120 protein-coding genes, 2 tRNA genes and 2 pseudogenes are annotated in these 108,623 nt (G+C 69.7%); 72 read left to right on the top strand and 52 right to left on the bottom strand.

The window, feature by feature from the left end; all coding sequences use genetic code 11:
- The first annotated feature begins 45 nt into the window (after positions 1-45).
- The 4 genes from AB0J69_RS21750 to AB0J69_RS21735 all read left to right on the top strand — a co-directional run bounded on the left by AB0J69_RS21750 (position 46) and on the right by AB0J69_RS21735 (position 5,838).
- On the top strand, positions 46-2,925 hold the full coding sequence (locus tag AB0J69_RS21750) for an ATP-binding protein (RefSeq protein ID WP_364119820.1): 2,880 nt from the start codon (positions 46-48) through the stop codon (positions 2,923-2,925).
- Positions 2,926-2,986: 61 nt separating this feature from the next.
- A complete protein-coding gene (locus AB0J69_RS21745) occupies positions 2,987-4,216 on the top strand; it encodes a MurT ligase domain-containing protein (RefSeq protein WP_364119817.1) in 1,230 nt (409 codons plus the stop codon).
- Positions 4,206-4,919, top strand: a complete 714-nt coding sequence (locus tag AB0J69_RS21740; protein ID WP_364119814.1) for a glutamine amidotransferase — start codon at positions 4,206-4,208, stop codon at positions 4,917-4,919. The genes AB0J69_RS21745 and AB0J69_RS21740 overlap by 11 nt, the downstream gene beginning before the upstream one ends.
- 121 nt (positions 4,920-5,040) lie before the next feature.
- Positions 5,041-5,838, top strand: a complete 798-nt coding sequence (locus AB0J69_RS21735; RefSeq protein WP_364119811.1) for a metalloregulator ArsR/SmtB family transcription factor — start codon at positions 5,041-5,043, stop codon at positions 5,836-5,838.
- Between the two features lie 33 nt (positions 5,839-5,871).
- On the opposite strand, the gene AB0J69_RS21730 is transcribed toward AB0J69_RS21735, so the two are convergent.
- Positions 5,872-6,234 (bottom strand): DsrE family protein, encoded by a 363-nt coding sequence (locus tag AB0J69_RS21730; protein WP_364119808.1) that lies wholly within the window; start codon positions 6,232-6,234, stop codon positions 5,872-5,874.
- A 43-nt stretch (positions 6,235-6,277) separates the two neighbouring features.
- Between AB0J69_RS21730 and AB0J69_RS21725 the strand changes: the two genes are divergently transcribed.
- From AB0J69_RS21725 to AB0J69_RS21710, 4 genes are all read left to right on the top strand, one after another.
- Positions 6,278-6,766, top strand: a complete 489-nt coding sequence (locus AB0J69_RS21725; protein ID WP_347701491.1) for an FABP family protein — start codon at positions 6,278-6,280, stop codon at positions 6,764-6,766.
- Between the two features lie 6 nt (positions 6,767-6,772).
- Positions 6,773-7,069 (top strand): DUF2470 domain-containing protein, encoded by a 297-nt coding sequence (locus AB0J69_RS21720; protein ID WP_364119805.1) that lies wholly within the window; start codon positions 6,773-6,775, stop codon positions 7,067-7,069.
- Positions 7,070-7,420: 351 nt separating this feature from the next.
- The gene (locus AB0J69_RS21715) at positions 7,421-7,834 is read left to right on the top strand and encodes a Fur family transcriptional regulator (protein ID WP_364119802.1); all 414 of its coding nucleotides are present in this window, start codon (positions 7,421-7,423) and stop codon (positions 7,832-7,834) included.
- Positions 7,835-7,959: 125 nt separating this feature from the next.
- The gene (locus tag AB0J69_RS21710) at positions 7,960-8,898 is read left to right on the top strand and encodes a folate-binding protein (RefSeq protein WP_364119800.1); all 939 of its coding nucleotides are present in this window, start codon (positions 7,960-7,962) and stop codon (positions 8,896-8,898) included.
- A 70-nt stretch (positions 8,899-8,968) separates the two neighbouring features.
- Here the strand turns inward: AB0J69_RS21710 and dtd are convergent, their stop codons facing one another.
- On the bottom strand, positions 8,969-9,394 hold the full coding sequence (gene dtd / locus AB0J69_RS21705; protein ID WP_364119797.1) for a D-aminoacyl-tRNA deacylase: 426 nt from the start codon (positions 9,392-9,394) through the stop codon (positions 8,969-8,971).
- Between the two features lie 60 nt (positions 9,395-9,454).
- On the opposite strand from dtd, the gene AB0J69_RS21700 reads away from it, so the two are divergent.
- The gene (locus AB0J69_RS21700; protein ID WP_364119794.1) at positions 9,455-10,363 is read left to right on the top strand and encodes an asparaginase; all 909 of its coding nucleotides are present in this window, start codon (positions 9,455-9,457) and stop codon (positions 10,361-10,363) included.
- Here the strand turns inward: AB0J69_RS21700 and AB0J69_RS21695 are convergent.
- Together AB0J69_RS21695 and AB0J69_RS21690 are read right to left on the bottom strand one after the other, a co-directional pair.
- The gene (locus AB0J69_RS21695) at positions 10,360-11,970 is read right to left on the bottom strand and encodes a DUF2207 domain-containing protein (protein ID WP_364119791.1); all 1,611 of its coding nucleotides are present in this window, start codon (positions 11,968-11,970) and stop codon (positions 10,360-10,362) included. The two genes, AB0J69_RS21700 and AB0J69_RS21695, sit on opposite strands and share 4 nt — an antisense overlap.
- Positions 11,971-11,998: 28 nt before the next feature.
- Complete coding sequence (locus AB0J69_RS21690; protein ID WP_364119788.1) at positions 11,999-13,078, bottom strand: FAD-dependent monooxygenase; 1,080 nt, start codon at positions 13,076-13,078, stop codon at positions 11,999-12,001.
- Between the two features lie 114 nt (positions 13,079-13,192).
- Here AB0J69_RS21690 and AB0J69_RS21685 point away from each other — a divergent pair, with 114 nt between their 5' ends.
- Positions 13,193-14,107, top strand: a complete 915-nt coding sequence (locus AB0J69_RS21685) for a TetR/AcrR family transcriptional regulator C-terminal domain-containing protein (RefSeq protein WP_364119785.1) — start codon at positions 13,193-13,195, stop codon at positions 14,105-14,107.
- A gap of 463 nt (positions 14,108-14,570) precedes the next feature.
- On the opposite strand, the gene AB0J69_RS21680 is transcribed toward AB0J69_RS21685, so the two are convergent.
- Positions 14,571-15,305 carry an alanyl-tRNA editing protein gene (locus AB0J69_RS21680; protein WP_364119782.1) on the bottom strand — a complete coding sequence of 245 codons (735 nt, stop codon included), beginning with the start codon at positions 15,303-15,305 and terminating at the stop codon, positions 14,571-14,573.
- A 27-nt stretch (positions 15,306-15,332) separates the two neighbouring features.
- Between AB0J69_RS21680 and AB0J69_RS21675 the strand changes: the two genes are divergently transcribed.
- Positions 15,333-15,986 (top strand): SGNH/GDSL hydrolase family protein, encoded by a 654-nt coding sequence (locus tag AB0J69_RS21675; RefSeq protein WP_364119780.1) that lies wholly within the window; start codon positions 15,333-15,335, stop codon positions 15,984-15,986.
- Position 15,987: 1 nt separating this feature from the next.
- On the opposite strand, the gene AB0J69_RS21670 is transcribed toward AB0J69_RS21675, so the two are convergent.
- The 5 genes from AB0J69_RS21670 to AB0J69_RS21650 all read right to left on the bottom strand — a co-directional run bounded on the left by AB0J69_RS21670 (position 15,988) and on the right by AB0J69_RS21650 (position 18,705).
- Complete coding sequence (locus tag AB0J69_RS21670; protein WP_364119777.1) at positions 15,988-16,353, bottom strand: DUF2516 family protein; 366 nt, start codon at positions 16,351-16,353, stop codon at positions 15,988-15,990.
- Between the two features lie 121 nt (positions 16,354-16,474).
- A complete protein-coding gene (locus AB0J69_RS21665; RefSeq protein ID WP_364119774.1) occupies positions 16,475-16,891 on the bottom strand; it encodes a hypothetical protein in 417 nt (138 codons plus the stop codon).
- Positions 16,892-16,894: 3 nt separating this feature from the next.
- Positions 16,895-17,386, bottom strand: a complete 492-nt coding sequence (locus AB0J69_RS21660; RefSeq protein ID WP_364119771.1) for a helix-turn-helix transcriptional regulator — start codon at positions 17,384-17,386, stop codon at positions 16,895-16,897.
- Positions 17,387-17,446: 60 nt separating this feature from the next.
- Positions 17,447-18,352, bottom strand: a complete 906-nt coding sequence (locus AB0J69_RS21655) for a M56 family metallopeptidase (RefSeq protein WP_364119768.1) — start codon at positions 18,350-18,352, stop codon at positions 17,447-17,449.
- On the bottom strand, positions 18,349-18,705 hold the full coding sequence (locus tag AB0J69_RS21650) for a BlaI/MecI/CopY family transcriptional regulator (RefSeq protein ID WP_364119766.1): 357 nt from the start codon (positions 18,703-18,705) through the stop codon (positions 18,349-18,351). The genes AB0J69_RS21655 and AB0J69_RS21650 overlap by 4 nt, the downstream gene beginning before the upstream one ends.
- Positions 18,706-18,815: 110 nt before the next feature.
- On the opposite strand from AB0J69_RS21650, the gene AB0J69_RS21645 reads away from it, so the two are divergent.
- The gene (locus AB0J69_RS21645) at positions 18,816-19,319 is read left to right on the top strand and encodes an O-acetyl-ADP-ribose deacetylase (protein WP_364119763.1); all 504 of its coding nucleotides are present in this window, start codon (positions 18,816-18,818) and stop codon (positions 19,317-19,319) included.
- Between the two features lie 67 nt (positions 19,320-19,386).
- Here AB0J69_RS21645 and AB0J69_RS21640 read toward each other — a convergent pair whose 3' ends face one another.
- From AB0J69_RS21640 to AB0J69_RS21630, 3 genes are all read right to left on the bottom strand, one after another.
- On the bottom strand, positions 19,387-22,131 hold the full coding sequence (locus AB0J69_RS21640; RefSeq protein ID WP_364119760.1) for an AbfB domain-containing protein: 2,745 nt from the start codon (positions 22,129-22,131) through the stop codon (positions 19,387-19,389).
- Between the two features lie 138 nt (positions 22,132-22,269).
- Positions 22,270-23,061, bottom strand: a complete 792-nt coding sequence (locus AB0J69_RS21635) for a class I SAM-dependent methyltransferase (RefSeq protein WP_364119757.1) — start codon at positions 23,059-23,061, stop codon at positions 22,270-22,272.
- Positions 23,054-23,797 (bottom strand): SDR family NAD(P)-dependent oxidoreductase, encoded by a 744-nt coding sequence (locus AB0J69_RS21630; protein ID WP_364119754.1) that lies wholly within the window; start codon positions 23,795-23,797, stop codon positions 23,054-23,056. Before AB0J69_RS21630 ends, AB0J69_RS21635 begins: the two co-directional genes overlap by 8 nt.
- Before the next feature lie 152 nt (positions 23,798-23,949).
- On the opposite strand from AB0J69_RS21630, the gene mshA reads away from it, so the two are divergent.
- Genes mshA through AB0J69_RS21615 form a run of 3 tightly spaced genes read left to right on the top strand, consistent with a single transcriptional unit; the run spans position 23,950 to position 26,483 of the window.
- Entirely contained in the window at positions 23,950-25,191 is a 1,242-nt protein-coding gene (mshA, locus tag AB0J69_RS21625; protein WP_364120007.1) for a D-inositol-3-phosphate glycosyltransferase, read from the top strand.
- A 36-nt stretch (positions 25,192-25,227) separates the two neighbouring features.
- Positions 25,228-25,707 carry a YbjN domain-containing protein gene (locus AB0J69_RS21620; protein WP_364119751.1) on the top strand — a complete coding sequence of 160 codons (480 nt, stop codon included), beginning with the start codon at positions 25,228-25,230 and terminating at the stop codon, positions 25,705-25,707.
- Positions 25,708-25,739: 32 nt separating this feature from the next.
- Positions 25,740-26,483 carry a phosphoglyceromutase gene (locus AB0J69_RS21615; RefSeq protein ID WP_364119748.1) on the top strand — a complete coding sequence of 248 codons (744 nt, stop codon included), beginning with the start codon at positions 25,740-25,742 and terminating at the stop codon, positions 26,481-26,483.
- A 219-nt stretch (positions 26,484-26,702) separates the two neighbouring features.
- On the opposite strand, the gene AB0J69_RS21610 is transcribed toward AB0J69_RS21615, so the two are convergent.
- Both AB0J69_RS21610 and AB0J69_RS21605 read right to left on the bottom strand, forming a co-directional pair.
- Positions 26,703-26,981 carry a hypothetical protein gene (locus AB0J69_RS21610; RefSeq protein ID WP_364119747.1) on the bottom strand — a complete coding sequence of 93 codons (279 nt, stop codon included), beginning with the start codon at positions 26,979-26,981 and terminating at the stop codon, positions 26,703-26,705.
- Between the two features lie 112 nt (positions 26,982-27,093).
- On the bottom strand, positions 27,094-28,284 hold the full coding sequence (locus AB0J69_RS21605) for an epoxide hydrolase family protein (RefSeq protein WP_364119746.1): 1,191 nt from the start codon (positions 28,282-28,284) through the stop codon (positions 27,094-27,096).
- A gap of 62 nt (positions 28,285-28,346) precedes the next feature.
- Between AB0J69_RS21605 and AB0J69_RS21600 the strand changes: the two genes are divergently transcribed.
- On the top strand, positions 28,347-29,309 hold the full coding sequence (locus tag AB0J69_RS21600) for a YafY family protein (protein ID WP_364119745.1): 963 nt from the start codon (positions 28,347-28,349) through the stop codon (positions 29,307-29,309).
- 245 nt (positions 29,310-29,554) lie between these two features.
- Here AB0J69_RS21600 and phoU read toward each other — a convergent pair whose 3' ends face one another.
- Positions 29,555-30,199: a phosphate signaling complex protein PhoU gene (gene phoU, locus AB0J69_RS21595; RefSeq protein WP_364119742.1), complete on the bottom strand. Its 645-nt coding sequence runs from the start codon at positions 30,197-30,199 to the stop codon at positions 29,555-29,557.
- Between the two features lie 133 nt (positions 30,200-30,332).
- Here phoU and AB0J69_RS21590 point away from each other — a divergent pair, with 133 nt between their 5' ends.
- Both AB0J69_RS21590 and AB0J69_RS21585 read left to right on the top strand, forming a co-directional pair.
- Positions 30,333-31,505 (top strand): ATP-binding protein, encoded by a 1,173-nt coding sequence (locus AB0J69_RS21590; protein WP_364120005.1) that lies wholly within the window; start codon positions 30,333-30,335, stop codon positions 31,503-31,505.
- 67 nt (positions 31,506-31,572) lie between these two features.
- Positions 31,573-32,265 (top strand): response regulator transcription factor, encoded by a 693-nt coding sequence (locus AB0J69_RS21585; RefSeq protein ID WP_364119739.1) that lies wholly within the window; start codon positions 31,573-31,575, stop codon positions 32,263-32,265.
- 56 nt (positions 32,266-32,321) lie between these two features.
- Here the strand turns inward: AB0J69_RS21585 and AB0J69_RS21580 are convergent, their stop codons facing one another.
- Positions 32,322-32,975, bottom strand: a complete 654-nt coding sequence (locus tag AB0J69_RS21580) for a copper chaperone PCu(A)C (RefSeq protein ID WP_364119736.1) — start codon at positions 32,973-32,975, stop codon at positions 32,322-32,324.
- A gap of 179 nt (positions 32,976-33,154) precedes the next feature.
- Here AB0J69_RS21580 and AB0J69_RS21575 point away from each other — a divergent pair, with 179 nt between their 5' ends.
- From AB0J69_RS21575 to AB0J69_RS21560, 4 genes are all read left to right on the top strand, one after another.
- Positions 33,155-33,637, top strand: a complete 483-nt coding sequence (locus AB0J69_RS21575; protein ID WP_043624891.1) for a CarD family transcriptional regulator — start codon at positions 33,155-33,157, stop codon at positions 33,635-33,637.
- Positions 33,638-33,654: 17 nt separating this feature from the next.
- The gene (gene ispF / locus AB0J69_RS21570) at positions 33,655-34,125 is read left to right on the top strand and encodes a 2-C-methyl-D-erythritol 2,4-cyclodiphosphate synthase (protein ID WP_364119733.1); all 471 of its coding nucleotides are present in this window, start codon (positions 33,655-33,657) and stop codon (positions 34,123-34,125) included.
- A gap of 179 nt (positions 34,126-34,304) precedes the next feature.
- Positions 34,305-34,592: a GlsB/YeaQ/YmgE family stress response membrane protein gene (locus AB0J69_RS21565; RefSeq protein WP_364119730.1), complete on the top strand. Its 288-nt coding sequence runs from the start codon at positions 34,305-34,307 to the stop codon at positions 34,590-34,592.
- A 97-nt stretch (positions 34,593-34,689) separates the two neighbouring features.
- Positions 34,690-34,959, top strand: a complete 270-nt coding sequence (locus AB0J69_RS21560) for a GlsB/YeaQ/YmgE family stress response membrane protein (RefSeq protein WP_364119728.1) — start codon at positions 34,690-34,692, stop codon at positions 34,957-34,959.
- Positions 34,960-35,043: 84 nt separating this feature from the next.
- Here AB0J69_RS21560 and AB0J69_RS21555 read toward each other — a convergent pair whose 3' ends face one another.
- On the bottom strand, positions 35,044-36,096 hold the full coding sequence (locus AB0J69_RS21555) for a DUF2637 domain-containing protein (RefSeq protein ID WP_364119727.1): 1,053 nt from the start codon (positions 36,094-36,096) through the stop codon (positions 35,044-35,046).
- Positions 36,097-36,152: 56 nt separating this feature from the next.
- Between AB0J69_RS21555 and AB0J69_RS21550 the strand changes: the two genes are divergently transcribed.
- Complete coding sequence (locus AB0J69_RS21550; protein ID WP_364119725.1) at positions 36,153-36,539, top strand: PPOX class F420-dependent oxidoreductase; 387 nt, start codon at positions 36,153-36,155, stop codon at positions 36,537-36,539.
- A gap of 42 nt (positions 36,540-36,581) precedes the next feature.
- A complete protein-coding gene (gene cysS / locus AB0J69_RS21545) occupies positions 36,582-37,973 on the top strand; it encodes a cysteine--tRNA ligase (RefSeq protein WP_364119723.1) in 1,392 nt (463 codons plus the stop codon).
- Here cysS and AB0J69_RS21540 read toward each other — a convergent pair.
- Both AB0J69_RS21540 and AB0J69_RS21535 read right to left on the bottom strand, forming a co-directional pair.
- Positions 37,970-39,166: a hypothetical protein gene (locus AB0J69_RS21540; RefSeq protein WP_364119720.1), complete on the bottom strand. Its 1,197-nt coding sequence runs from the start codon at positions 39,164-39,166 to the stop codon at positions 37,970-37,972. The two genes, cysS and AB0J69_RS21540, sit on opposite strands and share 4 nt — an antisense overlap.
- Positions 39,163-39,663 (bottom strand): SigE family RNA polymerase sigma factor, encoded by a 501-nt coding sequence (locus AB0J69_RS21535; RefSeq protein WP_364119717.1) that lies wholly within the window; start codon positions 39,661-39,663, stop codon positions 39,163-39,165. Before AB0J69_RS21535 ends, AB0J69_RS21540 begins: the two co-directional genes overlap by 4 nt.
- Before the next feature lie 296 nt (positions 39,664-39,959).
- On the opposite strand from AB0J69_RS21535, the gene rlmB reads away from it, so the two are divergent.
- The gene (gene rlmB, locus AB0J69_RS21530) at positions 39,960-40,922 is read left to right on the top strand and encodes a 23S rRNA (guanosine(2251)-2'-O)-methyltransferase RlmB (protein ID WP_364119714.1); all 963 of its coding nucleotides are present in this window, start codon (positions 39,960-39,962) and stop codon (positions 40,920-40,922) included.
- A 20-nt stretch (positions 40,923-40,942) separates the two neighbouring features.
- A tRNA-Thr gene (locus tag AB0J69_RS21525) sits at positions 40,943-41,015 on the top strand.
- Between the two features lie 77 nt (positions 41,016-41,092).
- Here AB0J69_RS21525 and AB0J69_RS21520 read toward each other — a convergent pair.
- The 8 genes from AB0J69_RS21520 to AB0J69_RS21485 all read right to left on the bottom strand — a co-directional run bounded on the left by AB0J69_RS21520 (position 41,093) and on the right by AB0J69_RS21485 (position 47,411).
- Positions 41,093-42,343, bottom strand: coding sequence for a site-specific integrase (locus AB0J69_RS21520; RefSeq protein ID WP_364119712.1), 1,251 nt, complete (start codon positions 42,341-42,343; stop codon positions 41,093-41,095).
- Complete coding sequence (locus AB0J69_RS21515; RefSeq protein ID WP_364119709.1) at positions 42,343-42,525, bottom strand: helix-turn-helix domain-containing protein; 183 nt, start codon at positions 42,523-42,525, stop codon at positions 42,343-42,345. Before AB0J69_RS21515 ends, AB0J69_RS21520 begins: the two co-directional genes overlap by 1 nt.
- Positions 42,515-43,885 (bottom strand): replication initiator, encoded by a 1,371-nt coding sequence (locus AB0J69_RS21510; RefSeq protein ID WP_364119706.1) that lies wholly within the window; start codon positions 43,883-43,885, stop codon positions 42,515-42,517. Before AB0J69_RS21510 ends, AB0J69_RS21515 begins: the two co-directional genes overlap by 11 nt.
- A gap of 321 nt (positions 43,886-44,206) precedes the next feature.
- Positions 44,207-44,374 carry a hypothetical protein gene (locus tag AB0J69_RS21505; RefSeq protein ID WP_364119703.1) on the bottom strand — a complete coding sequence of 56 codons (168 nt, stop codon included), beginning with the start codon at positions 44,372-44,374 and terminating at the stop codon, positions 44,207-44,209.
- A gap of 112 nt (positions 44,375-44,486) precedes the next feature.
- On the bottom strand, positions 44,487-44,873 hold the full coding sequence (locus AB0J69_RS21500) for a hypothetical protein (protein WP_364119701.1): 387 nt from the start codon (positions 44,871-44,873) through the stop codon (positions 44,487-44,489).
- Positions 44,870-45,529, bottom strand: coding sequence for a DUF2637 domain-containing protein (locus AB0J69_RS21495; protein ID WP_364119698.1), 660 nt, complete (start codon positions 45,527-45,529; stop codon positions 44,870-44,872). Before AB0J69_RS21495 ends, AB0J69_RS21500 begins: the two co-directional genes overlap by 4 nt.
- 85 nt (positions 45,530-45,614) lie before the next feature.
- The gene (locus tag AB0J69_RS21490) at positions 45,615-46,985 is read right to left on the bottom strand and encodes an FtsK/SpoIIIE domain-containing protein (RefSeq protein ID WP_364119695.1); all 1,371 of its coding nucleotides are present in this window, start codon (positions 46,983-46,985) and stop codon (positions 45,615-45,617) included.
- 96 nt (positions 46,986-47,081) lie between these two features.
- Positions 47,082-47,411 (bottom strand): hypothetical protein, encoded by a 330-nt coding sequence (locus AB0J69_RS21485; protein ID WP_357779667.1) that lies wholly within the window; start codon positions 47,409-47,411, stop codon positions 47,082-47,084.
- A gap of 150 nt (positions 47,412-47,561) precedes the next feature.
- Between AB0J69_RS21485 and AB0J69_RS21480 the strand changes: the two genes are divergently transcribed.
- Together AB0J69_RS21480 and AB0J69_RS21475 are read left to right on the top strand one after the other, a co-directional pair.
- Positions 47,562-48,347, top strand: coding sequence for a GntR family transcriptional regulator (locus tag AB0J69_RS21480; RefSeq protein ID WP_364119692.1), 786 nt, complete (start codon positions 47,562-47,564; stop codon positions 48,345-48,347).
- A 9-nt stretch (positions 48,348-48,356) separates the two neighbouring features.
- Complete coding sequence (locus AB0J69_RS21475) at positions 48,357-49,013, top strand: 2'-5' RNA ligase family protein (protein ID WP_364119689.1); 657 nt, start codon at positions 48,357-48,359, stop codon at positions 49,011-49,013.
- 523 nt (positions 49,014-49,536) lie between these two features.
- Here AB0J69_RS21475 and AB0J69_RS21470 read toward each other — a convergent pair.
- The 3 genes and pseudogenes from AB0J69_RS21470 to AB0J69_RS21460 form a co-directional block, all read right to left on the bottom strand.
- Positions 49,537-50,412, bottom strand: coding sequence for a hypothetical protein (locus tag AB0J69_RS21470; RefSeq protein ID WP_364119686.1), 876 nt, complete (start codon positions 50,410-50,412; stop codon positions 49,537-49,539).
- 452 nt (positions 50,413-50,864) lie between these two features.
- The gene (locus AB0J69_RS21465; RefSeq protein ID WP_364120011.1) at positions 50,865-51,095 is read right to left on the bottom strand and encodes a hypothetical protein; all 231 of its coding nucleotides are present in this window, start codon (positions 51,093-51,095) and stop codon (positions 50,865-50,867) included.
- Positions 51,096-51,105: 10 nt separating this feature from the next.
- Positions 51,106-51,438, bottom strand: a pseudogene (locus AB0J69_RS21460) (hypothetical protein); the annotation flags it as partial.
- 511 nt (positions 51,439-51,949) lie between these two features.
- Here AB0J69_RS21460 and AB0J69_RS21455 point away from each other — a divergent pair.
- Positions 51,950-52,474: a hypothetical protein gene (locus AB0J69_RS21455; protein ID WP_364119684.1), complete on the top strand. Its 525-nt coding sequence runs from the start codon at positions 51,950-51,952 to the stop codon at positions 52,472-52,474.
- Here AB0J69_RS21455 and AB0J69_RS21450 read toward each other — a convergent pair.
- On the bottom strand, positions 52,468-52,833 hold the full coding sequence (locus AB0J69_RS21450) for a hypothetical protein (RefSeq protein WP_364119681.1): 366 nt from the start codon (positions 52,831-52,833) through the stop codon (positions 52,468-52,470). The two genes, AB0J69_RS21455 and AB0J69_RS21450, sit on opposite strands and share 7 nt — an antisense overlap.
- A gap of 321 nt (positions 52,834-53,154) precedes the next feature.
- Between AB0J69_RS21450 and AB0J69_RS21445 the strand changes: the two genes are divergently transcribed.
- Positions 53,155-53,271, top strand: coding sequence for an Imm8 family immunity protein (locus tag AB0J69_RS21445; RefSeq protein WP_364119678.1), 117 nt, complete (start codon positions 53,155-53,157; stop codon positions 53,269-53,271).
- A gap of 358 nt (positions 53,272-53,629) precedes the next feature.
- The gene (locus tag AB0J69_RS21440) at positions 53,630-54,652 is read left to right on the top strand and encodes an aldo/keto reductase (protein WP_364119676.1); all 1,023 of its coding nucleotides are present in this window, start codon (positions 53,630-53,632) and stop codon (positions 54,650-54,652) included.
- Positions 54,653-54,982: 330 nt separating this feature from the next.
- Here AB0J69_RS21440 and AB0J69_RS21435 read toward each other — a convergent pair whose 3' ends face one another.
- Positions 54,983-55,369, bottom strand: a complete 387-nt coding sequence (locus AB0J69_RS21435; RefSeq protein ID WP_364119674.1) for a helix-turn-helix domain-containing protein — start codon at positions 55,367-55,369, stop codon at positions 54,983-54,985.
- Positions 55,370-55,513: 144 nt separating this feature from the next.
- Between AB0J69_RS21435 and AB0J69_RS21430 the strand changes: the two genes are divergently transcribed.
- Positions 55,514-56,476: an NADP-dependent oxidoreductase gene (locus AB0J69_RS21430; protein ID WP_364119671.1), complete on the top strand. Its 963-nt coding sequence runs from the start codon at positions 55,514-55,516 to the stop codon at positions 56,474-56,476.
- Positions 56,477-56,526: 50 nt separating this feature from the next.
- Here AB0J69_RS21430 and AB0J69_RS21425 read toward each other — a convergent pair whose 3' ends face one another.
- Positions 56,527-57,282, bottom strand: coding sequence for a hypothetical protein (locus AB0J69_RS21425; protein ID WP_364119668.1), 756 nt, complete (start codon positions 57,280-57,282; stop codon positions 56,527-56,529).
- A 160-nt stretch (positions 57,283-57,442) separates the two neighbouring features.
- Between AB0J69_RS21425 and AB0J69_RS21420 the strand changes: the two genes are divergently transcribed.
- Entirely contained in the window at positions 57,443-58,474 is a 1,032-nt protein-coding gene (locus tag AB0J69_RS21420) for a DUF418 domain-containing protein (RefSeq protein ID WP_364119665.1), read from the top strand.
- On the opposite strand, the gene AB0J69_RS21415 is transcribed toward AB0J69_RS21420, so the two are convergent.
- Together AB0J69_RS21415 and AB0J69_RS21410 are read right to left on the bottom strand one after the other, a co-directional pair.
- On the bottom strand, positions 58,471-58,743 hold the full coding sequence (locus AB0J69_RS21415; protein ID WP_364119662.1) for a hypothetical protein: 273 nt from the start codon (positions 58,741-58,743) through the stop codon (positions 58,471-58,473). The two genes, AB0J69_RS21420 and AB0J69_RS21415, sit on opposite strands and share 4 nt — an antisense overlap.
- A 55-nt stretch (positions 58,744-58,798) precedes the next feature.
- Entirely contained in the window at positions 58,799-59,554 is a 756-nt protein-coding gene (locus tag AB0J69_RS21410) for a class I SAM-dependent methyltransferase (RefSeq protein ID WP_364119659.1), read from the bottom strand.
- Positions 59,555-59,626: 72 nt separating this feature from the next.
- On the opposite strand from AB0J69_RS21410, the gene AB0J69_RS21405 reads away from it, so the two are divergent.
- Together AB0J69_RS21405 and AB0J69_RS21400 are read left to right on the top strand one after the other, a co-directional pair.
- Positions 59,627-60,196, top strand: coding sequence for a CGNR zinc finger domain-containing protein (locus tag AB0J69_RS21405; RefSeq protein ID WP_364119656.1), 570 nt, complete (start codon positions 59,627-59,629; stop codon positions 60,194-60,196).
- A gap of 123 nt (positions 60,197-60,319) precedes the next feature.
- Positions 60,320-60,817, top strand: coding sequence for a CHRD domain-containing protein (locus tag AB0J69_RS21400; RefSeq protein WP_364119653.1), 498 nt, complete (start codon positions 60,320-60,322; stop codon positions 60,815-60,817).
- Positions 60,818-61,265: 448 nt separating this feature from the next.
- On the opposite strand, the pseudogene AB0J69_RS21395 reads toward AB0J69_RS21400, so the two are convergent.
- Together AB0J69_RS21395 and AB0J69_RS21390 are read right to left on the bottom strand one after the other, a co-directional pair.
- Positions 61,266-61,403: pseudogene (locus AB0J69_RS21395) on the bottom strand (ClpX C4-type zinc finger protein); the annotation flags it as partial.
- Positions 61,404-61,421: 18 nt separating this feature from the next.
- Positions 61,422-61,781: a hypothetical protein gene (locus AB0J69_RS21390; RefSeq protein WP_364119650.1), complete on the bottom strand. Its 360-nt coding sequence runs from the start codon at positions 61,779-61,781 to the stop codon at positions 61,422-61,424.
- A gap of 290 nt (positions 61,782-62,071) precedes the next feature.
- On the opposite strand from AB0J69_RS21390, the gene AB0J69_RS21385 reads away from it, so the two are divergent.
- From AB0J69_RS21385 to AB0J69_RS21350, 8 genes are all read left to right on the top strand, one after another.
- Positions 62,072-63,919, top strand: a complete 1,848-nt coding sequence (locus AB0J69_RS21385; RefSeq protein WP_364119648.1) for a glycosyltransferase family 2 protein — start codon at positions 62,072-62,074, stop codon at positions 63,917-63,919.
- Positions 63,920-63,993: 74 nt separating this feature from the next.
- A complete protein-coding gene (locus tag AB0J69_RS21380; protein ID WP_364119645.1) occupies positions 63,994-64,995 on the top strand; it encodes an energy-coupling factor ABC transporter permease in 1,002 nt (333 codons plus the stop codon).
- Positions 64,996-64,998: 3 nt separating this feature from the next.
- Positions 64,999-65,754 carry a cobalt ECF transporter T component CbiQ gene (cbiQ, locus tag AB0J69_RS21375; protein WP_364119642.1) on the top strand — a complete coding sequence of 252 codons (756 nt, stop codon included), beginning with the start codon at positions 64,999-65,001 and terminating at the stop codon, positions 65,752-65,754.
- Entirely contained in the window at positions 65,751-66,485 is a 735-nt protein-coding gene (locus tag AB0J69_RS21370) for an ABC transporter ATP-binding protein (RefSeq protein ID WP_364119639.1), read from the top strand. The genes cbiQ and AB0J69_RS21370 overlap by 4 nt, the downstream gene beginning before the upstream one ends.
- A 180-nt stretch (positions 66,486-66,665) precedes the next feature.
- Positions 66,666-67,004: an STAS domain-containing protein gene (locus tag AB0J69_RS21365; protein WP_043624827.1), complete on the top strand. Its 339-nt coding sequence runs from the start codon at positions 66,666-66,668 to the stop codon at positions 67,002-67,004.
- A gap of 48 nt (positions 67,005-67,052) precedes the next feature.
- On the top strand, positions 67,053-67,826 hold the full coding sequence (locus AB0J69_RS21360; RefSeq protein WP_364119636.1) for an SDR family NAD(P)-dependent oxidoreductase: 774 nt from the start codon (positions 67,053-67,055) through the stop codon (positions 67,824-67,826).
- 6 nt (positions 67,827-67,832) lie between these two features.
- Entirely contained in the window at positions 67,833-68,609 is a 777-nt protein-coding gene (locus AB0J69_RS21355) for a crotonase/enoyl-CoA hydratase family protein (RefSeq protein ID WP_364119633.1), read from the top strand.
- A 108-nt stretch (positions 68,610-68,717) separates the two neighbouring features.
- A complete protein-coding gene (locus tag AB0J69_RS21350) occupies positions 68,718-69,356 on the top strand; it encodes a rhomboid family intramembrane serine protease (RefSeq protein WP_364119630.1) in 639 nt (212 codons plus the stop codon).
- Between the two features lie 56 nt (positions 69,357-69,412).
- On the opposite strand, the gene AB0J69_RS21345 is transcribed toward AB0J69_RS21350, so the two are convergent.
- Positions 69,413-69,994 (bottom strand): TIGR00645 family protein, encoded by a 582-nt coding sequence (locus AB0J69_RS21345; protein WP_364119627.1) that lies wholly within the window; start codon positions 69,992-69,994, stop codon positions 69,413-69,415.
- Between the two features lie 36 nt (positions 69,995-70,030).
- Between AB0J69_RS21345 and AB0J69_RS21340 the strand changes: the two genes are divergently transcribed.
- Positions 70,031-70,399, top strand: coding sequence for a BlaI/MecI/CopY family transcriptional regulator (locus AB0J69_RS21340; protein ID WP_364119624.1), 369 nt, complete (start codon positions 70,031-70,033; stop codon positions 70,397-70,399).
- Here the strand turns inward: AB0J69_RS21340 and serC are convergent.
- Complete coding sequence (gene serC / locus AB0J69_RS21335) at positions 70,396-71,505, bottom strand: phosphoserine transaminase (RefSeq protein WP_364119621.1); 1,110 nt, start codon at positions 71,503-71,505, stop codon at positions 70,396-70,398. The genes AB0J69_RS21340 and serC overlap by 4 nt on opposite strands.
- A 179-nt stretch (positions 71,506-71,684) precedes the next feature.
- Here serC and AB0J69_RS21330 point away from each other — a divergent pair, with 179 nt between their 5' ends.
- Complete coding sequence (locus AB0J69_RS21330) at positions 71,685-72,557, top strand: LuxR C-terminal-related transcriptional regulator (protein WP_364119618.1); 873 nt, start codon at positions 71,685-71,687, stop codon at positions 72,555-72,557.
- On the opposite strand, the gene AB0J69_RS21325 is transcribed toward AB0J69_RS21330, so the two are convergent.
- Together AB0J69_RS21325 and AB0J69_RS21320 are read right to left on the bottom strand one after the other, a co-directional pair.
- On the bottom strand, positions 72,517-74,085 hold the full coding sequence (locus AB0J69_RS21325) for a heme peroxidase family protein (RefSeq protein WP_364119615.1): 1,569 nt from the start codon (positions 74,083-74,085) through the stop codon (positions 72,517-72,519). The genes AB0J69_RS21330 and AB0J69_RS21325 overlap by 41 nt on opposite strands.
- Positions 74,086-74,301: 216 nt before the next feature.
- Positions 74,302-75,408: a citrate synthase 2 gene (locus AB0J69_RS21320; protein ID WP_364119612.1), complete on the bottom strand. Its 1,107-nt coding sequence runs from the start codon at positions 75,406-75,408 to the stop codon at positions 74,302-74,304.
- Positions 75,409-75,587: 179 nt separating this feature from the next.
- Here AB0J69_RS21320 and pdxH point away from each other — a divergent pair, with 179 nt between their 5' ends.
- Together pdxH and AB0J69_RS21310 are read left to right on the top strand one after the other, a co-directional pair.
- Entirely contained in the window at positions 75,588-76,241 is a 654-nt protein-coding gene (pdxH, locus tag AB0J69_RS21315; RefSeq protein WP_364119609.1) for a pyridoxamine 5'-phosphate oxidase, read from the top strand.
- A 10-nt stretch (positions 76,242-76,251) separates the two neighbouring features.
- Positions 76,252-77,487: an MFS transporter gene (locus AB0J69_RS21310; protein ID WP_364119606.1), complete on the top strand. Its 1,236-nt coding sequence runs from the start codon at positions 76,252-76,254 to the stop codon at positions 77,485-77,487.
- Here the strand turns inward: AB0J69_RS21310 and AB0J69_RS21305 are convergent.
- Complete coding sequence (locus tag AB0J69_RS21305) at positions 77,484-78,101, bottom strand: UdgX family uracil-DNA binding protein (protein WP_364119603.1); 618 nt, start codon at positions 78,099-78,101, stop codon at positions 77,484-77,486. The two genes, AB0J69_RS21310 and AB0J69_RS21305, sit on opposite strands and share 4 nt — an antisense overlap.
- 100 nt (positions 78,102-78,201) lie before the next feature.
- Between AB0J69_RS21305 and AB0J69_RS21300 the strand changes: the two genes are divergently transcribed.
- The 3 genes from AB0J69_RS21300 to AB0J69_RS21290 all read left to right on the top strand — a co-directional run bounded on the left by AB0J69_RS21300 (position 78,202) and on the right by AB0J69_RS21290 (position 82,036).
- Entirely contained in the window at positions 78,202-78,906 is a 705-nt protein-coding gene (locus AB0J69_RS21300; RefSeq protein ID WP_364119601.1) for a metal-dependent transcriptional regulator, read from the top strand.
- A gap of 123 nt (positions 78,907-79,029) precedes the next feature.
- Positions 79,030-81,252: a SpoIIE family protein phosphatase gene (locus AB0J69_RS21295; RefSeq protein WP_364119598.1), complete on the top strand. Its 2,223-nt coding sequence runs from the start codon at positions 79,030-79,032 to the stop codon at positions 81,250-81,252.
- Positions 81,253-81,268: 16 nt separating this feature from the next.
- A complete protein-coding gene (locus AB0J69_RS21290; RefSeq protein WP_364119595.1) occupies positions 81,269-82,036 on the top strand; it encodes an alpha/beta fold hydrolase in 768 nt (255 codons plus the stop codon).
- Here AB0J69_RS21290 and AB0J69_RS21285 read toward each other — a convergent pair whose 3' ends face one another.
- Both AB0J69_RS21285 and AB0J69_RS21280 read right to left on the bottom strand, forming a co-directional pair.
- On the bottom strand, positions 82,037-82,198 hold the full coding sequence (locus AB0J69_RS21285; protein WP_364119592.1) for a hypothetical protein: 162 nt from the start codon (positions 82,196-82,198) through the stop codon (positions 82,037-82,039).
- Positions 82,199-82,243: 45 nt separating this feature from the next.
- Positions 82,244-83,389 (bottom strand): acyl-CoA dehydrogenase family protein, encoded by a 1,146-nt coding sequence (locus tag AB0J69_RS21280; protein ID WP_364119590.1) that lies wholly within the window; start codon positions 83,387-83,389, stop codon positions 82,244-82,246.
- A gap of 184 nt (positions 83,390-83,573) precedes the next feature.
- On the opposite strand from AB0J69_RS21280, the gene AB0J69_RS21275 reads away from it, so the two are divergent.
- From AB0J69_RS21275 to AB0J69_RS21245, 7 genes are all read left to right on the top strand, one after another.
- Positions 83,574-84,929, top strand: coding sequence for a hypothetical protein (locus AB0J69_RS21275; RefSeq protein ID WP_364119587.1), 1,356 nt, complete (start codon positions 83,574-83,576; stop codon positions 84,927-84,929).
- Positions 84,929-85,711, top strand: a complete 783-nt coding sequence (locus AB0J69_RS21270; RefSeq protein ID WP_364119584.1) for a class F sortase — start codon at positions 84,929-84,931, stop codon at positions 85,709-85,711. Before AB0J69_RS21275 ends, AB0J69_RS21270 begins: the two co-directional genes overlap by 1 nt.
- A gap of 523 nt (positions 85,712-86,234) precedes the next feature.
- Positions 86,235-87,134 (top strand): hypothetical protein, encoded by a 900-nt coding sequence (locus AB0J69_RS21265; protein WP_364119582.1) that lies wholly within the window; start codon positions 86,235-86,237, stop codon positions 87,132-87,134.
- A 5-nt stretch (positions 87,135-87,139) separates the two neighbouring features.
- Entirely contained in the window at positions 87,140-87,913 is a 774-nt protein-coding gene (locus AB0J69_RS21260) for a class F sortase (RefSeq protein ID WP_364119579.1), read from the top strand.
- 23 nt (positions 87,914-87,936) lie between these two features.
- Entirely contained in the window at positions 87,937-88,590 is a 654-nt protein-coding gene (locus AB0J69_RS21255) for a hypothetical protein (RefSeq protein ID WP_364119576.1), read from the top strand.
- Positions 88,591-88,662: 72 nt separating this feature from the next.
- On the top strand, positions 88,663-89,808 hold the full coding sequence (locus AB0J69_RS21250) for an acetyl-CoA C-acetyltransferase (RefSeq protein ID WP_364119573.1): 1,146 nt from the start codon (positions 88,663-88,665) through the stop codon (positions 89,806-89,808).
- Between the two features lie 409 nt (positions 89,809-90,217).
- Positions 90,218-90,352, top strand: coding sequence for a hypothetical protein (locus AB0J69_RS21245; protein WP_364119570.1), 135 nt, complete (start codon positions 90,218-90,220; stop codon positions 90,350-90,352).
- Here AB0J69_RS21245 and AB0J69_RS21240 read toward each other — a convergent pair.
- The 4 genes from AB0J69_RS21240 to AB0J69_RS21225 form a co-directional block, all read right to left on the bottom strand.
- A complete protein-coding gene (locus tag AB0J69_RS21240; RefSeq protein WP_364119567.1) occupies positions 90,349-90,933 on the bottom strand; it encodes a TetR family transcriptional regulator in 585 nt (194 codons plus the stop codon). The two genes, AB0J69_RS21245 and AB0J69_RS21240, sit on opposite strands and share 4 nt — an antisense overlap.
- Positions 90,930-91,361, bottom strand: coding sequence for a hypothetical protein (locus tag AB0J69_RS21235; protein WP_364119564.1), 432 nt, complete (start codon positions 91,359-91,361; stop codon positions 90,930-90,932). The genes AB0J69_RS21240 and AB0J69_RS21235 overlap by 4 nt, the downstream gene beginning before the upstream one ends.
- An 11-nt stretch (positions 91,362-91,372) precedes the next feature.
- Complete coding sequence (locus AB0J69_RS21230) at positions 91,373-92,785, bottom strand: serine hydrolase domain-containing protein (protein ID WP_364119561.1); 1,413 nt, start codon at positions 92,783-92,785, stop codon at positions 91,373-91,375.
- 69 nt (positions 92,786-92,854) lie between these two features.
- Positions 92,855-93,316 carry an Lrp/AsnC family transcriptional regulator gene (locus tag AB0J69_RS21225; protein WP_364119559.1) on the bottom strand — a complete coding sequence of 154 codons (462 nt, stop codon included), beginning with the start codon at positions 93,314-93,316 and terminating at the stop codon, positions 92,855-92,857.
- Between the two features lie 95 nt (positions 93,317-93,411).
- On the opposite strand from AB0J69_RS21225, the gene AB0J69_RS21220 reads away from it, so the two are divergent.
- The 5 genes from AB0J69_RS21220 to AB0J69_RS21200 all read left to right on the top strand — a co-directional run bounded on the left by AB0J69_RS21220 (position 93,412) and on the right by AB0J69_RS21200 (position 99,874).
- The gene (locus AB0J69_RS21220; RefSeq protein ID WP_364119556.1) at positions 93,412-94,623 is read left to right on the top strand and encodes an amino acid permease; all 1,212 of its coding nucleotides are present in this window, start codon (positions 93,412-93,414) and stop codon (positions 94,621-94,623) included.
- A gap of 68 nt (positions 94,624-94,691) precedes the next feature.
- Complete coding sequence (locus tag AB0J69_RS21215) at positions 94,692-96,563, top strand: acyl-CoA dehydrogenase family protein (protein ID WP_364119554.1); 1,872 nt, start codon at positions 94,692-94,694, stop codon at positions 96,561-96,563.
- A 204-nt stretch (positions 96,564-96,767) separates the two neighbouring features.
- Entirely contained in the window at positions 96,768-98,039 is a 1,272-nt protein-coding gene (locus AB0J69_RS21210; protein ID WP_364119551.1) for an extracellular solute-binding protein, read from the top strand.
- 60 nt (positions 98,040-98,099) lie between these two features.
- The gene (locus AB0J69_RS21205) at positions 98,100-98,984 is read left to right on the top strand and encodes a sugar ABC transporter permease (protein WP_364119548.1); all 885 of its coding nucleotides are present in this window, start codon (positions 98,100-98,102) and stop codon (positions 98,982-98,984) included.
- Positions 98,984-99,874 carry a carbohydrate ABC transporter permease gene (locus AB0J69_RS21200; protein WP_364119545.1) on the top strand — a complete coding sequence of 297 codons (891 nt, stop codon included), beginning with the start codon at positions 98,984-98,986 and terminating at the stop codon, positions 99,872-99,874. Before AB0J69_RS21205 ends, AB0J69_RS21200 begins: the two co-directional genes overlap by 1 nt.
- A 45-nt stretch (positions 99,875-99,919) precedes the next feature.
- On the opposite strand, the gene AB0J69_RS21195 is transcribed toward AB0J69_RS21200, so the two are convergent.
- On the bottom strand, positions 99,920-100,660 hold the full coding sequence (locus tag AB0J69_RS21195; protein WP_364119542.1) for a methyltransferase domain-containing protein: 741 nt from the start codon (positions 100,658-100,660) through the stop codon (positions 99,920-99,922).
- A gap of 125 nt (positions 100,661-100,785) precedes the next feature.
- Here AB0J69_RS21195 and AB0J69_RS21190 point away from each other — a divergent pair, with 125 nt between their 5' ends.
- On the top strand, positions 100,786-101,325 hold the full coding sequence (locus tag AB0J69_RS21190) for an RNA polymerase sigma factor (RefSeq protein ID WP_364119539.1): 540 nt from the start codon (positions 100,786-100,788) through the stop codon (positions 101,323-101,325).
- A complete protein-coding gene (locus tag AB0J69_RS21185) occupies positions 101,312-102,172 on the top strand; it encodes a hypothetical protein (RefSeq protein ID WP_364119536.1) in 861 nt (286 codons plus the stop codon). The genes AB0J69_RS21190 and AB0J69_RS21185 overlap by 14 nt, the downstream gene beginning before the upstream one ends.
- On the opposite strand, the gene AB0J69_RS21180 is transcribed toward AB0J69_RS21185, so the two are convergent.
- On the bottom strand, positions 102,161-103,183 hold the full coding sequence (locus tag AB0J69_RS21180) for an adenosine deaminase (RefSeq protein WP_364119533.1): 1,023 nt from the start codon (positions 103,181-103,183) through the stop codon (positions 102,161-102,163). The genes AB0J69_RS21185 and AB0J69_RS21180 overlap by 12 nt on opposite strands.
- Before the next feature lie 233 nt (positions 103,184-103,416).
- On the opposite strand from AB0J69_RS21180, the gene AB0J69_RS21175 reads away from it, so the two are divergent.
- Together AB0J69_RS21175 and AB0J69_RS21170 are read left to right on the top strand one after the other, a co-directional pair.
- Positions 103,417-103,995 carry a hypothetical protein gene (locus AB0J69_RS21175; protein ID WP_364119530.1) on the top strand — a complete coding sequence of 193 codons (579 nt, stop codon included), beginning with the start codon at positions 103,417-103,419 and terminating at the stop codon, positions 103,993-103,995.
- Between the two features lie 43 nt (positions 103,996-104,038).
- Positions 104,039-104,533, top strand: coding sequence for a hypothetical protein (locus tag AB0J69_RS21170; RefSeq protein ID WP_364119527.1), 495 nt, complete (start codon positions 104,039-104,041; stop codon positions 104,531-104,533).
- Between the two features lie 15 nt (positions 104,534-104,548).
- Here the strand turns inward: AB0J69_RS21170 and AB0J69_RS21165 are convergent, their stop codons facing one another.
- Positions 104,549-105,757 carry a pyridoxal phosphate-dependent aminotransferase gene (locus tag AB0J69_RS21165; RefSeq protein ID WP_364119524.1) on the bottom strand — a complete coding sequence of 403 codons (1,209 nt, stop codon included), beginning with the start codon at positions 105,755-105,757 and terminating at the stop codon, positions 104,549-104,551.
- A gap of 168 nt (positions 105,758-105,925) precedes the next feature.
- On the opposite strand from AB0J69_RS21165, the gene AB0J69_RS21160 reads away from it, so the two are divergent.
- From AB0J69_RS21160 to AB0J69_RS21135, 6 genes are all read left to right on the top strand, one after another.
- Positions 105,926-105,998: transfer RNA gene (locus AB0J69_RS21160), tRNA-Trp, on the top strand.
- Between the two features lie 77 nt (positions 105,999-106,075).
- Positions 106,076-106,321, top strand: a complete 246-nt coding sequence (gene secE, locus AB0J69_RS21155; protein WP_364119522.1) for a preprotein translocase subunit SecE — start codon at positions 106,076-106,078, stop codon at positions 106,319-106,321.
- A 65-nt stretch (positions 106,322-106,386) separates the two neighbouring features.
- Positions 106,387-107,151 (top strand): transcription termination/antitermination protein NusG, encoded by a 765-nt coding sequence (gene nusG / locus AB0J69_RS21150; protein ID WP_364119519.1) that lies wholly within the window; start codon positions 106,387-106,389, stop codon positions 107,149-107,151.
- 120 nt (positions 107,152-107,271) lie between these two features.
- Positions 107,272-107,703 carry a 50S ribosomal protein L11 gene (rplK, locus tag AB0J69_RS21145; protein ID WP_138719455.1) on the top strand — a complete coding sequence of 144 codons (432 nt, stop codon included), beginning with the start codon at positions 107,272-107,274 and terminating at the stop codon, positions 107,701-107,703.
- A gap of 67 nt (positions 107,704-107,770) precedes the next feature.
- The gene (gene rplA, locus AB0J69_RS21140) at positions 107,771-108,490 is read left to right on the top strand and encodes a 50S ribosomal protein L1 (protein ID WP_364119517.1); all 720 of its coding nucleotides are present in this window, start codon (positions 107,771-107,773) and stop codon (positions 108,488-108,490) included.
- Positions 108,491-108,532: 42 nt separating this feature from the next.
- Positions 108,533-108,623, top strand: a 91-nt coding sequence (locus AB0J69_RS21135; RefSeq protein WP_364120002.1) for an SMR family transporter, incomplete at its 3' end; no start/stop codon positions are given.

Raw genomic sequence — 108,623 nt, 5'->3', positions numbered from 1 at the left:
GCAGCACCCTCGCGAAGCTCGTCGGCGGAATGGGATTTCGTCACTGTGCTTCCCGCGGTGCTGTCGGCGGCGCAGCGCGATCGTCCGTTCGTCATCGGCTGGCTGTCGCGCGGCTCCGGGGCGCCGCTGGAGCTCATCACCAACGCCGGGCCGCTCTCGCCGCCGCGCCAGCCGCGCCGGTCGACCGACATGCCCGACCATCCGAGCGGGCCGCAGCCGTTGCTGTTCCCCGGTGGCGCGCGGGGGGTGCAGCTCGACGAGGAGTATCTGGCCGACCTGGCGGACCTGGTGTGGACGCCGTGCCCGGGCCGGCAGGCGCCGCCGCTGGGGAGCAAGGGGCGCGAGTTCGACCCGGACGAGCTGCGGCGGCCAACGTTGTTCGAGTCGACGCTGATGACGCTCATGTCGCGGCCGTTCGCGTGGCTCGTCGTCGCCGAGCCGACCGACCTGCTGGACGCCGAGGTGGCGCACCTGCGTACGCAGCTCAACGTGCTGCGGCAGTACGGCGACGCCTCCGAGCGCTCCCGCTTCGACGCAGAGCGCGCCGAGCGCCGCATGCAGGAGCTGGACGCCTTCCGCGAGGCGGGGCTCTGGAACGTACGCGTGCTGGCCGGTGGCGCCACGGCCGAGGAGCTGCGGCAGATCGCACCCGTGCTCGTCGGGTCCGTCGAGATGAGCCACCACCCGTACCGGCTGCGCAGCTCGCACGGCGCCGTCTACGCCCTGTCGGAGGCCCTGGCCATCACCATGCAGGACCCGGCCGACGGCGCCGCCGCGCCGTTCGCCGCCACCGCGGGGGCGCTGGCCGCGCTGGCCGGGCTGCCCCGGCGGGAGGTGCCCGGCGTGCGCGTGCTCGACTCGGGCTTCTTCGACGTGACCGCGGAGTCCGACGAGGTGGCCGACGGGGGCGAGCTGGAGCTCGGCGAGATCCTCGACGGGCAGGACCGGGGCGTCGGCACCTTCCGGGTGCCGCTGGCCACGCTCAACCGGCACGCGTTCGTCACGGGGGCGACCGGCTCGGGCAAGTCCCAGACGGTACGCCACCTGCTGGAGCAGCTCAGCCGGGCGCGCATCCCGTGGCTGGCCATCGAGCCGGCCAAGTCCGAGTACGCCGCCATGGCCGGCCGCATCGAGGACCCCGTCACCGTGATCAACCCGTCGGCGCCCGACGGCGTGCCGTTCAGCGTCAACCCCCTCGAACCCGAGCCCGGCTACCCCGTCCAGGCCCACATCGACATGGTGCGGGCGCTGTTCATGGCCGCGTTCGACGCCGAGGAGCCGTTCCCGCAGATCATGTCGCTGGCCCTGCAGCGCGTCTACGAGGCCACCGGCTGGGACGTGGTCACCGGCGGCGCCGTGCCCGGCTCGAACGTCCCGCCCAGCATCCCCACCCTCGAACAGCTCCAGCAGCACGCCATGGACGTCATCCAGGAGATCGGCTACGGCCGCGAGGTCCAGGCGGACGTCGAGGGCTTCATCTCGCTGCGGCTGCGCTCGCTGCGCGTCGGCTCGGCGGGCCGCTTCTTCGAGGGCGGCCACCCCGCCGACATCGGCGGCCTGCTGGAGCGCGACGTCGTCCTGGCCATCGAGGACGTGGCCAACGACGAGGACAAGGCGTTCCTCATGGGCACGCTGATCATCCGGATCGTCGAGCACCTGCGCATGCGGGCCAGGAAGGAGCGCTCCGCCGGGCTGCGCCACGTCATCGTGATCGAGGAGGCGCACCGCCTCCTGCGCGACCGGGGGCACGGCCGGGCCTCCACCCACGCGGTGGAGCTGCTGGCCGGGCTGCTCGCCGAGATCAGGGCGTACGGCGAGGGCATCGTGGTGGCCGAGCAGATCCCCACCAAGCTCGTCTCCGACGTGGTGAAGAACACGGCGCTGAAGGTCGTGCACCGGCTGCCCGCCGAGGACGACAGGAAGCTCGTCGGCGCCGCCATGAACCTGAGCGACGAGCAGTCCCGCCACGTGGTCTCGCTCCAGCCGGGCTCGGCCGCCGTGTTCGCCGACGGCATGGACCGGCCGCTGCGGGTCCGCGTACCGCTGGGGGAGTCCAGGGAGAAGGTGCTGCCCGGCCCGCCGCCGCCCATCCGTGGCCGCCGGTCGGCGGCGTGCGGCAAGCAGTGCCGCACCGGGCAGGCGTGCACCCTGGTGGAGCTGCGCGAGGCGGACGTGCTGGCCGGTGCGCCGGACTGGGCGTGGCTGCGTATCTGGTGCGACACGGTGGTGCTGGCCTTCGTCAGCAACCGGCCGCTGCCCGGCGTGCCGCGCGCACTGTCGGCCGCCTGGTCCGACCTGCCGGCGCGGCGCAGGGAGTGCCTGCTCGCCACGCTCATCGAGCGCTCGGTGCAGCGGCGCGCCTGGTCGCTGCGCAGCTGGTTCGACCCGGCGCTGCTCACGGAGAAGGCGGCCGAGACCGCCACGCGGCTGCTCTCGGCGGTCGACAGCGGCGGCGAGCGGCCGGGGGCGTCGTGGGTCATCCCGCAGGTGCGCTGGCTGCACGAGGTGGACCGGCTCTTCCCGTACGGGCAGCCGGCCCCGAACCTGCGCAGCCCCGCGCCGCCCATGGAGTACGCCCTGTTCCGCCAGCCGAACGGCAACGGCGCGGGCGACCTCGTACACACCGAGCTGCTCGGCCACCGGGCCAAGGCGCTGCGCCACCACCCGCTGTCGATGGAGGTCGACCACAACCGGGCGCTGGCCTGGCGGGTGATCCTCGGGGACGACGAGAACGAGAGCGTGCAGCGGGACATCGTGACGGTGGCGATCGGCGTCGAGTCGTCGGCCCGGATCAGGCACGTGGGCCAGACGATGGGGGCCGGGTGGCTGGAGGGCGTGCTGTCGTGGCCGCGCCGCTTCGTGCTCCCCTTCGAGCACGGCGGCGCCCCGGAGATCGCCTTCGCCGAGCCGGCGGCCGCTCCGTGACGGGCCGCGTTTTCGCGAGCGTCACCTGAGTATGGGCCAATGCCGACTAGGATCCATGCACATGACCCAGCTTCCTCTGCGGGCCCAACTCGCCAGCGCTCTGGGACGCAGTGCCGCAACGCTGTCCAGGATGACCGGGCGGGGTGACGGCTCGGTGATCGGCGGGCGGGTCGGCCTGCTGCTAGAGCCGGACCTCCTGCGCAAGCTGGCCCGCGATCGCAAGCTGGCCCTCGTCAGTGCGACCAACGGCAAGACCACCACGACCAGGCTGATCACCTCGGCGCTGCTGGAGCTCGGCGAGGTGGCCACCAACGCCTTCGGCGCCAACATGCCCGCCGGCCACGTCTCGGCGCTCTCCCAGCACAAGGCCGCCCCCTACGGCGTGCTGGAGGTGGACGAGAAATACCTGCCGGAGGTGCTCGACACGACCGGCGCGGGCGTCGTCTGCCTGATGAACCTCAGCCGCGACCAGATGGACCGCGCGGCCGAGATCTGGCTGCTGGCCCAGAAGTGGCGCAGGGCCCTGTCCGGCAAGCCCACGCATGTCATCGCCAACTGCGACGACCCCCTCGTCACCTGGGGCGCCTCCACGGCCGCCAAGGTCACCTGGGTCGCCGGCGGGCAGCGGTGGAAGGAAGACTCCTGGTGCTGCCCCGAGTGCGGCGGCCCGCTCGACCGCAAGGACGCCGACTGGGCGTGCCGGGAGTGCACGTTCCACCGGCCCGAGCCGCAGTGGGCGGTCGACGACGACGCGGCCGTCGACCCGCGTGGGCAGCGGTGGCTGCTCGACATCCAGCTTCCCGGCCAGGCCAACCGCTCCAACGCGGTGATGGCGCTGGCGGTGGCGGAGGCGTTCGGGGTGCCGGTGGAGCGGGCGCTGCCCCGGCTGCGCGAGGTCACCTCGGTGGCGGGCCGTTACACCACCGTCGAGCGTGACGGCCGGCACGCCCGGCTGCTGCTGGCGAAGAACCCGGCGGGCTGGCTGGAGGCGTTCGACGTCGCCGACCCGCAGTTCCCGATCATCCTCTCGGTCAACGCGCAGGGCCCCGACGGCCGCGACACCTCGTGGCTGTGGGACGTCGACTACCGCATCCTGCGCGGGCGCCCCGTCTTCGTCACCGGTGAGCGCCGCCTCGACCTGGCGCTCCGGCTCGACGTGGCGGACGTGCCGTTCACCCTGTGCGGCACGTTCACGGAGGCGCTGGCCATGCAGCCGCCCGGCCGGGTCGACGTGATCGCCAACTACACCGCCTTCCAGCAGATCCGATCGGAGTTCGGTCGTGCCGTCTGACAGCGCCCTGCGCATCGTCTGGATCTACCCTGACCTGCTGAGCACCTACGGTGACCAGGGCAACGTCCTCGTCCTGGAGCAGCGCGCGCAGCGCCGGGGGATCGAGACGGAGACCATCTACGTACGCTCGGCCGACCCGGTCCCCGAGACCGGCGACATCTACCTGATCGGCGGCGGCGAGGACCGGCCGCAGATCCTGGCCGCCGAGCGCCTGCGCAGGGACGGCGGACTGCACCGCGCCATCGCCCGCGGGGCGGCCATGCTCGCGGTGTGCGCCGGATACCAGATCATGGGCAGCACGTTCGGCGGCGAGGAGGGCCAGCCGGTCGACGGCATCGGCCTGCTCGACATCGCCAGCTCGCGCGGCCCCGCGCGAGCGGTCGGCGAGCTGGTGGCCGAGGTGGACGCCGCGCTCAACCTGCCCACGCTGACCGGCTTCGAGAACCACATGGGCGTCACCCACCTCGGGCCCGGCGTCAGGCCGCTGTCGAAGACGATCACGGGCGTGGGCAACGGCGACGGCTTCGAGGGCTGCTACGCCGGCCACGTGGTGGGCACCTACCTCCACGGGCCCGCCCTGGCGCGCAACCCGGCGCTGGCCGACCTGCTGCTGTCCTGGCGCGCCGGGGAGCTGGCGCCGCTCGACGACTCCCGCTACGAGGCCCTGCGCCAGGAACGCCTGGCGACCGTGCTGCAACACTGACCGTCACCTCCGGTCGGCCGCGACGAGACACTCCGCCGTCGCGGCGGGTTTGACATGCAGCCGTCTGGCTGCCTACTGTACAAACAGGCAGCCAACCGGCTGCATATTGGGATGGCGGTACATGGACGAGGTGTTCAAGGCGCTGGCGGACCCCAGTCGCCGCAGGCTGCTCGACAGCCTCAACGCCCGCAACGGGCAGACCCTGCGCGAGCTGTGCGCCGGGCTGGACATGGCCCGGCAGTCGGTCAGCAAGCACCTGGCCGTGCTGGAGGAGGCCAACCTGGTGACCACCGTGCGGAGCGGGCGCGAGAAGCTGCACTACCTCAACGCCGTCCCGATCAACGCCATCGCCGAGCGCTGGATCAACCAGTACGACCGCCACCGCACCGGCGCCCTGGCCGACCTGAAGACGGCATTGGAGGAGCACCTCATGGACCAGCCGAACAACGACTTCGTCTACACCACCTACATCCGCACCACCCCCGAGCGCCTCTGGCAGGCGCTGACCGACCCCGCCTGGACCAAGCGCTACTGGGGGGTCGAGCTGGAGTCCGACTGGAAGGTGGGCTCCGCGGTGACCTGGAAGCAGCTGGGCGTCACGATGGCGGACCCCGAGCAGGTGGTGCTCGTGTCCGAGCCGCACCGCCGCCTGGCCTACTCGTGGCACACCTTCACGCCGGAGTTCGGCGAGTCCGTCGGCTGGGGCGCGGAGCAGCTCGCCGAGGCGGCGGCGGAGCCCAGGTCCACCGTGACCTTCGAGATCGAGCAGGCCGGGCAGATGGTCAAACTGACCGTCGTGCACAGCGGGTTCGAGCCGGACAGCGCCGTGCGCAAGGCGGTCAGCGAGGGCTGGCCCGAGCTCCTGTCCAGCCTGAAGACGCTGCTGGAGACCGGCGAGGCGCCGGTCACGGCGGCGTAGGACGAGAAAGGCGCGTGACCCGCCGGGCCGAGGTCAGTAGACCAGGGCCTGGGCGCCTTCGGCGACCGCTTCCTCGACGAACGCCGGCGCGCCCGCGATGCGGATCCCGTCGATGAGATCGTCCACGGTGATGTTCCTGCGGGCCGCGCACTGGGTGCAGAGCGTCACCCGGCCCGCGGCCAGCACGGCGTCGAGCAGGTCGGTGAGCGGCGCGGCGTGCGGCAGGCTGAACTCCTTTGCCCGCCCCGGGAGCGCGAACCACGAGGACTCGCCGGTCAGCCAGAGGGAGACGGATACGCCGCTCGCGAGTGCGGCGGCCGCGACCGTGAACGCCTGGTTGCAGCGCTCGGGGGCGTCGGCCCCCGCCGTAACCTTGATCACCAGTGATCGTGCCATGCTCGCCACCCTAACGCTCCCGGCGCCACTACTCTTGAGGACCATGGAAGAACCTGAGGTGCACCCCGACCTGGAGCCGATCGCGTTCCTGCTGGGGCGGTGGGAAGGCGCCGGCGTGGGCGGCTACCCGACGATCGAGAGCTTCAACTTCGGCCAGGAGATCGAGTTCGGGCACAACGGCAAGCCGTTCCTGACCTACGTGAGCCGCACGTGGCTGCTCGACGAGGCCGGCAACCGGGTCAGGCCGCTGGCGACGGAGTCGGGCTACTGGCGTCCCCAGCCGGACCGGCAGGTCGAGGTCGTGCTCTCCCACCCCACGGGGATCGTCGAGATCTACATCGGCGAGGTCGTCTTCCACAAGATCGAGCTGCGTACGGACGTGGTGGCGCGCACCGCCTCGGCCAAGGAGTACACCGCGGGCCACCGCCTCTACGGCCTGGTCAACGGCAACCTCATGTGGGCCTACGAGATGGCGGCCGTCGGGCACCCGCTGACCGACCATATGTCGGCGGAGCTGAAGAAGGTAGCTTGAGCCGTTATGAGCACGCCTTTCACCGCTGACGCCATCGAGGCGATCAAGCGCCACATGAACGACGACCACTCCGAGGACGCGCTGATCATCGTGCGCGGGCTCGGCGGGCGGCCGGAGGCGAAGACCGCCGTGACGACCGACGTCGACGCCGAGGCGATCACGTTCACGATCGACGGCGGGGAGCGGGTGCGAGTGCCCTGGGGCGAGACGATCACCGAGCGGGCGCAGGTGCGCAAGGCCGTGGTGATGCTCTATCGCGAGGCGTGCGGGAAACTCGGCCTGCCGATCCGCGGCGAACACTGAGAGACGGCGAACACCGGGAAATTGAAGAGGGCCCCGGGCATCACTCCGCCCGCGGCGCGGGCGGGCCGGATGGACCATGGTCGGGATGCACATCCCGCCCTCCGGCTGCCAGGGGCCCCGGTGGTTGCCTCGTTCTCGCTCAACGGCACGAGACAACAGTCCGCGACGTCAGCGGACAACCACCTCGCTAGCCCGACTATGACTAACCATTATTCGGACCACCTCCTTTCCGCGTACCCAAGAAGCTATGCGCTTCTCCGCGAAACGGGCAAGTGAATATCAGCGAGCGGTCCGCCGGCCGCGTTCCGCGGTCCGCCCCGGCCCCGGGGACACCTCGCCTAGACTCAGGGCATGACGGAGACGCAGTGGCATGAGGAACTCCGCGCCAAGGGCTACCGGGTCACCCCGCAGCGCCAGCTCGTCCTGGAGGCGGTCAAGGCGCTGGAGCACGCCACCCCCGAGGAGATCTGCGTCAAGGTCCGCGAGACGGCCCGAGGGGTGAACATCTCGACCGTCTACCGGACGCTGGAGCTGCTCGAAGAGCTCGGCATGGTCACCCACACCCACCTCGGGCACGGGGCGCCGACCTACCACCTGGCCGCCGAGGCCGACCACGTGCACCTGGTGTGCCGGGGCTGCGACGAGGTGTTCGAGGTGCGGCCGGAGCTGGCCGAAGGGCTGGTGCGAGGGCTCGACGAGGAGCTGGGGTTCGTCGCCGACGTCCACCACCTCACCGTCTTCGGCCGGTGTCGCGACTGCCGCTAGTCCCGTCCCCCGCACGTACGACTTGAGCGCGGGCTCACCCTGCGGACCGCAGGGCCGGTGACCGCGTCCTTCGCGGGGTGGGAGCGGGTGCGGAGAGCCGGGCGGGTGCGGATAGCCTGGATGGCATGCGTAGCCCTCTGCTCGACCTCCCCGGCGCGGTCCAGGCGGACGCCCCGGACTCCGACGTAGCCGCGCACTATGGCGACCTGTTCGCCGAGCAGCGCGCGCTGGCCAAGGGAGAGGCGGTCGTCGATCGAAGCAACCGCGAGGTGGTCCGCATCTCCGGCGCGGACCGGCTGAAATGGCTCAACGACCTCACCTCGCAGAAGCTCGACACGCTGCAACCGGGCGGGTGGACCCAGACGCTCGACCTCGACCTCCAGGGCCGCGTGCAGCACCACCTGACGCTGGTCGACGACGGCGAGAGCGTGCTGGCCCACGTCGAGCCGGGCACCGCGCAGAGCCTGATCGACTATCTCGACCGCATGCGGTTCATGATGCGCGTGGAGGTGTCTCGCGTCGACGAGCTGGCCGTGCTCTCCACGGCCACGGAGGACTTCCTGGTGCCGCGCGCCGAGCTGGCCGAGCACCTGGGCAGGCCCCTGGCGGGGCTGTGGGCGTACGAAGCGCTGCGGATCGAGGCGCACCACCCCCGGCTCGGCTTCGAGACCGACCACAAGACGATCCCCCACGAGGTGGGCTGGATCGGCGCGGCCGTGCACCTCAGCAAGGGGTGCTACCGCGGGCAGGAGACGGTGGCCCGGGTGCACAACCTGGGGCATCCGCCGCGCCGCCTGGTGTTCCTGCACCTCGACGGCAGCGTGGACACGCTTCCCGTGCACGGCGATCCGGTGATCTTCGAGAGCCAGGAGGTCGGGGTGGTCGGCTCGGCGGCCCGGCACCACGAGCTCGGGCCGATCGCGCTGGCCGTGATCAAGCGTACGGTGCCGGTGGACGCGCCGCTGCTGGCCGGCGGGGTGGCCGCCGCGCAGGAGGTCGTCGTGCCCCCGGACGCCGGCCGCAACGTCAGCATCGACCCGTCGCTGCGCCGCCGCATCCGCTAGCGAAGCCGCCGCGTCCGTCGGCGAAGCCGCCCGCGTCCGTCAGGTGACACCGCGGCGACCGGTCACGCCGTCACACGTCCAGGACGAGCGTGATCGGGCCGTCGTTGACCAGCGACACCTTCATGTCGGCGCCGAAGACGCCCGTCTCGACGTGCGCCCCCAGGGCCCGCAGCTCCGCCACCACGGCCTCCACCAGCGGCTCGGCGACCGGGCCGGGGGCCGCCGCCTGCCAGGTGGGCCGGCGGCCCTTGCGCGCGTCGCCGTACAGGGTGAACTGGCTGATCACCAGGAGCGGCGCCGACACGTCGGAGCAGGACTTCTCGCCGTGCAGGATCCGCAGCCCCCACAGCTTCGCGGCCAGCTTGGCGGCCTCGGCGCGCGTGTCCGTGTGCGTGACCCCCACCAGGACCAGCAGGCCGGGCTCGGTGACGGCCCCGACCGTACGCCCCTCGACCTCGACCGACGCGGAACTGACTCTCTGTACGACTGCTCGCATGGGATCCCATTCTGGACCAGGTGAAACCGTCCATACACTCGTGTCGAAAGGGGATGTGAAATGTCGATGATTGTGGAAGTTGTCCGATCCGGGTTCGTGGAGTCCACGCATCAGGCTCGCCTGCTGACCGTGGACGCGGAGGGACGCCCGGTGGAGGCCAGGGGGGCGGTGCACGTCCCGGCCTCCCCACGGTCGTCGATGAAGCCGCTGCAGGCGCTCGGCATGCTGCGGGCCGGTTTGCGGCTGGAGGACGAGCTGCTCGCGCTGGCATGCGCCTCGCACTCCGGCGAGCCCTTCCACGTGGACGGTGTGCGGAAGATCCTGGCGGGCGCGGGGCTGGAGGAGTCGGCGCTGCTGTGCCCCGAGGACTACCCGTTCGACCGTTCGGTGACCGAGCGCGGGCGCGTGTACATGAACTGCTCCGGCAAGCACGCCGCCATGCTGGCCACCTGCGTGCTGAACGACTGGCCGCTGACCACGTACCTGGAGCCCGCGCACCCGCTCCAGCGCGCGATCCGCGAAACGGTGGAGGAGCTGACCGGGGAGCGGGTCGCCGCCTCCGGCGTGGACGGGTGCGGGGCTCCGCTGTTCTTCGTGTCCATGCTGGGGGTGACCAAGGCGTTCCGGGCGTTCCCGATGTCGTCGGAGGACTCGTACGAGCGCAAGATCTTCGACGCCATGCGCGCCCATCCCGAGTGGACCTCCGGCACCGACCGGCCCGAGGCCAAGCTCATGCGGGCGCTGCCGGGCCTGATGCTGAAGGCCGGAGCGGACGGGTTCGACGCTTTCGTGTTCGAGGACGGCCGCGCGGGCACCGTCAAGGTCGAGGACGGCTCCGCGCGCGCCCGCGTGCCCGTCACCGTGGCCGGGCTGCGCTCGCTGGGCCTGGACGCGCCCGAGCTGGCCGAGCTGGGCGCCCCCGCGGTGCTGGGCGGCGGGCGGCCCGTCGGCGAGCTGAGGATCCGCTAGAGGGTACGGAACTGGCGGGTGGCGGAGATGGCGCCGGAGGTCGTCGTGGTGAACGTACGCATCGACCCGGCGAACTTGGACAGGTCCCACTCCGCCGGCCCGTGATACCAGTACAGGTTGTCGGACTGGTGGCCGTTGCCCGTGACCGAGGCCACCACCCGCGACCAGTGCTCGACCCCGTCGAAGATCACGGCGTAGGGCAGGTAGCGGGAGAACAGCTCCACCCGGTGCTGCTCGGGCACGTCGCCCAGCTCCCCGGAGAACAGGTACTGGCGGAAGCCCATCGTGTGCGCCATCGCCGCCGAGCCCTTGGCGGTCTTGGCCGGCATGTACTGGCCGCCGACGGCCAGCGCGCCGCCCGCGATGACCACGGCCAGGCCGAGCAGCCCGTACGTGGTGAACCAGGCCAGCGCCACCGTGGCCAGCAGGCCCACGCCGATGAGCACCACGCCGATCGTGGTCCACCTGGTGCGCTCGGTGTCGGGCCGGCGGGCGAACCAGCCTTGCCTGACCACGTCGGCGTACAGCGCGTCGCGCACCTTGCCCAGGTGGGCCGCGAACGAGCCGGAGAGCTGGGACAGCAGCACCGCGTCCCGGCCGTCGAAGATGGCGTCGTAGAGGGCGTGCTCGTACGGCAGGAGCGCGTTGACGGGGGCGTTCGGCAGCCTGACGAGCATCCAGTCGGGGGCGTCGTACGTCTGCCGCGACTGCTCGTCGATCCGCAGGTAGCCGCGGACCGCGAGGTCCACGATGGTGGCGGTCACGTCGACCACGTCGGCCTGCTCGTCCACCAGCGTGCCGATCTGGCCCGGCCGCACCCCGTCGGGCGGGGCGAAGTGCCCGTTCTGCACCGGGTCCACCGCGCCGCTCTCGTGGCCGACGACCCTGGCGTCGCGGCCGCGCGTCCAGTAGAGCAGGGCGACCCCGCCGAGCAGCAGCACCAGCAGGCCGGCCAGGGCGCCGCCGGTGACGGTGTCGAGGGTGAACGCGGCGGCCAGGGAGAAGCGCTTCTCCAGGATGGGCTTGCCGCCGCTGGAGCCCTTCGGGTATCCGACGACCACGGTCAGGGCCTGGCCGGGGGCGATGTTCTCCTGCTCGAAGTCGGCCTGCGTGGCCGAGTGGTCCATGGAGGCCGAGGTGCAGCCGATGGCCGAGGTGAGCTCGCCGGCGAAGCAGGACAGGTTCTGCACCTGCCCCGGGCCCTCCACCTTGACCGTGGCCTTGGCCACCTGCTGGTTCCAGCCGTTCACCGCGAACCAGCGCAGCTCCTCGACGCCGCCCGAGGTCGTCACCGCGCCCTTGACGTCGTACTCGACGGTCTGGCCCGTCACGGTGAGCACGTCGCCCGCGAGGGTGCCGCCCTTGACGTTCGCGATCTGGTAGACGCGGTCGGTGGTGTCGTCGTGGCGCGTCCGGGTGATGAACGTCCGCTTGAGCTCTCCCGACGCCCCGCTGATCTTCTCGACCACGTGCAGGGTGCCGTCCTTGCCGAGGGTCATCGTCACCTCGTCGGTGATCCCGGCCTCCGCTGCCAGGGCGGCGGGGGCGGCGGTCAACGTCAGAGCGGTGGCCCCCAGGGCGGCCATCGTGAGCCTGATACCCGTCATGGCGGCAAATCGTAGCGGTTCGTACCTGTCAGTCCAGCGTGATGCTGTTCGCCGCCCGCTCCACGCTCTCCGGGGAGGCGCCCTGGCCCGGGTTCTCGTGGGCCAGCGCCTGGTTGGCGGCGACGAACGGGCGCATGCGCTCCTCGTACCGCTCGAAGGCCGCCGCCGGGTCCCTGTCGAGCTCCTCCGCCAGCACGTACGCCCCCACCATGGCCAGGCTCGTGCCCTGGCCCGACATCGGCGAGGCGCAGTAGCCCGCGTCGCCGACCAGCGCGACCCGCCCCTTCGTCCAGTGCTCCATCCTGACCTGGGCCATGGCGTCGAAATAGAAGTCGTCGGACTTCCACATCGCCTCCAGCAGCCGCGGCGCCTCATAGAGCACGGAGCAGCGCTCCTCGACGAGCCGCTTCTGCTGGTCGATGTCGCGATGGTCGTAGTCGATCACGCCGGACCTGAAGCCCAGGTTGACCCGCATCTCGCCGGCGTCGCGGTCGCTGAACAGCGCCCCGCCCGCCTCGCCCTCGTTGAACCAGGTCTGCCAGTGGTCCAGGCCGAGGAAGTTGTCGGCGGTGAAGATGGAGACGTACGTGCCGAGGTGGTGCAGGAACCGCGACTCCGGGCCGAAGGCCAGCCTGCGCACGTTGGAGTGCAGGCCGTCGGCGCCGATGACGTAGTCGTAGCGGCCCTGCCGCCCGCTCTCGAACGTGACCTCCCCGTCCTCGCCCAGGGTGGCGATCGAGTCGCCGTAGAGGTAGCGGGCGCCGCCGGAGGCGCGGACGAGGATGGCGTTCAGGTCGTCGCGCATGATCTCGACGTCCGGGCTGTCGAACCGCCCGCCGCTGATCGTCGCCTCCTCGTCGCGCATGAGCTCGTTGCCCGCGGTGTCCACCATGGACATGCCCCGCATGGTCGTCCGCAGCGCCCTGACCTCCTCCAGGATCCCCATCCGCGCCGCCACGGTCAGCGCGACGCCCCTGATGTCGATGGCCTGACCGCCCCTGCGGGGAGCCGGCGCCCGCTCGACCACCGTGACGTCGTGCCCGTTCCGCCCCAGCCAGTACGCCAGCACCGGACCGCCGACGCTCGCTCCGGAGACGAGAACCTTCATGATGTGCCCCTTGCCTGTTGACGTTGTACGCAAAATTGAATGTACGTAGTACATACAGCGGGTAGCAAGGGTATAGTGGGAGGATCTGTACTAGTACAGGAGGTTCGGATCCGGATGGACGGCACCCCGCCCCACGCCCGCATCGTCGCCGACATCAAGCGGCGCGTCGCCGACGGCAAGCTCCGACCCGGCGAACGGGTGCCCTCGACGCGGCAGCTCGCCAGGGACTGGAACGTCGCCCTGGCCACCGCCGCCAAGGCCCTCACGCTGCTGGCGCGGGAGGGCGTCGTGGTCGCCGAGCCCCGCGTGGGCACCGTCGTGGCCGAGGTCCGCGGCGCGAAGCCCAGGCCCGCGACCTCGGGCCATGACCTGACCCGCGCGCGCATCGTGCGCGCGGCCATCGAGATCGCCGACGCGGAGGGGTTGGCGGAGCTGACCATGCGCGGGCTGGCGGGCCGGCTCGGCGTGGCCACCATGTCCCTCTACCGGCACGTGGGCGGCAAGGACGACCTGGTCATGCTGATGGTGGAGGCGGTGATCGACGAGTTCGCGCTGCCGCCGGAGCCGCCGGAGGGCTGGCGGGCCAGGCTGGAGACGTCCGCCCGCCTGCAGTGGGCCGCCTACCGCGCCCACCCGTGGATGGCGCGGCTCGCCTCGATCACCCGGCCGCTGCCCTCGCCGTCACTGCTCAAGCACACCGAGTGGGTCATGCGGGCGCTGGAGGGCACCGGGCTCGACCCCGTGACCAAGATGCACGTGCACACCCTGCTCTACAGCTACGTGCAGGGCATCGCCGCCAACCTCGAGCTGGAGCAGCGGGCCCAGGCCGCCACCGGGATCACCGCCGACGAATGGATGAAGGGGCAGGAGGACGTCATGCGCCAGATCGCCGGGTCCCGCGACTATCCCGCCTTCGCCACGCTCATCGGGGAACTGGGCGACGACTTCGACCTCGACCTGGACCGCCTCTTCGAGTTCGGCCTGAGCCCCCTCCTCGACGGCCTCACCACCGTCATCGACCCCCACTGAGGCCTCAAGGGGCACGCGCCGCCCCTCCGGGACGCAGTCCGCCCGCCGTCCGCGCGGGCTCGCCGCGCTCCCCCTCAAGGGACGCCCGCCGCCTTCAGCGCCGCTCCGGGAGCGCGCTGAGACCCGCCAGGCCTCCGACCCCCTCCAGCGGACGCGGGCCGCCGCCACGAGCACTCCTCCGCCCCTCGGCCCTCGCCGGAAGCGCGGCAGGGACATCCCGCCCCCTGCCTCCCTCGAAGGGACCTCAGCCGGTCTCCCTCCAAGGTGCCTCAGCCGGGAGTGCGGCGGGAGACCTCCCGTGCCGGCCTTCCCCCGTAGGGGCCTCAGCCGGGAGTGCGGTGGGAGACCTCCCGTGCCGGCCTTCCCCCGTAGGGGCCTCAGCCGGGAGTGCGGTGGCGCCTGTCCCCTCTTCTCTTCCCCCAAGGGACCTCAGCCGGAGTGCGGTGGGAAAGGCCCGGCCGGGCTAGTCGGAGATCTGGATGCGCAGGCGCCGGAAACCGCGCCCCTTGCTCTCGATCTTGGCGACCTTGATGTGCCCGATCTGCTTCGTGGAGGCCACGTGCGTGCCCCCGTCCGCCTGGGTGTCCAGGCCGACGATGTCGACGATCCGCACGTCCTGCACGGTCTCCGGCACCAGGTTCGTGGCCGTGCGGATGATGTCGGGGATCGCGAACGCATCGGCCCGGGGCAGCACCCGCACGTCGATGCGCCGGTCGGCGACGATCTCGGCGTTGCAGGCGTCCTCCACGGCCTCCTTGAACCCGGCCGGCACCTCGGGCAGGTTGAAGTCCATGCGCGCACTGAGCTCGTCCATGTTGCCGCCCGTGACCAGGCAGCCGTAGTCCCTGAACACCACGCCGCACAACACGTGCAGGCCGGAGTGCGTACGCATGAGGGCCGAGCGCCGCGCGTCGGCCACCGCGCCCGTCACCACGGTGCCCACCGGCGGGATCGGGTCGCCTTCGGCCGGGATCAGGTAGAGATCGTCACCTTTGCGCACCCCCGCGATGCGGGTCTCCACACCCTGCCAGATCAGAACCCCGTGATCCGCCGGCTGGCCGCCCCCGCCCGGATAGAATGCCGACCTGCTCAGCACGATCCCCTCAGGCGTGGCATCGAGGACGACGGCCTCGAAGTCACGTAGATTCTGGTCCGACAGTTCCAGTCGCTGCGTGCGCCCGTGGAGGTCGTAGGTCATATCGGCAGCCTAGTGCCCGAGGTGGTCATGCGTGACCTGACGCGAGTCGCCCTGGTCATGACGATGCTGGTCGTGCCGGCGTGCAGCGGTGCGGAGGTTCCGCCCGCCCCGCCGCGCCCGGCCGCGAAGCCGAAGCCGGCGGCGCCGGTGATGATGTTCCTGGGTGACAGCTTCACCGTCGGCTCCGGGCCGGTGCCGCGGTGGCAGTCGTACGCGTCCCAGGCAGCCCGTCTCCTGGGCCGCCAGCCGATCATCGCGGGCGCGGGTGGCACGGGTTTCTGCAACGCCGGCCGGGCGGGGCGTACGTTCGAGCGCTCCTTCGAGGTGGAGCTGGCCTGGCGGCCGGCCCCCGACCTGCTGGTCATCTCGGGCGGCCACAACGACCGGCGCTGGAGGCCCGCCCACGTGCGCCGCGCCGCCGCGAACCTGCTGGCCGAGGTGCGCTCGCGCTGGCCGGGCACGAGGACCGTCATGGTCGGCCCGATCTGGCTGGAGGACGCGCCGCGAAAGGCGTACGCGGTGCGCGACGCCCTGGCGCGGGCGGCCAAGGCCGGCGGCGTGCCGTTCCTCGACCCCATGCGCAGGCGCTGGCCGCCGGAGGCGATCCTGCCCGACGGCGTGCATCCCACGCTCGCCGGGCACGAGAGCATCGCCGCCTGGCTGGCGGCCGAGCTGGGGTGACCTACCAGGGGCCGTAAGGCCCGCTGTTGCCCCGGCCGCCCATGCCCTTGACGGCGGGCTTCACGTCGACGATGTAGATGGTGGCCGCGATGACCGCCGCGATCGAGAACAGGCCGAGGCCGATGCCGATGAACTGGACGCCGCCGACGAGCATGAAGGCGTTGAGATAGCTCCACGCCCCGGCGCCGGAGAACAGCGTGGCCAGCCCCAGGATGAGCAGCCACAGGTTCTTCTGCAGCTTGCCCGCCGAGATGAACGCGTTGGCCGGCACCCGGAGCGCGTGCACGAGCGCGTAGATCGACATGCCCAAGATGGCTACGGCGAGCACCAGGAAGAGGAGGTTGAAGACCCCGTTGATCATACTCATGTTGTCGTCTCCGCCCAACGCCGCGATCCAAACGGCTTCAGCCTAATAGGCACCCCCGACATGCGGGCACCCCTGAACGGAAAGGCCCGCCTCCCGATGGGAGACGGGCCTCTGTCGAGGATCAGGCCTTGGCCCGGGGCGTGCGGGTCTTCTTGACGGGCTGGACGGGCTCGGCGACGGGCGGCTCGGCGGCCTCCGACACCTCTTCGAGCTCGAGCGCGGCCTCGCCGCTGGCCTTGCTGACGACCTTGCGGCCGCGCGTGGCGAAGTCCTCGTAGACCTCGGTGGCCTTGTGGGTGAGCTGGTCGGCGTACTCGCGGGCCTTCTCCGGGAACTCCCTGGCGATGCCCTCGGCCTTGTCGGCGTATTCGCGGGCCTTCACCGGCAGATCCTTGGCGAGGTCGTAGCGGCGCGACTGCAGCCTCTGCAGCTGCTCGGGCAACTCACGCAGTTTCTCGACCGCGTAGTCGCCGGCACCGGCCACGGCGTAGAACGGCTTGGACTCGGTGAGCTTCTTGACCTCGGTGGCGAGCGTCATGGGTTAACCTTCCTTGGTTTCCTGGGTGACGTTGCCGTTGCGTGAGGTCGCCGCAAAGGGCTCAAGAGCGGCGAGAAACTCCTCGGGCAGCGGCTCGTCGTCCGAATCGGAGTCGTGCCGGGGACGAGCGTTCTGGGAGGTCTGCTCGTCTTCGGCACGCTTCTCCTTGCGGAACGACTCATAAATGTCGATCAGCACTTGGCGTTGCCGTTCGCTGAGATGCGTGTCGGCTCTGATCGTGGTGATCACGTCGCTGGGCGGGTCGCGGTCCTCGATGAGGCCCGCCTGCACGTAGAGCGCCTGCGAGGAGATGCGCAGACCTTTGGCGATCTGGTTGAGGATCTCCGCGCTCGGCTTGCGCAGGCCGCGCTCGATCTGGCTCAGGTAGGGGTTGGAGACCCCGGCCGCCGCGGCGAGCTGGCGCAGCGAGATCTTCGCCTGCTGCCGCTGGTCGCGGATGTATTCACCGATCGAGCCGACTTTGGGTAGTGCCATATCTGTAGTCTGCCCCGTGGTGCTTGCAATTGCAAACGGGGTGGTTAACTGCAGCAAGCGTTAGAGCTGGAAAACCCACAGACATGGGGCAGCGGTGACCAAAGTCACAGACAGTGCGATGAATCCGTAACGCACCGACGCGGCCAGCTCGGGACCGGGCTTGATCAGGCGATCGACCCTGGCCATGACGTTGTGGGCGTGCACGCCGAGCATGCCGTGCGGGGTCGGCATGGCGCCCGCCGTACCGAACCTGAGCAGCGCCGTGGCCAGCCGGCGCGGCGAGCAGTAGCGGCGGGCCCGGTCGTCGGCGGCCATCTCGATCAGCAGCTCCACCTGGGCCTGCGCATCGGCCACCACCTTGGACCAGGGCAGCGCCCGGCGCAGCGCGGCGAAGGGCAGCAGCACCAGGTCGTGGCGCTCGCGTACGTGGGCGGCCTCGTGCGCCAGCACGGCCGCCAGCTCGTCCTCCGACAGCAGCTTGAGCGCGCCCTCGCTGACCACGACCTGCGAGCGCAGCCCCGGCACGCAGTAGGCGGCGGCGCTGGGGTGGGCCAGCACCCGTACGCCCGGCACGCCCGGGTCGTCGTGGGAGATCAGCGCGAGCAGCATGCGGTGCCGGCGGCGGGCCCGCAGCGCCTGCACGCCCGCGGTGAGCAGCACCGCGATCAGCACGGCCAGCGCGGTGAGACCCGCGATCAGGGCCAGCACGTGCAGCGGGTCCCACGCCTGCGCCGGGGTCTCGCCGTGCGCGAACGCGATCAGCCCGGGCAGCACCCCCACCCCGTACGGCTGCACGGCGTAGGCGAGCATCGCGCCCGTGGTGGCCAGGCCCCAGGACACGCCGAGGGACTGCCAGAGAATGATGGCCAGCCGGGGGGCGCGTGAGGTCCACCCGGCTCTGGTGAAACGCCAGGAGCCAACCGCGCACGCCGTGGCGAGCGCTGCCAGCGCCGCTGCCGTGATCACTCTTCCTCCAGCTCCGTAAGGGCTCTGCGCAGGATCTCCGCCTCCGTGCCCGACACGGCCTGGGCGAAGCGGGTCAGGGCGGCCGAGCGGTCGCCCGTCAGGTCCAAGGCTTCCAGCATAAGCTCGGCGATGTATGCGTCGCGGCTTTCCGCCGGCTGATACCTCCACGCGCGACCGTCGCGGGTGCGCTCGAGGAAGCCCTTACGGGTGAGGCGGTCGAGAACGGTCATGACCGTGGTGGGGGCGAGGTCGCGGTCGGCTATCAGCCGGCCGACCTCGCGGGCGGTCAGCGCGCTGCTCTCCGCCCAGAGGATGTCCATGATGCTGCGCTCAAGCTCGCCAAGACCCTTCACGCCCTTCAGGGTAGCTCTACAACGTGTCGAGCTGGCATCCGGGTTCGCCGATTTCGTGTCCGCGGGCGTGGCGGGCCGGGTCCGGCAAGGGCCGTGGCAGGCTCGGTGAGATGAAGCTCACGCTGGTCCGAGGGGACATCACCGAGCAGCGGGTGGACGCGGTCGTCAACGCCGCCAACTCCTCCCTCATGGGTGGCGGTGGCGTCGACGGCGCCATCCACCGCCGCGGTGGCCCCGAGATCCTGGAGGAGTGCCGGAAGCTGCGCGCCTCCCGCTACGGCAAGGGCCTGCCGACCGGTCAGGCCGTGGCCACCACGGCCGGGCGGCTGCCCGCCCGGTGGGTCATCCACACGGTGGGGCCGGTCCACTCCAGGTCGGAGGACCGCTCCGCGCTGCTGGCCTCCTGCTATCGGGAGTCGTTGCGGGTGGCCGACTCGCTGGGCGCCACGTCGGTGGCCTTTCCCGCGATCTCGACCGGCATCTTCGGCTGGCCCATGGACGACGCCGCCGTGATCGCCCTGGAGACGGTGCGGCAGGCGGACACGACGGTGGAGGACATCCGGTTCGTGCTGTTCGACGAGGACGCTTACGCCGTCTTCGAGGCGCGCCTCTGACGAGGCGCGCCGTCGAGGACGGGGTCAGGGCGCGCCTCTGAGGGGGAGGCGCGCCTCGGGGCGGGGGTCAGGGGGTCCAGGGCGGCGCGACGGCCCAGGTCACGTCCTGGTCATAGCTCGCGGAGGCGTCGAAGGCGTGCGAGCCGCCCGGCACCGCGATGTGGACCGCCTCGGCGTAGTGGCGGACGGCGTGGTTCGAGATGTTGGACGAGGCCAGCGTGACCCCGGTGCCCCCGGCCCTGGGCGGCTGGGCGCAGAACGTGGCGTCCTGGTCGAACAGGGCGGTCCCGTCGCGGGCGTCCTTGCGTACCCGGAAGTCGGCGTGCCGCAGGTAGTGGCCGGGGAAGTTGCGCGACTCGAAGGAGTAGCAGCTCCCGTCGGCCAGCCCCCGCCGCACGTAGAACGTGGCGTCCGCCTTGAGCGCGGCCGGACTGGCCGCCGTCACCACGTCGGTACGCGCCAGCGAGTCCTGGTGCCGCAGGTACCGGTCGGTGAAGCCCGGCGTGGTCACGCGCAGCGACTGGGCCGCCCCCACGGTCAGGTTCGCACCGCTGCGCCACCACGGAGCGGAGGGCAGCCAGGTGACGTCGGCGGCGAACGAGGTGGCGGTGTCCCAGGCGTTCGGGCCGCCGCTGCGCGCCACGTAGACGGCGTCGGCGTGGTGGCGCAGGAAGTGGCCCGGCAGGTTGAGCGACTCCAGCGACACGCCGGTCCCCGCCTGCGCCGCTCGGGCGCAGAACGTGGCGTCCTGGTCGTACAGGGCGGTCCCGTCGCGGGCGTCCTTGCGTACCCGGAAGTCGGCGTGCCGCAGGTAGTGGCCGGGGAAGTTGCGTGACTCGAAGGAGAAGCACGTGCCGTCGGCCAGCCCCGGGCGCACCCAGAACGTGGCGTCCTGCCGGAGCCCGTCCGCACTCGCGGCGTTCACCACGTCCGTGCGGGCCAGGCCGTCCTGGTGGCGCAGGAAGCGGTCGGTGTGGCCGGCGGTGGTGACGCGGAGCGAGACGAGGCCGCCCGCCGCCAGGCCGGTGGCGGACTGGATCACGGAGCGGTTCACGGCCCGTACGCGCTCGGCGTTCATCTTGAGCACCCGCCGGTCGTACGTCCACAGGCCGTTGACCTCGTTCTCGACGTCCGTGGGCTGGGTGTAGATGGAGGCCGACAGGCCGTTGTTCACGATCAGCGGCTTGAGCTGCTCGTTGACCGAGACGTACCGGTTGGTCAGGGCCGTGGCGTCGGCGGTCATCTCGTACGCGAAGCCGGTGCCCGGCCACTGGTGCCCGGGGCTGAGCAGGCCGAGGCCGCCGAACTCGCCGAGCACGGCCACCCTGGTCGCGCTGGGCCGCTGGGGCGAGCCGGGGCCGACGTAGATGTGGTCGTCCACCACGTCGCCGTTGCCGCCGTCGAAGCCGCAGCAGTTGGAGCCGGAGTTGTTGTTCACCAGGCGGCTCGGGTCCCAGCTCTTGACCAGGTCGGCGATGCGGGCCGGGTCGTACTCGCCCCAGCCCTCGTTGAACGGCACCCACTGCACGATCGAGGTGATCCCGCGCAGGTGGTCCACCATGCGGCGCAGCTCGCTCTCGAAGTTGGCGCGGTCGGCGGTCGAGGGGGCGGCGCCGGTGCGCATCGAGGGCATGTCCTGCCAGACCAGCAGGCCCAGCCGGTCGGCCCAGTAGTACCAGCGGGCGGGCTCGATCTTGACGTGCTTGCGCACGGTGTTGAAGCCGAGCGCCTTCTGCTGCTCCAGGTCGAAGCGCAGGGCGGCGTCGGTGGGGGCGGTGGAGATGCCGTCGGGCCAGTAGCCCTGGTCGAGCGTGCCCATCTGGAAGACGAACCGGCCGTTCAGCGTCGGGCGCAGGACACCGCCGACGACGGCCTTGCCCACCGACCTCATCCCGAAATATCCGGTCACGACGTCGCCGCCGCCGGTGCCGGTCAGCGTGACCCTGAGGTCGTACAGGAAGGGGTCGTCGGGCGTCCACAGCCGGGCGTTCGGCACCGGCACCCGCAGGTGCGCCCCGATCGCGCCGGTCGCCGTGCCGACGACGCTCCCGCCCGTCATGACCTCGGCCCGCACCTGCCGGCCGGACGCCCCGGCCGCCTGCACGACGAGGTCGAGCTGCCCGGCGGCCACGTCGGGCGTGGTGTCCAGGCGGGTGATGCTCGCGGCGTCGACCGGCTCCATCCACACGGTCTGCCAGATGCCGGAGTGGGCGGTGTAGAAGATCCCGCCGGGCGCGCGGCGCTGCTTGCCGATGGGCGCGCCGGTGGCGTCCACGGGGGCGTACACGCCGACGATGAGCTCGTTCGAGCCGGAGCGCAGGGCTCCGGTGATGTCGAGGCTGAACGGGTCGTACCCGCCGGTGTGGGTGCCGACCGAGGTGCCGTTCACCCACACCCGGGTCTCCCAGCTCACCGCGCCGAAGTTGAGCCGCACCCGGCGGCCCGACCAGCTGCCCGGCACGGTGAACGTCCTGCGGTACCACATGCGGTCCTCGTGCCGCTGGACGCGCGACAGGCCCGACTCGATCGGGTACGGCACCAGCACCTGCTCGGCGAGGTTCTGGCCGACGGGCGGGGTGGTGATGGAGCCGGTCCCGGCGAACTGCCACAGGCCGTTGAGGTTCTGCCATTCGGAGCGTACGAGCTGGGGCCGCGGATACTCCGGCAACGCGTTGTCCGGGGTCACCTCGGCGGTCCATGGGGTGGTGAGCGGGGGCGCGGCCAGCGCCTCCTGCACGGGTAAGGCGACGACTGCTCCTGAGAGGACCAGCACCGCGGTGAGGCGGCGGGCCCAGCCTGAGAATCTGCTCATCTCGGCTCCTTGACGAGGACCGGTGCTGACTCCCCCCGACAGGTTGCGACCGAACTTGAACGAGTTAGACCGCACCGTGACCATATACCGGAGATCACGTGTGCGAAATAGACCATTTGCCGGAGATCCGCGGCCGACTTACCGGGGAGCCACGGCCGACCACGGGAGCGTCAGCTCGCCCAGCCGCCACCGGGCGTCGCCCCCCAGCGGCGGGCCGGACGGCACGGGCCAGGACCCGGACAGGACGTGGATCGCGGCCAGCCACCGCTGCCGTCGCCCATGAGCCCCGTACGGGGCGCTGACCGCCCAGGCCCGGTCGAAGTCCCTCAGGAACGCATGAATCCGCTCACCCGGCACGTTCCGGTGGATGAGCGTCTTCGGCAGCCGGTCCGCCAGGTCCGAAGGCCGCTCGTAGGCATCGAACCGGGCGGAGAACGTGACCGTCCGGGGCCCGTCGGGCGAGAGCCCCACCCAGACCGCCCGCCGCCCGTTCTCGGACGACGTGCCCTCGACCAGGACACCGCCCGGGGCCAGACGGCCCCTGAGCGCGTCCCAGTAGCGCCACGCCTCGTCCTCCCCGTACTGCCGCAGCACGTTGAAGGCCCGCACCAGCGTCGGCGGGCGCGGGACCGGCAACTCGAAGCCGCCCAGCCGGAAGCTCAACCCCTCCCGCTCGTACGGCTTCGCCACCGCCACCCTGGCCGGGTCGATCTCGATCCCCACCACCTCGACGCCCGGGGCCACCCGGCGCAACCGGGTGAACAGCTCCAGCGTGGTGGTGTGCGAGGCGCCGTACCCGAGATCCACCACGAGGGGCCGGCCGGCCGAGCGCAGCAGCGGGCCGTGCACGGCCGCGATCCAGCGATCGCAGCGCCGCAGCCGGTTGTGCCCGGTCGTGCCCCGCGTGATCGTCCCGACCGGCTTAGCCACTTACGCGGTGCACCTTGTGCTGCGCGGCCTGGGCACGGGGGCGGATGACCAGCCGGTCGACGTTCACGTGGGCCGGGCGGGTCACGCACCAGGCGATCGCGTCGGCCACGTCGTCGGCGGTCAGCGGCCCCGGCACGCCGTCGTACACGCGGGCCGCGGCCGCCTCGTCGCCCCGGAACCGATTGACCGCGAACCCCTCTGTCTGCACCATCCCGGGCGCGATCTCGACGATCCGCACCGGCTGCCCGACCAGCTCCAGGCGGAGCGTCTCGGCCATCGTGCGCTGGGCGTGCTTGGCCGCGACGTAGCCGCCCCCGCCCTCGTACGCGCCCAGCGCCGCCGTCGACGTGAGCATCACCAGCACCCCGTCGCCCGACTCGACGAGTTTGGGGACCAGCGCCTGGGTCATGCGAAGGGACCCGAGCACATTCGTGTCGTACATCCGCTGCCAGTCATCCAGCCGCCCCTCCGCCACCGAATCCAGCCCGAGCGCGCCTCCCGCGTTGTTCACCAGCACGTCACAGCGCTCCAGCGCGGCGGCCAGCGCGTCCACCGACTCCTGAGAGGTCACATCCAACGTCACCGGCCTGATCGAGGGCACCTCCGCGGCCAGCTTCTCCAGGCGGTCGCGGCGCCGGGCGCCCGCCACCACGTCATAACCCTCGGCGGCGAGCCGACGCGCGGTCGCCTCCCCGATCCCGCTGCTCGCACCGGTCACCACAGCCGTTTTCCGCATGCCCTCATCCTGCCAGGAGGTGATTGGGGCGGCCCTGTACCCCCTCTTGTGACTGTCTGTCGGGAATGTCGAAAAAATCTGCATGGTTATAACCCGCTTGGAGGTGGTGTCGAGTGAGGCGACGACGGGTCAGCCGGGTCGCGACCATCAGCATGCACACATCGCCGCTGGACCAGCCCGGAACGGGCGACGCCGGCGGCATGAACGTGTACATCGTCGAGTCCGCCAAGCGGCTGGCTCAGCTCGGTGTGGAGGTGGAGATCTTCACCCGGGCCACCGCCCGTGACCTGCCACCCGTGGCCGAACTGGCCCCAGGGGTCCTCGTACGCCATCTCACCGCGGGCCCGTACGAGGAGATGGACCGCGGCGACCTCCCCGGCCAGCTGTGCGCGTTCCTGTCGGAGGTGCTGCGCACGGAGGCGATGTACGACCCTGGCCGTTACGACGTCATCCACTCCCACTACTGGCTGTCCGGCCAGGTCGGCTGGCTGGCCAAGGAACGCTGGGGCGTGCCCCTCGTCCACACCATGCACACCATGGCCAAGGTCAAGAACCTGCTGCTCGCCGAGGGCGACAAGCCGGAGCCCCAGGCCCGCGTGGTCGGCGAGGAACAGGTCGTCAACATCGCCGACCGCCTCGTCGCCAACACCGCCGACGAGGCTCGCGAGCTCATCGACCTGTACGGCGCCCCCGAGCAACGCGTCGCGGTCGTGAACCCCGGCGTCAACCTCAACCTCTTCCAGCCGGCTTCTCAGGGCGCCGCCCGGCACCGCCTCGGTCTCCCGCAGGACGCGCACGTCCTGCTCTTCGTCGGCCGCATCCAGCCGCTCAAGGCCCCGGACGTGCTGCTCCGCGCCGCCTCCAGGATGCTCATCGACGAGCCATCCCTGCGCGAGCGCCTGGTGGTCGCGTGCGTGGGCGGACCCTCGGGCAACGGCCTGGCCAGGCCCTCCCTCCTCACCGACCTGGCCGGCGAGCTGGGCATCTCCGACGTCGTCCGGCTCGTCCCCCCGGCTCCCCAGGAGGAACTGGCCGACTGGTACCGGGCCGCCTCGATCACGGTCGTCCCCTCGTACAGCGAGTCGTTCGGCCTGGTGGCGCTGGAGTCGCAGGCCTGCGGCACGCCGGTGGCGGCCGCGGCGGTCGGCGGGCTGCGCACGGCCGTCCGCGACGGGGTCTCGGGCCTGCTCGTCAACAGCCACGACCCGGCCGAGTGGGCGCAGGCGCTGTGCCGCTTCATCAAGGCGCCGCTCTGGCGCGACCAGCTCTCGGAGGGCGCCCGCGCGCACGCCGCCGCGTTCGGCTGGCAGGCCACGGCCTCGCGACTGGTGGAGGTGTACGCCGGCGCCGTCGCGAATCTGCACAAGGTCCCCGTGGCCGTACCGACCTTCTGACCGTACTTTGTTCTGGGGGCTTCTATTGTGGACGGCATGCGCGATGTCGTCGAAGCCGCGCTCAAGGCCGCGGACGTCACCTACGACGAGCCGCGGCCCGGAGCGTTCCTGGCCAAACTCCCCGGACAGCACAAGCTCGCCACCATGACCTGGCTGATCGTGGGGGAGCGGGTGCTGCACGTCGAGGCGTTCTTCTGCCGCCAGCCCGACGAGAACCACGCCGAGTTCTACCGCTGGCTGCTGGGCAAGAACGGCTCGATGTACGGGGTGCACTTCTCGCTCGACCCGGTGGGCGACGTCTACCTGGTCGGCCGGATACCGCTCACGGCCGTCACGGGGGAAGAGGTGGACCGGCTGCTCGGGTGCGTGCTGACGTACTCGGACGACTGGTTCGACCGGGCGCTGGAGCTGGGCTTCGCCTCCTCGATCAGGCGTGAATGGGAGTGGCGGGCCAAGCGCGGCGAGTCCCTGGCGAACCTCCAGGCCTTCGCCCGCTTCGCCGACCCGGACAGGTGAGCCCCGCGTGGCCCGGCCATAGGATTGGCCGCATGGCGACTTTGGTGCTGCTTAGGCACGGCGAGAGTGACTGGAACGCGAAGGGCCTGTTCACCGGTTGGGTGGACGTGAGCCTCTCCGCCAAGGGCGAGGACGAGGCCCGCCGCGGCGGCAAGCTCCTCCAGGAAGCCGGACTGCGCCCGGACGTCCTCCACACCAGCCTCTTGACCAGGGCCATCCAGACGGCTCAGCTGGCGCTGGCGGAGGCCGACCTGCTCTGGCTCCCGGTGAAGCGCAGCTGGCGCCTCAACGAGCGCCACTACGGCGCCCTGCAGGGCAAGAACAAGGCGCAGACCAGGGAGGAGTTCGGCGAGGAGCAGTTCATGCTGTGGCGCCGCTCCTACGACGTGCCCCCGCCCCCCATCGCGGACGACGACGAATACTCCCAGGCCGGTGACCGCCGCTACGCCCTCCTCCCCTCGGAGCTCATGCCCCGCACGGAGTGCCTGAAGGACGTGGTCGACCGCATGCTCCCGTACTGGTACGACGAGATCGTCCCCGACCTGGCAGCCGGCCGCACGGTCCTGGTGGCGGCCCACGGCAACTCCCTGCGGGCCCTGGTGAAGCACCTGGACGGGATCAGCGACGAGGAGATCGCGGGGCTGAACATCCCTACGGGGATCCCGCTGGTGTACGAGCTCGACGCGGACTACCGGCCGACGGTCCGCGGCGGCCGGTACCTGGACCCGGAGGCCGCCAAGTCCGCCATCGAGGCCGTCGCCAACCAGGGCCGCTGACCACCCGGGGGGCCTCCCGGCCCCGGCCGCGCGGCTTCAGGGAACCGGCACTTCCCCAACCGCGACGAGCGACCGCGGGGCCGATCATCGCGCAGCCGCTTGAGCTGGGCGAAGGCTTCCCTTCGCCCAGCCCGGTAACCGGTCTGCCCGCAGACGATGCTAGGCCCGCCACGAAGGGCTTCTCGCAAGTTCAGCGATTGCGGGGCCGCTATGCACCGGTTAATTCTTGGTTGGCGGCCAGATTTCCCATTGCGGAGGCGGGTCGCTCTCTGCGGTGAACCGCTTGGCTCTGTCCACGCAATCGGGGCAGACCGGCTCATCGGCGGATCTGGCCACGGATTCGGGCGTGGCCGGACGTAGGGTGCCGAAGAACGTGATCCCCGGCGGGAGGCCGGTCTCGCGATCGATCAGGAAGGTCATGACCTCCTTGGGGTCGTAGCTGAAGGTGCGCTTGCACGCATAGCACCGGCCCGTCGTCCTCGCGTCATCGTCCGCCATCAGCCCTCCCGGCAGTCACCGTACAGCTCCAGCATCGCCCATCCCCGATCGATGCCCAAGACGCCGGACACCGTCGCCCGCCAGTCGCCCGTCAGCCCGCCCGCCGCCAGGTTCACCGCGCGACGCGGAAGAACTCGCGCAGGTCGCCGACGAGCAGGTCGGGTGCCTCCATCGCCGGGAAGTGGCCACCCCGGTCGAACTCCGACCAGTGCTCGACGGTGTTCGCCGGGTCGGCGAGGGCACGGATCGTCAGATCCGCCGCGAACACCGCGATCCCCTGCGGCGGTGCCGGCGCGGACGGCCACCCGGCCTGATCGTCGCCGGACTGGCCGGAGGCGATCTCACGGTAGGCGCGCATTCCCTCGTAGACGATGTCGGCCGAGGACGCGCCGGAGCCGGTGAACCAGTACAGGCTCACGTTGGTGAGCAACCGGTCGCGGCCCACCGCGTCCTCGGGCAGCTCGGCGGCAGGATCGGTCCACTCCTTGAACTTCTCCGCGATCCACGCCAACTGTCCGATCGGCGAGTCGGTCAGCGAGTAGGCCAGGGTCTGCGGGCGGGTGGACTGCAGGTGCAGGTAGCCGAGGCCATCTTGGCGGGCGGCATTGAACCGCTCGGCGCGCGTCCGGTCCGCGGCGGACAGGCCGTCCAGATCGACGGGCGGGCCCAACGGGTACGGCGACGGACCGTTGATGTGGGTGGCGACCACGTGGCCGGGGGCGGCCATGGGCAGCAGCATGGTCACGCCACCCCCGACATCGCCTCCTTGCGCGGCGAATCGCCGGTAGCCGAGCCGGCTCATCAGCTCCCCGAACGCGGCGGCCACCCGGAACAGGTTGCCCCAGCCCGGTTCCCGCACCGGGTTGGAGAACCCGAAACCGGGCAGCGACGGGATCACGACGTGGAACGCGTCCGCCGGGTCACCCCCGTGCGCGCGGGGATCGGTCAGCGGCCCGATCACGTCCAGGAAGTCCACGAACGAGCCTGGCCAGCCGTGGCAGAGGATCAGCGGCAGCGCATCCGGCTCGGGTGAGCGGACGTGCAGGAAGTGGATGTCCTGGCCGTCGATCGTGGTCACGAACTGCGGGTGCTCGTTCAGCGTCTTCTCCTGCGCGCGCCAGTCGAAGCCGTTCGCCCAGTAGGCCGCCAACTCCTTGAGGTAGTCCACGGGAACGCCGCGCTCCCAACCAGTTCCGCGGATCTGCCGGGGCCAGCGGGTACGGGTGAGGCGATCGCGCAGATCGTCCAGTTCGCCCTGCGGGATGTCGACGCGGAACGGGCGGATGTCGGTGTTGTTGTCCATACCGGGAAACATAGGAGCGATACAGGAACCTTCCGTTCCTGTATCCGGGCAGACTTGGAAGCATGTCGGACACAGCACAACGACTGCTGCGGCTGCTCTCCTTGTTGCAGACGCCGCGGGACTGGAGCGGACCGGAGCTGGCCGAGCGGCTCGGCGTCACCGCGCGCACCGTCCGCAACGATGTGGAACGCCTGCGCGGTCTCGGCTATCCGGTGCAGGGGATCAGGGGCGTCACCGGCGGTTACCGCCTCGGGGCGGGTGCGGAGTTGCCGCCGCTGCTGCTCGACGACGATGAAGCGGTCGCCGTCGCGGTCGGGCTGCGGGTGGGCGCCACACAGGGCGCGGTCACCGGCATCGAGGAGGCGGCGCTGCGTGCCCTGGCCAAGCTGGAACAGATGCTGCCGTCGCGGCTTCGCCGTCGTGTCAACGGCTTGCGCGCCTACCTCGTCCCGCTTCCGCACGCGGGCCCCAGCGTGGACGCCGACACGCTCACCGCGATCGCGGCGGCCTCGCGCGACCACGAGCGGCTCCGGTTCGACTACGTCGGCCATGACGGGTCGGCCGGCCGCCGCGAGGTCGAGCCGCACCGGCTGGCCCACAATCGAGGCCGCTGGTACCTGGTCGGATGGGACGTCGCGAGGTCCGATTGGCGCACGTTCCGGGTGGACCGGATGCGGTTGCGGACGCCGAACGGCCCGCGGTTCACCCCACGCGAGGACCCTGGCGGTGACCTCGCCGGCCACGTCGCCACCGGCCTGGCCACCGCGACCTGGCAGTGCCGGGCCCGGGTGATGGTGCGCGCCCCGGCCGAACACGTGCGCGAGCGGCTGCCGTCCGGCATTCCGGTGGAACCCTTGGGCGATGACGCCTGCGTGGCCGAGGTCGGCTCGGACACACCGCAGATGCTGGCCTGCTATCTGGGCATGCTCGACGCCGACTTCGAGGTCACCGAGCCGCCCGAACTCGTCGCGGCGATCCGCACGTTGGCCGGCCGCTACCGGCAGGCGGTTCCGGAGGGTGCCTGAGGGACACGAGCGATCACCGCCTCGGCCGGCCTGCCCGGCACCCGCGCGAGATCATCGCTCCGGAACTCCGGCGATGGGGGCCAGACGGTGGGCGATCCTCCGGTCGTGGTCGCCGCGCCGCACCTCCACTCCCTGCGGGGCACGGGCGGGATCCCGCACGACCGCGACCACGCCCCGGCCCTCGCGGCCGGCGCACATCTCAGGGCGGAGTCCGGGTGTTCGGCCCGGTCCCGCACCGTGGGCTGTTAGCTTGGGCGAGCCCCGGTGACCAGGTAAACGACGTCCTGGGCGACCCGCACCGCATGATCCGCGTACCGCTCGTAATACCGCCCGACCAACGTGATGTCGATCGCCGGCTCCACCCCGTGCTGCCAGTCCTTGGCCAAGATGCTCCTGAACAGCCTGCGATGCAACCGGTCCATCGCGTCGTCGTCCTGCTCCAGCTCCAGCGCCGAGTCCACGTCCCGCGACGCCACGCAGCTCCCGGCCTTCGTGACCAGGTTCTCCGCGATCTGGCCCATCTCCAGGATGGTGGAGCGCACCTCCGGCGGGATCGCCGAGTCGGGGTGGCGCAGCCTGGCCACCTTGGCCACGTGCACGGCCAGGTCGCCCATACGCTCGAGGTCGGTGCCCATGCGCAGCGCCGTGATGACCATTCTCAGGTCCACCGCGACCGGCTGCTGCCTGGCCATCAGCTCGAAGATCGAGGTCTCGACCTCCGCGAACGTGGCGTTCACTTCCTCGTCGCGGGAAATGACGCTCTCGGCGAGCTGGAGGTCGGCGTCGAGGAGGGCCGTGGTGGCACGAGAAATGGCCGAGCGGACAAGCCGGGTCATCTCGACCAGCTTGTCGGTCAGCGAATCAAGTTCTTCATGGTACGCGTCGCGCATGTCGTCACCGTACGGCCCGGTCGATGAACGAACCCCTACAGCAAGATGAACTTTCCAGGAAAGGGTCGTTCATCCCCTGATGAGGGGGTCTGTCCCTGCGGAAACGCCACCTACCATCGGAGGCATGAGTGAGATGGCCATGAGCTTCGCGGCCCTGGCCGGATTCGTGGTGGGCGCCCTGGCGGTCCTGTTCTACCGCAATCAGATCGAGGCCCCCAGCCGTACCGCCGCGACCGATGGCGTGGAGACCGGCGCCGCGCTGCCGCAAGGCGTCGCGTCCGTGCTGGCCGTGCTGCCCTCGTCCGCGGTGGTGCTGGACGCCCACGACCGCGTCCTGCGCGCCAGCTCGGCCGCACGGGCGTTCGGGCTGGTCAAGGGTGACCGCCTGATGGCCGCGGAGCTGCTCGCCCTGGCGAGACAGGTACGCCGCGACGGCGAGATCCGCGAGAGCGAGATCGACGTCGCCGGGCACAAGTTCGGCCAGGAGACCACCAACTTCGCCGTCCGCGTGGCACCTCTCGGCTCCTACGGCCAGGTGCTGGTGCTGGCCGAGGACCAGACCGAGCGGCGCCGGGTCGAGGCCGTGCGCCGCGACTTCGTCGCCAACGTCAGCCACGAGCTGAAGACCCCGGTGGGCGCCATGAGCCTGCTGGCCGAGACCATCCAGGACGCCGCCGACGACCCCGAGGCGGTCAGCCGCTTCGCCGGGCGCATGCAGCACGAGGCGGCCCGGCTCAACTACCTCATCCAGGACCTGATCACGCTCAGCAGGATCCAGGGCGCCGAGCCCATCCCCACTCCGGGCCAGGTCTCGATCGACGAGGCCGTCAACGACGCCATCGACCACTGCAACACCAGGGCCGTCGCCAAGGACATCGCGCTCGTCACCGGCGGCACCGAGGGCCTGCGCATCTGGGGTGACGACGAACTGCTCGTCACCGCCCTGCGCAACCTGATCGACAACGCGGTCGCCTACAGTCCCGAGCACACGAGGGTCGTCGTCAGCGTGCGGCCCGCGGGCGACTCCGTCGAGATCAGCGTCAGCGACCAGGGCATCGGCATTCCCGAGGAGGCGCTGGAGCGCATCTTCGAGCGATTCTTCCGCGTCGACGCGGCCCGGTCGCGCGCCACCGGCGGCACCGGGCTCGGCCTCGCCATCGTCAAGCACGTCGCCGCCGCGCACGCCGGCGAGGTGTCCGTATGGAGCAAGGAAGGGTCCGGCTCCACCTTCACGCTCCGCCTGCCCGCCTTCGGCGGGACGGCGGTGGCAGTACCACCCTCGATTCCCCTGGAGGCAGCCTCGTGACTGAGCGAAGCGAAGGAACCATTGGACGCAGCACCCTCAGGGGCATGAGGCCGACGAAGGAGGACTCATGACCCGTGTACTCGTGGTGGAGGACGAGGAGTCCTTCTCCGACGCCCTGTCCTACATGCTGCGCAAGGAGGGCTTCGAGGTGTCGGTCGCGGCCACCGGGCCCGAGGCGCTCGACACGTTCGACCGCAACGGCGCCGATCTGGTGCTGCTCGACCTGATGCTGCCCGGTCTGCCCGGTACGGAGGTGTGCCGCTCCCTCAGGCAGCGCTCCAAGGTGCCGGTCATCATGCTGACGGCCAAGGACAGCGAGATCGACAAGGTCGTGGGCCTCGAGCTGGGCGCCGACGACTACGTCACCAAGCCGTTCTCCTCGCGCGAGCTGGTGGCCCGCATCCGCGCCGTGCTGCGCCGCCAGGGTGACATGCCGGAGGAGCTGGAGACGGCCGTGCTGGCCGTCGGCCCCGTACGCATGGACGTCGACAGGCATGTCGTCGCCGTGCGGGGTGAGGCGGTGCAGCTGCCGCTGAAGGAGTTCGAGCTGCTGGAGGTGCTGCTCCGCAATGCGGGGCGGGTGCTGACCCGGGGCCAGCTCATCGACCGTGTCTGGGGCGCCGACTACGTGGGCGACACCAAGACGCTGGACGTCCACGTCAAGCGCCTGCGCGCCAAGATCGAGGCCGACCCGTCCAACCCGCGCTGCATCCTGACCGTGCGCGGCCTGGGCTACAAGTTCGACGCCGTGGAGGAGTGAGAAACCCCGGTACCGCGAACGGCGGTGCCGGGGTTTCGCATGCCCTCAGTGGTGTGTCAGTGGGCCTCTTCCGCGGGGGCGGACGGCGTCGGGGTCGGCGTGGGGGCCGGGGTGGCGCCGGGGGCCGGGGGGTAGTCCTTGAACTCGCGGCTGCGCGTGACCACAGGCACGTTCAGGGACACGACTCCGGCGTTGGCGAACTGGAGGTCCAGCTTGATGGTCTCGCCGCCCCTGAGGCTCTTGGGGATCGCCTCGAGCATGATCTGCGGGGTGGGCTTGCCGGTGTTGACGAGCTGGTTGCTCGGGAGCTGGATCGGCGCCGTGACCTTCACCGTGCCCATGTTGCCCGCGGAGACGGCCTGAAGCGTGTCCGGGGCGCCGGCGGTGTTGAGGATGTTCAGGTAGATCGGGGCGGAGCCGCGCCAGGCCAGCTGAGCTCCGGAGTCGGGGCCGAGGATGAACGCCTGCGGGATGTGAATGCCGCTCTGGTTGCCGTACGAACCCTTCTCGATCAACGCCTGCGCCTCGTTCGGGGCGTACGGCTTGTTGGTGGTGGCGTCGATTCCAGCCCCGCAGCCCGCGAGCACGGGGGCTGCCAAGAACGCGGCGGCTACGACAATCCAGCGACGGCTGGTCACGGGCGGGTTCTCCTTGGTCTTGCGCAGGTGTCGCGCGTGCGTGATGTGCAGCGCCCACCATATCCACCCCAATGCAAGGTCATATCCACACCCCCGCAGGTCATTCGCTATGTCCGGAAATGCGATTCATACAGTTGAGAGCTTGTCAAGCCCCAATATGCGGCCTTGACCTGCAGTTATGAGGATTTCACTGTTCCGGGAGGCTGTGGATGCGTGGTACCCTGGAGTACAGCGGAAGGGGTACTTGTCACATGACTTTCCAGGTCGGCGACACTGTCGTCTACCCCCACCATGGGGCTGCTCGGATCGAAGCAATCACGAAGCGATCCATCAAGGGTGAGGAAAAGACCTACCTGGTGCTCAAGGTCGACAAGGGCGACCTTACCGTCCAGGTGCCAGCCGAAAACGCAGAACTCGTCGGTGTGCGCGATGTTGTCGGTCAGGAAGGCCTTGAGCGGGTTTTCGATGTCCTTCGGATGCCGCACACGGAAGAGCCGACCAACTGGTCTCGTCGCTACAAGGCCAATCTGGAGAAGCTCGCATCCGGCGATGTGAACAAGGTCGCCGAGGTGGTTCGGGACCTGTGGCGGAGGGACCGCGAGCGCGGTCTGTCCGCAGGCGAGAAGCGCATGCTCGCCAAAGCGCGCCAGATCCTGGTCAGCGAGTTGGCCCTGGCCGAGAAGACCAATGAGGACAAGGCTGAGGCCCTTCTCGACGAGGTTCTCAACTCCTGAACACGAATCTTCCACGGGTGGGCGTCGGAGTCGACGTCCACCCGTTCGCTTCGGCTGGCTCGGGGCGTGAGCTCAACCTCGCGGGCCTGCACTGGCCGGGCGAGACAGGGCTCGAAGGCCACTCCGACGGCGACGCGGCCGCGCACGCGGCCTGCGACGCGTTGCTGTCGGCGGCCGGGCTGGGCGATCTGGGCGGGCTGTTCGGCACCGCCGACCCGCGCTGGGCGGGCGCCTCCGGCGCCTCCCTGCTCGAGGAGACCGCGCGCCAGGTGCGCGCCGCCGGCTACGAGATCGGAAACGTGGCCATCCAGGTGGTCGGCAACCGGCCCAAGCTGGCGCCACGTCGTGCGGAGGCCGAGCTGGCGCTCGCCGCCGCCGTGGGCGCACCCGTGAGCATCTCCGCCACCACCACCGACGGGCTGGGGCTGACCGGCCGCGGCGAGGGTGTCGCGGCCATCGCGACCGCTCTGGTCGTCAACCTTTCCTGAACCGCAGGCGTCATACGTAGGGATGCGTGAGGGTGTCCCGGCGGGCCGCCAAGCCCGTCGAGTTCGGAGGCGGCGGTTCGTCACTGGCGCGGTACGGACCGCCGCCTTCCCATGGGTAGTTTGCCTGCTCAGGGGGTAGGTCTCCCCAAGACATGTGAACGTCTCGGGGGGAGCTACACATGATCGGCGCGATTGTTTCCGCAGTAGTCATCGGCGCCATCGTCGGTGCGCTTGCCCGGCTGCTGGTGCCCGGCAGGCAGAACATGTCCATCGGTCTGACCCTCATCGTCGGCATCGTGGCCGCCCTGATCGGCACGCTGATCGCACAGGCGGCCGGCTGGGCCGACACGCGAGGGATCGACTGGATCGAACACATACTCCAGCTCGTCCTGGCCGTCGTCGGTGTGCTCCTTGTGACGCGAATGGGCATGGGGCGCGGCGGTCGCAGCGGCAGAACAATGACCTGACCTGCCCCTTCACCAAGACGGCGCATAATCGCCGTAGATCGGGTAGCCACCTCCCCGTGAGAGTGAACCGCTCACCCTCACGGGGAGGTTTCATGTCATGACCATCGAATCCATCCTTGGCGCCATAGTGATTGGCGCCGTGATTGGCGCAATCGGTCGCCTGCTGCTCCCTGGCAGGCAGGCCATCGGGTGGATCCTCACCATCGTCGTCGGCATCGTGGCGGCTCTGCTGGGCACGCTGCTCGCACAGGTGCTCGGTGTGCAGACGACACCCGGCATCGACTGGATCGAGCTGGTGATGCAGGTGGTGCTCGCCATTGTCGGAGTCGGCCTGGTGGCCGGGCTCCGTCGCGGCACCAGCGTCTGACGGCAGCGGCCTCCAGGCGGGATACATGGGCCCGCCCGGGATTCGTCCCGGGCGGGCCCCTTCTCGGCCCTCAGGCGGGCGTGCTCAGTCCTCAGGCGGGCGTGGCGTGCTGCGCAGACGCCCTGAGGGGGCCGGGGTGTCGTCGTGGATCACCGGGTGAGGGGCGGTGTCCTCCAGCTCCTCACGCGTCTCCTCACGGCGCTCTCCGGAGTCGGCGGCCTCGGGGCCGTGCTCGGGATCCGGGACCTCGTCGTCCTCGACGACGGGGTGGGGCTGGGTGTCGGCGTCCTCCTCCTCGTCCTTGCGGTCGGAGCGGGGGTGGACGAGGACGTCGGTGGGCTTGACCCGGTCACCCCAGCGGACGGGGCGCGTCAACGCCTCAGGCTCCGGCTCGGGCTCTGGTCGGGGCTGGGGTTCCGGCTCGGGCTCGGGCTCTCGTTCGGGCTCAGGGTGGGGCTCGGGCTCGGGCTCAGGCTGGGGCTGGGGTTCTAATTCGGGTTCTTTCTCCTCCTGCACCGGCCACTCGGACACCCGCGTCGAGACCGGGGGCGTCTCGGGGGCGGCGGTGGGACCGACCACCGGCGTGGGCTCCAGCACGGGCACCGGCGCCTGCGTGGCGAGCGGGGGCGGCGTCTCGGCCTGGGACTGGGGGCGGTGGAACGGCACGATGTCCTGCTCGGCCGTACGGTCGTCGCCCTCGCCCGAACCCTGGGCGCGATGGGCCTGCACGTGCTTGATCAGCAGTAACCACAGCCACAGCGCCAGGGCCAGCATGACCCAGGGCGCCAGGGCCACGCCCACGGCCGTCGGCCGCACGTCGAACGTGAGCCGCACCGCCGTGGCCACGTTCGCCGCCGCGGCCGCCACGATGAGCAGGACCAGCACGAACGCCGCCTGGACGCGTACGAGCATCCTGGCCGGGCGCAGCAGCAGCACGCCGATCAGCGCCACCACCAGGAGCGCGTCGAAGGCGGCCGGATAGAGGAAGGCGAGGTTGGGGCGGGCCTCGCCGGTGAGCGCCAGCGCGCGCAGGTCGTCGAAGGAGAGCGCGCACGCGGCCCCGGTGAGGGCGGCGACGGCGAGCCCGGCCAGGGCGATGCCCAGGCGGCGGAGCAAAGAGGGGGGAGTCACGTCCATGGCGGTTTCGAGCCTACAGAAGAATGGGGTCGCAGACCGATCAAGGGAGACCCCGCATGGCCGAGCTCACGGAAGATGTCCGCAAACTTCTGGACGCGCCCAATTACGCGACGGTGACGAGCATCAACCCCGACGGCGGGCCGCAGTCGTCGGTCGTGTGGGTGCGTACGGACGGCGACGACGTGATCTTCTCGACCGTGAAGGGGCGCAGGAAGCCGCGGAACTTCGAGCGCGACCCGCGGGCGAGCCTGCTGGTGATCGACCCGGCCGATCCGTACCGCTACGTGGAGGTACGCGGGCGCGTGACCGTGACGCCCGACCCGGCGGGCGCGCTCATCGACGAGCTGTCGCAGAAGTACCGAGGGCTCCCATGGGAGGACAAGCCGGGCGTCGAGCGGCTCATCGTACGGATCTCGCCGGACAGGGTGTTCTTGCGAGGCTGATTATTCGACGTGATGACGGCCCCGAGGCGTTAGCCTTTCCTCGTGAGCCTGCACATCTACGACACCAGTACGCGCGCCATCCGTGAATTCGTTCCGGTCGAAGCCGGCCGGGCGTCGATTTACCTGTGTGGGGCAACCGTGCAGGCTCCCCCGCACATCGGGCACATCCGCTCGGGCGTGAATTTCGACGTGCTCAGGCGCTGGATGGCGCGTTCCGGATATGACGTGACGTTCTGCCGCAACGTCACCGACATCGACGACAAGATCATCAGGGTGTCGGCCGCCGAGAGCGTGCCCTGGTTCGTCGTGGCCGAGCGCAACCAGCGGGCCTTCACCTGGGCCTACGAGACGCTGGGCTGCCTGCCGCCGACCGTCGAGCCGCGCGCCACGGGCCATGTGCCCGAGATGATCACGCTGATGGAGCGGCTGATCGAGCGCGGGCACGCGTACGCGTCCGGTGGAGACGTCTACTTCGACGTGCAGTCCTACGCCGACCGCTACGGCACGCTCTCCAACCAGAAGGTGGAGAACATGCGGCCCGCGGCCGACACCGACGATGAGTCCTGCAAGCGCGATCCGCGCGACTTCGCCCTGTGGAAGGGCGAGAAGCCGGGCGAGCCGACGTGGCCGACGCCGTGGGGGCCCGGGCGCCCCGGCTGGCACCTGGAGTGCTCGGCCATGGCGACGAAATACCTGGGCTCGACGTTCGACATCCACGGCGGCGGGCTCGACCTGATCTTCCCGCACCACGAGAACGAGATCGCCCAGTCCCAGGCCGCGGGCGACGGCTTCGCGCGTTTCTGGATGCACAACGGGATGCTCAAGATCGGCGCGGAGAAGATGAGCAAGTCGCTCGGCAACTCGCTGCTGATTCCCGAGATGGTGCAGAAGGTCCGGCCGGTGGAGCTGCGCTACTACCTGGCGGCGCCACATTACCGCTCCTCGATCGAATACTCGGAGGAGGCGCTGCTGGAGGCCGCGGCGGCCTACCAGCGGATCGAAGGCTTCGTGACGCGGGCCGCGGAGGTCATCCACGATGTGGACGCCGACGCGCCGCTGCCCCAGGCGTTCGCCGACGCGCTCGACGACGACCTGGGCACGCCCCAGGCGCTGGCGGTCGTGCACGAGGTGGTGCGCGAGGGCAACGTGGCGCTGTCCAAGGGCGACAAGGAGGCCGTGGCGCGGCTGCTGGCCGAGACCCAGAACATGCTCGACGTGCTGGGCCTCGACCCGCGCTCACCGCAGTGGCGCGGTGCCGGGTCGGACCTGACCCCGGTGGTGGACGCGCTGGTGGCGGTGGCGCTGGAGCAGCGCAAGGCGGCCAGGGAGCGCAAGGACTACGCGGCCGCCGACGCGATCAGGAACCAGCTCGCGGCCGCCGGCATCACGGTGGAGGACACGCCGCACGGGGCTCGCTGGGAGCTGAGCCACTAGATCCGCAAGAGGTCGATGATCACGTACTGGTCTCCCAGCGGGTAGGAGACCAGGCGGTTCCGGGTCAAGCCCGGCTGGACGCTGACCGACCCGCCCTTGGCGTCGGGGCGTAGGCCCAGGTCGCCGGACTTGCCGGTGGTCAGGTCGAGCAGCGCCTGGCCGCCGGTGGGCATGGGCTGGTGGATCGTCATGAAGCGGTCGTAGGCCAGCCCGAGCGGCGCCCACTGCGGCAGCTCCCGCTGCTGCGAGCCGTCGCGCAGGCGGTGGAAATACTTCTCGTCCGCGCCCGTGCCGACGCACGAGGTGACGCCGCACCTGACGAACTTCTCGCCGGGCCGGACGAGCGCCCTGCTGGTCTGCCCGGTCTCGACGTTGAGCAGCTCCTCGAAGCTGGGCTCGTTGTCCGGCGTGTAGTCGCCGGGGGTCCCCACCCACGGCCAGCTCAGGATGTGATGGCGGTCGGCACCCGCGACGGGGGTCACCTGCCCGCCGTCGAGGGGCAGGGTGAAGACGCCTCCTTCGAGGACGGAGAAGGCGAGCTTTCCTGCGACCACGGCGGAGGCGTCGGTGCGCCCCTCGACCGGGGCGTCCGTCGCGATGGCGGCGGGCTCTCCGCCCGTGATGGGGACGGACCAGAACTCGGTACGCCTGTCGCGGATCGTCTGCCAGACGACTCGGCCTTCGCCGACCGCGTACCCCGAGGCGAACACGCCCTTCGGGGTCCGGATGTCGGCGATCTTGCGGACGTCGCCGGTGCCGAGGTCATAGGCGTAGATCGCGTCGGCCTTCTCGAAGCTCGACCACGTCGACAGCAGGATCGTCCGGTCGTCGATGAACAGCAGCGGCTTGAACTTGCGGCCGTCCGACAGCTTCGCCGGTATCTTCCACACGGCGTTCGGCCACACCTCCTCGACGGGGGCAGGACGTCCTTCCTGGGCGGCCAGGCTCTTTCGAGGGGATGGGGCGGGATTCACCGCCAGATGGGCGCGGTCGTCGCCGAGGCCGCGTACCGTCACGGCCACGCCGCCAGCGACGACCGCCACGGCGAGCGCTGTCACGGCGGCCAGCGTACGCGCCCGGCGCCGCCGCGAGCGGCCCACGATCTCCGTGGACAGGCCGCTCGGAGCCTGCGGCGCGGATTCGGCGGCGCGGCCGATGACCCGGCGGAGGTCGTCTTCCAGCTCCTTGGTCACGGGGTGCTCCTCTTGGCGGGGGTACGGTGGGCGATCGCGGAACGGAGCTTGGCCAGCCCGAGCGAGGCGTGGCTGCGTACGGTTCCCTGGGAGATGCCGAGGAGCTCGGCGATCTCCGCGTCGGCGAGTTGCTCATAGAAGCGGAGGACGAGCACGGCGCGCTGTTTACGCGGCAGCCCTTCGAGGGCCTGCCACAGCTCCTGGTCGTCGTCGGAGGGGAGCGCGTCGTGCAGGGGCGTCTCCGGCAGCGCCCAGGCCAGGTGCTCGCGGCGGCGCAGTCTCCAGGCGCTGATGTGGAGCCGGGTCATGATGACCTTGGTGTAGCGTTCCGGATCCTCCTTCCGCCGCACCCTCGACCAGGCCCTGTGCAGCCTGATCAGCGCCTCCTGCGTCAGGTCGGCCGCGTCATGCGGGTTGCCGCTGAGCGCGTAGCCGTAACGCAGCAACGCATTGGCTCGCTCCGCGACGAACTCCGTGAAGCGGGAGTCGTCTTCCACTTGTCATCGCCTTTCCCTGGTCCGTCTCCACAGAGACGGACTTGGTGGGGGATTTGTTGAACGGCCGGTGGACTTCTGCCCTGGGCGATACGGGGCGCGCTCGGGAAGCGCGGATCGACCACGCGACTCCTGCCCCAGCCTCGGACGACTGTGCTCGGTGCCCTTCGACCTCCTCTTTCCGCGACCCTCTCCGCGAGCACCGCTCATCCGCTGCGAAAGATCTCCCTCGCCGCCGGAAGATCACCCGAATCCTGGTATGGGCTGAGGTGGCTGGCGGCCCGAGTACCCTTGATGGCATGGCAGCAGGGGGTAGGGCATCGGGCAGGCCCGCGAAGAAAAAGGGCCCGTCCAAAGGCGCCGGAGGGCAGCGCCGCCGGTCGCTCGAGGGCCGGGGCGCGACCCCGCCTGCCGAAATGCGTCACTGGTACAAGGACAAGGCCCGCACCGAGCGCATCGCGCGCGAGGAGCAGGGAGGCGCCCGGCGCGCCGCGCCTGCCAGGCAGCGGCGCTCGGAAGACGCCCCCGAATACATCGGCGGCCGCAACCCGGTGCTGGAGGCGCTGCAGGCGGGGGTGCCGAGCAACGCCCTCTACGTGGCCCAGCGCATCGACAACGACGACCGCGTACGCGACTCCATCAAGATCGCGGCAGAGCGCGGCATCGCCCTGCTCGAGGTCTCCCGCGACAAGCTCGACCGCCTGACGGAGGGCGCCGTCCACCAGGGCATCGCCCTCCAGATCCCGGCATACGACTACGCGCACCCGTCCGAGCTGGTGGACCTCGCGGAAGAAGCCGGCGAGGTGCCGCTGATCGTCGCCCTCGACTCGGTCACCGACCCCCGCAACCTGGGCGCCATCGCCCGCTCCGCCACCGCCTTCGGCGCCCACGGCCTGCTCGTCCCGTCCCGCCGCTCGGCCGGCGTCACGGGCGGCGCCTGGAAGACGTCCGCCGGCACGCTCGCCACCCTCCGCGTGGCCCGCGCGTCGAACCTGACGGCGGCACTGCGGGAATACCGGGAGGCCGGGCTGTTCGTGATCGGCCTCGACGGTGCCGGCGAGACCGACATCGGCGACGTCGACCTGCTGACCGAACCGCTGGTGGTGGTCGTGGGCTCGGAGGGCAAGGGGCTCTCACGGCTGGTGCGGGAGCACTGCGACGTGGTGACGCGCATCCCGATGCAGGCGGCCGCCGAGTCGCTCAACGCGGGGGTGGCGGCTGGGGTGGCGCTGTATGAGGTCGCTCGTCACAGGCGTCTCTAGCGTCTACACTGGTAGGCCGTGCCGACGTAGCTCAATCGGCAGAGCATCTGTCTTGTAAACAGAAGGTCAGGGGTTCGATTCCCCTCGTCGGCTCGCAGCTCAAAGGCCCCTTCCGCGACTTGGAAGGGGCCTTTTTGATCTCTATACAGCAGCGCCGTACAGCAACCGCGTTAGCTTTCCTGGTCCTGGCCCTGATCGCCGTTAGCAAGCCGGTCGTTGAGCCGGTCGAGTGCTTTGCGGGTTTCCGGGCTTGGGATCTGGGTGTAGACGTTCATGGTCACGCTGATCTGTGAGTGCCGGAGGATCCGCATCGCCACGCGCGGGTGCACGTCGAGAGCGGCCAGGAGTGAGGCGCAGGTGTGCCGGGTGTCGTGGAAGCGGATGCGTGGGACATTGGCGTTCTTGCAGTGGGAGTCGAAGGCACGGTTCAGATTCCGCGGTTCGATGGGCGTGCCGTACTTCGTGGTGAAGACCAGGGCCGACTCTTTCCACCCGGCGCCGGCCTTTTCGCGGGCCTGGTCCTGCAGCTCGCGACGCTGCTTAAGTGCTGAGATGCACAGCCCCAGGAGCGGCAGCGAGGCGGTTGAGTCGTCGGTCTTGGTCATGTCGCGGTGCAGGAGCTGGCCGCCGACTCGGGTGAGCTGGCGGGCGATGTGCAGCTCATCACCGTCGAGATTTACGCAGTCCCAGGCCAAGCCAAGGACTTCACCACGGCGCAGGCCGAGGAGAAGGACGAGCACGTACGCCGCGTAGAGCGGATCGTCCTGGACCTGCTCCAGGAACCGGCGAGCCTCATCGACGCTCCAGACGACCTGTTGCCGCTTCTTCTTGGTCTTGCTGGCGCTGGGCATCGTCGTCAGGGCGGCTACGTTCTTGGAGATCAGCTCCTCACGAATGGCGTGGCCGAGGGCGGCTCGAAGAGTGCGGCGAATGCCGATGATCGTGTAGCGGGCCGGGTAGCTGTTGCAGCACTTACCGATGGCGCAGCAGCGGCGCTTGCGCTCTGGGCGCCTGTGGTCCTTCTTCTGATTGCAGCAGGTGCAGAGGGTGGGCAGGGTGTTCAGCCAGGTCTGAACGTCGCGGACGGTGAGCTTGTCGAGGCGCTTCTTGCCCAGGCCAGGGACGATGTACAGCCGGACGAGGGGTTCGTACGCGACGTAGGTGGTCGGTTCGCGGTTGGGCTCGACGACATCGGCGAGCCAGCGCTTAAGGAAGGCGGCCACTGTCTCGTGCTTGGTGGCCACCGGCCCTTTGCGCGCCTGGTCGTGGAGCTTGAGCCACTTCTCGTGGGTCTCCTCGCGGGTCTTGCCGTAGGCCCACTTGCGGGTGCGCTTGCCCTCTGGGGTAGTGACCCAGACGTAGCCCGCCCAGCCGTCCTTGTACGGGAAGATCGAGCCTTCGCCGTTCGATCGCTTGCCCATCAGGCGGCCTCCTCACATAGACGGGTCACGTAGGCGTCCAGCGCCGACGATGGGATGCGGCGGCAGCGAGTGCCGACGAGAACGGACGTGAGTTCGCCGGAGCGGATCAGGTTGTAGAGGGTCCAGCGGCTGATCTTGAGGACGGCCATGGCTTCGGGCACGGTGAGCAGTTCAGCCATCATGAGCGGCCTCCTGCGTGAGTGAGGTGGCGAGGGCTTGTTCGCTGGGTGTGAAGCCCTGTCCGGCGTATTGCCAGTGGCCGAGGACGAGGGTGGTGTCGGGTTCGTAGGGCAGCCGTGCGCGAGTCCAGTTGGTGCGGGCCTGGCGGAGTTCGCCGAGGGTGGTGGAGTAGGCGCGGCTCTTGGTGGAGAAGTGGCCCCGGAAGCCGAGCATGTGGGCCCAGTCGCGGAGCCGTAGGTGGGCGAGGTCGGGGTGAGCGGTCGGGTTGCCGAGGGCCCAGGCGGTGCGGATGAGCCGGGCCGGGTGGTCGGCGATGCCCAGGCGGGTGAGCTGGTGGATGGTGGCGTGGGTGAGTGGCCGGTCGAGGGTGCCGGTGGCTTCGGCGTCCTTGGTGGCGTACTTGGCGATGTAGCCCGCAACCTTCTCCTCGGTCATGTCGCCGTCGTCATCGGCGGGATGGATGTGCTTGACGTCGATCTGGTCGCCCCAGACGAGTTCGCGGGTGGGCTGGCCGAGGTCGGGTGCGGGCAGGCGAACGGCTCGGGCGGCTGAGTGAATGGCGTCGTCGAGCAGGTCTGCGGTGGCCCACGCGGGCGGTGGGACGGGTGTGTTGTCGTCGGTGCGGCTGTCGAGGCGGATGACGGCGTGGAAGTGTACGACGCCTCGGGCCTGGTACTCGGCGACCTTGGCGAAGGAGATCCGGACGGTTTCGTTGAAGGTCTTGCGGGTCAGTCCGGCGGCGGCGGCCAGGTGCCGGCGGAGGTAGATGGTGAAGCGGCGCCAGAGGTCTCCGGCGCTGGCGTTCCACAGGACGTGGCCGATGTAGTCGTAGCTGTCGGGGTCGAGTGGTTGGCCGATGGCCGGGTCTCCTTGCTGGTGGCGGGTGAAGCAGGCCGGGCCGGTCCGGCGCGGGTGGCAGACCGGCACCGTGCCGTTCTTGGCCGGGCCTCGATGGACCGGGCCGAAGGTGGGTGCGGTGAAGGTGGCCAGCACGCGCGGATGGGTGCGGACGGTGGCCGGGACGCCCTTGTCGCCGCCGAGCAGTCCGGCGCGGATGAGGTGGAAGGTGTCGCGGCGGTAGGTCTCGGCGCAGGCCGGGCAGCGGGACGTGCGGCGGTTCCCGCAGCGGACGAGCAGTTGGCTGTGTGGTTCGCCGGTCGTGGTGTAGTGGCTCAGGAGTTCGCCGGTGTGGGTGTGGATGGTGGCGGACTCGCCGGTGAGGCGGATGGGTTCGCGGCAGCCGCGCAGGCGGTCTACCTGGCGGATCCAGCGGGTGATGTCGTGGGTGGAGCGGCGGGTCAGGTCGCGGATGGCGGGGCCGAGCAGGCTGGCGGGTGAGGGCCGTTCGGGAGCCTCGGTCATGAGGTCTCCGTTCCGGAGCCTTCGCAGCACGGGCAGTAGATGGTCACGAGCTGTCGGGTACGGAGTGAGCGGACGCGGACGGAGCCGTAGCCGCCGCATTCCGGGCATGGCCGGTGGCGCATACTGGAAGTCCTTCGTTGAGTGCGGAGGGTGACGCCCCACGGGGACGGCGGGCTGCCAGGCTTGAGCCGTCCCGTGGTGGCGTCGTTGATCAGTTGTGGTTGTCGATGCCGGTGCCGGAGCAGTCGCGGCAGGTGTCGTCGTCGTACAGGCCGGTGCCGTTGCAGGTGGCGCAGGCGTAGGCGCGGATCTCGTACGGGTTCATGCAGTGCCTCCGGTGGTGCCGCAGCAGTCCAGGCAGAAGGCCCAGGTGTCGATTCGGGTGGCGTTCTTGCCGCGTCCGACGATCTCCCAGGTCTCCACCTGGCCTTCGCCGTTGCAGGTCGAGCAGGTCTTCTTCTTGGTACGGGTTCGCTTGGTGGTGGTCATCGGGTTCGCCTCCTTCGGCAAATTGGACAGCTCTCGGCAGTGGTTGGGCCGGGGCGCTTCGGTGGGTAGTAGCTGGGGCCGGAACCGAGGCAGTGGCGGCAGTAGAGGTGGTTCATGCCGGGCCGCCCTGCGCCGGGAGCCAGGCGGCGCGGTTGCCGTTGGCGTGCCGGATGGCGGCTACGACGTGGCCGAGGTTGGTCGCGTCCAGGCTGGTGAGGGCCGGGCCGAGTTCCACGGGGAGGGCGTAGGCGATGGAGAGGGCGATGCGGAGCATGGCGGCCTCTCCACCGGAGCAGGGCAGGTGCCCGAGGGTGAGCGCGTCGTGGGCGGCAAGCCAGTCGATGACTGCGAACGGTTCCGCCAGGTCTACGGCGACGGCTTGGAAGTCCGGTCGGCGTAGCCAGGTGCCGTGGTGGATCAGCAGCTCCACGGCGGCTTCCATCGGGTAGGAGCCGTGTGCCCAGGAGCGGGCGGACTCGATGAGGTCGTGGTGGTTCATGCGACGGGTTCCTTTCGGATCAGGGTGAGCAGGTCGTTGGCCACGTCGGCCGAGACGTGCATGCGGGTGGCGAGCTGGTCACCGGTGATGGGCCGGTGGTGCTTGGTGTGGTGGTCGTCGGCCAGGCGGCGGGCGTAGGCCAGCAGGGCCGGGGACACATCGGGTTCGGGTGTGGGTTCGGCTGAGGGCAGTTCGACGGGCTCGAACTGGATGACCTCGGCGATCTCGGTGTCGGTCTCTTCGGGCTCTTCCGGATCGGCCGGCCTTTGTGGCCGGTGGGAGGCGCGGCGCTCCAGCATCGACACCGAGACCAGGAAGGCCACGGCCGGTGTGGCGGCGGTGATCCATCCCCAGACGGTCGGGCGGGCGGTGGCCAGGTTCGCCGCCAGGGTGAGGACGATGCCGCCGGTCAGCACGAGGGCGGGCCAGGACATCCAGCCATGTCGGTGGCGGCCGGTGCGCTTGTCACGTTGAAGTTCGCGGGCGGCCATGACGCACATCAGGTCGATGCACACGGCGACCGCCCAGGACTGCCAGCCGAGTTGTCCGTGCCGGGCGGCCAGGTCGCTGATGTGGGTGAAGGACCCGACAGCGGCGATGATGGCCAGGACGAGTACGGGTCCGGTGTCGCAGATGGTGGAGCGGATGCGGTCCAACGAGGGTCGCCTCCCTTCGTTTTTCGGCATGGGCCGGGTAGGGACCTGGCGCGATGGGCTTGCGCCAGGCCTGCGGGTGAGTGGGTTAGGTGGGTTCGCCTTCGCGGGCCAGGGCTTCCAGCTCCGCATCGGTGATGGTCACGGCGTCGGTGGCGGTGAGCAGGTCGGCCCACTTCGGTGCGAGGTCGGCGTGCGCCTGGGCGGCGGTCTCGGCGACCTCTTCGCTGACGTAGACGGAGCGGGCTCGGTACCAGCGGCCGTCCTCGCCGACCACGATGGCGGTGCCGGGCATGTTGGCCGGGATCTGACGGGCGGCGTCCAGGGCGGCCGGGTCGGTGTCGCCGAGGGTCATGGTCGCGGTCTCGGGGTCGTTGACCCGGTGGCAGACGCGGCCGGAGAGCTGGGATCGCAGGGCGGTGACGCCGGGGCCGAGGTCGGAGCCGACCCGTTGTCCGCAGACGAACAGGTAGACGCCGAAGGCGCGGCCGAGCTGGGCCAGCCGCAGGAGCGCGGTGGCGGTGGCGGCGATCTCGTCCTTCTCGCCCTTGTGAGCCATCAGGAAGAGTTCGGCGACCTCGTCCACCAGGACCACGACCGGCGTCGGCCGCAGGTTCTCCGGCAGCTTCCAGACGTTGCGCACCTTGTTGGTGCGGCACAGCGCCATCCGGGTCTTGACCAGGCAGATCAGGTCGTCGAGCAGGCCGATGCATTCGGCTCGTTCGGTGGCGATGGCCGACAGGCGCTGACCATAGGAGGTCAGCTCGACGCCGCCCTTGAGGTCGAAGCCGACCAGCGCGACGGGCTGTCCGGCCAGGCCGGTGATCAGGGCGTTGAGGAGCGTGGACTTGCCGGATTGGGTGGCTCCGGTGTTGAGCCAGTGCGGGACGGTACGGAAGTCGAGCACCCAGGGCGCGCCGGTCTCCAGCAGGCCGACCCGGACCCGTAGCAGGCCCTCGGACAGGACCGGTATGGACACCGCAGCGAGTGGATCACCCTTGGTGGCCAGCAACGTGACGCGGCCGGGCTTCCAGGAGATGAGACGGACGGAGTGCACCCGCCAGGCGTGCGCGAGGTTGGACAGGCGGGCGGCGTAGTCGTCGGGCGTCTGGCCGTCCATGAGCTTGACGTTGACCCGGAAGCCGAGGTGGCACGGGCGGATGAAGCCGAGCCGGGGCGGCTTGTCGATGTCCACGCGGCGGACTTTCCGCTTCTGGGACAGCGAGATGCTCGCGTGTCCGACGACCGGGAGGCCGTCGAGGGTGTAGCGCCAGCGGCGCCGCTTACGGGTGAGGGCGCAGCCGTGGGCGACGTTGCCCCAGGTGAGGTAGACGTGTGCGGCCTTGAGCGGGTAGCCCAGGGCCAGCCAGAGTGAGACGGGGTGCAGCTTGCGCCACACCAGCAGGACCGTGCAGACCGTGGCCATGGTGATGGCCAGCGGGATCAGCCAGTCGGACATAATCAGACTGTCCTTTCGAACCTTCGGAAGGAAGGCCCCGGAGCGGGCGGTTAGCTGCCAGGCGATGCGCCCGCTCCAGGGGTGTTACTGGTGCGGCTAGGCCGCCTTGGGGTTGGCCAGTGCGATGGTCTCGGCGCGAAAGCCGAGGCCGGACCGGCCGTTCATCGACCAGAAGAACGCGGCCAGGCCGACCGGCCGGACCTGCACGCCCTCGGGGATCTGCGGGAACGTCTCGCTCGGGAACGTCACCACGATCACCGGGTTGCGCCGGTCGTCGTTCGGCTTGGGCAGGAGCGGGATGGTGTAGAGCTCCCGGCCTTCGGCGTCCCTCTTCACTTCGCCCGTGGCGCGGTCCACGATCTTCGGCTCAGGCTCGCCGGCGACGATGAAGGCCAGGGCGGTGATGTCGACGGGAATGTTACGCATGGGTGGTCCTCCAGACCTCAGGTCCTCAACTCCTAATGAGGACTTGTAGTTGGATGATTACCCACGGTGGTCCTGTCGTCAACTCCTAATGAGGAGTAGAGTTCGTGGCGAGAGCAGTTTTTACTGTTCGGACACCAGCGAGGCGGCACAGTGACATCAGGTCTGGGCGGATTCGCCCCGAAATACCAGCAAATCGCGGAGGCTCTGCGGCACGACATCCAGGAAGGCCGCTACGAACCGGGGGAGCGGCTCCCTGCGGAAACGGCTCTGGCAGAACGCTTCAAGGTCAGCCTGCCGACCATCCGCCAAGCCGTAGGAGTCCTGCGATCGCAAGGCGTCGTGGAGTCCAAGCACGGCATCGGCACCTTCGTACGGCAAGACCACCGCCTCGAACGCCGCTCCCGAAGCCGCTACGGCCGGGCCCGCAGCGATGGCAAGCTCCTCACCTCACACCTGCGCCACGACATCGTGTACGCCGGACCGGAGCAAGTGCCGGCCACCATCGCCGAAGCCATGGGCGTCCCCGAAGGCACCGAGGTCATCACCCGCCGCCGCGTGCTGTACGACAAGAACACCGACACGCCGGAGGAGATCGGGGCCAGCTACCTCCCGGCCGACATAGCCCGAGGCACCTTCCTGGAGAAGCGAGATGTCGTCCCCAAGGCGCTGTTCCTCTGCGTGGAAGAGCTCAGCGGCAAGCGCTACCACCACGCCCGCGACCAATGGATCGCCCGCAGCGCCACACCGGAGGAGACCGTCACCCTGGGCCTGACGCAAGGTGCGCAGGTCCTGCACGTCATCCACACCGCCCGGGCGGAAGATGGCGCGATCCTGGAAGTCTCAGAGTCAATCTGGCCCGCAGACCGGGTAACCATCATCGATGAGTACCTGATCGACCAGGAGGCGAACGTCCCGGACGCGCCCTCCCAGATCTGAGGCAGGCCCATGACGATCGGCAACGCGGACGAGGTCCGCTCCCACTGGTGGCCACGAGAAGGCTGGCGGCCGGGCCGCCTGGTCTACACCTGGCACCTCACCTTCGAGCACGCGCCGCAACTTCACCAGCTCGCCGAGCGCTACCAGAAAGCCCTTGCCACGGTCGGAAGCCACAACCCGATCCCGGCGCAGTGGCTCCACCTCACCCTGCAAGGAGTGGGGTGGGCCGATGAAGTGGACAACGAACTGCTCGACCGCGTCACCGATACCGTCGGCGCACGGCTGGCGAAGCTCGCTCCCGCCGAGCTGACGTTCCACCGCCCTGCCGTCATGGGAGAGGGGATAGCTCTTGCCCCCACCCCAGCAGAGCCACTGCACGAGATCTGGGACGAGATCAGAAGCGGAATCGCCGAGGTAACCGGCGAGGCGCCTACAGCGGCCGAGCAGGTCAGAGGATTTCGCCCGCACGTGAGCCTGACCTACATCAACACGCCAGGCCCAGCGCAGCCCTATGCAGAGGCGTTGAGCAGCGTCGAGGCCGAGCCGGTCAAGGTGGCAGTGGATCGCATCGCGCTGATCGTTCAGAACCGGGTCCTTGAGCCGGAATGGGTGTATCGCTGGAACACGCACGCGGTCGTACCTCTGGGAGCCGAGAACCGCACCTGAGCGGCAGCAAGACAGCGGTGGCGGCTTGGCAGCGGCCTGGCAGCGCCTGTCAGCGGCTGAGTGGTTACAACCTTCTATACGGGTTCAAGCCGCCGCCCGATGGGCGGCGGGCGGCCGGGCGGTCCGGGCGGGCGTGCGGCCTCTCCGGGCCGGTCCCGCCCGGCCACCCCGCCGCACCATCGAACGCAGACAGAACCACGCGTAGAACGTCCACCAGCGCCATCCGTAATGGCAAGTACGGTCCGTCTTATGGCTTCGTTGGCCAGCCGTCGGTCATCAGAGATAACCGGTCCCAAGACATTTTGGGCAGGTGATGATTTTTTGCTGCGGCGTGTCAGCGTCGTTCTGTTCTCCATGTATATGGCGCACAATGGTGACCTCGCCTTTACCTTGGCAAACGTCACAGCGGGCTCGTGGTCGTTTGGCGGACGCTCTCCTCGCTGACCGAGACGCGCGGAGACTCTCGCGAAAGCTTACCAAAGCTAGCAAGAGGGAGGCGCTGGCGATGATATATGAAGCGATCTCAAGCGCCACTGTGCCACCTCCAGCTTAGAGAGGCGGCGATCACTGACGCAACTCCCGCAATGCCTCCAAGGGCGATCGCCAATAGCGTTAATACTGGGTGGGTTGACCAGTTGGGGAGTTCCTCGGGTTGCAATAGGCCTCGTTGTTGAATGAGTGCATAGACGATGACGGTGAAAAGGCCGCTCAATCCACATAGAACGTTATTAATGATATGACTGGTGGAAGGCTCTCCTCCCTTATGGAAAAAGTCGAACCATAAATCGCTGAGACCGCCGACCATGAGCGTGAAGCCGATAAGGCAGGTGGAGCCAGTTCCGAGAAAGGCTGGAAACGTCCATGCGTCGTACTTCTCCTGAAAGTTGAAGAAGTCAAAGACAAGGACGGGAAGGGAGTAGGCTACCGAGAATACGCCGTACTTGAGAAGCTGTCGCCGGGTTCGCGGCTTCCTGGACAACTGCGGCACTCTGGGTAGCTCTTCTCTTTCTAGGGCCGCTGTTGCTGTTGGAGGAGGGTGGCCGATGGTCACCCTGATGGATTTTTCGGCATAAGGGTACTTCGGGTTCTCGGGCTGGACTTCATGCTCTATCACTGTGGTGCGGAGGTTTGGATATCCTGCCTCTGCAAGGGAATCCTGGATAGCCGTTAGGAGGACCGAGTTGCAACCAGATATTTCAATGCCTTCGAAATATTGATGGATGAAATCTTCTTGAGCGGTCTGATTGAACGTCGTGGACCATCCCGCCAGGCGAAATATTGCGTCAATCGCCTGTGCCTGAGGGAATGCATTCGTGGGGAAGAAGATTATCTTCGCATGCGTGTGCTCATCCCGATACTGCTGGAGGTTCGCAATAGCCTTCGCTCGCCGATCGACCACCCGCAGATCATTTCATAGCCAGGGGCGGCGGTACAGCTAGATGCCTCTCGGACATGATGGCGCCAGCAACATGAGTGATTTGCTGTCGTCCTGATGGCGATCAGCGTCGAAGGACTTCGTATCGGGGTGGTCGAGGCCGCGACGATCGCTCACTTCGGTGCTCGTCGTTATGGCGGAGGCGATCGGCTGCCGCGGACCGACTTCGTCGGCCCTTGCCATCGAGCTTGATGGCTGAGGCCTGCTGTACAGCAACCAGTACAGCAACGCTAACTCACACAACCGCACGGCGACTGTCTATATCTGCTGGTCAGGCTCAGGCGAGAGTGATCGGCGTGCTGTCTGCCCTGCCCTTGTAAACAGAAGGTCAGGGGTTCGATTCCCCTCGTCGGCTCTGCAACCAGAAGGCCCCTGAACAGGCGTTACGCCGTCAGGGGCCTTCTGCTTTCCGATCTTCAACCGGTGTCTTCGGCGGCTGTGGGAGCCACCTTGGGAGCCACCGGGGGCTGTTTCCCCAGGAGAGCGGTGGAGATGGCTTCGGTCGCGGTGCGGTGGTCGCCCTCCAGCAGATGCCCGTAGACGTCCTTGGTGATGGCGATGCCGGCATGGCCGAGGACCTCGGACACGACGGTGGCGCGGGGTGCCCTGGGCGAGCATGAGGGATGTACCAGAGTGGCGAAGCTCATGCGGGTGCCAGCGGCCGAGTCCCGCCTTCTTGGCCAGACGGGAGAACCCGTGTGAGAAGGTGTCCGGGTCAGACGGGTTGCCGAAAGCTGTCGGGAAAATCAGACCGTGCTCCGTCCAGTCCTCGCCCGAACTGCGACGCTCCTTGTTGTGAGCGGCCTTGTGACGCTTGATCGCCTCGGCCAGTTCGGGAGTCGGGCAGAGAACGCGGCGTGAGCGCCTGGTCTTGAGTTCACTGATCACGACGCGGGTCTTGGCGGTGGCGCTCCGGTCGCGGCTCTTGAGCCGCTTGATGGAGCGGGTGGCTCGGAGAGTGCGGGCCTCCAGCTCGAAGGCGTTCCACATGAGTCCGAGTGCTTCGCCCCGGCGCAGGCCGAAGACGAGGGCCAGGAGGACGAGGACGAGGACGCCCATGCGCTGTCAATGACAGCGTCAGGGAGCCTCTTGCCCCTCCTCCACTGTGAGCGTTCGGCCTTCTTCGAGGGGTACGCGCGGATGCATCGACAGCGAGGCGACGTTCCGCATGACCAAACCCTCGCGTTCAGCCTGGCCAAGCGGCGGTGCTACGCGCCGCCGTACAGCGGCTCGGCCGCCACGCCGACCGTGGCGCCCGCCGCATCAAGCAAGCTCGCCGACCCCGCATCACGTCGCCGCACGAATACAGCCCTACGATCGCCTCGTGTGGGCCGGCCTCCGATGGTGGCTGAGGGCGATCGACGATCCGGTGCCTCGGTTGCTCAGCACCGGCTCACCGGATATGTCGTCGCCTGCCCGTACTTCCGGCCGCATTCCAAGGGCCTGTAACCTGCCATCGGCCGTAACACGATCATGCTTCTCCGCCGACAGGAGTGCCCGCATGAGCGCCATGTGTGACTACTACCTGGCTCCCGATCGCGCCACAGCCACCGTGCGGCCGACCGCTGTACGGGACCGCAGCAAACCCCTTCGCGGCGCTCCGGTGTTCGATGTTGTGGAAATCACTTGGGTTGACCCCAGCGGCTCTCTGGGCAGCCTCGTGGCCGCCATCAAGAACGTTCCCTTCTCAGATGACCTCGTCGAGACGGTCACCTTGTACCCTCCGCCAGAAGGTGTACCGGAAACCGAAGAAGAATGGCTGGCCCTTCCGGAGGACTCGCCTTACCTGGATGGACCACAAATCGATGAGTTACCGGCGAGCGCACGTGATGTCCTCGCCGAGATCGAGGACTCCCGCCTGCTCGAAGTGGTCCGGCGTTGGACGATGGACCCGCTTTGCCCCTCCTGCGATGGTGACGACGTGTTGGACCTGGTCCAGGAGCTTGTCGCCCTTGCAAAGGCGGGCCAAGGAGAGCGACGAATTGCTCTACTGCTGGTGGATCCCGGGTTAGCCATCCACTACTGATCCATGGCCTCCTCAGCAAAAGGCGGCAGGACGCCGCATGCGTCGTCGATTTCTCCAGTCGCGATCAGGTCCTGCACTGCGGCGATCATCGAGTCGAAGCCGGGTTCACGGATGACGACCAGATGGGAGAGCCAGAAGTAACGGCCGCTGAGGCACTCGCCCGTGTCGCGCCAACGATCCATGATCTTGTTGACGACGCCGAGCGTCATGAACGTCGCGTACCGCCGAGTGCCGTCGGACAGTGTGATGGTCGCGTCAGCTTCGTCGGCGGTTTCGGGGGCGGACCCTTCCCAACGTGGGATCAGCATCTCGAAGTCGGGCTTGCTGATGCGATAGAAAGCGTCGTCGATCTCGATCACCGCCCCACCCTGTCGAGCATCACGGGATGCCGCAACGGGAGTGCATCAACTCGCTCTGTCCAGGCAGGTTACGCGTTGGCCGATCGGGCCATTAGCGGGTCATCAAGAGGGGTGACGAGCGCTCAACCAGGTCACTCACGACCCGGTTTCTGCCCAGCTCAGCGCCTCATCAGGCCATAATCGATGTAGCTCCCAACCTGACAGCCCACTTGTTACGCGATCGTGGGACGGTAAGAGCACGAGTGGGAGAGTTTCGTTGGGTCGATCTTGAGGCGGGGTGGAGGGTCAGACGATCTGACCCAAGCGTGCGAACTCCTGGAAATGTATGTCGGTCCTCAGGGGGAGCTGGGCGAGGAGCGATTTCAAGTCACCGTCTGCACCCCGTCGGCCCTCACAGAGCAACTCCGTCACCGTCCCTTTCTCATTGGTCGGCACTGACTCTTTGTTGCCGAACTTCATTCCGACAAGGTTGGGCAGGCGGGGTCGCCGGAGTGCAAGCGTTTTTGAGGCCGCGTTTGGTCATGACGAACTGTGCGAGGCGTTGCGGTCACCGGGTGAGGGGCTTGATCGGCTCGTACTGCTTCGAGAGAGGCCTCGGCACGGGCGTCGCCTTGGCGGCTGCAGCGCGAGCGGGGCGTCCACGTTGCGCTGAACGGCGACTGGAGTTTCTGTGGGCGATCAGGGGCGGAGGGTTCCCCTTTGCGCTTCGGAACAGTGTTCCGTATTGTGTTAGCTGAACGGTGTTCCGTTTTACTCCGGCGGGACCCGCCATCAGCATCCCCACACGAGGAGAACCGTGCAGTACCGCACCCTCGGCAGGACCGGTATCAAGGTCAGCCCCTATGCGCTCGGCGCGTTGATGTTCGCCACGGCCATCGGCAATTCCGAGCACGACGACTCGATCCGCATCATCCACAAGGCGCTCGACGCAGGGATCAACGTCATCGACACCGCCGACGCGTACGGCGATTCGGAAGAGATCGTGGGCAAGGCGCTCAAGGGACGCCGTGACAATGTCGTACTCGCGACCAAGGTCAGCCGCCCGATGGGTGCCGACCCCAATCAACAGGGTGCATCACGACGCTGGATCATGACCGCGGTCGAGAACTCGCTGCGCCGCCTGCAGACCGACCACATCGACCTCTACCAGATCCACCTACCTGACCCCGAGACCGACATCGAGGAGACACTGTCCGCACTCTCGGACCTGATCCACAGCGGTAAAGTCCGCGCGATCGGATCGTCCACGACGCCCGCATCCGACATCATCGAGGCCCAGTGGGCCGCCGAGCGGCGCGGCCTGGAACGGTTCCACACCGAGCAGCCCCCCTACTCGCTCCTCAACCGCGGCATCGAGCGCGAAGTGCTCCCGATCGCGCAACGGTACGGGATGGGCACCCTGGTGTGGGGCCCGCTCGCGCAGGGGCTGCTCACCGGGCGCGTCCGCAAGGGTGGACAGAACGAGCTGCGCCGCGCAGGTCTGTTCCGGCACCTCAACGACGAGCGCCGGCTCGACGTCGTCGAACAGCTCATTCCGCTCGCCGACGAAGCGGGTCTGCCGATGACGCACCTCGCGATGGCGTTCACCATCTCTCACCCCGGCGTGACCAGCGCGATCGTCGGACCGCGTACGATGAGCCACCTCGACGACCTCCTCACCGGCCTCGACGTCACACTCACCGACGACATCCTCGACCGGATCGACGAGATCGTCCCGCCCGGCACCGACGTCGGCACACTCGACCAGGCATACCTGCCCCCCGCTCTCCAGCGCGCGGACCTCCGCCGCCGACCCGTGGGCGAACGCACCGCGGCCTGACCGCATCTCCGCGCCGCCGATGGCCGCCGACGACTCAACGATCCGCTGTTCCGACGTGCCGATCAGCGGCTCGGACGAGCCGGCGGTCGTAGGGCGACGGGGTGTACGTGTTCTGCACGCTGCTGATCAGTTCCACCGAGATCAGCATGGGATCGAGAAGCCCTTCTTCGTCTCATGGCGTATGGGCAAAGGTCATCATCTGGTAGGCGATTGCCCGGGGGCTCCCACGATCGAGCGTTCCGGAGGTGAACCGCCCCGGGATCGCGTTCGGGTGCTTGAGGGATTCTGTGTCCGGACCCCCGAAGCGGCTGGAAGCCGGTATGCGACGAACTACCCGGGTGGCTGACCGGTCGGGCGGGCGGCGTGGATCTCGTCGAGGTGGTTCTCCACCCAGGAGCGGAGCTGGCTGAGGGGGCCGGCCACGCCGTGGCCCAACTCGGTGAGCGAGTATTCGACGTGCAGCGGGACCGCGGGGTAGATCGTGCGGTCGACGAAGCCGCTCTCCTCCAGGCGGCGCAGTGTCTGGGTGAGGACCTTGGGGCTCACGCCCTCCAGCCGGCGCTGCAGCGCGCCGAAGCGTTGCGGACCCTCCTCCAGTGCGCCCACGGCCAGGGCCGACCACTTGTTGGCCAGCAGGTCCAGGACGTCTCTGCAGGGGCACTGCGCGGCATAGACGTCGTGCCGGTCGTGCAGGCCGGATCTGCAGGTCATCGTCATGGCCTGGGCCTTTCCTCCAAGGGCTATTACTTTCCAAAAGATAGCAGTCTCCCTTGATGGTTACTACCGACCTTTGGGTAGCTTCGGCTGCGCGGCCGGGCCGGACGGTGCCCGGCGTACGAGTCGGAGTGAGGAGATTTGCCCATGTCATCCACCATGCGGGCGATCGTGCAGGACGCCTTCGGCGGGCCGGAGGTGTTGCGGCTCGCCGAGGTGCCGCGGCCGGTGCCGTTGCCCACCGAGGTGCTGGTCCGGGTGCACGCCGCCGGGGTGAACCCGGTGGACTGGAAGACTCGCGGCGGGTCCGGCATGGCCGGGGTGCTGGGTGAGCCGCCGTTCATCCTCGGCTGGGACGTCTCCGGTGTGGTGGAGGAGGCCGGGTTCGGGGTGACGATCTTCGAGCCGGGTGACGAGGTGTTCGGCATGCCGTGGTTCCCGCGCCAGGCGGGGGCGTACGCGGAGTACGTCACCGCGCCCGCTCGGCAGTTCGCCCGCAAACCGCGCACCGTCGGGCACGAGGCCGCGGCCGGGACGCCCCTGGCCGCGCTCACCGCCTGGCAGTCGCTGATCGACACCGCGCGCATCGGGAGCGGGCAGCGGGTGCTGATCCACGCGGCGGCGGGCGGCGTCGGCCATCTGGCGGTGCAGATCGCCCGGCACGCGGGTGCGTACGTGATCGGCACCGCGACGGCGGCCAAGCACGACTGGCTGCGTTCGCTCGGCGCGGACGAGGTGATCGACTACACCACCACGCGCTTCGAGGACGCGGTGGGGGACGTGGATGTGGTGCTCGACCTGGTCGGTGACGAGCGTGACCGCACGAGCACCCGGTCGTTGCGGGTGCTGCGTCCCGGCGGGCTGCTGGTGGCGGTGCCGTCCGGGGTGGCGCCCGAGCTGCTGGACCGGGCCCGCGAGCAGGGCGTACGGGCCACCGGCATCCTGGTCGAGCCCGACGGGGCGGCGCTGGCCCGGATCGCTGAGCTGATCGACAAGGGTGAGCTGGGGGTCGAGGTGGAGGAGCTCTATCCGCTCGCGGAGGCCGCCGATGCGCACCGTCGCGGCGAGCAGGGGCGCAATCGGGGCAAGATCGTGCTGAGCGTCGCCTGAGTCTTCGACCGCGGGACATCGCGCTCTTTGAGCTCAAGGGCTGACGGCCGCTACGGTTTCACGATCTCGCGCATGGGATGGAGGCCGGTGTCGTACGGGACGCGGTCGCCGAGCGGCCGGCTCAGCTCGACGGTGTACGGCGTGGCCGGGTTGCCTTTGCAGTTATGGAAGTCGCCCGGCGCACGTGCGACCCCGATGACCAGGCGTACGTCCCGGTCCGACTCCTCCAGGAGGACCACCCGGATGCGCCCGTTCGCCGACCGGCCGCCGGCGCACGCCCGCTCGGTCACCAGCAGGTGCAGGGCGTTGCCCGAGGGCGGCTTCGCCGGGTCGAGGGTGAGCTCGGCGACGCCCAGGTCGCCCAGGTCCCGCTGCAGGTTGCAGCCGCCCGAGCTGCGCAGATGCCAGCTCGGGCGGCCGTCGGCGTCCGGTGGGCCGAAGCGTTCGACCATCAGGAAGTCGTGGGTGACCGACGTGGTCCACCGCTGCTGAGGGCCGTCGAACTCCTTGATGATGGCCAGGCGCTCGCCGGTCTCCTCGACGATGCGCCACTTGGCCAGGTCGCCGACCTCGCGCACCTCCTGCCCCTTGAGCGCGGCCCGGCCGTCGGGGCCGAGCTGGGTCGCCGGGCGGCCGGTGCTCATGATGTCCGGCGGGATCGGCTGCTCGTGGCAGGTGTAGGCGGGCTCGGCCGGGCCCGCCGGAGGGGGTTTCCCGGCCCCCGCCGGCGGGGTTCCGCAGCCGGCGACGAGGAGCAGGAGCGCGACGGTTCGCTTCACGTACTGGACGACGTGGTCATGAGGCATCCGGTTCACGGGACGATCGGAAGTCGCCCCGCCTGCGACGCCTTGCCGTGCACGTGACGTGCCGCCGCGAGGCCGGTCCGGCCGAAAGTACTGCCCGAACCGGGATCAACCCTGCTTTCGACTCATGCCAGGTCAAGGGCCGCGTCCCCAGGATGGGCCCATGTCACATGTACAAGGGCCGGACTCCGGTGGCCGGCCCCGCATCGACGCCCTCGACGTGCTGCGCGGATTCGCGCTGTGCGGGATCCTGCTGGTCAACGTCAAGCCGATCGCCAACGTGGACGCCGGCGTGGGCAGGACGACCGACGCGGCCGGGGCCGACGGGCTCGCCTGGCTGGGGTACCTCGCCGACCAGCGGTTCTTCCCGATCTTCTCGCTGCTGTTCGGGATCGGGTTCTCGTTGTTGCTGGAGTCCGCGTCGGCGCGTACCGACCGGCCGCGGGTGGTGCTGGCGCGCCGGCTGCTGGTGCTGCTGGCCATGGGGCTGGCGCACATGTTCCTGCTGTGGCGGGGCGACATCCTGACGATCTACGCGGTGGTGGGTCTGGTGGTGCTGCTGCCGTCCACCTGGCTGCCCCGGTGGGCGGTGGCGGTGCTCGCCGGGGTGCTGCTGGTGCTGCCGCCGGCCGTGGGGAGCAACGGCGTCGTGCTGGTGCCGGGGCTGTTCCTGCTGGGGTCGGCGCTGACCCGGTACGGCGTGACCGCGCGGATGGAGCGGGCCACCTGGGGGCCGGTGATGCTCGGGGCGGTGTTCGCGGTGCTGGCTGTGCCCGCGCTGTGGGTGCAGGTCCAGCTGAGCGCGGACTCGGACGGGGCGGCGTTCAGCACCTCGCTCGCCGTGGCGGGGCTGCTCGTCGCCGGTGCGTACGTGTGCGGGATGCTGGCCCTGCTCAGGACGCCGCTCCGCCCCGCGCTCCAGGCGGTGTTCGCCCCGCTGGGGCGGATGGCGCTGACCAACTACCTGACCGCCACCGTGCTGGTGCTGCTGGTCAGCCGGCTGATCGGCACGCCGCCCGAGACGTGGTCGACGGTGACCGTGCTGCTGATCGCCGGCGGCATCCTCGGTGCGCAGCGGGTGCTCTCGGGCCTGTGGTTGCGCCGCTACCGGTACGGGCCGCTCGAATGGCTCTGGCGCTGGGCCACCTGGTTGCGTCGCCCGGCCCTGAGCCGCCAGGGGCGGAGCGGGGGCTAGAGCTCGCCCAGCTCACCGAGCGGCTTCGTCCAGTAGTCCTGGTCGAAGGGCCTGCCGTCGACGATGGCGTCGGCGTCGGAACCGCGTGGGTTGGCCGCGATGTGCATGATGTCGTTGAAGGTCTTGAACGCCGCCTCGTCCCCGGGCTGCATCTCGCAGCGGTGGATGCGGTGATACCAGTATTTCTGCTCCTCCTCGATCCGGGGGAGGAGCTCGGTGCGGGTGAGGGTTCGGGCTTCCTCTATCGTGAGCCGCTTGAAACTCGGCATGGGCTCATTGTGGCGTGCGTCGCCGGTGGGGGGAAGGGCGTTCCGGCCGACCCGCTCACCCCCGTACGGCGCACAGCAGCCGGTTGTTCCCCCGCTGCCACAGCGTGCCGATCTCCGTGAACCCGGCCTCCCGCAGCGCCTCGACGTGGTGAGACAGGAGGCGGGACTCCGAGCCGTGGTGGGTGGCCCCGGCCGTGGTGCGCTCCTGGTTGAGCTCGGCGAGGTCGGGGTCGGCCGCGATCGCCTCCCACCAGGTCCGCCAGTCCTCCGGCCGGTGCTCGCCGAACACCCGCGCGGTCTGGCGCTCGTGCACCGCGTGCTCCAGCCTCGACAGGGCCGGCGTGGCGTCCTCGGTGTCCATGTGGTCGCCGTTGAGCAGCAGCCCGCCGGGCCGCAGCACGGTCGCCAGCTCCGCGAAGACGCCCTTCAGGTCGGGCCCGGAGATCCAGTGCAGCGCCGTCGTGCTGACCGCCGCGTCCGCCGGCCGCTCCAGCCCGAGCAGCTTCGTCCACCCGCCGGTACGCAGATCCGCCGAGACGAACGTGGGCCCCGGGTACGCGGCCCGCCCGAGCCCGAGCAGCAGCGGATCGGCGTCCACGGAGATCACGGTGGCCCCGGGCAGCCGCTCCAGCAGCCGCGCCGACAACGACCCGGGACCGCACCCCAGGTCGATGACCACGGGATCGGGCCGCCCCAGCGCCTCCACGGCGTCGATCAGCGCGGTGAACCGCTCCTCGCGGTCGGGCAGGTAACCCTCCTGCTGGCGATCCCAGCGCGCGATCCACTCCAGTGCGGCATCGTGAGTGAGCATGGACTTCTCCTTGTAACTGTCATCTAAGCTTTGGGCAGTCACAACTTAAAGCACGAAGGTGTAACCGGTCAATTGGATTACAACAGTCACACAGACACCGTGGTCAGGGTGGCGGTGGTGCTCGTCAACGAGCTGACACCGGGCGAGCGGTACGGGCGCCCCTTCCCGGCGCCGGTCGACGCCGCCGCGGCGGCCACCGCGGGCCTGCGTACCGTCTACCCGGCCTACCGCGAGCTCACCGAGGTCGAGGGGGGCGAGCTGGCCGAGGTCGCCGCCCGGCTGCGGGCGGTCTTCGCCGCCGTCGCCGGCGGCGACGTCGACAGCGCGGCGACGCGGGTGAACGCGCTGCTGGAGGAGACCCACGCCAGGCCACGGCTCGAACGGCACGACGGCGAGCCGTGGCACCTGCACTTCCACGGCAGCGGCGGCACGACGGCCGGCGACTGGGCGGCCAGCTGCGCCACCGGCCTGGCCATCGTGCTGGGCAGCGAGTTCAGCGATCGCCTGGGAGTCTGTACGGCGCCGCACTGCGACCGCGTCTACGTGGACGTCTCGCGCAACGGCACCCGCCGGTTCTGCTCCACGGCCTGCCAGAACCGCGTCAAGACCGCCGCCTTCAGAGCCAGGACCAAGGCGGGGTGACCGCTCGGGGCAACCAGTAAGGCGGCTTACCGAAGGGCGGCTTTCCCCTTACCCGGCGAACCGTCCCCGCCTCGCAACCGTGCCGAGGGGTGTCCTGAAGTCCGATGGGAGAGGAATCATCCCATGCGAAGACAGCTGGCAGCAGGCACCCTCGCCACCGCTGCCGCCCTCACCGCCATCGTCGCGCTGCCCGCCCAGGCCGGCGCGACCACCGCCATGACCGAGGTCGCCTCCTCTGACGCGAGCCGCGTCAGGATGACCGGCAGGCAGGAGGTCCCCGGCCCCGGCGACCGCAACGGCTTCGGCTCGTTCGTCTACCAGGTGCGGCACGGGCAGCTGTGCTACTTCATCAGCGCGAAGAAGATCAGGCCCGCCGCCGCGGCCCACATCCACAAGGGCAGGAAGGGTGTGGCCGGCCCGGTCGTGGTCACGCTGAAGGCTCCCGCGAAGGGCTTCGCGCGCGGCTGCGTCAAGGCCGTCAGGCACCAGAACGCCAAGAACGCCGCCACCACGCTCACCAGGAGTGAGCTGCGCGGCATCGTGAAGTGGCCGCATCTCTACTACGTGAACGTCCACAACAAGCCGTTCCCCGACGGGGCCATCAGGGGCCAGCTCGGTTAGGCGGTCCCCCTGCTCCAGCTCCCCGGAGGCCCGGGGAGCTGGAGCCCGTTCACTCGGCGGCCAGCCGTTCTGCCTCTTCGTGCAGCGCGAGGACCAGGACGAGCTCCAGCTGGAGCTGGTCGAGATCGGACGCCGCGAGGCTGTCCAGGACGCGCATTTCGGGCCTCCCTCACCATAGGACGCCCCACGCGTCACATAGGTTCACGCGTCCCGAAAGCGATCAGGTCTCGCTCCTGAAACGTTCCCAGGCGGATTGCCGGGTCATGCCGAGCGAGGCGCCGATGCGTTCCCAGCTGACGTCGCGGGTGCGGAGGTGCGCCACCCAGTCGCGCAGGTTGTCGTCCACTTGTACTTGTACGGCGGCGATTTTCGGGAGATGGTCGAGAATTTGTTCTTCCGACATCGACTCCCACGTCGGGAGCCGGGGCTCGGTCGAGGCGGCAAGGCGTTCCTGCTCCAGGATCTCGTTGCACAGGCCGATGCATTCATCGCAAATGTGCACACCAGGCCCGGCAATCACCTTGCTCACTTCCGAGCTCCTCTTGTGGCAGAAAGAGCAGCGGATCTTGTCCTTCCAGTCAGGCATGGCCTGACGCTACTCCCGTCAGGCGGCACCTGACAACCCTGGAAGCCGATCCCGATCCATCTGCGCCCGCAGGATCTCCTGCCGCTCCTGGTTGATCCTGCGGCAGATGGTCAGGTACGCGTTCAGTACCTCGCAGTACAGCGTGCGCGCCGTTTCCAGCTGTTCGCGCAGGATGAGAGCACGTTCGGCGTCGCCGCGCTCCTCGGCCTCGGCCAGCAGCGCGCGAGCCTCGTCCACGATCTCTTCGGCTCGCAACCTCGTACGGCGCAGCAGCGAAGAGCATTCGTAGAGCTCTCCGAGTCGCGCCGACGAGACGATGAACTCGGCAGCATGGACGGCCGATCCGTCGGCCGTCTCTCCGCGGAGATCAGATCCCATTTCCCGCCACCTCCCGGTCAAGGTTGCCTAACTGTAGACGCGCAACCCTTGCGGGCGGATCACCTGCGACGGGCGGTGGTGTCGAACTGCTCCCAGCGGATTTGTTTTTTCTCCCGGGTAGGAAAACCTCCTCCCTGAAACCCGTTCGGTGCTGGCTGAATGAGATATTTGACGGCTGTGTACTGCTCTATCGGAGGAATGCCGTGATTCTCCGGTGTTAGCAAAAGCCGGGGATGAAGACCTCCGATCGCCCCGCATGGGTACGTCCGCTCGTCACATACTGAAACCGAATGACAGCGCGACGTGACTCTGGAGTGGTGGCGATGCCGGGGACCGGGAGCGATGACGACGCGGTGGACGTCAGCGTCGTCATCCCCGTACACAACTGCCGGGCCTACCTCGATCGATGCCTCACCTCCGCGCTCGTGCAGCGGGTGAAGAAGCAGATCGTCGTCGTCGACGACGGCTCCACCGACGGCAGCGGCGAGCTCCTCGACCTCTACGCCGCCTACCACCCCGGCATCGTCAAGGTCGTGCACATCGACGGCAGCGGCAGCGCGGGACGGCCGCGCAACGTCGGCATCGAGCACGCCACCGGCCGGTACGTCTTCTTCTGCGACGCCGACGACTACCTCGGCCCCGAGGCGCTGGAGCGCATGGTCGCGGTGGCCGACGCCAACGGCTCCGACATCGTCCTCGGCAAGATCGTGGGGCACGGCCGGCGGGCGCCGGTGTCGATGTTCCAGCAGAGCGCCGACCGGCTGGAGCTCGGCGACAGCACCGTCTACAACAGCCTGAGCTGCTTCAAGCTGTTCAGGAGGGAGCTGCTCGAACGCCACCGCATCAGGTTCGGCGAGGGCATGCTGGTCGGGGAGGACATCCTCTTCACCGTGCACGCCTACTGCCACGCGGGGCCGATCTCGGTGGTGGCCGACTACGACTGCTACCACCTCGTGTCCAGGCCCGACGGCAGCAGCATCATGCAGCAGGCGGGCAGCAGGGACCCGCTCGCCTGGCTGGCCATGATCAGGGGGCCGATCGAGCTCATGGCCCGGCACGTCGAGCCCGGCCCGCTCCGCGACCACCTGCTGCGCAGGCACTTCAGGCTCGACGTGTTCACCCAGCTCGGGACCGTGTTCCTGGAGAGCGACGACGTGCGGCGCAAGGACATCGCGCGGGAGGTCGCGGCGCTGTGCGACGAGTGGTACACACCCGGCGTGCACGAGCGGCTCAACACCATCGACCGGCAGCGGGCGGGCGCGCTCGACGACATCGACCGCCTGGTGCGCCTGGCCCGCATCGAGAGCGCCACCGTCCGGCGCCGGCTGACCGGGCTGCGCTGGGAGGGCGACCGGCTCGTCGTCACGGGCGCCGCCCGGCTCGACGGCATCACCAGGGACGACAACCTGTCCGTGGTGCTGCGCGCGCGGCACGACGCGGCCGCGGAGCTGGTGCTGCCGGCCGAGCGGAAGGGCGGGGAGTTCACCGTGCGGGTGAACGTGGGGGCGCTCGGCTCCGGGATCTGGGACCTGCGGGTTGCGGTGGAGATCGAGGGCGTGATCCGGCTCGGCCGCCTCGGGGCCGACCGCGACAGCGGCATCGCCCGCCCGCAGCCCAGGATGATCGGCGGGATCGTGGCCCTGCCGTACTTCACCAGGGACAACGGCAACCTGAGCATCGACATGGGCGGGCACGTGGTCGCGGTGCCCGGCACCGCCCGGCTCATCAGGACGCGGTGGGCGCTCGGGCACCGGCTGCTCGTCGACGGGGAGATCAGCGTCGTCGGGACGACCCCTTCGGCCGCGGCGATCAGGAGGATCGTCTGGCGGGAGCGGCGCACCGGCTGCGAAAGCAGCGACCGGGTGACGGCGCTGCCCGGAGGCGGTTTCGCGGCCAGGCCCGCAGTGGGGCGGCTCGCGCCCGGCACCTGGGACGCCTATCTGGAGCTGGACCTGGGCGGGCCGCCGGCGCGGTTCAGGATCGAGACCGACGCGCAGACGGTGGCGGCGCCGCGCCGGTGGTGGGGAACCGCCCTGTTCAGGTCCGTGCGGCCGTACGCGACGTCGGGCAAGGGGCGGCTGAGCGCGGTGGTGCGGCGGCTGACGGCGGAGACCTTGGTCCGGAGGATCATCCGGTAATTGCCATCTATATGCAGGTGCAAGACGATGTCCTAAAGTAGGACCGTTTGTTCTACCTCTTCTGGAGGCACGCCGTGCACGTACCCGATGGTTTCTTCAATGCGGCGACATCCATATCGGCCGGAGCCGTGGCGGCCGCGGGCGTCGCGGTCTGCCTGCGCGGCGCGCGACGCGAGCTCGACGACCGCACCGCGCCGATGGCCGGGCTGGTCGCGGCCTTCATCTTCGCCGTGCAGATGCTCAACTTCCCCGTCGCCGCCGGCACCAGCGGTCACCTGCTGGGCGGCGCGCTGGCGGCGATACTCGTCGGGCCGTACACAGGGGTGCTGTGCATGGCCGTGGTCCTGCTGGTGCAGGGCGTGTTCTTCGCCGACGGCGGGCTGACCGCGCTCGGCGTCAACATCACGATCATGGGCATCGTCACCGTGCTCGTCGGCTGGGGCGTCTTCCGGCTGGTCAGGGCGCTGGCCCGGGGGAAGGTCGTAGTGGCGGCGTTCCTGGCGGCGCTGGTCTCGGTGCCCGCCTCCGCGCTGGTCTTCACGCTGCTGTTCTGGATCGGCGGGACCGCGCCGATCGAGGTCGGCGCGGTGGCGGCCGCGATGGGCGGCGTGCACCTGCTGATCGGCATCGGCGAGGCCCTCATCACCGCGATGACCGTCGGCGCGGTGCTGGCCGTGCGGCCCGACCTCGTGTACGGCGCCCGCGGTCTGACCAGGCCGCTGGTGCTGCGCGGGGCCGAGGGCGAGACCACGACCGCTCCCGCCCCCGAGCCGGTCGCGGCCCGGGGCGCGCTCAAGCCGTTCCTGCTCGGCGGCGTCGGCGTGACGCTGGTGCTGGCCGGGCTCGTGTCCTTCTTCGCCTCCTCCTCTCCCGACGGGCTGGAGGCGGTCGCCGAGAACAAGGGCTTCATCGACCAGGCGGGGGACCACCTGTTCGGGGGGTGGGCGCTGGCCGACTACGGTGAGGTGGGCGGGATCCCCGTCGGCGTGGCCGGCATCATCGGCGTCGGCCTCGTGCTGCTCATCGCCGGTGCCGTGGCCTATGCCGCGCGAAACCGTAACAAGATCAAGGTGTGATACGTGGGCGCTGGGCACCATCACCAGCTCTACCTGCCGGGCGACTCGGTCGTGCACCGATTGCCGCCGCAGTGCAAGCTGCTGGCGATCTTCGCTTTCGCCCTCGTGGTGGTGGCCACGCCGCGCGAGCGGTTCTGGGCCTTCGCCGCGTACGCCGTCCTGCTCGCCGGTGTCGCGGTGGCGGCCCGGGTGCCGGTGACGTACGTGCTGCGGCGGATGGTGATCGAGGTGCCCTTCGTGCTGTTCGCCTTCCTCATCCCGGTCATCGGCCTGGGGGAGCGGACCACGGTGCTGGGGCTCTCGCTGAGCGTGCCCGGCCTCTGGGCGGCCTGGAACATCCTGGCCAAGGCCACGCTCGGGGTGATCGCCTCCATCCTCCTGGCGGCCACCACGGAGCCGCGCACGATCCTCATCGGGGCCCAGCGGCTGCGGCTGCCGAGCCTGCTGGTGCAGATCGCCATGTTCATGCTCAGGTACATGGACGTGATCATGGATGAGATGCGGCGGATGCGGGTGGCCCGGGAGTCTCGCGGGTTCGAAGCACGAAATTTCCGGCACATTGGGGTGATCGCCCGGTCGGCCGGGGCGCTGTTCATCCGGTCGTACGAGCGGGGCGAGCGGGTGCACCTCGCGATGCTCAGCCGGGGATACTCGGGCCAAATGCCGATAATTCAAGATCTTTCGGCGTCTGTACGCCAATGGGGCATCGCTCTCGCCCTGCCCGCCATCGCCCTCGCAGTATTGGGACTGACGTGGTGAACTCTCTCGAAGTCCGGCAGCTCGCGTACGCCTACCCCGACGGCACGCAGGCGCTGTTCGGCGTGGACCTGTCGATCGCCCGCGGCGAGCGCGTGGCCCTGCTCGGCCCGAACGGCGCCGGCAAGACCACGCTCGTCATGCATCTCAACGGCATACTCACCGCCGGGCACGGGAGTGTCACCGTGGCAGGCACGCCGGTGCGCAAGGACACGCTCAAGGAGATCAGGCAGCGTGTCGGCCTGGTCTTCCAGGACCCCGACGACCAGCTCTTCATGCCCACGGTGCGCGACGACGTCGCCTTCGGCCCGGCCAACGCCGGCCTGCGGGGCGAGGACCTGGACCGGGTGGTCAAGGACGCGCTGGAGCGGGTGGGCATGCTGGAGGCCGCCGACCGGCCGCCGCACCACCTGTCGTTCGGGCAGCGCCGCAGGGTGGCGGTGGCGACGGTGCTGGCGATGGCCCCCGAGATCCTGGTGCTCGACGAGCCCTCGTCCAACCTCGACCCGGCCGCGCGCAGGGAGCTGGCGGAGATCCTGCGCTCCCTGGACGTGACGGTGCTCATGGTCACGCACGACCTCCCGTACGCGCTGGAGCTGTGCGAACGCGCGCTCATCCTCTCCGACGGCGTGATCGCCGCGGACGGGCCCACGCGCGACCTGCTGGCTGACGCGGAGCTGCTGGGCAGGCATCGCCTGGAGCTCCCGTACGGCTTCGCGATCCCGGCTGGGTGAGGTGGCCCCGGTGCGGAGGCATCGGGTGCTGAGATGGGTAGAAACCCGGAGCATGGTTCTTGACGGGGCGTTTGGTACGCGTTTACGCCCGCCTTGTCCTCCTGCATCCGACTTTTCGTAGTTTGTGCATGCCCGCTATCCGGGGATGTCGAAGTACAGTGGCTCATCGAGGAGGGGCCAATGAAGCTGCGGCTTGCGCGACACGCCCTGGGCGATGCCGTGGTGGTGGCCGTCGAGGGTGAGCTTGACCTGTTCACCGCACCGTTCCTGCGCGACGAGGTGCGTGACGCCATCAAGCAGGACGGCGCCAGGCTCGTGCTCGATCTGCAGCAGCTGTCGTTCATGGACTCCAGCGGCCTGTCGGTGCTGATCGAGGCCTGGCGGCTGGCGACGGGAGAGGGCGGAGGCGTGTCGCTGGCGGCGCCCCAGGCGCCCGTGGCCCGCATCCTCCGCACGACGGGGCTGGACCGGCGCATCAAGGTGTACTCCGACGTGGACACCGCCGTGGGTGAGATTTAACCACCCCCGAGTAGAACTTCATTCGGTCTGCGGGTTAGGGTCCGGTCTATGGACGTGAACGGATCTGCAGCAATCATTTCCGGCGGCGCCAGCGGCCTCGGCGAGGCCACGGCCCGCGAGCTGGCCCGCGCCGGCGCCACCGTGGTCGTGGCGGACCTCAACGAGGAGCGCGGCAAGGCCGTGGCCGACGAGCTCGGCGGGGTCTTCGCCAGGACCGACGTGTCGGACGACGAGCAGGTGCAGGCGGCCGTGGACGCCGCCGTCGCCACCGGCAAGCCGCTGCGGGTGGTCGTGAACAGCGCCGGCATCGGCTGGGCCGAGCGCACGGTCAACCGCGACGGCAACCCGCACAACCCGGCCTCCTACCGCAAGGTCATCGAGGTCAACCTGATCGGCACGTTCAACCTCATGCGCATCGCCGCGGCGGCCATCGCCAAGACCGAGCCGGCCGACGCCGACGGCCAGCGCGGCGTGGTGATCAACACGGCCTCCGTGGCGGCGCTGGAAGGACAGACGGGGCAGCTCGCGTACTCGGCCTCCAAGGGCGGCATCGTGGGCATGACGGTGCCCGCGGCGCGCGACCTGGCGGCGATCGGCGTACGCGTGAACACGATCTGCCCCGGCATCATCGACACCCCGATCTACGGCTTCTCGGCCAACGCCGACGAGTTCAAGGCCAAGCTGATCGCGCCGGTGGTCTTCCCCAAGCGCATGGGACGGGCCGACGAGTTCGCGCACCTGGTCAGGTCGCTGGTCGAGAACGACTACATGAACGCCGAGGTCATCCGCTTCGACGGCGGCATCCGTTTCCAGCCCAAGTGAGGTCCAGTGTCTGACGAAGTGCTCGTCGAAGAGTCCGGCGAAGGATCGGGCAGGGTCGCGATCCTCACCATCAACCGCCCCAAGGCGCGCAACGCCGTCAACGGGGCGGTGGCGAGGGGGATCGTCGAGGCGCTGGACACGCTGGACGCCCGCCCCGACATTTCCGCTTACGTCCTGACCGGCGCGGGCGGCACGTTCAGCGCGGGGATGGACCTCAAGGGGTTCCTGACAGGCGACTTCCCGGTGGTCGAGGGCCGCGGCTTCGGCGGGCTGACCGAGGCGCCGCCGAAGAAGCCGCTGGTGGCCGCCGTGGAGGGATACGCGCTGGCGGGCGGGTTCGAGCTGGCTCTGGCCTGCGACGTGATCGTGGCGTCGGCAGAGTCCACGTTCGGGCTGCCGGAGCCCAAGCGCGGGCTGGTGGCGGGGGCGGGCGGCATCATGCGGCTGCCGCGGCGGATCCCGTACCACGTGGCCATGGAGATGGCCCTGACCGGTGACCACTACCCGGCCTCCCGCCTGTACGAGCTCGGCCTGGTCAACCGGATCACCGAGCCCGGCGCCGCGCTCGAAGGCGCGCTGGAGCTGGCCCGCAAGATCGCCGCCAACGCCCCGCTGGCGCTCGTCGCGACCAAGAGAGTGGTCGTCGAGTCGCAGGACTGGTCGCTGGAGGAGATGTTCAAGAAGCAGGCCGCGATCATCAACCCGGTCTTCGGCTCGAAGGACGCCATGGAGGGCGCCGCGGCTTTCGCCGAGAAGCGCGCGCCCCGGTGGAAGGGCGAATGACCGGCCCCCTCCCGTCTTCCCCCAGGAAACGGGAGGGGACTCTTTAGCGCGCGCATAGCTCTTCCTGGTTACGGTAAAGAAAGAGGAGACGAACTACCGGGAGAGCGCATGAGCGACTATTCGGGTTCCAGGTTCGAGTCTGCCAAGCGCGGCGCCGGAGCCCTGCTCTCCGGTGCGCTCAGCGCGCTCATCATCGTGGTCGGCATGCTCGCCGTGATGTGGGTCGTCGAGGGTGTCGACTTCTTCCTCAACGGTGCGCTCGACTACCAGTTCGGCATCGTCGGCTGGGATCCCGACGGCCTGATCGGCATCATCTTCGCGCCGTTCCTGCACGGCGGCTTCGGGCACCTCATGGCCAACTCGGTGCCGCTGCTGATCCTGGGTTTCCTGGCCGGGCTGCGCGACGTGCGCAAGTTCCTGTGGGCCAGCGTGCTGATCATCCTCATCGGTGGCCTCGGCACGTGGGCGACCAGCCCGGGCGTCTACACGGTCGGGGCGAGCGGCCTGGTGTTCGGCTACTTCGGCTACATCCTGGCCCGCGGCCTGTTCGACCGCAGCCTGCTCGACATCGCGATCGGCATCGGCGTGGGCGTGGCCTACTGGGGGATCCTGGCGGGCCTGCTGCCGAACCAGCAGGGCATCTCCTGGCAGGGACACCTGTTCGGCCTCATCGGTGGCGTGGTGTCCGCCTGGCTGCTGCGCCGCAAGCGCGAGCTGCCCTCGTCGAGGACCGCCTACCCCTACTGACCGCGGGCCGTTCCCTTCCCGAAGTCCCCGCCGGAGCGCGGCGGGGAACGGGGGACCTACAGGTGCGGCCGGGTGTGCTCGGCCGGTGAGGCGGACAGCAGGCGGTCGATGTAGGCCAGGCCCACGGCCGAGGCCACGAACGCCAGGTGGATGAGCGTCTGCCACATGATCTTGTCGTTGGGCGTCGTCTGCGCGCGGATGAACGTCTGCAGCAGATGCACCGACGAGATCCCGATGATCGCCGTGGCCAGCTTGACCTTCAGGACGTTCGCGTTGACGTGGGAGAGCCACTCCGGCTCGTCCGGGTGGTCGTTGAGGTCGATACGCGAGACGAACGTCTCATAGCCCCCGATGATCACCATGATCAGCAGGTTGGAGATCATCACCACGTCGATGAGCGCCAGGACCGTGAGCATGACCACGACCTCGGGGGAGGGCGCGGCCTGCGCGCTCGGCTGGTGCAGGAAGACCGTCTCGATCAGGTGCCAGAGCTCTAACGCGAACTGCCAGACGTAGACGGCCTGGGCCACGATGAGGCCCAGATAGAGCGGGACCTGGAGCCAGCGGCTGGCGAACATCAGATAACCGAGGCTCTTCGGCCGTGCGGTCCCCTGGCCGAATCGCAACTTATCGGGCAAGAATGTTTCCTACTCGTCGAGCCGGAGGGATGTGAGTTGGCGAACCTCGGATCCCTGGAACACGCCGTCATGAACGCGCTGTGGGATGCCGGGAAGCCGATGCGCGTCAGGGAGCTCCTGGTCAAGCTCAACGAGGAGCGTGAGCTCGCCTACACCACGGTCCAGACCGTGGCCGAGCGGCTGGTGAAGAAGGGCCTGCTCGTACGGACGCCGTACCGCAACGCCTTCCGCTACGCGGCGGTGCGGTCGAGGGACGAGCACGTCGCCGCGCTCATGCTGGAAGCACTGGAGGCCAGCACCGACAGGTTGCCGGTGCTGGCCAGGTTCGCGCGGAGCGTCGAGGAGGCGGACGCGCTCGCGCTCCTCGACGAGCTGGCCCGCAGAACGGGCCGGAAGGCGGACTAGAGGCGCTCGACCACGTAGTCGACGCAGACCGTCAGCGCCTCGATGTCGGCCGGGTCGATGGCCGGGAACATCGCGATGCGCAGCTGGTTGCGGCCCAGCTTGCGGTAGGGCTCGGTGTCGACGATGCCGTTGGCGCGCAGCGCCTTGGCCACGGCCGCGGCGTCGACTTCGTCGGAGAAGTCGATCGTGCCGACCACCTGCGAGCGGAACTCGGGCGCGGCGAACGGCGTGGTGTAGGAGGTCTTCTCCGCCCACGTGTAGAGGCGCGAGCTGGAGTCGGCCGTGCGGGCGGTGGTCCAGGCCAGGCCGCCGTTGCCGTTCATCCAGTCGAGCTGGTCGGCCAGCAGGAACAGCGTGGCCACGGCCGGGGTGTTGTAGGTCTGGTCCTTGCCGGAGTTGTCGATCGCGACCGGCAGGCTGAAGAACTCCGGCACGTAGCGGCCGCTCGCGGCGATCTCCTCGACCCTGGCCAGGGCGCGCGGTGACATGATCGCGATCCACAGGCCGCCGTCGGAGGCGAAGCTCTTCTGCGGCGCGAAGTAGTAGACGTCGGTCTCGGCGAGGTCGACGGGCAGGCCGCCGGCGCCGGAGGTGGCGTCGACCAGCACCAGCGCGTCGTCGCCGCCCACGCGGGTGATCGGCATGGCCACGCCGGTCGAGGTCTCGTTGTGGGTGAGCGCGTAGGCGTCCACGCCGTCCTCGGCGACCGCGGCCGGGTGGGTGCCGACCTCGGCCTTGATCACGCTCGGCTCGGCCAGCCAGGGAGCCTTCTTGGTGACCGTGGCGAACTTCGAGGAGAACTCGCCGAACGACAGGTGCTGGGACTTCTCGCGGATCAGCCCGAAGGCGGCGATGTCCCAGAACGCGGTGGTGCCGCCGTTGCCCAGCACGACCTGGTAGCCCTCCGGCAGCGAGAACAGGTCGGCCAGGCCGGATCGCACGCGGCCGACCAGGTTCTTGACCGGCTTCTGGCGATGGGAGGTGCCCATCAGGCTCGCGCCGGAGGCGGCGAGAGCGGCCAGCTGCTCGGTGCGAACCTTCGAGGGCCCGCAGCCGAATCGGCCGTCGGCGGGCTTGATGTCAGCGGGAATAACGATGTCAGCCACGTAACGGAGCCTACCGACCTGCGTGGAATGGCTTGAACCCGGTCCGGATTATGAGACCCGTGAAAGTTTCGCAAACGATGCCAGGTCAGCGGGCCGGGCATGGCCGGCGACTTGACTAACCGCTCAGGGAGTCTCACTTTCCTGACAAGTCGCCCGAGGCGTGATGGGCCGTGATGGACATGGATGACACTGACGTCCTCACCGCCAGAGAGCTGGAGATCCTCTCCCTGACCGGTTCAGGCCACAGTGCTCAGGAGATCGCGGACCTCCTGAGCGTCTCCCGCTGCGCGGTGGAGAACCACCGGCGGCGCATCTACCGCAAGCTCGGCGTCGTCGGGCAGGGGCAGGCGGTGCTCCGGGGGCTCGGGCTGATCGGGCCGCCCGGCCAGGCGTCGCCCGCGGAGCTCGTCCGCGGGCGGGAGCTGGTGGTCGTGCACGCCAGGTGCCTGCTGGCCGTGGAGATGGTGACGCGGGCGCTGCTCGGGGCCGGGCGGGCGCTGGCGGCCGTGCGGGACGCGCTGCCGTACGACGAGGAGGAGCAGGGCTGGCTCGGGGCCCGGTTCACCGCGGTGCTCGTGGACCCCGTGCCGGCGGACTGGGCGCTGCCCGCCGGCCTCGGCGCCCGTGCGGTCGCCGTGCCCACCATGCCGCCCGAGCCGGCCATGGTGACGGACGCCGTCGGGCGCGGCGCGTACGCCGTGTTGTGGCTCCGCGACGTGCCCGAGCTCCTGTGCGCGGTGCTGGAGCTGGTGGCCAGGGAGTACCTGGTGGTGGGGGCGGGCATGTGCCGGTGGCTGAGCCCCGTACCGAGGCTCACCGGCCGCGAGCGCGAGGTCCTGGCCTCGATCGCCCGCGGCCACACCATCAGGCAGACCGCCCGCCTGCTCGGCATCGCGAGCAAGACCGTGGAGAGCACCCGGGCGCGCCTGTTCAGGAAGCTCGGCGCGCGCAACCGGTCGGAGGCGCTGACCAACGCCTATCGCGCCGGCCTGGTGGCGGCGGTCCCGGAGGTCACTGGCCCCGGCTCGCCGGATCCACCCGGGCGAACGTGAGCAGGTCCACCATCCGGAAGTCGCCGGTCCCGCCCGAGCGGCGCGGCAGCGTGGGCCGCCAGGACGGGTTGGCGGCGAGGAAGGAGCTCGGGTCGAGCTGCAGCAGCCCGATGAAGACCTCGCCCACGATCCGCGCGCCCACCCCGGCCATCCGGGCGCCGCCGGCCAGGACCTCGGCCTCCTTGAGCACGTAGTACCAGAGCGGGGTGCTGGAGGGCAGGCCGTGCCCGATCGCCTGCAGCTCGGGGAAGTGCTGGGCCTCGAGGGCCGGTACGCCGACGGCGCGGGCGACGTTCTGCCCGGAGGGCATCGACCAGGTGATGTGCCGCAGGAGGTTGCGCTGCGCGAGCGACGTCGGCGGGTCGGCGGACGGGATCGCGCTCAGCGGCAGGTTGAACAGCGGCGTGGACAGCTTGGTGTCGATGCGCTTGTTCGGCCGCACCTCGCCGTCGCCGAAGTCGAAGAACGTCTGCCAGCCGATGAAGCGCCTGGGCGCCCTGGCCCCGCCGCGCAGGTCCACGGGGTCGCTCTGCCCCTGTCCGGCGGGGTCGAAGATGAACCCGAAGAACGGCGTGCCGTCGGGGTTGCCCGCGAGGTTGGCGCGGTAGGACGGCCTGACCATGCTGTGCCCGAACCGGTAGGCCGCGCCCTGGAACTCGACGGGCATGAACTGCCGGCCGGCGGCCGGCCGGTAGAAGCGCCGGCCGTTGGTGAGGATGTCGTTGACCGCGTTCTGGCCGATGATCAGCGGTAGGAACTCCCTGAGCACCAGCCACTGGTAGTGCCACCTGACCTGCTGCCTGGCGGACTCGAACACGTTGCCCTGCTGGCCCGAGGCGCGCAGGTGGTCGACCACCCGGTTGTGGAAGCGCAGGAAGGCGGCGTGCATGCCGCTGATGATGAGGTTCTCGTCGTTGCGCGGGTCGGCGATGATCGCCGTACGGTTCGACCTGCGCGGCACGTCCTCGAACCGGCCGCCGCTCTCCAGGCGGAACTTGGCGGTGTCGGCGGGGTCGTAGAACTGCGGGTCAGCGGCCGGGCCGCGGCCGTAGACGCTGTCGAGGTCGAAGGCCGGCGTCCTGGTGTTGGGCGACTGCTCCGGCGCGGTGGGGACGCCCAGGGGCGAGGACTCGTCGAAGGTCATGTCGTGGTCGACGAACTGGCCGAAGAACGTCACGCCCGCGGTGTGCGCGGCGTTGTCGATGTTGTTCGGGCTGAGCTCGGGGTTGGTGATCAGCCGGACCGGCCCCTCCTGCAGCGGGTCCCTGGCGTCGACCAGGCCGCCGGGGCGGCCCATCTCCATCAGCGCCGACCTCAGGCTGGGTGCGTTGAAGTCGGCGAACGGGGCCAGGTTGAAGACCCGTCCGAACCTGTCGGGGGAGGTGGCCAGGCCACCCGCGCGTACCGTGACGACCTTGGCGAGGGCTTCGGCGGGGGTGAGCGTCAGGGCGGCGGCCCCGGCTCCCACACCCGCGAGGAAGCCGCGTCTGGTCACGCCGGAGGAGGGCCCGGACAGGGGCTTCGTCATGACGTGCCTCCTTACTGACCTCCCACCGGCGGAAGGCAGGCGAACGCCGACGTGCCTGCTGGTGGGAGGGCTGGGGGGTGCCTGCCGTCAGGCTGTGCCCTTGACCGGAGGCGGTCAAGGAACCACTTTCCCCTAGTGCTTTTCAGCCCGGGAAAGCGAAACGGCTACCGCGGGGCCGGGTGGCCGCGCGGTAGCCGTGGCGGGCGAATCAGTGGATCAGTAGTTGCCGACGACCTCGTCGGCGCCCGGCACCTCGCTGAGCGGGCGCGAGGCGGGGCCGGTGTAGTTGGCGCTCGGGCGGACGAGCCGGCCCGTGCGCTTCTGCTCCAGGACGTGCGCGGCCCAGCCGGCCGTGCGGGCGCAGGTGAACATCGAGGTGAACATGTGGGAGGGAACCTCGGCGAAGTCCAGGACGACGGCCGCCCAGTACTCGACGTTGGTGGCCAGCACCCGGTCGGGCTTGCGCGCGTGCAGCTCCTCCAGCGCGGCCTGCTCCAGCGCCGCCGCGACCTCGTAGCGAGGCGCGTCGAGCTCCTTGGCGGTCCGCCGGAGCACGCGGGCGCGCGGGTCCTCGGCGCGGTAGACGCGGTGGCCGAAGCCCATGAGCCGGTTGCCCTTGTCGAGCTCGCTCTGGACGTACTTCTTGGCGTCGCCGAGCTGCTCGACGCCCTCGATCATGTGCAGGACGCGGGCCGGGGCGCCGCCGTGCAGCGGGCCCGACATGGCGCCGACGGCGCCGGAGAGCGCGGCGGCCACGTCGGCGCCGGTGGAGGCGATGACGCGGGCGGTGAACGTCGAGGCGTTCATGCCGTGCTCGGCCGCGGAGGTCCAGTAGGCGTCGATGGCCTTGACGTGCTTGGGATCGGGCTCACCGCGCCAGCGGATCATGAAGCGTTCGACGATGGTCTTGGCCTCGTCAACCCGGCTCTGCGGCACCATCGGCAGGCCGAGCCCGCGCGCGGACTGCGCGACGAAGGAGAGGGCCATCACCGAGGCGCGGGCGAGCTGGTCGCGGGCCTCTTGGTCACTGATGTCGAGCAGGGGCTTGAAGCCGTAGGCCGGAGCCAGCATGGCCAGCGCGCTCTGCACGTCTACGCGGATGTCACCAGAATGGACAGGAATGGGGTACGGCTCCGCCGGGGGCAGACCCGGCTGGAACGTGTTGTCGACCAGCAGGCCCCACACGGCCCCGAACGGGACTCGGCCGACCAGCTCCTCGATGTCGACGCCCCGGTATCGAAGGGCGCCCCCTTCTTTGTCCGGTTCCGCGATCTCGGTTTCGAAAGCCACAACGCCTTCGAGCCCGGGTTTGAAGTCGGACATACTCGGCCGCCTCCCCTTCTGTTGCCATGTTTGGGCAATGCCTTGATGTCGAGATACCGGCGGGTCAATTTAACCCCCTCCCAGGTCATGGTCGGTCTCGGGACCCGCCGTTGAGCCAAACCCGCTGGTGGGGAGCGGTGCATGGGATCTACCACGCAAGCGCGCAAGAATACCGTCTCGTGGATGCCACCCCGCGCCCGCCCACGTTGGCGGGGCTTCGCCGTACGTACGAGGGCGAGCCGCTGCTCGAATCAGACCTCGCGTCCGACCCCATCGCGCAATTCGCCACCTGGTTCCAGGAGGCACTCGACGCCGGCCTGCCCGAACCCAACGCCATGGTCCTGGCCACCGCCTCGGCGGGCGGCCGCCCGAGCGCCAGGACGGTCCTGCTCAAGGGCTACGACGAACGCGGATTCGTCTTCTACACCAACTACGAGTCGCGCAAGGGCCGCGACCTGGCCGAGAACCCCCGCGCCTCCCTGCTGTTCCCCTGGCACCCGGTGCGCCGCCAGGTCCGCGTCGAGGGCACCGTCATGCGGATCTCCCACGAGGAGTCGGCCGAATACTTCGACTCCCGCCCGTACGGCTCGCGCATCGGGGCGTGGGCCTCGCGGCAGTCGGCGGTCGTGCGCTCCAGGGAGGAGCTGGACGCCCGCTACGAGGAGCTGGCGGCGCGCTGGCCGGAGAATCCGCCGGTGCCCGACTTCTGGGGAGGCTTCCGGGTCGTCCCCATGGAGCTGGAGTTCTGGCAGGGGCAGCTCGACCGGATGCACGACAGGCTGCGCTACCGGCGTACGCGACCCGGGTGGGTTCTGGAGAGACTTGCCCCTTAATGTTCTCTAAGTGGCATTCGGGGAGCTGGTCAAGCGTCATCTCGTAGACACCCGGCCGCTGGGCGTTCCCGCGTACCGCCGGATCTGGCTGGGCCAGGCCGTGTCGCACGTTGGCGTCGGCGTGACCGTCGTGGCGGTCGGGCAGCAGGTCTTCGAGCTCACCCACTCCTCGTTCTACGTCGGCCTGCTCGGCCTGGCCAACCTGATCCCGCTGATCGTCTTCGGCCTGTGGGGCGGGGCCGTCGCGGACGCCGTGGACCGGCGCAAGCTGCTCATCGCCGGCTCGCTGGTCGCCTGGGCGGCCACCCTGTTCATCCTCGTCCAGGCCCTGCTCGGGCTGGACAACATCTACCTGATCTTCCTCGCGGTCGCGCTGAACTCCACCGGCTTCGCCATCACCGGCCCCACCAGGGGCGCGATCATCCCCCGGATCCTGGAGCCGGAGCTGGTGCCCGCCGCCAACGCGCTCAACTCGCTCGTCTACAGCATCGGCGCGGTGGCGGGGCCGATGGTGGGCGCGGTCCTGCTCGGGAACGGCGGCTTCCCGGCCGCGTACGCGGTGGACGCCCTGTTGTTCGCCGGCAGCCTCTACGCGGCGCTCAGACTGCCCTCACTGCCCCCGCTGGGCGAAGTGACTCGTCCGGGGGCCCGGGCCGTGGTCGAGGGGCTGAGCTTCGTCGTCAGGAGCCCGGTGCTGCTGATGTCGTTCGTCGTGGACATCATCGCGATGGTGTTCGCCATGCCGCGGGCGCTCTTCCCCGAGCTGACCGCTGTGCGGTTCGGCGGCTCGATGGAGGCGCTCGGCTGGATGACCTCCGCCATGGCCATCGGCTCGGTCGCCGGCGCGCTGTTCTCCGGCTGGGTCGGCCGGGTCAAGCGGCAGGGGGTGGCGCTGTCGATCGTCATCGCCATCTGGGGCCTGGCCGTGGCCGCCGCCGGGCTCGCGCACGAGCTCTGGCTCGTGGTGCTGTTCATGGCCGTCGGCGGGGTGGCCGACGTCGTCTCCTCGGTGTGGCGGCAGTCGATCCTGCAGCTGTACGCGCCGGACGAGATGCGCGGGCGGCTGCAGGGCGCGTTCATGGTGGTCGTGGCCGGCGGGCCGCGCCTGGGCGAGCTGCGGGCCGGAGCCACCGCGACCGCGTTCGGGCTGACGGGCGCGTGGGTGGGCGGCGGCCTCGCGTGCGCCGTGACCGTGCTGGTCGTGGGGCTGTCGGTGGCTGGCTTCCGGAACTACCGGGCGCGCTAGGCGACCCTGGCGGCCGCCTGGAGATCGGCCAGGAAGCTCGCGTACGCCTCGTCCCTGTCGGGCGCGCGCAGCACGGCGGACGGGTGCACGGTCGCCACCGCGAGCGCCTCCCCGAGCGGCACCGGCTCGCCCCGGTGCTGCGTGACCCGGAACTCCCTCCCCAGCAGCGACCTGGCCGCCGTCGCCCCGAGCACCACGATCACCTCCGGCCGCACCACGGCCAGCTCCGCGCCGAGCCATGGATGGCAGGCGTCGATCTCGCCGGCCGTCGGCTTCTGGTGAATGCGTCTTTTACCCCGTGGCGTGAAAGAGAAGTGCTTGACGGCGTTCGTGAGGTAGACGTCGTCACGCGAGATCCCGGCCTCTTCCAGCCCTCTGTCCAGAATGCGGCCCGCCGGCCCCACGAACGGATGCCCCTGGCGGTCCTCCTGGTCCCCCGGCTGCTCGCCCACCAGCATGAACCTCGCCCGCCGCGGACCCTCGCCGAACACGGTCTGCGTGGCGTTCCGGTAGAGGTCGCATCCCTCGCAGCGGGCGGCCGCGCTGCGCAGGGAATCGAGGTCGAGCCGGTCGGGAAGGAACTCGGCCGCCCCGTTGTTGCCGTCCTTAACCATCGTCGGTCGTTCTCCCAATAGGGTTCCTGTGACTCCTGTGCCCGCTGCGGACGGGCTCAGTCCCCGCCACGACCGGCGTACCATTCAGTTGGGAGGAGCCTTGACCGCACACGGCCTGATCGACACCACGGAGATGTATCTCCGAACGATTTACGAGCTCGAGGAGGAGGGCATCGTCCCTCTCCGCGCGCGCATCGCCGAGCGCCTCCAGCAGAGCGGCCCCACCGTGAGCCAGACCGTCGCCCGCATGGAGCGTGACGGGCTCGTCCGCGTCGAAGGTGACCGGCACCTGTCGATGACCGAGCTGGGCCGCACCCTGGCCACCCGCGTCATGCGCAAGCACCGCCTCGCCGAGTGTCTGTTGACCCAGGTCATCGGGCTTCCCTGGGAAGAGGTGCACATCGAGGCGTGCCGCTGGGAGCACGTCATGTCGGAGTCCGTCGAGTCCCGCCTGGTGACGCTGCTCGACAACCCCACCGTGTGCCCGCACGGCAACCCCATTCCCGGGCTGGCCGAGCTGGGCGCCAGGGAGCCGGCCGAGAGCGCCCCCGACACGCTGACGACCATGTGCGACCTCGCGGGAACACGTGACACACCTGTTGTCGTGCGTCGAATTAGCGAACAAGTGCAAAGCGATCCCGCTGTGATGCTTAAACTCAAGCAAGTTGGGATACAACCCGGACGCGAGGTGACGCTCGCGGCGAGCGACGACGGTGTACGGGTGACAGGTGACGGTGACGCGAAGGACACTCCTGCGGAACTACCGCGCGATATCGCGGCACACGTTTTTGTCTCCAAGCGCTGACGCGCGCGCAGCTACTTGGTTGAATCCCTCCTGGGAGGCCCTCCACTCCCCTCTGGCCAAGACTGTTGCAGGAGCGCTCGTGGTCCGCTTTGCATGCACGCCACCCCGAGGAGTGGTCTCCGGATGAAGCGATGGGGGGATCTGTCACAGGACGCGGCTGATCACCTTGCGGCCGGATCCGTGCTCGACCACGCCGAAATGGCCGTGGTCGTGACCGACCGTTTCAGCAATCTCCTCTACTGGAACCCTTTCGCCGAGAAACTCTTCGGCCACCAGGGCAAGACGCCTTCGCGTGACACGTCCGTCCTGTCCCTCGGGATCATGGAGAAGGACCACCCGCTGGCGATCGAGCTGGCCAAGCATGTGCTCAAGGGCGGCGTGTGGGAGGGCACGTTCGACGTCCGGCGCGGCGACGGCACCATCGTCTACGTGCGCGCCCAGGCCGTGCCGCTGCGCCACTCGTCGGGCTCGGTGACGGGGATCGTCATCATGGCCCGCGAGGCGCTGCGCAGCAACGAGCGCGAGAAGGACCGCTTCGGGCTGCTGGAGCGCATCGGCGAGCGGCTGGCGGGCTCCCTCTACGTCGAGGAGACGCTCAAGCGGGTCGCCGAGATGCTCGTCCCCCAGTTCGCCGACCACTGCTTCATCGAGCTGATGGAGGGCGACCGGCTCGTCCGCAGGGTCTCGCAGCACGTACAGGGGTGGACGCCGCCGTCGGGAACATGGAAGCCGGTGGGCGCCGAGATCCGCTACCCCTCCGGCCACTACGCTGACACCGCACTGCGCCGCCAGGAGACCATCCTGGTCGAAGACTTCGCCACCAGCCGCTACCCGTCGCCCCACGAGGACAGCGCGCGCCTGTGCGGCGAGATCGGCATGACCTCCGCCATCGTGGCCCCGCTGCTGGTGCGCGGGGAGACGCTCGGGCTGATGTACCTCGGCCTGTCCAACCTCACCGACCGCCGCAGCCCCCACTACGACGCCTTCGACCGCGACTTCGTGGGGGCCATCGCCACCCGGGTCGCGCTCGCGATCGACAACGCGCTGCTGTTCGAGGAGGAGCGCCACACGGCGGAGTCGTTCCAGAAGCACCTGCTGCCGCGGGCGCTGCCGCAGCTCGACGGGCTGCAGATCGCCGTGCGCTACTACCCGGCGGCCCCGCTGGCCTCCCACGGGCAGGGCATCCAGACCCAGGTCGGCGGCGACTGGTACGACGTCATCCCGCTGTCCGCCGGCCGCGTCGGCATCGTCATCGGCGACGTCGAGGGCAGGGGCGCCAAGGCCGCGGCCATCATGGGCCAGCTCAGGGCGGCGCTGCGGGCCTTCGCGCAGGACGACAAGTCCCCGGCCGACATCCTGGCCAGGCTCGACGAGTGGACCCGCATCATCGCCACCCCCGAGCAGGACGACAACGGCGCCGACGTCAGCATCCCGCCCATCGTGACCTGCCAATACCTGGTCTACGACGCCTGGTCCCGGCAGCTCTCCTTCGCCAACGCCGGGCACGCCCCGCCGCTGCTGCTGATCGACGGCCAGTGCTCGGAGCTCGAGATCGAGGAGGTCGGCCAGCCGCTCGGGGTGCGCGCCAAGGGCCTGCACGCCGACCTGGTCTACAAGGAGGAGACCCGCACCCTGCCACCGGGCGCGGCGCTGCTCCTCTACACCGACGGCCTGATCGACCGCCGCCCGGGCCGCGACGGCAGGATGCCGAGCGAGGCCGAGACCCTCGGCGTGCTGTGCGACAAGCTCGCCAAGATGTCCGACGCCGAAGTCGAACGCATCGCCGACGCCGCCACGGTGGCGGTGCCCGGCGAGATCGACGACGACATGGCGATCCTCGTGGTCCGCTCCAGCGACGTCGACCTCGACGTCGAGGCGCGCACCTTCCCCGCCCAGCCGATCATGGTGGGCGAGGCGCGCCGCATGGCCGCGGAGGCGTTCGCTAGCTGGAACGTGCCCGAGGAGCGCGCCGAGCTGGCCTGCCTGCTCGTCTCCGAGGTCGTGACCAACGTGGTGCTGCACGCCGCCACCGCCGGGGTGCCGCGCAGGGAGCTGGTCGTGGAGGGGCCGCCGCTGCCGTTCGAGGATTCCTGGGACGTGCCGGGCTTCGAGGACGAGGTGGTGGGCGACAAGGAGTTCACGCTGAGGCTGCGCAGGGGCGAGGAGTCGGTCTGGGTCGAGGTGTTCGACCAGGACCTGCGACTGCCCCGCATCCGCAGCGCGGGGGAGAACGACGAGGGCGGGCGCGGCCTCTACCTGGTCGACCAGCTCGCCAGACGCTGGGGGTCGCGACCCACCAGGGAAGGCAAAGCGGTCTGGTTCGAGATTCCCACGCGCGGCAGGTGAATGATTCACTGGCTCAATGGAGCTGGCCTTCGAACGACGGGGCACCGGCGAGCCGCTGATCCTCATTCATGGCATCGGTCACCACTGGCAGGGCTGGTTGCCGGTGATGGACCGGCTGGCCGCCGCGCGCACGGTGATCGCGGTGGACCTGCCCGGTTTCGGGGTCTCTCCCGCTCTGCCTGACCGCATCCCCTACACCGCCGAGTCGCTGGCCGACGCGGTCGAGTCCTTCTGCGCGCTGCTCGGCGTCCGCGAGCCGCACGTGGCGGGCAACTCGCTGGGCGGCTACATCGCGCTGGAGCTGGCCTCGCGCGGTGTCGTACGTACGGCGACCGCGCTGTCCCCGGCCGGCTTCTGGTCGCGCTCGGAGCTGCTCTACTGCCAGGCGATGCTGCGCGCCCTGCGCGCCTCGGCCCGTTCCCTGCCCCCCGAGCAGCTCGCCAGGACGGCCGAGAACCGCTATCTGCGCGCGGTCTCCGCCGGGGTCCTGGTCGCCCATCCCACCAGGCTCGATCCGACCGCGCTGATCGCGGCCACCCAGGCGCTGGGCCGGGCGGCCGGGTTCGACGAGACGCTGGAGTCGTTCGGCGGGCTGATGCCGCCCGCGCCGCCGAAGTCGCCCATCACGATCGCGTGGGGCGAGCACGACCGGCTGCTGCTGCGCCGCCAGGCGGTGCGCGCGGCGCGGTGGTCGGGGCAGCGGGTGAAGCTGCTGAAGGGCTGCGGGCACGTGCCGATGAGCGACGACCCCGAGCTGGTGGCCCGCGTCATCCTGGAGACATAGCTAGATCTTGGTCTGCCCCCACAGCAGCAGCATGACCAGGACGAACACGATCACCACGCCGGCATAGCCGATCGGCCCCAGGCGGATCGCCCGGCGCACGCGGTTGAGGACCCAGGCGAACAGCAACGCCAGGAAGATCAGAAGGATCAGGCCGCCGTCCATGCTGTCCAGTATGCGGGGCGAACCGGCTTGCCGCGCGGTGACGGATCAGAACCCGAAGGACCGGCCGATGATCTCTTTCATGATCTCCGTGGTGCCGCCGTAGATCGTCTGGACCCGGCTGTCGAGCCACGCCTTGGCGACCGGGTACTCCATCATGTAGCCGTACCCGCCGTGGAGCTGGAGGCATCGGTCGATGACCTTGTTCTGCAGCTCGGTGGTCCACCACTTGGCCTTGGCGGCGTCCACCGCGGTGAGCTCCTTCGCGTTGAGGGCGAGGATGCACTTGTCGACGTAGTGGCGGGCGATCTCGGTCTCGGTGGCCAGCTCCGCCAGCACGAACCGGGTGTTCTGGAACGAGCCGATGCTGCGTCCGAAGGCCTGGCGGGTCTTGCAGTACTCGATGGTCCGCTCCAGCACGTCCTCGGCCGCGGCCACCGCCGCCACGGCGATCGACATGCGCTCCTGCGGCAGGTTGTGCATGAGCTGGAAGAAGCCCTCGCCGTCGTCGGGGCCGAGGCGGTTGGCGACGGGCACGCGTACGTTGTCGAAGAACAGCTCGGCCGTGTCCTGCGCCTTCATGCCGACCTTGTCGAGGTTGCGCCCGCGGCTGAAGCCCTCCATGCCGCGCTCCACGACGATCAGCGTGGTGCCCCTGGCGCCGGCCTCCGGGTCCGTCTTGGCCACCACGACGACGAGGTCGGCGTTGATGCCGTTCGTGATGAAGGTCTTCTGCCCGTTGACGACGTAGTGGTCGCCCTGGCGGATGGCCGTGGTCCTGATGCCCTGGAGGTCGCTGCCGGCGCCCGGCTCGCTCATGGCGATGGCGGTGATCAGCTCGCCGCTCACGAATCCGGGCAGCCAGCGCTGCTTCTGCTCGTCGTCGGTCAGGTCCACGACGTACGGGGCCATGACGTCGTTGTGCAGCGAGAAGCCGAGGCCGCTGGCGCCGCTCCGCATGATCTCCTCGACGATCACCGCGTTGTACCGGAAGTCCGTGATGCCCGCGCCGCCGTACTCCTCCGGCACCGAGAACCCGAACATCCCCAGTTCCCCGGCCTTCTTCCAGACCTCGCGCGGCACCACGCCGTCCTTCTCCCACTGCGGGTGGTGCGGCACGACCTCGCGGGCCATGAATTCGCGCACGGTCTCGCGGAAGAGCAGGTGCTCCTCGTCGAAGAGGTCTCGCTGCATCAGTCGCCTCCACTGGCAGAATGCTGTTCTGTTGCCGCCAGGTATACCCGCTTTGCCGGGGCCCGGGGAGCCTGTGGACACGGGTTCATCACAAGTGACGGAAGAAGCGACATTCGGTAGGTGTTGCGGGTGTTTCGACCCTAAGATCTACCCTCGGTCCGTATGTGGTTGATCGGAGTCTCCCGTGAGTCGGTGGCGCAAGGCGTTGATCGCCGCATCGGTGGGCATGGCGGCCTCTGCGGCGTTCGTCGTGACGTCGTCGATTCCCGGCCAGGCACAGGCGTCGTTGGTGGCCAACTATCGGTGCACGGGCGGCATCGCCGGCAGCGGCGTGGACATCGAGGCCCGGATGACCCCCCAGGTCGAGGGCGGCACCATGAACGTCCGCTGGGACATGAGCTACAAGAGCCTGCAGAAGTTCGGCTCGCCCGGCTTCTTCCCCGAAGGGTCCTCCCTGGACCTGGAGGGCGTGGTGGACATCAGCGGCGGCTGGATCGGACAGCTCCGGCCGCGCGGTGGCCAGACGCAGGGCGAGCTGGTGCCCGGCGACTACCTCGAACTTCCCGAAGGGCTGTCGGACAGCGCGTCGCTCACGAGGACCGGCACCATCCGCTTCAAGCCCAGCACCCTGACCGTCCGGTTCACCCCCGCCGAGGGTGACGTCATGGTCAACAACAAGGATCCGAAGATCAAGTACAACGGGCCCTGGACCTGGGAGTACACCGCGTCGAGGTACGACGACTACCTCAACGACCTGCAGAGGACCGAGGGCCTCGACTCCGTCGCCAAGCTGGACTTCATCGGCACGAAGGTCGCCTACATCGGCAGGCGCGAGCAGGACCTCAGCCCGATCAGGGTGCTCATCGACGGGCAGCCCGTCACCTCGGGCCTGGTCCAGCCGGGCCAGGACCGCAGCGGCAACGACATGACGGGCACCGAGACGCAGGAAGTGCTCTGGACGTCGCCGCAGCTCGAATACGGGCCGCACACCATCGAGATCATCAACACCGAGAGCAAGGTCGCCTACCTCGACGCCTTCCAGGTGTTCACCGGTGATGTGCCCGAGCCGCCCAAGCACGAGCAGGCGACCTGCACAATCCAGGGCGACCCGGGCGCCATCGACATCAACGTCCCAGGCGGCTCCCAGACGCCGACGAACACCGCCACGGACGACCCCACCGAGGACCCGACGGACGATCCCACGGACGACCCGAACGACCCGGACCCCACGTCCACGGAGACCACCACGCCCCCGGCGGCCGGCACCATCACCGACGGCCTGGGCCGCGTGATCGTCGTTCCGCAGGTGTCCGGCACGACCTCGTCCACGCCGAAGAGCACCGGGCCGACGGCGACCAGGTACTACAGGGCCCAGGTGGCCAAGACGCCCAGCGGCGGCGTGGACACCGGTGAGGCGCCGGAAGGTCCGGAGCGTCCGTACGGGCTCATGGCCGGCGGCATGGTGCTGCTGATGGGAAGTGCCGGCGGCGGGCTGGTGCTGCGCCGGCGCAAGGCCGCGCACGCGGGAGGAACGCACTGATGGCCGAGCAGAAGACACCGATGCAGAGGGCGCTGCCCGGGCTGCTGATCGCCGGCTCGCTCGGTGGCGTCGGCCTGGTCATGGTGAGCCTGCTCTCGCTGGCGCCTCCCGTGGACGACGGCTCGGAGTCGCTGCTGGCGGCCCAGGACGCACCGACCCAGGTGGAGGTGCAGAACGCGGGCGCGTTCGTGCTCCCGCCGACGGTCGGACCCGGCGGCAAGAACGTCCCCCTCACCCCGGCCCGCCCGGACGCGCCGCCCCCGCTGGCCGCCGCCCCGGTCGTGGCGCCGATCCCCACGCCCAAGACCAAGGCCGCCAAGGCCAAGGCCAGGCCGACCCGCATCAAGATCCCCAAGCTCAAGGTGAACTCCCCGATCGGGGCGGTCACCGTCAATATGAAGGGCAAGCTCGGCACGCCGCCGCTGAGCAAGCCCAACCAGACGGGCTGGTACCGCTTCTCCCCGGTCCCGGGCGAGGCCGGTCCGGCGATCATCAACGGCCACGTCAGCACCCGCAAGGGCCCCGCCGTCTTCGACCGCCTGCGCGAGCTGGCCAAGGGCGACCACATCTACGTCTACCGGTCGGATGGCAAGGTCACCCGCTTCACGGTCAGCGGGATCGAGCAGGCCAGCAAGAACGGGTTCCCGACCAAGCGGGTGTACGGGAACACGAGCAACTCTCAGCTCAGGCTCATCACTTGTGGTGGGGTCTACAACAAGACGGCGCACAGCTACACGGACAACATTGTTGTGTACGCAACGCTGTCGAAGAAGAAGGGCTGAGGAGGAAGCTGTGGCGGATTTGGCGGTTTACGGGAAGTTGACAGGGACAGTTCGTAGGATCTCAACCTAACCGTGACCAACGGCTGGAATTCTGGCACGACTGTTGACACTGCTTTGAAACGGAGATGGACCCGTGCTTATGTCCCAGGTGGGGCGCCGCCTCGCCCATAAGACGTCCGCGTTGGGGCTTGCGAGCACGCTGGTCTTCTTCGTCTGCTCGCTGTTCATAGTGGCAACACCGAGCGTGGCATCGGCCGCCGTAACGAAGCAGTTCGCCTACACCTGTGTTACCGGCGGCCCGTTCACGAACACTTCGATCACCGTGGGGCTCAGCGCGCCCGACTCGGTGACAGCGGGGCAGACCTTTGACTTGACCGTCAACATCCCGCAGCTCACGCTGGGGACGAATCCGACCGCCAATACGACCGTCCAGGCCACATTGGCGCTGACGCCGACGGGTGGTACCTCCACCGACGCCGGTACCGCGAAGACGGGAGCAACGGTTACTTCGGGGTCTACCAACGTGCCGGCTGGCAGCGTGGTGTACAAGGTCGCGGCGGCCGCGAGTACGACGACGAAGGTCAGCGTCAAGCCGGGCGACCTCAAACTGGCCCTCACCAGCGCCACGACCCCCGTGACGACGTGCACGACGACCTCCACTGAAGTCCTGGACGTGCCGATCGGGACCGGTGGCGGTGGGAGCGAGGATGACATCGTCACCTACGACTGCACCCTCCCCAGCGGCACCACCGACGCCGACTACCCCGCCGACGTCGACATCAAGGTCGTCATGACGCCCCCCACCAGCGCCACGACCAACACCGACGCCTCCATCACCTGGACCGGCACCATCCAAGCCTCCGGTGACGCGTTGAAGGCCCCCACCGGCTTCCCCACCACCAGCCCCAAGCTCTTCGCCACGATCAAGGCGAGCGGCGCCGGTGCGCCGGCCACCGCGACCGGTGAGGCCGCCCTCACCGGGGTCACCGCGGGCTCGGACATCACGACGCTCCCCAGCGTCACGATCAAGGTGAAGCCCACCACCGCGGGGACCGTCTCCCTCACGGCGGGCGATCTGGCGTTCGGCACCTCCGCCACCTCGCCGGCGATCAGGTGCACCGCCCCGACGACCGGCCTCAAGGCGTACACCTTCACGGTGACCGCCGGTACGGCCAGCCCGAGCCCGAGTCCGAGCCCCAGTGCCACGACGACCAGCCCCCGCCCCACCAGGACCAGCACCGCGACGGTGACGGTCACGCCCAGCAGCACCAGGAAGTCCCAGACGCCCAAGGCGGGTGCGGACACCGGTGCCGGTGGCGACATGGGGCCTGACGGGCGGCTGTTCATCCTGACCGGCACCGCTCTGATCACCGCGGCCGCCGTCGGTGGGCTGCTCATCCGCCGTCGCACCGCCAAGGGCTGACGACCGTGGGGGGCTACTACCAGCCGTACGGTGGCGGTCCGGCGCAACCCGCGCCGCCGCCGCCTCCGGAGGACAAGGGCAGTACGGCGCTCCGGACCGTGCTGATCGGGGCCGCCATCGCCGGGGTCGTGACCGTCGTCGCGGGCCTGCTGATCGTCTTCAACTCCCCCGCCGAGTACGGCCTGCAGAGCAGCAGGGACGCCCTGCCCCTGCCGGCGCAGCCGAAGGCGAGCGGGCAGCCGGAGCAGGCGCTCTTCCAGGCCCCGGCCGACGTGCCGCCGCCGCTGCCGCAGATCACCCCGGCGCCCCCGATGCTGCCCTCCACCCCGGTCAGGATCGTGATCAAGCGGCTGGGGATCAACGCGCCGATCAAGTCGGTGGGGCTGGCCAAGGACGGCACGATCCAGGTGCCGCCGGCGAACGACCCGAACCTGGTCGGGTGGTACCGGAACATGTCGACCCCCGGTGAGGTGGGGCCGGCGGTGCTGCTCGGGCACAAGGACACCCGGACGCGCAGCGCCGTGTTCAGCCGGTTGCCGGAGATCAGGAACGGCGACACCATCGAGGTCAAGCGCCAGGACAAGACGACCGCGGTGTTCACGGTCGGCGGCGTGGAGCAGGCGAACAAGAAGACGTTCCCGACCCAGCGGGTCTACGGGACGCAGGAGAACGCCCAGCTCCACCTCATCACCTGCGGTGGTACCTACGATCGGACCACCGGGCACTACACCGACAACGTCATCGTCTACGCGACGATGACGAGCTCCTATCGAAGCTGAGCGCGGAGGCTGGCATGGGCTGGATGGCGAAGCGGAGACTGCGTACTGGCCCGACGGCGGCACTGCCCGCCAAGCCGGACCCCGACGAGCTGTTGCGCCTCGTCCAGCTCGCCGACCCCAGCGCCCGCCGGGACGGCGACGACATCGTGGCGACCGACGTGCGCGTGTGCGCGCCCGTCGAGGCCGAGTCCGACCTGACCGGCGGCGAGCTGGAGAAGGTGTGGGCGGTGCGGGTGGTCGCCGAGGGGCCGCTGCCGCTGGACTACTTCGACCGTTTCCTGGCCGAGGGGCTGGCCTTCCGGCTCAAGGGCCTCGCGGTGTGCCGGGGCGAGGTCAGCGACCCGGCCGACGACAGCGGTGAGAGCGGCCCGGCCGTGATCCTCCCGGTACGGCCCACCGTCGAGGAGCTGGCGCCCCTGCTGGAGCAGGAGGAGGAGGGGCCCGCGTTCGCGGCGGGCGACATCCGGGCCATGCTGGTGCCGCAGAAGGGCCAGCCGCCGGCCGTACAGGAGTTGCTGCCCTTCGCCACCGAGCTGACCGCGATCGAGCTGCGCGGTGAGGAGCCGGTCAAGCTGGGCACACTCGCCCTGGAGCTGTCCGAGACGCTGAACGGGCTGGTCGTGGACCGGTGGCGGTTCCGGGTCGACGCGGCGGAGGAGCTTCTACCCCCTACGTGAGCAGCGCCAGAACGTCATTCTGTTGTAGTCTGCCCCTAGTAACCGAATAATGCTCGGTTTCCAGGAGGCACTGTGGCAGAGGCGTACATCGTCGGGGCGGTCCGCACCCCGGTCGGCAAGAAGAAGGGCGGCCTGTCCACCGTCCACCCCACTGACCTGGCCGCTCACACGCTGAAGGCGCTGATCGACCGCACTGGCGTCGACCCCGCGGCGGTGGAGGACGTCATCATGGGGTGCGTCATGCAGTTCGGCCCCCAGAGCATGGACATCGCGAGAAATGCCTGGCTGTCGGCGGGGCTGCCCGAGAACACCGCCGGCGTCACGATCGACCGGCAGTGCGGCTCCTCGCAGCAGTCGATCCACTTCGCCGCCCAGGGCGTCATGTCCGGCACCCAGGACCTGGTCGTGGCGGCCGGCGTCGAGTCGATGAGCATCGTGCCCATGGGCTCGTCGATCACGGCCGCCCTGGAGAAGGGGATGCCGTTCCCGTTCGGGGAGAAGTGGGTCGAGCGGTACGGCAAGCAGGAGATCTCGCAGTTCCGCGGCGCGGAGCTCATGTGCGAGAAGTGGGGCTACACGCGCGAGGTGCTGGAGCAGTTCGCGTTCGAGTCGCACCAGAGGGCCGCCAAGGCCATCGCCAACGGCCACTTCAAGGACCAGATCGCCCCCATCAACGGGGTCGAGGACGACGAGGGCCCCCGGGCGGACACGACGCTGGAGAAGATGGCCGGTCTGAAGACCCTGAAGGAGGGCGGGCAGATCACCGCCGCCACCTCCTCGCAGATCTCCGACGGCTCCGGCGCCGTGCTCATCGCCTCCGAGGAGGCGGTACGCGAGCACGGCCTGACCCCGCGCGCCCGCATCCACCAGCTCGCGCTCATGGGCGACGACCCGGTCTACATGCTGACCGCGCCGATCCCCGCCACGCAGCGGGCGCTGAAGAAGGCCGGCATGTCGATCGACGACATCGACGTCGTCGAGATCAACGAGGCGTTCGCCCCGGTGCCGCTGGCCTGGATGCACGAGCTGGGCGCCGACCCGGCCCGGGTCAACCCCAACGGCGGCGCCATCGCGCTCGGTCACCCGCTGGGCGGCACCGGCGCGATCCTGATGACCAAGCTGCTGCACGAGCTGGAGCGCACCGGCGGCCGGTACGGTCTGCAGACGATGTGCGAGGGCGGCGGCCAGGCCAACGTCACCATCATCGAGAGGCTGTGAAAGGTGGAGCGCCGCCTCCCAGGCGTACGGGGGAGGCGGCGCTCCGTTACTACCCATCCCGGTAGTAGTCTCAGCGCCCCTTCGAGGGGATGCGGCGCGGCGGCGCGATCGGCCGCTGTGGCATCTTGGGCATCGGCCGCACCACGGGAAGCCCGGGGCGGCTGTTTTTCTTGCTGGCGCGAACTCGCATGAGGAAGCTCCTTTACGTAACTCTCGACGACGCGGCTCGGAAGGGCCGGTCGGCATGCTCGATTGCCGCGTCTCATGGCTGGACGGGTGGGCTGAGCGGAATTACTGGTAAAGGCGCATGTCCAAGAGGCTATGGGGGCGCCAGGAGCCCGTGCAACCGAATTAACGGGCCGCCGAACCGGCGCTGACCACGAGGTCCAGGGCCGCGCGGGACTCGCGCATGGTCGTGCAGCGGCGGGTGCTGGTCGTGATCGCCACCACGGCGGTCGGGCTGGCGGCCGCCGCGCTGAGCCTGAGCGCCCTCGCGATCAGCTACGCGGCCGTTCCGCGCCGTGAGCTCGTCACTGCCGGCTAGACCAGTTGCCGTTCGAAGCCGGTCACCATGGCGAGCAGCCCCGAGTCGAACCACTGGTCGTAGAACGCGCGGGCGCTCTCGTCGTGCTGCTCGGCCGGTGGCGTGCCGACCTGGGCCAGGGCGTGGCCGAGCACGTACACGCCGACCGACTGGACGGCGGTGAGCGCGTCCCGCGCGGCGATGCCGGCCGCCTCGAACCGCGACAGCAGCCCCGTGAGCAGCTCCAGCCCGAGGTCCACGTCGACCGGGTGGGTGGCGAGGAGCGGCACGGCGTGCGGGTGGGCCAGCAACATCCGCCGGTACGCCACCCCGAACCCCGTCAGCGCCTCCGGCCACGCCGTCTCCGGCGCGAACTCGGACACGGCCTCGGCGAAGAGCCGGTTGACCACCTCGGCCAGCAGCGCGTCCCTGTTGGGGAAGTGGCGGTAGAGCGACATCGCCGCCACGCCGAGCTGGGTGCCCAGGCGGCGCATGGTCAGCGCCTCCAGCCCTTCGGCGTCCAGGACCTCGACGGCCGCGGCGACGATGCGTTCGGTGGTGAGCACGGCAGGCCGCCCGGCGCGCCTCGGCCCTGAAGTCATGGGTTCAGGGTAGCGACGAGCGTGGTCACCAGCATGATCAGGGACAGCGCGCCCACCGCCATGTGCTGGACGTCCACGACCACGTCGTGACCCTGTGCCGGGAGGATCTTCAGCGTGCGGGCGTACTCGCGCCGGTAGAGCTCGCGTTGCCCGGCGTTGCTCACCCCGAGGTACGGCAGCCACCAGTTGTACAGGTGCCCGGCGAGGATCAGGACGCAGATCCCCACGGCGGCGAGCAGCGACCAGGTTCGCCCGTAGGCGACCCCGGCGGCGACCAGGAGCGGGAACGGGTAGTTGATGGCCGCCGCCAGGGCCCGGCCGCGCATGTTCGCGCCGGTCAGGTCGTTGAGCGGGAACATCGGCAACCAGTCGGTGGCGACGAGCCAGGCGAGCCAGACGAGGGGGACGACGATCGCGAGGGTGTGCACGGCTGTCTCCTCTAATTTGTGTACTTTGTAAGCTTACACAGTACACAAATACGGGCGATGGTCACCCCCGAGCCCGCGAGTGCCGCGACGAGCAGCGCGATCGACATGGGAGCGGGGAAGTAGGTGAGCTGGGCCCAGGTGACCGTGCGGCCGTTGACCAGGACCGTGACCAGGTCCGGGTACGCGGCCAGCACCGCGACCGGGATCAGCGCGGGGAGCAGCCGCACCCCGACGCGCCACCAGGGCCGGCCCGCCCGCTTCGCGGCCCAGCGCCGCACCCGCACCGCGCCCAGGACACCCAGGCCGGCCGCGACCAGTGCGATCGCGGCCAGCACCGCCTCGAAGAGCTGCCGGTCGTTCCCCGGGCCCCGCGGGCTCCTGCCCTCGCTCAGCGCCGTGAGCCCGAGCATGATGTCGTACGTCGGGTCGTACAGCGTCGCGTTGTTGGTCATGACCGCGAAGCCGTAGCCGGTCCTGGGGGAGACGGCCTCGACGGCGTTGTAGGTGAACAGGTTCCCCGAGTGCACGAGCTGCCCGTTGTCCTCGATGCCCCACCCCATCCCGTACGGGCGCAGCTTGGTGGGCCGGTGCATGGTCTCCAGGCTCTGCCGCCCGACCAGCGGCCGGCCGTCCCCCGCCTGCGCGATCAGCCACTTGCCCATGTCGGCGGCGGTGGTGATGGCCCCGCCCGCGCCGCTGTCGTCGTGGAACCCGGCCAGCTCGGGCCGGGGCAGCCAGGCCCCGAAGAGCGAGTTGTAGCCGTCCGCGACCGGGACGACCTTGTCGGAGAAGGCGCTGGAGGTCATGCCGAGCGGCCCGAACACCCGGTCGCGCAGGTAGTCGCCGAACCGCCGCCCGCTCGCCACCTCGACCAGCCGCGCGGCCAGGTCGTAGTTGACGTTGCAGTACTCCCAGCGGGTGCCGGGGTCGGCGGCGAGCCGGGAGCCGGCCAGGCGGGCCGTGTAGTCGGCCAGGGAGGTGGCGCGCTCGGTGGCGCCGATGTCCACCGTGCGGTCGGAGAGGCCGGAGGTCTGGTTCAGCAGCTGCCGCACGGTGATCCGCGCGGCCCGGGGATCGGCCATCGTGAAGCCGGGCAGCTGCGCGGCCACCGGCCGGTCCAGCTCGATCCTGCCGCGCTCCACCAGCGTCATGACGGCCATGGCGGTGAACGACTTGCTCACCGAGGCGACCCTCATGGGGGTGTCCGCGGTGACCGGGCGGCCGGCGGAGTCGTGCCCGTAGCCGGCGGCGTGCACGACCTCGCCGCCGCGCGTCACGACCACGGACACGCCCGGCACCCCGGTGGACTCCATCGCCTGGCGCAGGTAGGCGTCGACGGCGGCGGGCGTCAGCTCAGGAGCGGCCGTGGCGGGCGTCGCGGTGAAGGTCAACGCGGCCGCCAGAAGGGGCATAAGGGATTTCACCCGAGAAACCTAGAAAGGCGGGACCCCCTTCCGTATCGGCCGACCGTCCATGGAGACCCCTGACGAAAGTCAGGTCTCCTCCAGCCGCGTCGGTACGGCCTTCTGGACCTGCTGGAACACCACCGACGTGCGGAACCCGACGATCTCCTTGCGCTTGCTCAGCCGGTCGAGCAGGAACCCGTGCAGGTGGTCGAGGTCCTGCACGCCCACGTGCAGCAGGAAGTCGTCCCCGCCCGCCAGCACGAACACGCTCATCACCTCCGGCATCTCGGCGGCCGACGTCTTGAACGCGTTGATCACCGCCCGGCTGAGCGGCCGTACCTGCACCGAGACCATCGCCTGCACGCCGCGGTTGAGCGCGGCGGGGTCGATGTCGGCGTGGTAGCCACGGATCACGCCCCTGCGGGTGAGCGCCCTGACCCGCTCCAGGCATGTCGAGGGCGCGATGCCGAGCTGCCTGGCCAGCTCGCGATTGGACTGCCGTGCATCCGTTTGGAGCAACCGTACGATCGCCGAATCAAGTTCGTCCATGTCCACAGCTTCGCATGGCATTCCGGCCGAACGTTCGATGGAGCGGGGGATAGGCCCGAATGGTTGAACTAGTTTCGAGCCTCATGAATGGACATATGGGAGCCGGTCAGGGTACGGCGCTGCTCGTTGGTGCGGTGCTGGGGCCGGGGATGCTGGTGCTGCCGCACCTGGCCGCCGCCGCGGCGGGGCCCGCCTCCGTGCTCGCCTGGGCGGGGATGCTCGCGCTGAGCGTCCCCGTCGCGCTGACCTTCGCCGCGCTCGGCGCGCGCTACCCGGGCGGCGGGGGAGTGGCCGCCGTGGTCGGCCTCGCGTTCGGCCGGCACGCCTCCGCCGTCGCGGGCTGGTGGTTCTACGGCGCCGTCCCCATCGGCACGGTCGCGGGCGCGCTGGTCGGCGGCCAGTACGTCGAGGCCACCCTGGGCGTGCCCGGCACCCTGGCCGCCTGCCTGATCCTGGCGGCCGCGTTCGCGGCCAACGCCGCCGGGCTGCGCACGTCGGGGCGGCTGCAGATCGCCCTGGTCATGCTGCTCGTCACGCTCCTGGCCACCGCCGTGATCACCGCCGCGCCGCACGCCGACGCGGCCAACTTCACCCCCTTCGCCCCGTACGGCGCCGCGGGCGTGGCCGGCGCGGCCGGGGTGCTCATGTTCGCCTTCGTGGGCTGGGAGGCGGCCAGCCACCTGTCGGCCGAGTTCGCCGACCGGAAGGGCCTGCTCAGGGCCACCGTGGTGGCCCTCGTGGTGATCGGGCTGCTGTACGCGGGCGTCTCCGTCACCTCGGTCGCCGTGCTCGGCGCGGACATGACCGGGGTGCCGCTCACCGCGATGCTGGAGACCGGCCTCGGCCCGGCGGCGCGGCCCGTCACGGGAGTGGTGGCGGTGCTGCTGACGTTCGGGGCGGTCAACACCTACCTGGCCGGGGCGGCCCGGCTGGGGGCGGCGCTGGCCGCGGACAAGGCGCTGCCGGGCTGGTTCGCCAGGGGCGGGCGGCCGGGCGAGACGCCGTACCGGAGCCTCGGGCTGCTGCTCGTGCTCAGCGTGCCCGTGCTGGTGTGGGCGGTGGACCTGGACGTCCTCATGCGGGCCACCTCGGCGTGCCTGGCGGCGGTCACGTCGGCGGGGGTGGCCGCGGCGGTGCGGATGTTGCCGGCGGGCCGGCAGCGGGGCACGGCCGTGGTGGGGACCGGGATGTCGCTGCTCGGGCTGGCATTCTGCGGCGCGTACCTCGTGGTCCCGGCGGTGCTGGGCCTCGTGGCACTCTGCGCGCTGAACGTCAATGCTCGCCGTTCCTACAAAATCGGGCTATAAACGGGCGACAGGGCGCCGTCAGGCGGGCAGTACTCATGGGCACAGACGGCGCAACGTCGGGAGGTGCTATGACCGAGCACGCCAAGTACGCGGAGTCCAGGGAGGTCGGCGAGCAGGCGCGGGAGAAGGAGTGGACGCGCCCGAGCTTCGCCAAGCAGCTCTTCCTCGGTGACTTCCGGCTGGATCTGGTGTATCCGGCGCCCACGTTGCCCGACGAGGCGACCAAGAAGGGGGAGGAGTTCGTCAGGGCCGTACGGCGCTACCTCGACGCGCACGTCGATCCCGCCCTCATCGAACGGACCGCCCAGGTGCCGGACGAGGTGGTGAAGGGGCTGGCGGCGCTCGGCGCGTTCGGCATCACGATCAAGGAGGAGTACGGCGGCCTCGGGCTCCCCTACCTGTACTACTGCCGCGCTCTCATGCTCGTCGGCTCGTACTGCCCGGCGCTGGCCACGCTGCTGTCGGCGCACCAGTCGATCGGCGTCCCGCAGCCGCTCAAGCTGTTCGGCACCGAGGAGCAGAAGCGGGAGTTCCTGCCGAGGTGCGCCGCCGGCGAGATCTCCGCGTTCCTCCTGACCGAGCCCGACGTCGGGTCCGACCCGGCCCGGCTGGCCACCACCGCCGTCCGCGACGGCGACGAGTACGTGCTCGACGGCGTCAAGCTGTGGACCACGAACGGCGTCATCGCCGACCTGCTGGTCGTCATGGCCAGGACCGGCAAGAAGATCAGCGCGTTCGTGGTCGAGGCCGACTCGCCGGGCATCACGGTCAAGCGACGCAACGAGTTCATGGGCCTGCGCGGCATCGAGAACGGCGTCACCGAGTTCTCCCAGGTCAGGGTGCCCGCCAAGAACCTCATCGGCAAGGAGGGCGACGGCCTGCGGATCGCGCTCACCACGCTCAACACCGGCCGGCTGTCCCTGCCGGCGACGTGCGCGGGCAACGCCAAGTGGGCCGTCAAGATCGCTCGCGAGTGGGGCAACGAGCGCGTGCAGTGGGGGCGCAAGGTCGGACAGCACGAGGCCGTGGCCACGAAGGTGGCCTTCATCGCGGCCACCGCGTACGCCGTCGAGGCCGTCTGCGAGCTCACCGGCCGCCTGGCCGACGACCAGCGCAACGACATCAGGATCGAGGCGGCGCTGGCCAAGCTGTACGCCTCCGAGCTGTCGTACGAGGTGCTCGACGAGCTCGTCCAGGTGCGCGGCGGGCGCGGCTACGAGACGGCCGCGTCGCTGGCGGCGAGGGGCGAGCGCGGCGTGCCGGCCGAGCAGATGTTGCGCGACTCCCGGATCAACCGCATCTTCGAGGGCTCCTCCGAGATCATGCGCCTGGCGATCACCCGGGAGGCGGTGGACGCCCACCTGTCGGCCGCCGGCGAGCTGATCAACCCCGACGCCACCCGCCAGGAACGCGCCCAGGCGCTGCGCCGGGCCAGCCGCTTCTACGCCAAGTGGCTGCCCACGCTGGTCGCCGGCACCGGAAACCTGCCCACCGCGTACGCCGACTTCGGCCCGCTGGCCGCGCACCTGCGCTTCGTGGAGCGGACCAGCAGGAAACTGGCCAGGTCCACCTTCTACGGCATGTCCCGCTGGCAGGGCAGGCTGGAGCACAAGCAGTCCTTCCTCGGCCGGATCGTGGACATCGGGGCCGAGCTGTACGCCATGACGGCCGTCTGCCTCAAGGCGGAGGAGGACTCCAGGGACCTGGGGCGCCGGCCGTACGAGCTCGCCGACACTTACTGCCACCAGGCACGACGCCGCGTGGACGCGCTGTTCGACCGGCTCTGGGACAACAGCGACAGCCAGGACGTACGCCTGGCCGGCTACGTGCTCGAAGGCCGCTACACCTTCGTCGAGGAGGGCATCCTCGACCCGTCGATCGAGGGCCCGTGGATCGGCGCGCCGGAGGGCGGGGAGAACGTCCGGAGGAAGATCCTCTGACGTCCGGTCTAGACCGGTTGTGCGGTCGAGGTGCCGCAGGTGTTGCAAAACCGAGACAAGCCGGTATAGACCGGCTGCTTAACTCAGGCTTACGCTGGCGCAAACGCGAGCGAGCCTGACTCGCGCGCGCCTCATCCCCCTGGGCTGGGTCCGCTGGCTGGTACGGACCAGCCCGGCCCGTCCGACGAGAAGGCGGTATCTCCAGTGAACATCAAGCTTGTGGGCGGCGCCGCTCTCGGCCTTGCCACGATGCTGGTCCTGTCCAGCTGCGGGTCGGGCGGCTCCGGCGGCGGAGGCGACACCCAGGCGTCCAGCGGCGGCCAGGTCACGCTGAAGATGGTCGCCGCCGACTACGGCGACGGCCCCGGCAAGCCGAACTCCGGTGAGACGTTCTGGAAGGGCGTCGTGGACGAGTTCCAGGCGGCCAACCCGAACATCAAGGTCGAGGTCCAGGTCATCAACTGGAACGACATCGACAAGCAGGTCGCCACCATGGTCCAGAACGGCCAGGTGCCCGACATCCTGCAGACCGGCGACTACTCCGGCTTCGTCAAGGACGGCCTGCTCCACAAGGTGGACGAGGTCCTGTCCCCGAACGTCTCCGGCGACATGCTGCAGAAGTTCGCCGAGTTCGGGAAGGTGGACGGCGCCGCGTACGGCATCCCGTTCGTCTCCTCCGCCCGCGCCCTGTTCTACAACAAGGACCTGTTCGAGAAGGCCGGCGTCGCCGAGGCGCCCAAGACGTGGGACGAGCTCAAGGCCGCCGCCGAGAAGCTGAAGGCGGCCGGCGTGACGCAGCCGTTCGGCCTGCCGCTCGGCCAGGAGGAGGCCCAGGCCGAGTCGTTCCTGTGGATGCTGGGCAACGGCGGCGGCTACAAGGACGCCTCCGGCAAGTGGGCGATCAACTCCGCCCAGAACGTGGAGACGTTCACCTACCTGAAGGGCCTGGTCGACGCCGGCCTGACCACCCCCAACCCGGGCACCAAGGACCGCAAGACGGTCTGGGAGGACTTCGGCGCCGGCAAGGTGGGCATGGTCAACGGCGGACCCATGTCGATCCCGATCTTCGACGCGGCCGGCCTGAAGAACTACGGCGTCGTGCCCATCCCCGGCAAGGCCGGCCCGCTCGACACCACGCTCGGCGTCATGGACTGGATCATGGCGTTCAACAAGAACGGCCACGCCGCCGAGATCAAGAAGTTCTTCGACTTCTTCTACACCGGCAACGCCGCGACGAAGATCTCCGACACGTACAAGCTGCTGCCCGTCACCAACGGCGGCATCCAGAAGCTGTCGAGCGACGAGAAGCTCAAACCGTTCCTCGACGCCCTGCCCAACGCCAGCTTCTACCCCTTCCAGGACCCCAAGTGGGCCGAGGTGAACCCGGCGATCAAGCAGACCATCGGCGGGGCCGTCAAGGACGACCCGGCCAAGGTCCTCGGTGAGCTGCAGAAGACCGCCGAAGCGGCCGGCTGATCCAGCGGGACTCGGGTACGGCCGGCGCCCACCGGCCGTACCGTCCTGGAAAGGTATGTCATGAGAAGGTTGCGCGCCCTCGAACCCCTCGCCTGGGTCGGGCCCGCCATCGTGCTGATCGCGCTGGTCGTGCTCTGGCCCGTGGTCGAGATGATCAGGTCTTCGTTCCTGGAGATCAGCCGGCTGGGCGTGGTGCGCGGATACAACGGATTCGCGAACTACGAGAAGCTCTTCGCCGAGCAGGACTTCGCCGACGTCATGGTCCGCAGCGTGATCTGGGTGGTCGCGGTCGTCGCGCTCACCGTGCTGATCTCGCTGGCCCTGGCCCAGCTGTTCAACCAGCGCTTCCCGCTGCGCAAGGTGGCCCGGTGGGCGCTGATCGCGCCGTGGGCCGCCTCGGTGCTGATGACGGCGATCATCTTCAAATGGATGCTCGACCCCGAGGTCGGCGTGATCAACCAGATCCGGCTGAAGCTCGGGCTGATCGACGCGATGGGCGGGGCCGCCGCCGACCAGCTTGGTGACGCCTCCACCGCCATGCCGTGGCTGGTGTTCGTCGCGGTGTTCGTGTCGGTGCCGTTCACGACGTACGCGCTGCTGGCCGGGCTGGCCACGATCCCGTCCGACGTGTACGAGGCCGCCAGGATGGACGGGGCCGGACGGCTGCGGACGTACTGGTCGATCACGCTGCCGCTGCTGCGCCCCGCGCTCACCGTCGCGGCCCTGATCAACGTCATGAACGTCTTCAACAGCTTCCCCATCATCTGGGCGATGACCCACGGCCAGCCGGGCTACTCGACGGCCACCTCGACGATCCTCATGTACATCCTCAAGGGCTCCGACATCGGCGAATCGGCCGCCATGTCCGTCGTGAACTTCGGCATGGTGATCGTGCTCACCCTGGTCTTCCTCAAGGTGTCGCGGTGGAACAAGGAGGTGGCGTGATGGCCGTCAAGACGATGCCACCGCAGGCCAAGCCGCACCATCACGCCCGGCAGCGGCGCGGCGCCGCCGCACGCGCGATGCCGAGGCTCAAGACCGTCCTCATCGCCGCCAGCGCGTACGTCATCGCGTTCCTCTTCCTGTTCCCGTACGTGGTCATGCTGCTGACCTCGCTGCGCTCGCAGGACTCGCTGCGCGACGTGACGTTCTGGCCCGAGGAGTGGGTCTGGTCGAACCTGGCCAATTTCTGGGGCAGCGGCCTGGCCGGGAACCTGTGGGTGACGATCAAGGTGGCGGCGGGCTCGACGGTGCTCGTGCTGCTGGTGGCGCTGCCCGCGGCGTACTACTCGGCCCGGCACAACTTCCGGGGCCGCACCGCGTTCCTGATCCTCGTGCTGATCACCCAGATGTTCCAGCCCACGGCCATGGTGGTCGGCATCTACCGCGAGTTCTTCCAGTTCGGGCTGGTGGACTCGATCTGGGCGCTGATCCTGGTCAACGGCGGGTTCAACCTGGCGTTCGCGGTGTGGATCCTGAACGCGTACTTCTCGTCGATCCCGCGCGAGCTGGAGGAGGCGGCGTTCATCGACGGGAACGGGCGCTTCGGCGCGCTGTTCCGGATCACGCTGCCGCTGGCCATGCCCGGCGTCATCACCGCACTGATCTTCACGTTCATCGCCGCCTGGAACGAGTTCGTGGTCGCGCTGACCCTGACCACGACGACGGAGAACCAGCCGCTCCCGGTGGCGCTCAACTCGTTCATCGGGCAGTACCAGGTGGACTGGCAGAACCTGTTCGCCGGTTCGGTGATCGCCACCATCCCGGTGATCATCCTGTTCGCCCTGATCGAGCGGAAGGTGGTCGGCGGTCTCACCGCCGGCTCCATCAAGTAGCCCGCCCAGGGCCGCCCCGCCAACCCTTGGGGCGGCCCGGGCGTGTTACCGCTGCTTCGGGACCCGGGCCACGCAGAACACGGTCTGGCCGAACGGCGGCCGGACGAACCGCTCGATGAGCCGCGTCAGCGGCACCACCGTACGGTCGTAGATCTTGACCAGCCTCGGGTCCGGGTAGCCCACGCCGCCCCTGCGCACGGCCGCCCACCAGGCGATGCCGCCCAGGAAGTTGATCGGCTTGAGCACCTCGACGTCGAGCCCCGCCTTGGCCACCGCGGTGCCCAGCGTCTTGGGCGTGTAGCGCTGGACGTGACCCACCTTGCGGTCGAAGTCCCCATAAAGCTGCATGTAGCCGGGCACCCAGATGATGATCCGCCCGCCCGGCAGCGTGACGCGCGCCAGCGAGCGGAGGGCCTCGGCGTCGTCCTCGATGTGCTCCAGGACGTTCATCATGACGACGGTGTCGACCTTGTCCTCGAGCGGGATGTTCGTCGGCAGCCCGAACTGCAGGACGCTGATGTCGTCGCGGTCGGCGAAGCGCTTCTCCAGCTGCTCGACGCAGTAGGGGTCGAAGTCGCTCACGACCAGCCGGTCGAGGCGCGGCAGGAACTGCTCGGCGAAGTGGCCCAGCCCCGAGCCGATCTCCAGCATCGAGCGGCCGACATGCGGGGCGACCATGTCGAACTCGTACTGCCGGTAGTTCTTGGCCTCGTCCCCACCCAAGTGGTTCTCCAGGGCCTCGTCACCGGCCGCCGGTTGCACTACACGGTCATACCCAGAAGACATAATCCCGTTCCTTCAAGGGGCTCATGGATTGCCCGAGTCTAATGCCCCGGCCGGTCATGAAGATGACACGATCAGCGAAACACCCTTCCCCGGAAAGCCTCGGATGGGGTGGAATCTGACTCGTCATGGACGACGACGAGGCGATCGGCCGCTCGCTCGACGGTGACCTTGCCGCCTACGAGGTGCTGGTCGCCCGCTACAGCGCGCTCGCCCACCGTACCGCCGCCATGCTGGGGGCGGGGAACGAGGCCGAGGACGTGGTGCAGGAGGCGTTCGTCAAGGCCTTCCGCCACCTGTCGAGCTTCCGCCGCGAATCGGCCTTCCGGCCGTGGCTGCTGCGCATCGTCGCCAACGAGACCCACAACCTGACCCGGTCGCGGGGACGCAGGTCCGAGCTGACACTGCGCCTGGGCGCCACCGCCGACACGCGGGCCCCGGACGACCCGGAGGGCGCCGCCGTCGCCACCGACCGGCGCTCGCGCCTGCTGGCGGCCGTACGCGGGCTGCCCGAGCGGGAACGTCAGGCGGTCGTCTGCCGGTACTTCTTACAACTGAGCGAAGCGGAAACCGCGCAGGTGCTCGGCTGGCCCGTCGGGACCGTCAAGTCCAGCACCCATCGGGGGCTGGCCCGGCTGAGGGAGGAGGTGGGCAATGAACTCGCGTGAGCCCTTCGACGACCTCGAGGCCGAACTCCTGGCACTTGGCGACCTCATCGACGTCCCCACCCCACCCCCTGCCGACGTCGCCGCCACCGTCCGCGCCCGCCTCGAAGCCGCCGCCCCCGATCCGGCCCCGGATCCAGCGCATGGTCCGACCGCCGATCCAGCTCCAGACCCCGCCCCCGATCCGGCGCACGGTCCGGTCGCCGGGCCCGTCCGCCCGCCCTCGCGCCGCGACTCCCGGGCGCCGGGAAGGCGGGACGGGCGGCGGCGCCGGACCCGGTGGGCGATCGTGGCGGCCGTGGTCGTGGCCGTGGTCACCGTGACGGCCGCCACCCCCCAGGGCCGCGCCGCGGTGGCGCAGATCCTGCGGTTCGCCGGGATCGAGCTCAGGATCGGCGACGAGACACCCCCGCCGATCACCACCCCGACCCCCATCCCGGGCGAGCACCCCGTGACGCTGGACGACCTGCCGAACGAGGTGAGGTTCCAGGTGCGGATCCCGTCCGCCCTGGGCGACCCGCAACGCGTCACGGTCGCCGACCGCGGCCGGGTGGTGTCGATGTTCTGGCCGGGCGGCATCAGGCTCGACCAGTTCGACGGCGCCGTACGGCCGTTCTTCTTCAAGAAGCTCGGCCCGCCCTTCCCCGACCACACGCTGGTGAACGGCGGCGACGCCTGGTGGATCCCGGGCGCGCACCCGCTCGGCTACATCCCCCGCCAGGACGGTACGGAGGTCCCCCTGCGCCAGGCCGCCCCCACGCTCATCTGGCAGCAGGACACGCTCAACTACCGCCTGGAAGGCGCGGGCTCCGTGCGGGAGGCCGTCCGGGTGGCCGAGTCACTCCGGTGAGCTCGTGAGCCAGTCGTCCACGCCCTTGAGCAGTTCCTTCCGCACCGACTCCGGGGCCGTGGACGACCGTACGGACTGCCGGGCCAGCTCGGCCACCTCCGCGTCGCTGAACCCGTAGCACTCCCGGGCCAGCTCGTACTGCCGCAGCAGCCGGGTGCCGAACAACAACGGGTCGTCGGCCCCCAGCGCGATCGGCACCCCCGCGTCGAACAGCCTGCGCACCGGCACGTCGGCCGCCCGCTCGGCCACCCCCAGGCCCACGTTCGAGGTGGGACAGACCTCGCAGCAGACCTGCCGGTCGGCCAGCCGCTGCATCAGCCAGGCGTCCTCCGCCGCGCGCACCCCGTGCCCCACCCGGTCGGCACCCAGGTCGTCCACGCACTGCGCCACGCTGCGCGGGCCCAGCAGCTCGCCGCCGTGCGGCACGGACAGCAGCCCGCCCCGCTTGGCGATGCGGAAGGCCCGCTCGAAGTCCCTGGCCGCGCCGCGCCGCTCGTCGTTGGACAGCCCGAAGCCGACCACGCCCTTTCCGGCGTATTGGGTGGCGAGCCTGGCCAGCGTGTTCGCGTCGAGCGGGTGGCGGGTCCTGTTCGCCGCCACGACCACGGCGATGCCGACCCCGGCGTGCCGGGCGGCCTGGTCCACCGCGTCGAGGACCAGCTCCAGCGTGGCCGTCAGCCCGCCGAAGCGCTGCGCGTACCCCGAGGGGTCCACCTGGATCTCCAGCCACCGCGACCCGGCCGCGACCTCGTCCTCCGCGGTCTCGCGCATGAGCCGGTAGACGTATTCGGGGCGGGTCAGCACGGACCTGGCGATGTCGTACAGCCGCTGGAACCTGAACCAGCCCCGCTCGTCGGTGGCCCGCAACTTGGGCGGCCAGTCCTCTTCCAGCGCGTCGGGCAGGTGCAGCCCTTGTTCCCTGGCCAGCTCGATCAGTGTCGCGTGCCGCATCGAGCCGGTGAAGTGCAGGTGAAGATGGGCCTTGGGAAGCGCGTGTAGAGGCCGTGGCATTCGCATATCTTGCCACTCAACCTCTGGGCGGGTTCGCGCGTTGGGGAGGGCGAAAGGGGACCCTCGCTGATGACTGGGAGTTGCGCGAGGGCATCGCCGTCGAGGTGTGCATCAGCCCCGACTACGCCGGGGAGGGCGACGGGGTGGCCGAGCTGAAGAAGATCGCGGAAGGCGTCCGTCCGACCGAGTGAAACTCGCGGTACGGACGAGGCCGGATGGGGGATCAAGGATGCATGATCCCTGAGGGGTACGAGATCGGCCAGGGATGGCGCGCGGCGCTCGCGGGGCTCGCGTTCGGATTGACGGCCCTCATCATCTACGCGCTCTTCTCGTCCGGGTTCGGGCGTCCGCCGCGCCACGCGGGGGCGGCGCCCCCGGCCGTGCCGGTCGCGGGCCCGCCGGCCGTCGCCGTGGCCGCCGTCGCGACGCTCGCGGTGATCTCCGACGACCTCTGGCTCACGTACCTGCCCGACGGCCTCGACCGCGGTGGCGGGGGAGCCATCGAGCGGCGCCCCGGGGTCGAGGGCGGCTGGGCCTGGTTCGGCTCGGCGGACAGATTTGTCGAAGCCCAGGTAGAGCACGGTACGGTGGCCGCTGACTGGGACGGCTACCGCAAGCGGGCCACCCTGCTGAACGCCCGCGCCACCACCGTGCGCGGCAGGCCCGCCGTGGTCGGGAGGCATCCGGGCGGCGGGCGGGCGATCGTCTGGCTCGAACGCGCCGGGACCGGCGCGTGGATCAGGGTCAGCGATTCGCTCGGCGGGGAACTCGTGGCAATTGCCGCCTCCGTCAAGAATCGTGTAGGAGACTGAGAGCCTTTTCCCTGGTTATCCGCACATGTCAAGGGGAGGGTCGATGCGGCGGCTGGCAGCGGTGCTCCTCGTGTGCACGCTCACGGCGTGCGGCGGCGGTGGCGACGCCCTGCCGTCCACGGCCACCCCGCCGCCCAAGCCGGTCGTCACCCGCAAGAGCACGGCCCCGCTGTCCTGCGGCGGCACCAAGGTGCAGGTGCCGGCCACGCTGCCCGGCCTCGACCGCGAGGGTTCGTTCGCCCGGCTCGACTCGCTCCGGCGGCCACTCAAGGTCAGGGGCCGGATCTGGGGCGACAACGACGAGCGCCTGTACATCGGCGTGGTGTGCGGGGTGCGCACGGCCGACCAGTTCGTCACGCTGGTGGCCAGGTCGACGCTGACCGTGTACGAGGGCAAGCCGGCGCTGCACTGGACCACGCGTACGGGCGTGCGCAACTTCATGTGGCTGGAGCGGCCGGGCACCGCCGTCTACGTCGCCGCGACCCCCGGCCTCACCACCGAGATCAGGCAGATCGCGGACGGCATCACCTTGGGCTGAGCCCTGACCGTGCGGTCAGCGTGCCTCGGAGAGCAGCTTGCCCAGCCGGCTGACGCCCTCCGCCAGGTCCTCGTCACCCAGCGCGTAGGACAGCCGGAAGTAGCCCGGCGTGCCGAAGGCCTCGCCCGGCACCACCGCGACCTCGGCCTCCTCCAGGATCAGCTCCGCCAGCTCGCCGGACGACTGAGGCCGCCGGCCGCGCAGCTCCTTGCCGATCAGCTCCTTGACCGTCGGGTACGCGTAGAACGCCCCCTTCGGCTCGGGGCAGAACACGCCCGGGATCTCGTTGAGCATCCGCACCATCGTCTGCCTGCGCCGGTCGAACGCCGTGCGCATCTCCGCCACCGCCGACAGGTCGCCGGACACCGCCGCCAGCGCCGCCATCTGGGCCACGTTGGAGACGTTGGAGGTGGCGTGGGACTGCAGGTTGGTCGCGGCCTTGACCACGTCGGCCGGGCCGATCAGCCAGCCCACGCGCCAGCCGGTCATCGCGTAGGTCTTGGCCACGCCGTTGAGGATGACGACCCGGTCGCCCAGCTCGGGGACGGCCGTGGCGATGCTGGCGAACTCGGCGCCGGCGTACACCAGGTGCTCGTAGATCTCGTCGGTGACCACCCAGAGGCCGTGCTCGGCCGCCCAGCGGCCGATCGCCACCGTCTCGTCACGGGAGTAGACGGCGCCCGTCGGGTTGGACGGCGAGACGAACAGCAGCACCTTCGTCCGCTCGGTGCGCGCCGCCTCGAGCTGCTCGACGCTCGCCAGATAGCCGGTGGACTCGTCGGTCACGACGTCGACCTGCACGCCGCCGGCCAGCTTGACCGCCTCGGGGTAGGTCGTCCAGTAGGGGGCCACGACCAGGACCTCGTCGCCCGGGTCGAGCAGCGTCGCGAACGCCTCGTAGACCGCCTGCTTGCCGCCGTTGGTGACCAGCACCTGCGACGCCTCGGCCGCATAACCGGAGTCGCGCCGGGTCTTGGCCGCGATCGCCTGCTTGAGCTCCGGGAGACCGCCGGCCGGCGTGTACTTGTGGAAGCGGGGGTCGCGGGCGGCCTCGATCGCGGCCTCGACGATGTAGCCCGGCGTCGGGAAGTCGGGCTCGCCCGCGCCGAAGCCGATGACGGGGCGTCCGGCCGCCTTCATCGCCTTCGCCTTGGCGTCCACGGCGAGCGTGGCGGACTCGGAAATCGCGGAAATTCTGGCGGAGATGCGGGGTCGAGTGGACATGTCTCCATGCTCCCACGTGGCTTCCACGCGGTCGTGACCTGGGCGATCAGGTTTTGGTTCGACGTACCGGGCAATCCCCCGTATGCTTTCGCCTGGTCCTTCCGCCGCATGTCGGCGAGCGGTTCGGTCCAGGCAGTGAGTCGATCAGGGTAGTCTGGTCAACGACATAGGGCACTGGCGCAATTGGTAGCGCACCGGTCTCCAAAACCGGCGGTTGGGGGTTCGAGTCCCTCGTGCCCTGCGAGTGCGGTCCGCGCAATACTAGGCGTGTAAGCGCGCCGCAAGACTGCGTTGGATACGACGGATCAGGTGAGGACTGTGGCGATCGACACGCGCGGCGAGACCGCAGACAAGCCTAGTGGCGAGAAGAAGACGCGTACGTCTCCTGCCCTCTTCTACCGGCAGGTCGTCAACGAGCTTCGTAAGGTCATCTGGCCGACACGCAAGGATCTCATCACCTACACCACGGTCGTTCTGATATTCGTTCTGATCATGGTTGCTATCGTGTACGGGCTCGACAGTGCCCTGGGATGGGTGGTCCTCCGCGTCTTCGGCGGATCCTGACCGAGACACCGCCGGGATCGCCTGACGGAGTCGCCATTCGATACCACGAAAGAGGAAGAGTCACCGTGTCCGAGTCTTCAGTTCCGGCGGACGAGTCCCGCGACGAGTGGGGCGACGAGCTGGAAGAGGCCACCGAGGAGTCCGCCGAGGCGGCTCTGGAGGAGGCCGAGGTCGAGGAGAGCGACGAGGTGGCCGATGTCGAGGCCGCTGCCGTCGAGGACGGTTCGGTTCTTCCCGACGTCGACCCCGTCGAGGAGTTCAAGAGCTCGCTGCGCGGCCTTCCCGGCGAGTGGTACGTCATCCACTCCTACGCCGGTTACGAGAACCGTGTGAAGTCCAACATCGAGAGCCGCAACGTGTCGCTCAACATGGAGGACTACATCTACCAGGTCGAGGTGCCGACGCACACCGTCCAGGAGTTCAAGAGCGGCAAGAAGGTGCCGGTCAAGGAGCGCGTGCTGCCCGGCTACGTGCTGGTGCGCATGGAGCTGACCGACGAGTCCTGGGCGGCCGTGCGCAACACGCCCGGCGTGACCGGCTTCGTGGGCCTGTCCAACAAGCCGAGCCCGCTCAGCCTCGACGAGGTCGCCAAGCTACTGGCGCCGGAGCCGACCGAGGAGACCAAGAAGGCCACGGCCAAGACGGCCACCGGCCCGACGGTCGAGTTCGAGATCGGCGAGTCCGTCACGGTCATGGACGGCCCGTTCGCCACGCTGCCCGCCTCGGTGAGCGAGATCAGCCCCGAGTCGCAGAAGCTCAAGGTGCTCGTCTCGATCTTCGGCCGCGAGACTCCGGTGGAGCTCTCGTTCAACCAGGTCTCGAAGATCTAAGACGATCACATACACTTAGACGTTCGGCTGGCCGCCTTGCGCGAAGGGCGGCCTTCCGACATGTCAGGGCCCGCATCCGCGGGCCTGACGGCACCGCAATCAGGACCCGGAGAAGGACAAATGCCTCCGAAGAAGAAAATCGCCGCACTGGTGAAGGTCCAGCTCCCCGCTGGCCAGGCCACTCCGGCGCCGCCGGTGGGTACCGCCCTCGGTCCCCACGGCGTCAACATCATGGACTTCGTCAAGCAGTACAACGCTGCGACGGAGTCCCAGCGGGGCAACATCATCCCCGTTGAGATCACCATTTTCGAAGACCGCAGCTTCACCTTCATCACGAAGACGCCGCCGGCGCCCGAGCTGATCAAGAAGGCCCTGGGTCTCGACAAGGGCAGTGCGGTCCCGCACCGCGACAAGGTGGGCAAGCTCAGCCGCGAGCAGCTGCGCAGCATCGCCGAGACGAAGATGCCCGACCTCAACGCCAACGACATCGAGGCGGCCGAGAAGATCATCGCCGGCACCGCCCGGTCGATGGGCATCACCGTCGCCGAGTAAGACCTTTCCCAGAAGTCGTGGGAGGGCCGTCCTCGAGACGGGCCCGCACACCACAAGGAGTCAAGAAATGCAGCGCAGCAAGGCGCACAAAGACGCCGCCGCCAAAGTAGACCGCGACAAGCTCTACACGCCCGTCGAGGCGGCGAAGCTGGCCAAGGAGACGTCGACCACCAAGTTCGACGCCACCGTGGAGGTCGCCCTCCGGCTCGGCGTCGACCCTCGCAAGGCCGACCAGATCGTGCGCGGCACGGTCAACCTCCCGCACGGCACCGGTAAGACCGCCCGGGTCCTGGTCTTCGCGACCGGTGACCGTGCCGAGGCGGCCCGCGAGGCGGGCGCCGACATCGTCGGCGCCGACGAGCTGATCGACGAGATCGCCAAGGGCAACCGGCTCAACGAGTTCGACGCCGTGGTGGCCACGCCCGACCTGATGGGCAAGGTCGGCCGCCTCGGCCGCGTGCTCGGTCCCCGTGGCCTCATGCCCAACCCGAAGACCGGCACCGTGACGCCCGACGTCGCCAAGGCCGTGACGGAGATCAAGGGCGGCAAGATCGAGTTCCGTACGGACCGGCAGGCCAACCTGCACTTCATCATCGGCAAGACGTCGTTCGGCGAGCGCCAGCTCATCGAGAACTACGCCGCCGCCCTTGACGAGGTGCTGCGTCTCAAGCCGTCGGCCGCCAAGGGCCGCTACCTGAAGAAGGTCACCTTCTCCACGACGATGGGCCCGGGCGTCCCGGTCGACCCCAACGTCACCCGCGGCCTCACGGCCGAGCTGGAGGGCTGAGCTTCCTCCGGAAGCCTTCCGCGCCCCTGCCCGTTCACCGAGGTGGGCACCGCGTACGCCGTCTGGACCGGCGTCGGCGCGGCGGGCACCGCGATCCTGGGCATGATCACCATGGGGGACGAGGTGTCGCTGC

The organism is Nonomuraea sp. NPDC049709 (assembly GCF_040674815.1).
Classification (GTDB): Bacteria; Actinomycetota; Actinomycetes; order Streptosporangiales; family Streptosporangiaceae; genus Nonomuraea.
Note: the sequence above shows the minus strand (reverse complement) of the source record. Positions and strands in the feature narration are given on the sequence as shown.

Coding starts and splice junctions, on each gene's coding strand:
- AB0J69_RS21490 (WP_364119695.1), bottom strand. CDS start 46,985: ATGTCCGACTGGCTGATCCCGCTGGCCATCACCATGGCCACGGTCTGC.
- rplA (WP_364119517.1), top strand. CDS start 107,771: ATGCAGCGCAGCAAGGCGCACAAAGACGCCGCCGCCAAAGTAGACCGC.
- AB0J69_RS21180 (WP_364119533.1), bottom strand. CDS start 103,183: ATGCCACGGCCTCTACACGCGCTTCCCAAGGCCCATCTTCACCTGCAC.
- AB0J69_RS21270 (WP_364119584.1), top strand. CDS start 84,929: ATGGCCGAGCAGAAGACACCGATGCAGAGGGCGCTGCCCGGGCTGCTG.
- AB0J69_RS21710 (WP_364119800.1), top strand. CDS start 7,960: ATGCGTAGCCCTCTGCTCGACCTCCCCGGCGCGGTCCAGGCGGACGCC.
- AB0J69_RS21675 (WP_364119780.1), top strand. CDS start 15,333: ATGCGTGACCTGACGCGAGTCGCCCTGGTCATGACGATGCTGGTCGTG.
- AB0J69_RS21715 (WP_364119802.1), top strand. CDS start 7,421: ATGACGGAGACGCAGTGGCATGAGGAACTCCGCGCCAAGGGCTACCGG.
- AB0J69_RS21585 (WP_364119739.1), top strand. CDS start 31,573: ATGACCCGTGTACTCGTGGTGGAGGACGAGGAGTCCTTCTCCGACGCC.
- rlmB (WP_364119714.1), top strand. CDS start 39,960: ATGGCAGCAGGGGGTAGGGCATCGGGCAGGCCCGCGAAGAAAAAGGGC.
- AB0J69_RS21255 (WP_364119576.1), top strand. CDS start 87,937: ATGGCGAAGCGGAGACTGCGTACTGGCCCGACGGCGGCACTGCCCGCC.
- AB0J69_RS21665 (WP_364119774.1), bottom strand. CDS start 16,891: ATGACGCTCGCCACCGAGGTCAAGAAGCTCACCGAGTCCAAGCCGTTC.
- AB0J69_RS21295 (WP_364119598.1), top strand. CDS start 79,030: ATGAAGCGATGGGGGGATCTGTCACAGGACGCGGCTGATCACCTTGCG.
- AB0J69_RS21425 (WP_364119668.1), bottom strand. CDS start 57,282: ATGCCTCATGACCACGTCGTCCAGTACGTGAAGCGAACCGTCGCGCTC.
- AB0J69_RS21280 (WP_364119590.1), bottom strand. CDS start 83,389: ATGCAGCGAGACCTCTTCGACGAGGAGCACCTGCTCTTCCGCGAGACC.
- AB0J69_RS21350 (WP_364119630.1), top strand. CDS start 68,718: ATGAGCGACTATTCGGGTTCCAGGTTCGAGTCTGCCAAGCGCGGCGCC.
- AB0J69_RS21410 (WP_364119659.1), bottom strand. CDS start 59,554: ATGCTCACTCACGATGCCGCACTGGAGTGGATCGCGCGCTGGGATCGC.
- AB0J69_RS21640 (WP_364119760.1), bottom strand. CDS start 22,131: ATGAGCAGATTCTCAGGCTGGGCCCGCCGCCTCACCGCGGTGCTGGTC.
- AB0J69_RS21725 (WP_347701491.1), top strand. CDS start 6,278: ATGGAAGAACCTGAGGTGCACCCCGACCTGGAGCCGATCGCGTTCCTG.
- AB0J69_RS21390 (WP_364119650.1), bottom strand. CDS start 61,781: ATGGGATCTGATCTCCGCGGAGAGACGGCCGACGGATCGGCCGTCCAT.
- AB0J69_RS21445 (WP_364119678.1), top strand. CDS start 53,155: ATGTATGTCGGTCCTCAGGGGGAGCTGGGCGAGGAGCGATTTCAAGTC.
- AB0J69_RS21360 (WP_364119636.1), top strand. CDS start 67,053: ATGGACGTGAACGGATCTGCAGCAATCATTTCCGGCGGCGCCAGCGGC.
- AB0J69_RS21735 (WP_364119811.1), top strand. CDS start 5,041: ATGGACGAGGTGTTCAAGGCGCTGGCGGACCCCAGTCGCCGCAGGCTG.
- AB0J69_RS21170 (WP_364119527.1), top strand. CDS start 104,039: ATGCGGCGGCTGGCAGCGGTGCTCCTCGTGTGCACGCTCACGGCGTGC.
- AB0J69_RS21500 (WP_364119701.1), bottom strand. CDS start 44,873: ATGAACCACCACGACCTCATCGAGTCCGCCCGCTCCTGGGCACACGGC.
- AB0J69_RS21690 (WP_364119788.1), bottom strand. CDS start 13,078: ATGAAGGTTCTCGTCTCCGGAGCGAGCGTCGGCGGTCCGGTGCTGGCG.
- AB0J69_RS21630 (WP_364119754.1), bottom strand. CDS start 23,797: ATGCGGAAAACGGCTGTGGTGACCGGTGCGAGCAGCGGGATCGGGGAG.
- AB0J69_RS21550 (WP_364119725.1), top strand. CDS start 36,153: ATGGCCGAGCTCACGGAAGATGTCCGCAAACTTCTGGACGCGCCCAAT.
- AB0J69_RS21485 (WP_357779667.1), bottom strand. CDS start 47,411: ATGCGTAACATTCCCGTCGACATCACCGCCCTGGCCTTCATCGTCGCC.
- AB0J69_RS21660 (WP_364119771.1), bottom strand. CDS start 17,386: ATGGCACTACCCAAAGTCGGCTCGATCGGTGAATACATCCGCGACCAG.
- AB0J69_RS21475 (WP_364119689.1), top strand. CDS start 48,357: ATGACGATCGGCAACGCGGACGAGGTCCGCTCCCACTGGTGGCCACGA.
- AB0J69_RS21365 (WP_043624827.1), top strand. CDS start 66,666: ATGAAGCTGCGGCTTGCGCGACACGCCCTGGGCGATGCCGTGGTGGTG.
- mshA (WP_364120007.1), top strand. CDS start 23,950: ATGCACACATCGCCGCTGGACCAGCCCGGAACGGGCGACGCCGGCGGC.
- AB0J69_RS21720 (WP_364119805.1), top strand. CDS start 6,773: ATGAGCACGCCTTTCACCGCTGACGCCATCGAGGCGATCAAGCGCCAC.
- AB0J69_RS21285 (WP_364119592.1), bottom strand. CDS start 82,198: ATGGACGGCGGCCTGATCCTTCTGATCTTCCTGGCGTTGCTGTTCGCC.
- AB0J69_RS21290 (WP_364119595.1), top strand. CDS start 81,269: ATGGAGCTGGCCTTCGAACGACGGGGCACCGGCGAGCCGCTGATCCTC.
- AB0J69_RS21610 (WP_364119747.1), bottom strand. CDS start 26,981: ATGGCGGACGATGACGCGAGGACGACGGGCCGGTGCTATGCGTGCAAG.
- AB0J69_RS21680 (WP_364119782.1), bottom strand. CDS start 15,305: ATGACCTACGACCTCCACGGGCGCACGCAGCGACTGGAACTGTCGGAC.
- AB0J69_RS21575 (WP_043624891.1), top strand. CDS start 33,155: ATGACTTTCCAGGTCGGCGACACTGTCGTCTACCCCCACCATGGGGCT.
- AB0J69_RS21515 (WP_364119709.1), bottom strand. CDS start 42,525: ATGATGGCTGAACTGCTCACCGTGCCCGAAGCCATGGCCGTCCTCAAG.
- AB0J69_RS21415 (WP_364119662.1), bottom strand. CDS start 58,743: ATGCCGAGTTTCAAGCGGCTCACGATAGAGGAAGCCCGAACCCTCACC.
- AB0J69_RS21330 (WP_364119618.1), top strand. CDS start 71,685: ATGGATGACACTGACGTCCTCACCGCCAGAGAGCTGGAGATCCTCTCC.
- AB0J69_RS21190 (WP_364119539.1), top strand. CDS start 100,786: ATGGACGACGACGAGGCGATCGGCCGCTCGCTCGACGGTGACCTTGCC.
- AB0J69_RS21520 (WP_364119712.1), bottom strand. CDS start 42,343: ATGGGCAAGCGATCGAACGGCGAAGGCTCGATCTTCCCGTACAAGGAC.
- AB0J69_RS21200 (WP_364119545.1), top strand. CDS start 98,984: ATGGCCGTCAAGACGATGCCACCGCAGGCCAAGCCGCACCATCACGCC.
- AB0J69_RS21165 (WP_364119524.1), bottom strand. CDS start 105,757: ATGTCCACTCGACCCCGCATCTCCGCCAGAATTTCCGCGATTTCCGAG.
- AB0J69_RS21430 (WP_364119671.1), top strand. CDS start 55,514: ATGTCATCCACCATGCGGGCGATCGTGCAGGACGCCTTCGGCGGGCCG.
- AB0J69_RS21385 (WP_364119648.1), top strand. CDS start 62,072: ATGACAGCGCGACGTGACTCTGGAGTGGTGGCGATGCCGGGGACCGGG.
- AB0J69_RS21645 (WP_364119763.1), top strand. CDS start 18,816: ATGAAGCTCACGCTGGTCCGAGGGGACATCACCGAGCAGCGGGTGGAC.
- dtd (WP_364119797.1), bottom strand. CDS start 9,394: ATGCGAGCAGTCGTACAGAGAGTCAGTTCCGCGTCGGTCGAGGTCGAG.
- rplK (WP_138719455.1), top strand. CDS start 107,272: ATGCCTCCGAAGAAGAAAATCGCCGCACTGGTGAAGGTCCAGCTCCCC.
- AB0J69_RS21685 (WP_364119785.1), top strand. CDS start 13,193: ATGGACGGCACCCCGCCCCACGCCCGCATCGTCGCCGACATCAAGCGG.
- AB0J69_RS21185 (WP_364119536.1), top strand. CDS start 101,312: ATGAACTCGCGTGAGCCCTTCGACGACCTCGAGGCCGAACTCCTGGCA.
- AB0J69_RS21505 (WP_364119703.1), bottom strand. CDS start 44,374: ATGACCACCACCAAGCGAACCCGTACCAAGAAGAAGACCTGCTCGACC.
- AB0J69_RS21670 (WP_364119777.1), bottom strand. CDS start 16,353: ATGAGTATGATCAACGGGGTCTTCAACCTCCTCTTCCTGGTGCTCGCC.
- AB0J69_RS21195 (WP_364119542.1), bottom strand. CDS start 100,660: ATGTCTTCTGGGTATGACCGTGTAGTGCAACCGGCGGCCGGTGACGAG.
- AB0J69_RS21590 (WP_364120005.1), top strand. CDS start 30,333: ATGGCCATGAGCTTCGCGGCCCTGGCCGGATTCGTGGTGGGCGCCCTG.
- AB0J69_RS21245 (WP_364119570.1), top strand. CDS start 90,218: ATGGTCGTGCAGCGGCGGGTGCTGGTCGTGATCGCCACCACGGCGGTC.
- AB0J69_RS21240 (WP_364119567.1), bottom strand. CDS start 90,933: ATGACTTCAGGGCCGAGGCGCGCCGGGCGGCCTGCCGTGCTCACCACC.
- AB0J69_RS21220 (WP_364119556.1), top strand. CDS start 93,412: ATGGGAGCCGGTCAGGGTACGGCGCTGCTCGTTGGTGCGGTGCTGGGG.
- AB0J69_RS21600 (WP_364119745.1), top strand. CDS start 28,347: ATGTCGGACACAGCACAACGACTGCTGCGGCTGCTCTCCTTGTTGCAG.
- AB0J69_RS21175 (WP_364119530.1), top strand. CDS start 103,417: ATGATCCCTGAGGGGTACGAGATCGGCCAGGGATGGCGCGCGGCGCTC.
- AB0J69_RS21320 (WP_364119612.1), bottom strand. CDS start 75,408: ATGTCCGACTTCAAACCCGGGCTCGAAGGCGTTGTGGCTTTCGAAACC.
- AB0J69_RS21225 (WP_364119559.1), bottom strand. CDS start 93,316: ATGGACGAACTTGATTCGGCGATCGTACGGTTGCTCCAAACGGATGCA.
- AB0J69_RS21700 (WP_364119794.1), top strand. CDS start 9,455: ATGTCGATGATTGTGGAAGTTGTCCGATCCGGGTTCGTGGAGTCCACG.
- AB0J69_RS21555 (WP_364119727.1), bottom strand. CDS start 36,096: ATGGACGTGACTCCCCCCTCTTTGCTCCGCCGCCTGGGCATCGCCCTG.
- AB0J69_RS21605 (WP_364119746.1), bottom strand. CDS start 28,284: ATGGACAACAACACCGACATCCGCCCGTTCCGCGTCGACATCCCGCAG.
- AB0J69_RS21745 (WP_364119817.1), top strand. CDS start 2,987: ATGACCCAGCTTCCTCTGCGGGCCCAACTCGCCAGCGCTCTGGGACGC.
- AB0J69_RS21455 (WP_364119684.1), top strand. CDS start 51,950: ATGAGCGCCATGTGTGACTACTACCTGGCTCCCGATCGCGCCACAGCC.
- AB0J69_RS21325 (WP_364119615.1), bottom strand. CDS start 74,085: ATGACGAAGCCCCTGTCCGGGCCCTCCTCCGGCGTGACCAGACGCGGC.
- AB0J69_RS21615 (WP_364119748.1), top strand. CDS start 25,740: ATGGCGACTTTGGTGCTGCTTAGGCACGGCGAGAGTGACTGGAACGCG.
- AB0J69_RS21695 (WP_364119791.1), bottom strand. CDS start 11,970: ATGACGGGTATCAGGCTCACGATGGCCGCCCTGGGGGCCACCGCTCTG.
- AB0J69_RS21620 (WP_364119751.1), top strand. CDS start 25,228: ATGCGCGATGTCGTCGAAGCCGCGCTCAAGGCCGCGGACGTCACCTAC.
- AB0J69_RS21435 (WP_364119674.1), bottom strand. CDS start 55,369: ATGACGATGACCTGCAGATCCGGCCTGCACGACCGGCACGACGTCTAT.
- AB0J69_RS21420 (WP_364119665.1), top strand. CDS start 57,443: ATGTCACATGTACAAGGGCCGGACTCCGGTGGCCGGCCCCGCATCGAC.
- AB0J69_RS21205 (WP_364119548.1), top strand. CDS start 98,100: ATGAGAAGGTTGCGCGCCCTCGAACCCCTCGCCTGGGTCGGGCCCGCC.
- AB0J69_RS21305 (WP_364119603.1), bottom strand. CDS start 78,101: ATGGTTAAGGACGGCAACAACGGGGCGGCCGAGTTCCTTCCCGACCGG.
- AB0J69_RS21400 (WP_364119653.1), top strand. CDS start 60,320: ATGCGAAGACAGCTGGCAGCAGGCACCCTCGCCACCGCTGCCGCCCTC.
- AB0J69_RS21465 (WP_364120011.1), bottom strand. CDS start 51,095: ATGAGCTTCGCCACTCTGGTACATCCCTCATGCTCGCCCAGGGCACCC.
- AB0J69_RS21730 (WP_364119808.1), bottom strand. CDS start 6,234: ATGGCACGATCACTGGTGATCAAGGTTACGGCGGGGGCCGACGCCCCC.
- AB0J69_RS21565 (WP_364119730.1), top strand. CDS start 34,305: ATGATCGGCGCGATTGTTTCCGCAGTAGTCATCGGCGCCATCGTCGGT.
- AB0J69_RS21510 (WP_364119706.1), bottom strand. CDS start 43,885: ATGACCGAGGCTCCCGAACGGCCCTCACCCGCCAGCCTGCTCGGCCCC.
- AB0J69_RS21215 (WP_364119554.1), top strand. CDS start 94,692: ATGACCGAGCACGCCAAGTACGCGGAGTCCAGGGAGGTCGGCGAGCAG.
- phoU (WP_364119742.1), bottom strand. CDS start 30,199: ATGCGCGACGCGTACCATGAAGAACTTGATTCGCTGACCGACAAGCTG.
- AB0J69_RS21560 (WP_364119728.1), top strand. CDS start 34,690: ATGACCATCGAATCCATCCTTGGCGCCATAGTGATTGGCGCCGTGATT.